Below are 114766 nucleotides of genomic sequence, written 5' to 3'. Positions count from 1 at the left end.
AACAGCCCCGCTTAGGCGAGGCTGAGTTAAACTGGTCGGCTTTCATCCCACAAGCTAAAGCTTGATGGGTTTTCAGCCGTATGAATTATATAAAAGAAAGTCAGAATATTTTGCAATATAGCTTTTATTAAAAGACCGACTATAAACTAGCAATACATCTTAAACTCTACTTTGGGTAGGTTGTTTAAAGCCCTAGGCTGTAATATCATTTTCTTATAAATTATCCCTATTTATATAACCGGGCGGCAAAAAGAGCTTGCAGATATCTTAAATAAATATCAAAAGGAGGCATTGGAAATGAACCAGTATATTACAGGAATGACCATAAAAAATTTGCGTGAGCAAAGAAATATGACCCAAAATCAATTGGCTGAAATTTTAGGAGTAAGTGATAAGACGGTTTCCAAGTGGGAAAGGGCAAAAGGTTATCCGGATATTACACTTTTAGAGCCTATTGCAGATGCATTTAAAATATCTGTGCCGGAGCTTATATCCGGTAATACAATTCAAAATTCCAATGTATCAGCAAATGTGGAAAAATCAAAGTTTTATATTTGCCCTGTCTGTGGTAATGTGATACATACCATGGGGGAAGCCGTAATACATTGTCATGGGATTAGTCTTGTACCGGCTGAGGCTGAATGTACAGATGAGTCCCACATGATATTTGTTGAAAGAGTAGAGGATGAATATTTTGTCAGAATTGAGCATGAAATGACAAAAACACATTATATTTCCTTTATTGTGGCTTTATCTAAAGATTCTAGTCAATTGATTAAGCTATATCCTGAGTCTGATGCTCAGGCAAGATTTAAAATTAAAGGAGTAGAAAAGATATTATTTTACTGTAATAAAGATGGCTTGTTTTTCTGTAATGTAATTAAAGGAATTGATGATAAAGATGGCGGATTCCGAATGTCCGCTTTAAATACGTTATTAAACTAAATAATCATAGCGATAAGATGCAGGGGGCCAGGACAGTAGTATTATCAAATGGTGAGGAACTAATCATCCCCAAGGTGAGATATAAAAATGTTAAACAGGTTTTTGCAAAATTTAAAGGAGAAGTCTGATACAATATCGTTTCAGTAGTTTAAATGATCAAATTATATATTTATCAACAGTCCGTCTATCAACATCCAGTTTCCGAGCTATTTGACTTTTATTAATTTGCAATGATGATCCCTCCATAAATGGTTTAATGATTATCCTCCTATCCAATTGACTTTTTAGTTATTTGTTGACTATACTTGAAAAAAAGAAAAAACTATCTGATCAGGGGGTAAACATGGATAGACACATTGAAGAAATAAAAAAAGAAAAAATCAATCAATTATTGAAATTTGAAACATTATCAAAAATATTTTTTGTCAGGGGTGGTGTTTTGGACATTGAAGCTGATGCCATTGTAAATGCCGCCAATAACAGCCTTTTAGGTGGCGGTGGTGTGGATGGTGCTATTCACAGGGCAGCAGGATCGAAATTACTTGAAGAGTGTAGAAGGCTTCATGGCTGTGACACCGGAGATGCCAAAATTACAGGGGCTTATAACATTAAATATGCAAAGCATATAATTCATACAGTTGGGCCGATTTATAGCGGGGCAAAAAAAGATGAAGAAAATCTATCCTCCTGCTATGAAAAATCTCTTGACTTAGCTTTAAAAAATAAATGCAAAAGCATTGCCTTTCCCGGAATTTCAACGGGAGTGTATGGATATCCCTTAAATGAAGCCACAAAAGTGTCATTAAAGGCAATTTTTTCCTGGCTTAAAAATCATAAAGAGGCAGAAATAAATATCTATCTTTGCTGTTTTAAGGATGTAGAAATGGAGGCTTATAAAAATTCATTAAAATCACTAAGTTAGATTTCGCTCGTTTTACGAAAGCGTTTACTGTTTTTAATTACATTTGGAAGGCGAAGTATTACCGAGATAAGCCAGCTCATGATCACAATAATTGCAAAAATAATCATGCCAATTGGGTATCCCCAGGTTAAAAAGCCGTAAAAGTCATTGCTGTCAGGCCAGGTTCCTATGCCGTTTATTATTGTATTACCTAGATAAAAAGCTCCATAAATAAGGGTTAATAAACCGGAAAATAATGTATTTTTAAAGGGGATTTTTTTGCTATTTAAGCCAATAACAATAAATTCTGCCATGGCAATTAAAGGACAAATTAGATGAAACCACAAATTTCCTCTTGCGTAAAGATTCATATTAGGATAAAGGGGTTGTAGGAAAAAAGCAATAATTACAAAGGTAAGCCCCACTTCTGAGGCAGAAACGAGCTTAAATACTACAGGCAGCTTTTTATGAAATATAACAGTGGCTAATAAAGAAGCGATAGCTACAAAAAAACACAACAAATTTGAAAGGACGGTAAAATATTTCAAATTTGCCAGACCCTTTGTGGCAAAAACACCATTATAAGCATTGCTAAGAAACATATAATAAATTCCAATGGACAGGGATATTATCAAAAAAATATTTAAAACAAAGGAAATCTTATTAAGCATTTTTTCTTTCATGGCTATTCTCCTGAAATTATTAAAATGAAATCTTAGCTGCTTGTGTTAAAAATATTAATGTAGCGTTACCTAGTTAGAGTAAATTTCAATTTCTCTTTAAATTTTACTCCATAATAGTAGCTTAGTAAACAAAAAATCCCCTGACTAAACATCAGGGGAAGAAGTTAAGATTTAAATTTTACCAGGCAAATCCAATTCCTATACTATTAAAGTTGGCATTTAAAAGTTGCCATTGTTGATTTGCTATAGCCGAAGCATATTTTTTATCTACTGTAATTTTCTTATAGGTAACTGTTTTGGTGAATTTTTCAGCCTTATCCAGAAAAGGACTCTTAAATTCGTTTACAATTTTTGTGGCTCTTTTATTTTTATCATAAGTTATTTTTGAACTTACATTTAAAATTGCTTTTTTGTTGCTATTGTTTTTGTAAACGAATTTAGTTACATTGCCTTTTTTATCATGTGTTATAAAAAACTCATTTTTATAGCCATTAGATGAATCCTTTGCATAACATACATGGTTATTTTTATATTTATAGCTTGATTTGGTAGTTACAGATTCAGTCTTTCCATTTTGTAACCAACTAGTTACTAATGTAGAAGATGTAATTAAACCATTTTTCCAAGTATAAGTAGTTACAACTTTGTCACCATCTTGACGATTACGGGTTGATTTACAAAGTTTTCCGTTTTTATAACTATAATTTGTGGTATTTATATCCTTAGCGTCTCCAGTTCCGATTTTTTCAGTGAATTTTGTAAGTCTCTGGTTTTTATCATAGGTAAATGTATCTGTGATATTTTCTGAACCGTTATTATTAATTTTCGTAAGTAAACCGTATTTGTTGTAACTTACACTGGATTTATAGTTTTCTTTACCATTAGCGGTTGTGCCGTTTACCTTTACAGAAGAAACCACATATATGGTTTTCTTAGAAGATGCAGCAAGAACGTTTTTGGCCGGGGCAAAAAATGAGATTAAAAGGGATAACAACAATCCCCATGCTGCAAATTTTTTAATAGTTTTCATAATATTTTTCCTCCTATTGTATAAAAATCTTTACCTTATCTATTATCGTGTTTTGCGAAGAAATGTCAAATTTTTCTGAAATTAAAAATTGTCCTGATATAGCATCTATGATAATATTACTTTGTAAAAAATACAGGAGGAACATTTGTAATTATAAAGAAAAAATGAATTCTAAAAAATCTATTCTGAAAAAAATAGCTTTTATGCTTTATATCATTGTCTGGATGGTAATTATGATATTGACTTATATAGTGTATTTTCCCCAGGTCTTAGAGGGAAAAAGAGGGGAGTTTATCTTATTTGTAATATTAAATACGGTTTCTTTAAGAAATATTGTTTTTTCAACGAAGAAAATACAGCAGGAGTAAAAAGATGAAAATTAACCTAAAGACGGTATATTTTATGCTTTGGATTGTTATATCAATGATATTAATAATTTTCGCATATATTGTTTTTTTGCCTAAAATGATAGATGGAGATAGGGAAGCCTTATTATTATTTTTGGCAATAAATGCCAATAGTTTAAAAACTATTATTTTATTAGTGTCAGACATTAAGAAGGAGAAGTGATTTAGTTCATTTTTCTTTTTTATTTTTAATAAAAAATTCTTTACTATTTCGGAAAAAAATTATATAAAATTATAGATAACTTTGGGAAAAAATGTATTACAAAAAAAGGTATTAAATTTATGATGAATGAAGAATTTACAGAAGAATTAAGCATCACATTAAAAAAAGTAATGTTTGAAACCCCTTTTAAGTTTGTTATAAGTAAGGGGAAAAATAAAAACAATGAGTATAAAAAAATAGTTATTGAAGAAAAGGAAAAGGACTTTCAAGTGGCTAAATACAGCCAAAAGCAGGTATTTCATACAAATATTACATTTGAGGAAATAGAAGATATTTTAAAGGAATACTTAGGAGAAGAGTTTTTGCAGTTAAATGCCTGGGCTGAGGGTAAAGAGTTTGAGATAAAAATTTCTAAAAAGAAAAAAATCTTTTTTACAAGTCGTAAAAGCTCTCAGAAAAAATGTCTGGCAAATATGGAGCATAACAGAAAGAAAAATTATATCATACCTGATGGAAAGCCGGTTTTACCCCTTATAGACATGGGAGTTTTTACTAAAGAAGGTAAAATAGTAAACAGCATGTATGATAAATACAGGCAAATTAATAGATTCATTGAAATAATTGATGATGAAATAAAAAATAAGGATTTTAAGCATTTAAATATCATTGATTTTGGCTGTGGAAAATCTTATTTAACCTTTGTGGTTTATTATTATTTAACCCAGATAAGAAATATTAAAGTTAATATGACAGGTCTTGATTTAAAAGAGGATGTTATAAAAAAATGCAATGAAACAGCTAAAAGATACGGTTATGACAATCTAAGATTTGAACTGGGGGATATAAACGGCTATAAGGCTGATTTTGAGGTTGATATGGTAATTTCTCTTCATGCCTGTGATACGGCTACGGATTATGCACTTTTTAATGCCATAAACTGGAAATCAAAGATGATTTTTAGTGTACCTTGCTGTCAGCATGAATTAAATAAGCAGTTAAAACCTGAAAATTTGTCCATTTTTAGCAGATATGGCATTATTTCTGAGAGATTTTCTGCTCTTTCTACGGATTTAATAAGGGCAAATCTCTTAGAATATATAGGATATGATACACAAATCTTGGAATTTGTGGATTTTAGTCATACACCAAAAAATCTTCTTATAAGGGCTGTAAGAAACCAGAAAAAATCTAATGAAAAAAGAGAAAAAACCTTGGAAGAAGTTAAAAATCTCATGAAAGAATTTGGCTTTGAGCCAACCTTGTATAAACTGTTGATAAAACAAAGATAATTAAAAGAAGGGTCTGTAGTAATTTGATACAGACCCTTTAAAAATCTTATGCTTTTGCCATGTCAACATCCGGTAGTTCTGAACCACAATGAGCACATTTACTTGCTTTAATTGGAATTTCAGAACAGCAATATGGGCATACTTTTGTCTCTGCCGGTGCAGCCTCTTTTGGTTTTTTAAGTTTGGCTAATCCCTTTACAAATAAGAATATAATAAATGCCAATATTATAAACTGGATTATATTTTGAATAAAATTACCATATGCCAAAACAGGAGCACTTTTAGCCTGAGCATCAGCTAATGATGGATAGTCAATGCCATCTAGGGAAACATAAAGCTCGGAAAAATTAATATTTCCTGTAGCCAGTCCAAGAACAGGTGTAAAAATGTCCGTTACCAGTGAAGAAACGATAGTACTGAAAGCACCACCTACAATGACACCGACAGCCATGTCGATAACATTTCCTTTTAGAGCGAATTCTTTAAATTCATCTAAAAATTTTTTCATTATGCCAATCTCCTTTATAATTTTTTTCTTTAAGACTCCCCTTGAGTCCTGTTTAAGTTATGCAACAATTTGCATACTTTACACACAATTTTATCAAAACGATAAAAAATATTCAAGAGTGCCTGACAAGTCTTATTAAAAAAAGATTTTTGGCGGATATATGATAAAAAATATGCATTTTGGTTACAACTTGGCAAAATGAAAATAAAATAGTAAAATTAGTATGTTTAATGGCAGCTATCAAAGCAAATTCAAGGATAATAATAAAAAGGAATTAAATATGATACATTTTGGATTTTCTTATGTTGGTCTGGTTTATTTGATAATGCTTTTTTTACCCAATATTATCTGGATAAAGAATAAACCGGCAGATTATGATGTTTATAGTAAAAACGAAAATAAAATACTTTTGTCATTTGAAAGGTTTGGTGAGGTATCTGTATGCGCCATAAGCCTGATTTTTTCAGATTTTAATTTAAGAACCTGGTCATATAGCTACATAATATTTTTCCTTTCTTTCTTACTTATGATATTGTATGAAATTTCCTGGATACAGTATTTTATCGGGGAAAAGACCATGGAAAACTTTTATTCTTCAATACTTGGAATTCCCATTGCAAAGGCTGTCCTACCTGTAATGGCATTTCTTCTTTTGGGATTTTATGCAGGAAACAGCTTTTTATTAATTTCCACCATTATATTGGGAATCGGACACATTGGTATTCATTATGTCCATAAAAAGGAACTTCTTCGTAAAGCAAAAAAAAGAAATGATGGATTAAAAATTCTAAAAATTTTTCTGTTTGCCCTTTTTTTACTTGCTGTTACTTTTATAACTGTTATAGACGGTATTAGAAATTATAACTATATAAGTAAATCTTCAAAACTTGTCAGCAAAAAAGGTGCATTTGATGAACAGCTATATGTTGATATTGGTGGAGAAAAACAATTTATTTCCATCAGAGGAAAAAATACAGACAATCCCCTTTTGTTATGGCTTCATGGAGGTCCTGCATATCCTGATACAGCCACTACCAACAGGTTTTCTGATTATCTTGTTGATGAATATACGGTAGTAAGCTGGGATCAAAGAGGCTGCGGGCGAACCTACATCAAAAATAAAAATCTTGATCCTAAAAATGTCACTGCCAGCTTTGACAGGGCTCAAAGGGATATTTACGAGCTTTTGGAGTATCTTTTTAAAAAATTTGACAAGGATGAAGTTATAATTGTGGGACATTCCTACGGTTCTCTTTTAGGAGCTTGCTATGCCTTAAATAATCCTGATACAGTATCAGCCTATGTAGGGGTGGGACAGTATGTTTCCCCAAAAGCTTTGATTTATTCCTATAAAAAAGCTTTAAACAAAGCTTCAAAAAAGAATCAGGATACATCTTATATGGAAAATTGTTACAAAAAATATGAGAAGGATGACTCCTATATAAATATGGTAAATCTTGAAAACAGCATAAGTAGATTTTATTTAAAAAATGGAGACTTTAAGCTTAAAAGTCCTGCCTTTACATCTGCCTACTATGGATTTGATGATTTATTATGGAACTCCATTGAATGTTCTTCAATATTTGATATGAATTCTTATGTGGATTTAAACAAACAATTATTTGAGTATCTGGCAGAAACCGATGTAAGAGACTACGGAACCCAATACAACATCCCGGTAGGTTTTATATCCGGGGAAAACGACTATATCTGCCCACTTGCTTATGTAAAAGATTATTATAAAAAAATTGATGCTGTGGATAAAAAATTAGAAATCATGAAAAAATGTGGACATTCTCCCCAAGAGGAATCCCCAAGACATTTTTCAATAGTGTTAAAAGAGGTATTAGAATCATTACAATAAAGAGTATGCATCGCGCTAAGTAATTAGTCAGATGCATACTCTTTTAAATATAATATAAGTAGGCTGAACGCAGTGTAAGCAATCCCCCGCTTCAAAAGCGTAAGCTTTAAGCGGGGGTATAAGCTTACTAGTGTCAGAAGGGGTTAAAGCCCCTTCTGACAGGTGGCACAAAGTGCCACTGCGTTCATGAGGAAGTAGCGAAGCGGATTCCGAATGAACGCTTTACATACATTTTACTCTAGCATTTTATACAGCCACTTCCTCTGTACAAAATCATTATTAATACTTGTATCCCCTTTTATGCTGTATTTTAGCTAATATTTAACATAATAATATGTAGGTAAAAACTCGTTATTTTCTATAATAAACCCTTTTATAAAAATGCAAAAAGGTTTATTTTGAGTGTAAGATGATGTAGTTTCATATCTTACGTCACATTTTTCATCTTTGCTATAAAGCCATCCTCCCGTGCTAATATAAACATCTTTTCAGGCAACTATTTTCCAGTCGCCATAACCGTACATTTTGTTACCTCTGTTTTGCATTATGGAAGAAGGATAAAATAATTTCTATTTCTGCATTCTAATCAGCTTCTCGTTGTGTAGCTCCATTTTTAGTAAGAAAAGTATTATTTCTTTCACTTTCATCAACTGAATAATAGATGAATCTGTCTATATCTACATCAGAAACGTTTTTTGAAAAAATAAAATTGTAAAATTTTTCATCATCTATGTTTGAATTTCTTTTTCTATATGAACAATAACATTTTTCCAAAATATCAATTGTCTCACTTAAATCAGGTACTTTTTTGTTATTTTTAAACAAATCTTTAAATGTATCATATGTATCTTCATTACCGTACATTTCAGGTATGTAAAGGGCGGTTGCACAATTATTTATATAAAAGTCATCATAATTACTGACATAATCTTTGAAAGGATAATGATAATCATTAATAAATTTGATTTTTCCTTCCAGTTCCTCAAAATCATTATCAAAACCTGTATCCTCCCATATAATGTACTTCAGCTTGTACTTAATAGAATAATATGTAGGTAAAAACTCGTCATTTTCTATAATAAACCCTTTTATAAAAATGCAAAAAGGTTTATTTTGAGTGTAAGATGATGTAATTTCATATCTTACGCCATCTTTTTTCTGTCTTCTAAAAAGGGTAAAAAAACACCCCTCGCTAGTGTAATAGGTATCTTTGCAGGCAACTATTTTCCAATCACCATCACCGTATCTGTTATTAAGATAATTAATTACAATAAGCCGTCTTATTTGAAAAAAAGAAAAACAAATAATAGAAATAAAACAAACAATAATCAAAGGAATTTTAATATATTTATTAATTAGGATTTTTTTAAGCATGTTTATTCTCCTCTAATTTAGTGGATTTTAGCATTGTTTTGGCTAATTGTTCATAGATATATCTATGTTATGAACGCAGTGTAAGCAATCCCCCGCTTCAAAAGCGTAAGCTTTAAGCGGGGGATTGCTTACACTGCGTTCATGAGGAAGTAGCGAAGCGGATTCCGAATGTCCGCTTTACTACAAAGACAATTCTATCAAATTAATAATGGTCACATAGTAAATTTGTTATTAACTGACCCTGATAGGAAATATATTATTATATTTAGTTAGTTAACTTATCTAAAGCTTAATATATTTATTATATTTTTTCAAGCATAACTATTATATATAGTAAGGGGGGATTAAAAAACATAACTAAAATGTATATATGAATGATATGAATTTAGTGAAAACAGTAGTACAAGGAGAAATTTATGAAAAGAATGATTATTTTAATTATGTTAGTTTTTCTAACATTTTCAGGAATTATTGTGGTATGTAACAAGAATTCAAATACTGAATCAACGAAAGAAAAACTAATGACAAAATCAGAAGTAAATGAAACTGCAAAAACAGATGAGTCTGATTCAATAAATGATTATGTATCAGATGATTTTGAAACAGATGATGAGTTCGTAGATGAATATGTTGTAGACTCTGAAGAATATTACAATAGAACTTCAGAAATATTATCCAGAATGGATGTAACAGAATCTAAAAATCTTACATCTGAAAAGCAGACTCGGGAAGATTTTGCGGAACGTGGTTTTTCAGATGTTTCAATAATCAGTAGATTTGATTTGAAGGGTAATTATAATGAAAAAGAAATATCCACGAATTCTAATGAAAAACATCCCTCTTATGTAGCGTATTACACTACACCATCAAATAATATATGGACCATATATGAAACTAATGGACAGTTTCAAGCTTACCCTGTTTCTTACACACTAAAAAAATCTGAAAACAATGAAAAAATAGTTGATGTAATTTTATCGGAATCAGAAAGCATTTATGTACACAATGCTCAAAAAAACCAATTCTTTGACGTTATTCCCAATGGTTCAGATGCCATAGTAAAAACGGTAAAACATATAGACGCTGATTATTTAAACAGTTTAACTGATGAAGATATTGATAATTTATAAAAATGAAGATGTTATTTGTCAATAAGTGTACTAATAAAAAAGTATTATATGGGAGGAAATTATGCTGATGAAGAAAAGTAAAACGTTTGCTTTTTACATTATTTTTATTATATTTTGTTTTTGCTTTTTACCAATTCGTTCTTATGCAACAGGTGATCGCCAAATAATGGTATCATTGGGGGATTCATATTCATCGGGTGAAGGTGTTGAACCATTTTATGGACAAAATAAAAACGTAATTGATAAATTAAAAAGTAGTGATTGGTTAGCTCATAGATCTAAAAAAAGCTGGCCAGGAAAAATAAAATTACCAGGAAATACTCACATTAATTCACAGCTTAAAGAAAAAAAATGGTATTTTAGAGCAATATCGGGAGCTGAAACAAAACATTTTGATTTAGTATCATTCGAAAAAAAGGCTAAATATAAAACATATATTCCAGAGGCTAACGATTTTACATTTTTTATAGGTACTAAAAATATACCGAAAGAATGTAAAATTTTTGACAAGTTAAAGGATGAAGAAAAATTTGTAGATTATGTAACAATTACAATTGGGGGAAACGATGTTGGATTTTCTAATATTATTACCACTGCCGTGTTAGAACCCGGTACTTTTACAACTACCTGGTTATCTAAAGAAATAAATAAAACAAAATCTCAGATATATAATGTGAAACAAAATCTTAATAGAGTATACAAAAAAATACGTTCAAAAACTAGTGGTAATACAATTATTTTAGTTGTGGGATATCCACGACTTATTAGTAGTCAAGGTGGAGGACCATTCAACAAGGAAGAAGCAAATATGATTAATATTAATGGAGTGGATTATTTTAATAATAATGTTATAAAAAAAGTTGTTAATAAACAAAGAGGAAGAATTTTGTTTGTTGATGTCAGTGAAAGATTTAAAACACATGAAGCGTATACAGCAGACCCTTATATTAATCCAATAATATGGACACCGCAGAATCAGGATATAGATTCTATGAAAATTCCAAGTGCATATTCTATTCATCCAAATGAAAAAGGGACAAATATGTATGCAAAATGTGTACAGGAACAAATTGATGCAATAGATAACAAATTTACAGGTGGCGAATATGAAGGTCTAAAGTGGAGCTTAAATAGTAACAAAAGAACCATAAGTATTGAAAAATATGTTGGTGATGGCACAATAGTTCGTGTTCCTCAAAGAATAAATGGCTATAAAGTTACACATATTAAAAGCATGGCCTTTTTTAGATGTACAAAATTAAGAAGGATTGTTCTACCGGACTCAATAAAAAGTATAGGAGACGCTGCTTTTTGTGGATGTGAGAATGCAGATATAAACATACCACGGAGGGTAGAAATAATAAGAGATAGTGCTTTTAGAGGATGTGGTGCTTTAACTGACATTGTTATCCCAACTACTGTAAGATATATTAGCAAGGGATGTTTTTGGCATTGTGAGAATTTAAGAAGAGTGTCTTTACCCTATTCCCTTAAAGTTATAGATAGAATGGCTTTTTCTGATTGCTATAATATTACTTCGATAAATATACCAAATTCAGTAATATATATAGGTTGGCATGCTTTTTCCAGTTGTGTAAATATGAAAATTTATTCTGGAAATAAAAATTCTATCAATACATCTAATGTAACACAAGATGCAAACTTGGAAATTATTTCTAAAGATGAAACAGAAGAATATAATGATGATGATTTGGATGACGAAGAATTTGTAGAAAATCCAGAAGACGAAGAACCAGATGATGAAGAATATTATTATGACGATTCTGGAGATGAAGAACCAGATGATTTTGAAGATAGACTTAATGAAGATGCTTCTTTTTGGGGCGAAGATGTAGATGATTCTTTTTGGGATGAAGATACTTCTTTTTGGACAGATAATGAAAATGAAACTATAGAAGAAGATGTGGATTCAGGCTATATTTCTGATGGTGCTTTTGCGGGATGTGAAAGCATAGAAAATATTGAAATATCAGATTCAATATCTAATATAGAAGATAATGCTTTTGCAGGATGTGTAAATTTAAAAGAAATAAAAATACCAGATTCAGTTACCTATATAGGTGAAAATGCTTTTGCAAATTGTGAAAATTTATTAGAGATTAACATTCCTTCAGGTGTATCAGGTATTAAAGCTGGAGTTTTTAAGAATTGCAAAAGACTTAAAGAAATAAAATTGCCTGATAATATAAATACCATTGAAAAAAGTGCCTTTGAAGGGTGTGTTGGTTTAGAAACAGTCATTTTGCCGGATTCACTTTTAATGATAGATGATTCTACGTTTAAAGGGTGCGTAAATATTAAAGATATTTTTATACCCTCACAAGTAACCTATATTGGTGATGAAGCTTTTGCAAATTGTGAAGGTTTAACTAATATTGTAGTTGATAGGAATAATAAAGAATATGATAGTAGAAATGATTGTTGTTCAATAATTGAATCGCGTAATAATAAACTGATACTAGGGTGTAAAAATTCATTTATTCCTAATACAGTTGTTAGCATTTCAGATAAAGCGTTTAATAACAGCAATCAGGGAATTAGTATACCAAAAAGTGTAAAAGAAATAGGAAATAATGCATTCACACCTTTAGTTTCTCCGGTTATTGGATATTACGATTCATATGCCGAAAAATTTGCCAATGAGAATAATCTGGATTTTAAACCTATAATTTCTTATCGTATTGAATTATATGATAACAATTCTTTGGTGGATACATTATCAGTTTTATCAGAACCTGAAGATTATATTGGTAATTATTGTGGTGAGACCCCGATTTCTTGTCCTTCTCGTACCAAAAAAGGATACAAGTTTTTAGGATGGAATACAAAACAAAATGAATCTGGAACGTTGTATAATAAGACATTTTATAAACTGACAAGGAATAATAACTCTGTAATAAAATTATATGCCAAATGGCAGCTAAATAAGTATACTATTAATTATAAATTATCTGGTGGTAATAATAATACCAGTAACCCGACCAGCTATACGGTAACTTCCGCTAACATTGTTTTAAAGAAACCTACAAAAACAGGATATATTTTTGTAGGATGGTATAAAGATTCGAATTATAAGAATCGGTTAGCTGATGATACTATTAAATCAGGTAGTACTGGAAATATCACTTTATATGCCAAGTGGCAATTGAAGAAATATAAAATTACGTATAAATTGGAGGGTGGAAAAAATAATACTGATAATCCAAGCACTTATACAATAACTACTCCGAATATTACACTTAAGAAACCTACAAAAACAGGATATACTTTCGTAGGATGGTATTTGGATCCAAATTATAAAAAACAGTTAAAAAACGGAGTAATTAAAACTGGTAGTACAGGTGATATAATACTTTATTCCAAGTGGAAAAAGAAAAGTTAATTATTATATTTGATAGACAGTAGGAAGAAAAAATTATTTGTAAAAGTATAAAAAAGTGGCATCGCCTGATATAATGCGATGCCATTTTTATGTATGCTTTTAAGAACATTTAAATTTTATTTTACAAATTAACAAACTGGCTGGTATTGGAGGTAAGCTGTTTTGTAACCTCATTATTGTTTTCAACGGCCTCGGTGATTCCCGCAATTTCATTGACAATCTCCTGAGAGTTGGTAGCCGACATATTAATTGCTTTTGAAGATTCACGAACCGAGTCGGTAATTGACATTATTGAACCGGCCATATCCTTCATAACATCATTTAATGCTTCAACCTGGGAGGAAATATTTCCAAGTATGTTATTTATAAGGTCAGCGGTACTTTGATATTTGTCACCGGTATCCACGAAGGCATCATAATCAGAAAGAACTGTTCCATTAATAAAATCTAGTACCTGAATTGCATTTGAAGAAAGGGTTTGAACAGCCTTTGTAACCTCGTTACTTATTAACTGGATGTTGGCGGCAGTTTGTCTGGAATTTTCTGCAAGTTCACTGATTTCTTCAGCAACAACAGCAAAACCTCGTCCTGCTTCACCGGCTCTTGCAGCTTCTATGGAGGCATTTAAAGCAAGTAAGTTGGTCTGGGAAGCAATATCAAGAATTACATTTGTAAGCTCATTGATTTGCTTAACTTTTTCAGAATCTTTAACAGATTCTTCCAGGACTACGGAAAGTTCTTGCATCTTGCGTCCGGTATTTTCCTTCTTTGTTGAAGCTGTTTCTTTAATAGCGTCAGCTTCGGATTTTATTTCTGCTGCTTTAGTAGTACCGTCATTTACTTCTGCGTCAATACTTTCAGTGGATTCTTTCACATTATCAAGCTTTTCACCAATTAAATCCGTAATGGAAGAAACATCTGTCATGCTGGCTGAAAGCTCTTCTAAAGCCGCAGAGGTATTTGTAACAGAATCGTGAGCCCTGCTAACCTGAGAAGTCATATTTTCTGAGGAATTTGTAAGTATATTTGTTCCGTCCTTAACATTTTTCATTATATCCTGGAGAGTTGTAATGAAATGATTAACTCCGTTTTTAATAAGAATAAGTTCTGTTTCCGTTTTTGTATTTAATCTTAAAGTTAAATCGCCTTTGCCTTTTTGAATATTTGTAATTATAATGTTGATTTCATTGGCGATTCCTTTTATTGGTTTAACAATAGTTCTGTAATTAAGCAGGATAAAAAGAACAATAATACCAATAAAAGTAGCAACAATATAATTCATTACAATTAATATTCTATGAGTACGCTCATTTAAAAAGTTTGGAACATTTTCATTCATGGCAACCACAGCCTCATCAACTGCTTCAAGATCTTGTGTAAGGGCAGTAAGTGAAGTAGAACATTCACCGTATACCAAAACTGAAATGGTGTCTTTATCATTGTCACCAGCAGCCTTTATAACTCCTTCATATGAGCTTTTGTAAGCTGCAAAGTCTGAAATAAAGCTGTTTATTGCATTTTCTAATTCAGGAATACTTGATGTTACTTCTAAAATAGCATTTGCTGATTCTTCTATTTCTGTAATCTGTGAAGAAATCGTGCTTGTTTGGTTATCAACCTGTCCCATATTAACATAGCTGTCAAAGGCAGCAGCCAGACCGAATCCGCAATTATCTATAGTCTTTAAATCCACTTCGATATCCTTTACGTTGGTGGTGACATTATAAACTTCATTAACAATATTTTGACAGGATGTTTTAAGGTTACTGATTTGAAGGATTATAACGGTAATTGCTATAATATAAACCAGTAATAAAGATACATAGGTAGCACCTATTCGAAATGCCAACCGGTTATAAAGAGGAACATTATTTCCAACAGTTTGTTTTTCTTTACTCATTTGCTTTCCCTCCAATTATTTATTAGATTTACCCTCTTGTTAAAAATTTTTAAAAGAGAAGAGTTTACATAGGGTTATAGTGTATTTCGGAAAACAATAAGTATTTTTTATAATAATCAAACAATTTAATGACTTAATCGTTTGATTAAAAATATTTGCAAAAAATAGCCTTAATCGTATTATTACTTACGATTAAGACATACTTTAATATCTAAATAAGAAAAAGTATTAGATATGTTGGATATATGAGTTTTATTTTTCCATCCCCAATAATCTGTTTCAGAAATAGGTTTTATAATAATGGAATAATTTCCACCCTGAAGGAAAAACTTCTCACAGGTATTTGGATAATCAAAATAGCTTGAATAAGTTTTACTTATAACAGATTTCCCTTTGCTGTTTTTTATGACAATACTAAAATAACCATAGGTGCGATTTCCAAAGGAAATCTTAACAGCACTGGAATCTTTTAAGTAAAAAAATGATTTAACTTGTCCGCTCAAACCATAAAAATACTGAGTTTCATTAATATTAGGTTTATCCCAGTTAAATCTAAAGCCGTTTTGAATAAATGCCAAAAATAAAGCTATTTCGTAGTATAGCCCGTTTTTAATGGCTGTCAGCATGAATAAACCTCCTAATATATGTAATCAGACAAGTAAATACTATACAGTAAAAGAGGGGAAATGTATACAAAAAAAATTAACAAAATATTATTAAATTTTATTAAAATATTATATAATTTATGGAGAGATAATAACTATCTTCTTTTTTTAAAGTCTCTTAAGGGCAAGTCCGAAATATAAAGTAAGATAAAAATCCGGCATACAATAAGGAGGAGAAAAAATGAGTGGTGAAAATACCAAAGAAGAAGCAAAACTTGAAAACTCTGTAATAAATCGTGATAAGGTTATTATTAAAACCAGTATAATAGGTATTATTGCCAATATTTTTCTGGCTTCCTTTAAGGCCTTTATAGGGATTGTTTCAAATTCAATAGCTGTTACTTTAGATGCAGTCAATAATTTATCAGATGCTTTATCATCTGTTATAACCATTGTGGGAACGAAGCTTGCAGGAAAATTTCCTGACAAGAAACATCCAATGGGATATGGAAGAATTGAATATTTAAGTGCCATGATGGTTTCCGGAATTGTTTTATATGCCGGAATAACATCAGTTGTGGAGTCTGTAAAAAAAATTATCTGGCCTGAAAAGGCTGATTATTCCACAACTTCTCTTTTAATCATAGCTGTGGCGGTTTTAGTAAAGATTGTGCTGGGATTTTATGTAAAGAAGAAAGGAGAAGAAGTAAACTCCGCTGCTTTAGTAGCCTCCGGCGCAGATGCATCCTTTGATGCGATTCTTTCAGCTTCGGTTTTGGCATCGGCTTTAGTTTTTATATTTACGGGCATTTCTCTTGAAGCCTATGTAGGTGCCATAATTGCCATAATTATAGTTAAGTCCGGGGTAGAAATGATGATTGAAACCTTAAATGACATTTTAGGACAAAGACTTGATAATGAAACTACCATGAAAATCAAGGAAATTGTTAAGAGTGAAGAAGGAGTCTATGGTGCCTATGATTTAATAATCAGTAATTACGGCCCTAATAAAAACTATGGTTCTGTGCATATGGAGTTACCGGATAATATGACTGTAGACCAGGTTGATGTTATAACAAGAAGGGTTCAGGCAAAGGTTTTTAAGCAGACCGGAGTAATTCTTACTGGAGTTGGGGTTTATGCCTACAACACAAAAGATGATGAAGCGGCAAGACTTAGAAATGAGGTTCAAAATATTGTTCTTTCTCATGAATGGGCCTTACAGATGCATGGCTTTTTTGTGGATTTAGTAAAAAAGAGTATCCGTTTTGACCTGGTATTTAGTTTCGATATTAAATTTTCGGAAGGTTTAAAGATTGTTAATGATGAGTTATCAGAGAAATTTCCGGGATATAGTTTCTTTATTACTCCGGATATTGATGCCTCGGATTTGGAATAACAGGAAATTTTATTATGAAAAAAACAGATGAAAAACTTACTTTAAAACTTAAGGAAAATAAAAAAGAAGAAATAACTTTAAAAAAAAGCGGAAAGGAAGAAAAGCTTTTAAAAGCACCGGATGAGGTACTTGCCGGGGCAATAAAAAAACTGTTATATGAAGATAGCTCTAAAAATCACGAAAAGTAAAGATGTGTAACAGGCTATAAACATGTAAAGTGGGAGCATGAAACAAATTTAATGAAAAGTGGTGAATTATTATGGTTATACAGGATTTAGAAGTAGAGCAGGAAGTAAAAATAGAAATTGTATGGGGAGACAAGGTTTTTAGTGCGGATTCCCTTGTACTGGGGAAAATACCGGGAAGTGTATTTTTAAAACCTTATCATTATAATGGAAAAGAATTAAAAATAGGAGAAAATTCAAAAGACTTCTCTTTTAATCTTTATGCTATAGACTCAAACACAAAACACAGGGTAGGCTGGAAAAATGTGAATCTTGTTTCTAATGTCATTAAAGGAAAATCCTGCTATATATGTTCTACTAAAAAATACTTGCTATATTCTGACGATAGTGAAAGACGGGAAGAAATAAGGACAAAGATAGATATAAAAGGATATGCCACTGAAATAGATATGCCCTGGAGAAAAGAAATCCTTATAGAAGATATAAGCGCCACAGGTATTGGCATTAGTATAGATAAAAACCTTGAATTTAAAAAATCCACTTTGTTTATTGAATTAAATGATAAAATTAATGATGAAAAATACAATGAATCTTTTACAGTTAAAGTTGTAAGGACTGTAGAAAAGGGAAACAGGGTTTTTTACGGATGTAGTTTTAAAGAAACAAAAGTCGGTCTTTTATATTATATTTTCGCGAAACGAGCGCAACATTAAAGAACAAAACTGATGCAAAATACTGCATCAGTTTTGTTGTATATATCAATAATTATTTTCCAAAAAGCCTGCTAAAAAATTCTCTAAAACTAAATTTTGTTCTTTTTTCCAATCTGTAATAGAAGTCATCACAGTATTCATATCTTTCTGCTATCATCCATCCCGGTACATATCGCGAGTTTTCATAAAAATTGTATTTTGCTATTTCATTCATAATAAATACCTCCTTTACAAAAGCTTGTATGTTAGTAATAGATTAACACAAAGAAAAATCTATTCAATAAGCCACAGTACACAATATAAAGATAAAAATTGTGACAGCGTCACAAAAAAATGCTAAAATAAATTTGTGTATTAAATTTTTGAAAAACACAGATAAAAAACTCGTAACTTATGATTTTTTTAGACAAAAAAGGAGAAGGATTTTGGGATTTACAGTAGAGGATATGCTTATTATTTCAAGAAAAAAATATAAGATGGAGCTGATAGCCGGAATGAGCGGCTGGGCAAACTCCATAAGCTGGCTTTTGATGGTGGAAAATACAACCATAACCAAAAGTTTTATGGGAAAAGAACTGGTTGTAACCACTGGCTTGGGTTTTGATACTACAAAAAAGATAATAGATTTGATTGATATTTTACATAAACATCATGGAGCAGGTTTAATAGTAAATACAGGCTATTATATAAAGGAAATTCCAAAAGAAGTAATAGCCTATGCTGATGAGTGCGATCTTCCATTAATGACAGTACCTTGGGAAATAAGCATGGCTGAAATGATAAAAGATTTAACCGTAAGAATTTTTTTTCAAAGCCAGACAGATGAGCAAACTTCCCAGGCCTTTATAAAAGCTTTAAAGCATCCCCAAAAACAGGAGGCTTACAGAAAGGATCTTGAAGCTTATTTTGATGTTGACGGGGTTTTTCAGGTTGCAGCTTTTACTACAAAAAACTTAGATAGCATGGATACTGTAGACAGAAGACGAATAGGATACAGACTACAGATATATTTGGAAAATATTTCCCATAACGGTCATTTTTTTTACTATAACGGATGTTTCCTACTGGTATTTAATGCAGTTTCAAATGAATCAAGGGACGAAATAATAGATGGATTTTTAAAAAGAGCCCAAATGAGAATGCCTACAGAAAAAATATTTGTAGGCCTTGGAAGTGCCGTAATGGATTTAAAAAATTTGCATATTTCCTATAAGAGGGCTGACTATGCGGTAAAATATGCAATGAATAATAAAATACAGACAGTAAATTTTGATGAACTGGGGTTAAATCGTATCCTTTATGCTGTTTCTGATGATTTATTGTTAGAGGAAATGGGAAACGAGGTTCTAAGACCTTTATTGGACTATGATAAAAAGCATGATTCACAGTTACTTGAAACCTTAAAAATGTATTTAAAATATAATGGAAGTATAGGAAAAGTTGCTCAACAAATGTATATTCATAAAAATACCATAGTATACAGAATGGCAAAGATAAGAGAAATTTTAAACTGTGATTTAGAAGATGGAGAAGAAAGACTGGGTTTTTATCTGGCAGTTTTAATTGCGCAAAAAAATGACGCAGCCCCATAATAAAGGCTACGCCAAAAAAAGAAAAGAAGGTTCTACTTTATTTGAATTCTACGGGTCTTGTAAATTTTCCATCTACTATATCCAATTTGTAGATACAGCAGTTACCAATATATTTACTCCAAAACTTTCCATAAGCTCCCGGAGTAAGAAATTCCAAAGCACCTTTCATGGCAATGGCGTGGGTGGATATTAAAACTGTTTTACCTGCGGCTTCTTTTTTAATATCATTTAAAAAATCCCCAAATCTATGATATATTGAGGCTAAATCCTCCATACCTTCAGGAACGGGATTGTGTATTAAATCCCTAAAAAAAGTGAGCATCTCTTCAGGAGGATCATCAACACTTACACCCTCATAGGGACCATAATCCATCTCTGTGATACGTTCATCTATTATGGTTTTAACATCCTCTCCGGCGATTACTTTTGCGGTTTTTTGAGCTCTTATTAAAGGGCTTGTATAAACCAAGTCAAAATGAATGCCGTTGGATCTGAAAAATTTCGCTGCCTCTTCAACCTGTTTTTCACCGGTTTCATTTAATGGAACATCACGCCGACCCTGTAGAAGTTTGGCCTTATTTGTATCAGTTTGTCCATGACGGATCAAATATATCATAACAATCGCTCCTTTCTATATTACTTTATTTATGCAATATTTTTTAGAAGTGTTGCATAAAACAAACTTATTCTCATAATATATTATCGTAAAAAATTTCTATATTTATAGTAACATAAAAAGAATTTTTTTACTTCATTTTACTAATTAAGTTTTTATAAAATAATTTAATCATTTACACAAAAATTCCTGATAATTATTTATCATTTTACTTTTATTTAGTAGAAGGAAGATAGTAATAGTGCCATAAGTAAAAAAAGAATAAACAGTTAAAGTAAATAGGCTTTAGCATGGGTTTTTTTTAATGAAAGTTTTACGATAGTATATATAGTTAAGTCTTTTTGTTATTTCTTTTATAACAGGCTTTTTTATATATTTCGATATATATTGTGAACGCAGTGTAAACAATCCCCCGCTTCAAAAGCGTAAGCTTTAAGCGGGGGTATAAGCTTACTAGTGTCAGAAGGGGTTAAAGCCCCTTCTGACAGGTGGCACAAAGTGCCACTGCGTTCATGAGGAAGTAGCAAAGCGGATTCCGAATGTCCGCTTTACAGTATTTTTAATATTCACAATTCGGGATTAATGAGAAAAATTTCGTGAGAGAATGGTGATGATGACTTATGGATAATGGTTTTAAAGAATTAAAAAATTTGTTTTTATATAAAACATCTGATGAAATAAGCAGGAGAATATATTTTGAAAACACTTATGTTATGAAAAAAATAACATTGATATTTTCAATACAGGAGATTTTTGCAGTGCTGTTTTTTTATATACAGTGCAAGATAGAAAAACTAAGCTTGCTCTCCTTTAGCTTAATACAGGCATCTATCGGCTTTGGCGTTAATTTTGGTTATTTTATCTTAAGTCATACCCTTATGACAAAGGAAAAAATTAGCCCTGTGTTAAAAAAATGCATACAGATAGCCTATTTTATGATTGTTTTAATTTGGGGTATGTATATATCATATTATCATTATGTTCGAGGAGAACAGATGAATATGTTTTATCTTGTGGTATTTGGTATTTCAAGTTTTGTTACCCTGCCTCAGGGAACCTCATTTATATCGGTGTCTCTTCCTTTCATAATATTTTATATCATATTGTTTAATGAAGATCAGGCAAGAGGCATAACGCTATTAAATTACATAGGTCTTGCCTTTATCTGCCAGCTGACCTCATTTATGAGATATCAGTTAAAGATTAAACAGTTTAGTCAGATGGTAAAGATAGAAAATATAAATGCATTATTAGGAAAAGAATCCAGAGAAGATTCCATGACGGGGCTTAGAAACAGATTTGCCTTAAAAGACGATCTTGATTGCTTTAAAGGAAAAAAAGTTTGTGTGTTAATGGCTGATATAGATTTTTTTAAACAGTTTAATGATACTTTTGGTCACAGGGTTGGAGATATTGTTATTAAGGAAATAGCAAGAACTGTAAAAGAAGTATTTGAGGGAGAATATTGCTACAGATATGGTGGCGATGAACTTATGGTTATAGTTCCTGATGCAACGCTTGTATACATGGAAGACCAGGTTGCTCTTTGGAAGAAAAAAATAAGTGAAATACATATAGAAGGTGTTGGAAGGAAACTAAGCTGCTCTCATGGATATGCCTTTGGAATGGTTTATAACATGAAAGACCTGGAAAAAATTCATGAAGAGGCTGATATAGAGCTTTATAAAGCAAAAGAAAACAGAAGCTGGTAAACTTAAAAAAATGTAAAAAATTTACAAAACGAACAATTTAAGCAATTATATGTACTAATTATTCAAAATATTGTTAGAAACTTGTCAATATATTCATTGGAATTAAAAAATTAGTAATTGCGTTTAGAACAATTTCAGAAAATTTTAATAATAATATTGCTTACTTTGGCAATTTACTTTATAATTATATAAGCGTTAGGTGAATTTATAGAAGAAGAATAAATATACACTTAAATTTTTTACCCGTAAATTTAAGGATTAAGCGCTAAACAAATAAAAGACTTTTTACACAAAAACATCATATCCTTGGATATGATGTTTTTGATTACTTAAATTCTATAAATCAATATATTTTTTGCCGATATAAGCTTTATCTGAAATTATTTGTTGGAATTAACATAACCTGAATAAAAACAGGGGGTTTTTAGGGAGGTTAAAAAATATTTATTGTGCTAATCTTTATAATTAAATATGTTATAATATTAAATTTATTTTTAGGGGGACGATATATATATTGGTAGATGAATAATAGGAATTTAGAAGGTTTTTAGTGTAAAAAAATAAGAAATGAGGTGCTTTATGGGGAAAATAGATGTATTTAAAACAAATGCTAAAGGCTTAAAGCAAATGAAGGTGTCTGAAAAATTTAATAGAGTATTTACCAGTATCAGAAGAAGAATTTTTATAATGGCTATATTGCTTGTAATAATGGCTTCAAGTGGAATATACGGCATTTATAAAATGTATAGGGGATGCTATCAGATTAATACCCTTCAAGGGGAAATTCGTATAGATATGCAGACACTTGCAAAGCGATTTCTTCTGGCATCTTTAGCTGAGGAAGATGCAGACAAGAATGAACAGATTGAAGAGTGTAAAAATAATATTGAATCAATAAAAGAGCAGGTTAAATCTTTAAAGGCAGTTTATATCGGTGATAAATCTGTTTTAGAAGCCATAGAGACAAATCTTGAAGAGTTAACAACAAAAGGGGATGCACTTATCAGCGTAATTGAAAAAGAAAATGACAGTGCGGTTATTTATGAACAATTTGAAAACACTGTAAATCCGGTTATTGTTGATGTTGTATCCCAATTAAAGGAAGTAAGAGAAACCAGTAAAACAGAGGCATTTAAAGAATATAATTTTGCCATGTGGACCAGTGTCATTGTAAGTATTATTACTTTAATGGGAGTTACCATTACAGTTATTTATCTTATTGATGCAGGAAAGACCCTTACAGCAGCGATTTTGGTACCGGTTAAGGAAATTTCAAAAGCGGCTGAGGCTATGGCAAGTGGTGAACTTGAACTTAACATAGAATATGTATCAAAGGACGAATTAGGAAAACTTGCAGCAGATTTAGACGAATCCACCAGTATTACTGAAAATATTGTAAAAGATATCAGCGAATCCCTTGAAAGAATGGCGGCAGGAGATTTTACAAGAGGAAGTAATGATCCTTCTCTTTATATTGGAGGCTATGGACCTATTGCAGTGGCCATGGAGGATATAGCTTCAAAACTGTCAGGTACTCTTATGGAAGTTAAAAATTCTTCAGAGCAGGTATTTGAAGGTGCCAGCAATATGTCAAGAGGTTCAGCAGAGTTAGCAGACGGGGCAACAGACCAGGCAGCTGCAGTTGAAGAGCTTACTGCTTCCGTAAATACAGTTACAGAACAGACACAGCTTATGGCTCAGACAGCTAAAAAAAGCAGCCAGATGGCTTATCAGGTTAAAGAAGATGCTGAAAACAGTGCACAAAAGATGCGTCTTGTAAAAGATTCCATGGAAAAAATTACTGAAGCATCCGAACAGATAAACGAAATTACAAATACCATAGAAAGTATAGCAAAACAGACTTCCCTGCTTTCTTTAAATGCATCCATAGAGGCAGCAAGAGCAGGAGAAGCCGGAAAAGGTTTTGCAGTAGTTGCAGGAGAGGTAAGTGAGCTTGCAAATCAGTCCTCTGAAGCAGCTAAAAACACCAAGGATCTTATTAATAAGACAATGAGTGAGATTGCCAATGGAAACTCGGTTGTTGAACAGACAACAGATGCCTTAAATCAGGTTGAAGAATCTGTAAGCCAGATAACGGATATGATTATTCAAACTGGAGAAATGGCAACTAATCAGGCTCGAAGCATGGAAGAAATCAATAAGGGAATAGAACAGATTTCTGATGTTGTTCAAAATAATACCGCTACAGCACAGCAATCCAGTGCAGTTTCTCAGGAACTTACAGAACAGTCTGAAAGTCTTAACCAGCTTATTGAGAAATTCAATATTGGTAATGTATAAAAATTTATTAATAAATAATTATAAAAAAACAAGTCAAAAGGGCTTGTTTTTTTATTGCCGGATAATAAAAAAAGACAGGGTTTCACTCGATATAAAAAAAGAGGGGGAGTAAAGAGGTGAAACTATGAATTATGATAATGGGAGAGATATTGGCAAAAAAAGTAAGGGCTTTAGTGTATTTAATGCCAGAGTCCGTTTGATTTATATGTTATTTATAATTGTTACTATACTTTTGAGCCTTTATGGTGCCTGCTTTAGCGGTATTTCTTTTGAGGCTTTGTATGTCAGAGAACGTCCTGAAAAAATAGAAGCCAAATCAATAAATTTAAAGGGTGAATATGTGGAATATGAGCTGGATGCAGATACAATAGAGCAAAAGGGTAAGTCAATAGGGATTTATATAAACAATTTAAAATATGAAGTTTATGCTGACAATGAAAAAATAGCATATTTGAAAAAAATAGAAAGTGTTCTTGGAAATACCTATGGCAGAAGCTGGTCAATTATAGATATACCTGCGTCTTCAAAAGAAGTGTATGTAAATATTTATACTAAAAATAAAGAGGTTTTAGATGATAAAATCGACATATTAGCCGGTGATAAGCTTAGTATTTACCAGTATATAATAAATACCTCTTTACCCAATATAATATTTGGCATCTTTTTTATAGGAATGAGCATATATTTAAAGCTACAATGGTATTTTGTAATAAGAAAATCAGGAAAGGCTGATTATATGGCATATTTTGCCACTCTGGATTTTTTGATTGGAGTATGGTTTTTATCTGTGTCAAATTATGTTCTTTTAGAGGAAAACAATAGACTCCTTGTATATTTTGTGGGGCATATGTGCATAATGGCAACTGCTTTTCCTTTTCTTATGTTTGCTAAAAGATTTTACAGAATGGAAAGCAATAATCTTCTTAAGGGGCTGATTGTGCTTTCAGTATTTGTCCCTATAGCAGCTCTTTTTTTACAGGTAACTTCAGTAATGGAACTTAGGGAATGTCTGCCTTTTATACATGTGGTATTTGTTTTGTCTATGATTTATATAAGTCTGGCTGTTATAAAAGGACTGTATCAAAAAAGACTTAGTAAAAGTATGAAAATGAGCTTGTTAGGCTTGTTTATATTCTTTATCACTTTTACTTATACCATTTTTGATTACTATTTATCAGACAGTTTTAATTTTTCACTAGCTATTTACGGAATGCTTATATACTGCCTCTTTACCTGGTTTGGAATAGCAATTGAAAATGTGGATATTCTTAAAGACAGTCATGATATTGAATTATATAAACAGCTGGCAGGAAAAGATGTGCTTACGGGGCTGGCTAACAGAAATTATTTTGAAAAATACTGTAAAGATGTTATTTCAATATCAGATAAATGCGTAGTAATATTAGACCTAAACAATTTAAAATACATTAATGATACTTATGGACATGCAAAGGGTGACTACATGATAAAAACAGCTGCCAGCATGATTAAGTATCTGTTTTCTAATAGTGGTTTTTGCTACAGAATAGGTGGAGATGAATTTTGTGTTATCCTAAACGGAATTTCTGATTTTGCTATAGAAGAAAAGATAAGACAACTTAGAATTATGGAGGATATATTCAACAAGGAAAATAAAGACATAAAAATTTATCTGGCGTTAGGTTTTGCCTTTTATGAGCCAAGAATAGATAAAAGCATTTCAGATATTATAAAAAGAGCGGATGAAGCCATGTATGAAGACAAAGAAAAAAGCAAGGCTAGGTAGGTTTACCGGATAAAATATTTTACCTGCTATGGAAAAAAGGTGTTTTTTTGTTTATAATTGTTTTTGCTTTTGCAAAATGATTAATGGAGGAAGAAAGAATGAAGATTGATAAATTCGCTCTTATAGACAAGGCGGCTTTTGGAAATGTTGAGGCAGCAGGACTTTTGGCAGAGGGATATTTAAAGGGAAAATACAATTGTGAAAAAAATCTGCAAAAGGCCTTAAAATGGGGCAGATATGCTGCAAAAAGAGGCGATGAATTAGGAAAGTACGTAGTTAAAGAAATTGAAGGATAGTTGAGCTTAAAAAACTAAAAAATATAGAAAAATATATCATACATTATAAATATTTAGTCGATTACTATAAAGAGATGATTGGAATTGTAAACAATTATCCGCCGGGACTTTTTATTTGTAAGAAAGTGACTATATTTATTTCAATTTAAAAGCAAATGTATAATTCTTTAAAAACTTTTGCTTTTCTTGATGATGACAAGTTCGTAGTGATTTTTTGGCAAATAAACTTTGGTAATAAAAATTAACTAAAAAATAATCGTCAGTTAAAGCGAAGGAGGAGTTAATTTTGCAAATTAAGATTGGATTTTCTGAAAAAGCTGATGTTAAAGCAGCTGTAGAAGAGGCAACTTCAGGTATATCGTCAGTAAAAGGATTGCTTTTTCAATGCGATCATAAAGCTATAAAGGAAGTAGCGAAACTTCTGTCGCAAAAATATCCTAAGGTTCCATTAATAGGAGCCGGTGGAGCGACTTATTATAAAACATCAGTATCTACAAAAGGTTTAATGGTGCTTGCATTTGGCTCGGATTCCGAGATAAAAGCAGGTATATTAAGACACTTATCTACAGTTCCCCTGTATGACATTGCAGATTTTTATGATGCAGCAAAAGATATTAAAGCCGGAAAAGAAAATACGGTTTGTCTGGAATACTGCACAAATAATGAGGAAAAACTGGTTTCTACAATGAATGTTGTTTTGGAGAATACAACCATTCCTTTGCTTGGGGGAACAGTTTATGGGTATCCTGAAAATACAAAACCGGTGGTTTGTTTTGATGGAAAATTATATGAGGATGCTTGTTGCTGGATTATTATAAAGAATAAATCAGGAAATATCAGAACCTATAAAGAAAACATATATGGTTTTAGAGAAGATGGAAAGTTGCACTTTGCCACGAAGGTAAATGTCGAAAAGCGTGAGCTTATCCAGTTAGATAACAGACCTATGAAAGAGGTTTATGCCCAGGAAATGGGTGTATCCAAAGAAGAAGTAGTAGGATGCGTTTTTGAGCATCCTTTAGGCAGGATAGTGGGAGATGATTTATATATTATTTCCCAGTATGAAGATGCAGCCTCCGGAGGGGTAATTACCTATAAACAGGTTAATGATAATGATTCCATAGCATTTCTTGAATTAAAAGATTATGAGAAAATCAACGAAGAAACCTTAAAACAAATCGAAAAAGAAAATTCTAAGATTTCACTTGTTTTTTCTATTAATTGCGCATTCAGACATATACTTTTTGAGGAAAAGGGCTATACAAGTCAGTTTTTGACTAATATGTCCAAACTAGGGCCTCATATCGGAGGAATGTTTGGGGGTGAACAGTATATAAAGCAACATGTTAATCAGACAATGATTTGTGCAGTCTTTGAATAATCCAAGGGGGACAAAGAAGTTATGATATTTGGAAAAAACAAAGTATTAAAGGAAGAAGTTTCAGAGGAAAAAAAATCTGAGGTTAGCATAAAAAAACAGCTTATATCTTTAAAGGAGGCAAGCAGATTTGCCTTAGAACAAAAAGAAAAGCTTCAGGGTGAGGAAGCGGTAACCATAAGTGGTATAGATACCATAAATGACTCGTTTAATCTGGTTGAGGAAAGATATAATGGAATAACAGGAAGTATTGAAAATTTTGAAGACCAGTTTAAGGCAATTGACGGTGTAGTTGGAGAATTTGAAGGAATTATACAAGAACTTATGGAGGCGGCAGATTCTTCCACCTCAGGCATGAAAAAAGTTTATGACAGTTCCAATTCTGTCCTAGAGACAGTTGAGGCTATGCAGACGGTTTTTGATGAATTTCAGCAAAGCTTTGATGATATTAAAGAAAAGGTTAATCAGATTAACGGCTTTGCCAATCAAACAAACCTTTTGGCATTAAACGCTTCTATAGAGGCGGCTCGTGCAGGAGAGGCAGGAAAGGGATTTGCCGTGGTGGCAACCCAGGTTAATAAGCTGTCTCAGGATATTAAAGATGTAGTTGCCCAGATAGATGTCAGTATGGATGAGTTAGGAGAAAATAATTCAAGACTTGTGACATCTTTGGATGAAACCAAAAGTGCCATTGATACTTCTAATAAAAATATACATGACACGGAAGAAATAATTGATTCCATAAGAACTGTTGCTGACAGGGTAAGGGATGGAAGCAGTCAGATGCAGGATGTTATTAAATCCTGTGAAAATGAAATGGATAGTGTTTCTTCAAATATTGAAGGATCTCAGAGCTTTTTTACAGATGTTTCACAAAATGTCCAGGATTTAAAAAATCAGATTACCAAAAAAGGTTATATGTTTGAAGATATGGAAAATGTTTTGGAACAGTTTTCTCCTTTAGTGGATAAGATGATTAAAGAAAATAAAAACATATAAAAGTGGATAAGATTTGACATAAAAAAGTTATCGTACTATTATTATTAACAGTTTAGGAAGGGATAATAAGGTACGTAATATGCAAATTTCAACAAAATTCACAACCGCAATGCATGTTTTAATTGCTGTAAAGTTTTTTTCAGGGAAAAAGAAAATTACCAGTGATTTCCTTGCAGGAAGCACAGGTTCAAATCCTGTAATTATTAGAAATATCATGGGACAGCTTAAGGCAGCGGGATTTATTGATATAAAAAGGGGCCCCGGAGGCATTAAGCTTCAAAAAGAACTGGATGAGATAACATTTTTGGATTTATACAAGGCGGTTGAAAACAATACTGAGGATAATATTTTCAGATTTCATGAAATTTCAAACCCGGTTTGTCCTATAGGTAAAAATATTCATAAAGTTTTAGAAAGTTCCTTACATGATATACAAGACAAATTTGAAGCAGAATTAGATAAACATTATATTAGCGAGATATATGAAAAAACTGTTAAAGCTATAAAGCTTGCAGTTTAACTTATTTGTGAAATAGATAAGGTAAATATAAATATTGGGATAAAAAATATAGTTTTAAGAATAATCTTGATATTATAAATATGATGAGCTATAATGAATGGGTGAATATTTTTTAACCTCTTAATTTAAAATTATAAAAAACGTGCCAGGGGCGGCATTGTGTAAAGCAATGCACGTCCTTATTTTTTGTGTTAAAATCTCCCCCAAAAACATTATTAATAAAAAACTTGATAAGTTTTCCATAAAGAAATAAACTATATTAGCATAATAGGAAAAATTTTAAACATATCTAATGAAATTCAGGGAGAAAAAAATGAATCCAATAAAAACATTAAAAAGAAAAATGACTTCTTTTCAGGTCATAATTATAGCTTTTGCGGGAGTTATTCTTATTGGGGCTTTGTTTCTTATGCTTCCTGTTTCCAGTAATGAAGGCGTTGTTACTTCCTTTAGCACTTCATTGTTCACATCTACATCAGCAGTATGCGTAACAGGTCTTGTTTTAAAGGATACAGCTACCTATTGGTCACATTTTGGACAATTTATAATTATAATGCTTGTTCAAATCGGAGGTCTGGGGGTAATAAGTGTTGCAGCCTTTCTGGCACTGGTAACAGGGAAAAAAATAACTTTAAGTGAGAGAAAAACTATTCAAAATGCCATATCAGCTCATCAATTTGGTGGAATGGTAAAGCTTATTAGTTTTGTATTTAAGGCAGCTTTTATCATTGAAATAACGGGATTTCTTTTATTATTACCATTTTTTTGCAAAAAATACGGTTTGGAAGGAATCTGGATGGCTTTATTTCATTCTGTTTCCGCCTTTTGCAATGCAGGATTTGATTTAATGGGAAATAAAAGCGGACATTTTACCTCGTTGACAATGTTTAAAGACAGTGTAACTGTAACTGTAGTTATATCGGGACTTATAATAGCAGGTGGTCTTGGTTTTATGACCTGGGAGGATATAGTAAAAAACAAATTGCACTTAAAAAAATACAGGATGCAAAGTAAAGTAATACTATTAATGACTCTTATTTTGGTTATTATACCTACTGTTTCGTATTTTTTTGTAGACTTTTCAAATTTACCCTTTAAAGAAAGATTTTTAATGGCATTGTTTCAGGCTGTTACTCCAAGGACAGCCGGCTTTAATACAGCAGATTTTTCCAAAATGACAAATGCCGGAATCTATTTAATGGTGGTTTTAATGCTTATAGGAGGTGCTCCTGGTTCTACTGCCGGCGGTATGAAAACCACAACAATAGCTGTATTATATGCCAATGCTTTTGCAGTTTTTAAAAGAAGGACTTATGCAGGTTTTTTTGGAAGAAGACTGGATGATAACGCCATAAAAAATGCTGCAACCCTTATATTTTTATATGTTCTTTTGGCAATGACCGGAGCACTTATTATAAGTTTTGTGGAGAATGTTTCAATGGAAGTAAGCATTTTTGAAGCAGTATCAGCTCTTGCCACTGTTGGACTCACTCTGGGAATTACTCCCTCCTTAGGGATTATTTCTCAAATAGTATTAATAATACTTATGTTTCTTGGAAGGGTTGGAGGACTTACTTTGATATATGCGGCCTTTGATAAAAAAGAACCTTTAGTAGGTAAATTACCTCTTGAACAAATAACAATCGGATAATAAATATTTTTATACAAGGAGAAAAAAGTAGTGAAATCAGTATTAATTATAGGCCTTGGAAATTTTGGAACATTAGTTGCCAGACAGATTTCAAAAATGGGCCATGAAATCATGGCAATAGATAAAGATGAGGAAAGAGTAAACAGTATAATGGAATATGTTACGGATGCTCAAATAGGAGACAGTACCAACGAGGATTTTTTAAGATCTTTGGGGATTAATAACTATGATGTATGTATAGTTACAATAGAAAATGATTTCCAAAGTTCTTTAGTAACTACAGCTACCTTAAAAGAACTGGGAGGTAAGTTTGTAATTGCCAGGGCACAAAGGGAAATTCAGGAAAAATTTCTGTTAAGAAACGGTGCTGATCAGGTGGTAAATCCGGACAAACAAATGGCAAAATGGACAGCCATAAGATATACCTCAGACCACATTTTAGACTACATACAGCTAGATGAAAATCATGGAATTTATGAAGTAAATATACCGGATCAATGGATTGGAAAAACCGTCGGCCAGATAGATATTAGAAAAAAATACGGAATTAATATTATGGGAGTTAAGGAGAAGGGAAATATGTTGCTTTCTGTTACCCCTGATACCTACCTTGGAAGTGGAAAATCTATGCTGGTTTTAGGAGAAAATAAAGCCATTCAAAAATGTTTTCACTTATAGTATTCAATTAAAACAATATCCTTTTTACCTTTAAGGTAAAGGGATATTTTTTTGCAAAAATATTTTGTGATTTGTTATAAATATTTTGATAATGTCGATAAATAGTATGGATTTAAGATATATTATTTGAATAATTTTTATCAAAAAATGGGGAATTTCTATAGTATCGTTTTTTCCATGTTGTAATTAAATCCTTGAATATAAAAAAAACAATATTGATTTTTAGGGAGGTTAGAGTTATGCAAAAGAAAAGAAAAGGCTTTAAATCAATCGGCACCCTGTTGTCTCTTATCGGGCTTTTAGCCAGTTTGATTGCAGGATTGGGAGTTGGAATTTTCTCAATTGTCAGCAATATTAACAATACTGAACAGGCGGCAGCTACCTACAGAAGCAGTCTGGAAGAGGATGTTATGAATGAATTAAAAAATGAGACTCAGGTGGCTGTGTCCATTATTGACCAATACTATCAAAAGCAGCAGGCTGGTGAAATGACTGAAAAGCAAGCTAAAAAAGCAGCTGCAGATATGGTAAGGGAATTAAGATATAATGATGGAAACGGATATTTTTGGATAGATACAGTTGAGGGTGTAAATGTAGTACTTCTTGGAAGAGATACAGAAGGACAATCCAGATGGGATGCAACGGATAAAGAGGGAAACAAGTACATTCAGATGATGATTGAAAATGGAAAACAGGATGGTGGAGGATATACCCATCTTAATTTCGCAAAGCCGAATGAAACTGAGGAACTTCCTAAGATTAACTATACAGTACTTTATGAGCCTTATCAGTGGGTTCTTGGAACCGGAGTGTGGGTAGACCAGCTTGATTTGGCAGAAAGTAATTACAGAAAAGCTTCTATTGGGGATATGCTTAGAGGAATTAATGCACAGATTATATGTCTTCTTGCTATTTTAGCTGTAGTATTTGTCCTTACGGGAATTATTGTAAAGAAAACCATAGCACCGATAGTTAATATAACAAACAAATTAGGAGACCTGTCCAAGGGAAATCTGAAAGAATTTGAAGACCAGAGTTATTTTGAAAATAAATTACTTGTCAGAAGAGATGAAATAGGAAGTATTTCAAGAGCCCTGGTACGTTTAAGAGAAAGCCTGTCAGAGCTTATGAAAAAGATTATAGAATCTGCAAAATTTATTGCTGATGAATCTGCAAATCTTTCTGAAAATGCTTCTCAAAGCGCTCAGGCTTCAGACCTTGTGGCAAATTCCATTACATCTGTGGCACAATCATGTGCTGAACAAAATGATGTAGTAGGTTTAGCAGGAGATACTACCAGAGAATTTATAGTTCAAATGGACAATTTCTCAGGTGCCATGAAGGAATCCATTGAGCAGATTAACAGTACAAATGAAGCGGCTGTTGCCGGAAAAGTAAATTCAGATGATGCTATAAAACAGATGATGATTATTGAAGAGTCAGTTTCAAAATCAGCAGAAGTTGTTGGTGGCTTAGGAGATAAGATGCAGGAAATTGGATCAATTGTAGATGTTATTTCAAATATTGCATCCCAGACAAATCTTCTTTCCCTTAATGCTTCCATTGAGGCAGCAAGAGCTGGTGAAGCCGGTAAGGGATTTGCCGTAGTTGCAACTGAGATTCAAAATCTTGCAAGTCAGTCAGACTCATCGGCAAATGAGATTTCAAAACTGATTAAGGATATTCAAATCCAGTCAGAACAAGCTGTATCAGCCATGAATGCAGGTATGGACAATGTGGAAAACGGTACTGCAGCTGTTGAAAGCTCAGGAAAGGCATTTGAACAGATTGCTGATATGATTAGGGCTATGTCTGATTCCTCAAAGGAAATGGAAAGCGTATTGGAAAAACTTGGTGATGATACCCAAAATGTTGATGGAGCATTTAAGCAGATTAAAGATCAAAGTGGTGCTATTTCAGATGAAACCCAGACTGTATCTGCTGTTTCAGAGGAACAGACGGCTTCTATGCAAGAAATTGCAACAGCAAGTGAAAGACTTAAAAAACTTGCAAAAGAATTAGAAGAAGAAACAAGTAAATTTGAGATAGATTAATTAAACATTGTACCAAAGGGGCAGCCTATATTAAAAATGTATCTGCCCTTTATTTTTTTTAGGGGTAAATATTAGAAAAACCTAAAAAATGACGAAGAATTTTTAAAGGGGAAATCAGTAATAGAAGGCAAATGAGGGAGCAGTTATGAGGAAACATGAGTTTACTGCAGAGCAAAGAAAATGTATAGAAGAGTCTTGCATACCTTTAGGGGTTTACCAGTTCTTAAACGAAAGGGTTGTGGTACTGGCAGTATCAGATGGATTATGCAATCTTTTAGGCTCGTCTAGAGAAGAAACAGTTGAACTTATGGAAAAAGATATGTATAGGGGATGTCATCCGGATGATTTGGCAAGAGTTGAAGAAGAAGCTTTGAAATTTGCCAGAAACGGGGATGAATACAATTCAATATACAGGACAAAAAACCGGGATAACAAAAGTTACAGTATAGTTCATGCCCATGGAAAAAGGATTAATTTAGAGGACGGAACAAGCATTTTGGTTACCTGGTATATAGCAGAAAAAAATTATTATCTTAATCAGGCTGAGCTGGATATTAAATTCGGCAATAGTTTTGATTGTATCCCATTTACAGAAAATATTATTACGGACAACTGTTATGATACATTAACAGGTCTTCCTAATATGTCATATTTTTTCAATCTTCTTGAAGAAGGAAGAAAAGAGTTTCGTGCTTTGGGAAAGAAAATAGCAGTACTTTACTTTGATCTTATAGGTATGAAATCTTTTAACGGAAGCTACGGCATGGAAGAAGGAGATAAGCTTTTAAGGGCTGTGGCAGGTCTTTTAAAGAGATATTACAGTGCTGAAAACTGCAGTCATTTAGGACAGGATCATTTTGCGGTTTATACTGATGCTACGATGGTAGAAGAAACCTTAAAGGACTTTTTTGAGGATTTAAAATATATAAATAATGGAAAATCCCTGTATGTAAGTGTGGGTATTTATATAGACCGTTTTGAAAAAGTAGGAGTGGGAACAGCTTGCGACAGGGCAAAAATTGCCTGTGACCAGGTGAAAAACAACTTCTTTTCTAATTATTATTATTATGACGAAAAATTAAGGGATTTATCCATAAAAAAAGACTATTTCCTTAGTAATATTGATAATGCAATAAAAGGGGAATGGCTTGAGGTATTTTTTCAACCCATTATCAGAACAGCAAGTGGCAGGGTTTGTGATGAAGAAGCCTTAGTTCGCTGGAATGACCCTGAAAAAGGAATGTTTACTCCAAATGATTTTATTCCAGTATTAGAGGATGCGAGGATAATACACCGTCTTGATCTTTATGTTGTGGATAAAGTTTTGGAATATTTAAAGGAAAAGCAAAGAATGGGAATAGAACTTGTGCCTGTTTCAGTGAACCTTTCCCGTTATGATTTTCAATTATGCGATATGGTAGATGAAATATGTAAAAGGGTTGATGCTTCGGGGTTTTCCAGAAAATTTATTAATCTTGAAATAACCGAAAGTGTAACCAGCATAAATCCTGAATATATAAGAATTCAGTTTACCCGTTTTCATGAAGAAGGCTTTAGCCTGTGGATGGATGATTTTGGAAGCGGCTACTCTTCCTTAAATGTATTAAAAGATTTTGAATTTGATTTAATGAAATTTGATATGAGATTTATGCGTTCCTTCAAGGATTCAAATAAATCAAGAATTATTCTTACCGAGCTTATACAAATGGCTAAAAAACTGGGAATTTCCACTATTACAGAAGGGGTGGAGGATGAAGAACAGTTTAGATTTGTAAGAGATATAGGATGTGAAAAAGCCCAGGGATATTATTTTGGAAAGCCAAATCCCAAAAAGAATATTTTTAATATTGATAAAGAAAAAATCAGATTTCAATTTGAAAATCCAAGGGAAACCCCTTATTATGATGCCATAAGTGTAATAGGACTAAATGATCCCAGTGTTAACAAGGGATATAGCATGGAAGTGGCAGGTTATTTTAACGCAGTTCCTATGGGAATTTTAGAAGTTAAAGACGGTAAATACTTTATCGTTCGTTATAATAAAGCATATGTGGAATTTCTTATGGAAACGGATTTTTTGGATTTGGAAATGATTAAAAATAATTATATTGTAGAATCAAAAAGAATTCCGGAGCCAAAATTTTGCGATACTATAGATAAATGTATAAAAACTGACCAGTGGGAGTCAGTGGAAAACAGTGTTGAAAATGATTATGTCATCAATTCCTTTGTAAGAAAAATCGCAACGAATCCGGAAACAGGAGCCAATGCAGTGCTATTGATGATTCTTTCCATTAGGAAACCCGGAAGATGAATAAATGATTTTAACGAAGGGAGAAATCCCTTCGTAATTTTTTGTCCGTAGATTGTGAAATATTTTTGAAAGTTTGTTAAAAGTATAGAATAAAAAATTTAATTTGTTATACTTAGACTAGAATATATTTTACAAGGAGGGATTTTTATGCCATATTTTGGTTTTTATGACTGGACTTATATTTTAGTAATAATCGGAGCTTTAATAAGTATGCTGGCATCTGCAAATGTAAGCCGTATCTTTAGAAAATACAGTAAAATCGGAAGTTTTAAGGGGATTACTGCACAGGATGCCGCATTGATGATTCTTAGAAATTCAGGAATAAATGATGTTAGAATTGAAAGAATAAGGGGAAATCTTACAGACCACTATTCTCCAGGGGAAAAGGTTTTAAGACTTTCCGACAGCGTCTATGGTTCAAGTTCCATTGCAGCCATAGGTGTTGCTGCCCATGAATGTGGTCATGCAATTCAGCACAAAGTGGGATATATTCCTTTAAGTATCAGATCCATATCAGTACCCCTTGCAAATTTCGGATCAAAATTATCCTGGCCTTTAATAGTAGCTGGATTGATATTTGGATTTACGGGAATGGCAAGGATTGGAGTAATACTTTTTCTGGCGGTGGTTTTATTTCAGCTTGTTACCCTTCCGGTGGAGTTTAATGCCTCAAGAAGAGCCTTAAGGATTCTTTCAGAAAGCAATATGCTAAATGAAGAGGAAATGTATGGTGCAAGAAGCGTTTTATTTGCAGCAGCCCTTACTTATGTGGCAGCACTTTTTACCGCTATTTTACAGCTGTTAAGACTGATAATACTTGTGGGAAGAAGAGATTAGGTAAATTTTAAAGTATTATTAAAGAAATATTTAAAGTTACTAACTAGAATAAACATAAATAATGACATTTAAAGGAGGAGAACATGAGAAAATTATTTACAGGGAAAAAAGCTCACAAATGTTGGGGGATTGCATCAATGGTTTGCATGTTAATATGCATTTATACCGGATATAAAATGTCTCCTGACAAAAAGAAAAAAGAAAACTAAATTTTTGTTGTAAAAAGCACCTTATATATAAAATATTGAGGTGCCCTCAAAAGTTAAACTTTTTAAGCGTAGCAGTTTTATGGCTGCTACGCTGTTTTTATTAAAGCTTTTTTGTTCCATATTGTATTATTATGGTTTGTACGACGATATTATAATATGTCCCTGACTAGAATATAGAAAATGATTTAAAAAATTTTTAATAGGAGTAAATACAAATGTTAAAAAATATAAAATAGTTAAAAACAAGGAATCCGGTGCAAATTCGAATGTCCGCTTTACGCACCTTGTGGTGTACCTTTCTAACGAGTGAAAGTTCCCAATTCACCTTAGTAGTGTCGGATTGCATTTAACTATAAGAAAACGTATATATGATGCTTGTATGAGGTTGGGAGATAAAAAAAATTTACCTCTTATACGATTTTTGTGATAGATTAGAAAAAGCTAAATAAATCAGGAAAAGTTAAAAAAGAAGGAAGAAAAGCATGAATATAAGAAAAATGAATAACAATGACAGGGAAGAGGTATTAAATATGATGAGGATATTTTATGATTCTCCCGCCCTGATTCATAAATCCTCAAATCAGGTTTTGCTAAGAGACTTCGAGGCAGCTGTTAGTGATATGCCGCTTTTATGGGGATATATTTTTGAAAAAGAAGAAAAAACAGCAGGATATGCCATGGTTTCCCTGAATTATACAACGGAATACGGTGGAATCTGTGTCTGGGTTGAGGATTTGTATCTTAAAGAAAAATATCGTCATCAGGGATTTTCAAAAGATTTTTTTAAATTTATAGAAAAAGAATATCCTGAAGCGGTAAGGTTTAAATTAGAAGTGGAAATGGAAAATGAAAAAGCTGTAGCTGCTTATAAAAAAAGTGGTTATCAAATATCTGATTATTATTTAATGACTAAAGAAATGGAAAAAGATGAGGAAAATTAATCAGGTGTAATATGCTTTAAAGTAGGAAATTTGTTAAATAATAATAAAAATAATATTAAAAATATCTTTTAAAATTCTTATTTTTTAAAAATAAAAAATTGCTCATGTGCAAATAAAACCTGAAATAATGACATTTACGCAAAAGCCCTTTTATTTTAATCCATAAAGAACGAAAATAGACTTACGCAAGGGACGTGAACAAGAAAAGTTTTTTAGTTTTTACGGGAATTTGTTTTTATGGGAAAAGGAAAAAAACTTAAAGAGAGGTAGAAAAAATGTCATTAGCGATTAACGAATATTTACAAAAACTTGGAGCGATAAAGACAAAAAACGGTGATGAAGCAGACTATGAAAGATGGATACCTACACAAAAGCATTATCCACAACAGCCGGTATTGCAGTGGCTTTCTCAAGTCACAACTACACCTGGCGAATCATACAGACATCAAACTCATTAGAAATTCCTTAAATATATTAATAAGTATCAATATTTTTAGCCGGGTTTAAGTGGTTGAGCCATTATGCTACGAAGGCAAAGTTGTCAGGGATTAGAGAAATAAATAGTGCATTTTTGTTTAGGATATCATATAAAATGAGATAACCGGTTTAGCAACTGGGTATCTCTTTTTTTGTATAAGTTTGTAAATTTGAACGCAGTGTAAGCAATCCCCCCGCTTCAAAAGCGTAAGCTATAAGCGGGGGGATAAGCTTACTAGTGTCAGAAGGGGTTAAAGCCCCTTCTGACAGGTGGCACAAAGTGCCACTGCGTTCATGAGGAAGTAGCGAAGCGGATTCCGAATGTCCGCTTTACAAAAAAATCAGCAAATTTGAAAAAAGTGCTTGCAAAATATTCATTAAAGTTTATAATTTTTCACAAGACATGTCGTAGAGAAGTAAATTAATTAACTTCTTTTTAATTAAATTAATAAAAATACTGGAGTGGTTCATAATGGGAATCTGAGATAGAATGCCTACATTCTAATCCATATACCTGATGCAGATAATGCTGCCGTAGGAAGTATTGATATTACCAAGATAATCAGCCGTCAGGATTTTCACTGGCGGTTTTTTTGTTAAAAGAAAGGAGATTTATTATGAATGCAAGTGTAGCAATTCAGGTTTTACCTACGCAAACAGATGAAGAAGAGGTAATTAGAATTGTGGATGAAGTAATTGATTATATTAAATCCACAGGCTACAATTTTTATGTGGGACCTTGTGAGACCTCTATAGAAGGCGATTATGACGGTTTAATGGAAATTGTAAAGAATTGTCAATTGGTTGCAGCAAAGGCAGGATGTAAGGCCATGAATACTTACGTGAAAATATCATATAAGCCGGAAGGAGAAGTACTTACAATTGACAAAAAAGTTACAAAACATCACAGATAAACTTCCACCATTAATAGCACTTTTGGGATTTGTTTTAATATGGCAGTTAGTGTGCTTTTTTAAAATAGTACCATCATTTATGCTACCATCTCCCATAGAAGTAGTCCTAGCAATTATAAATGACTTTTCTACCCTGTTACATCATGGAAAGGTTTCATTAATTGAAACCCTTGCCGGTTTACTTTTGGGAATAATACTGGCATTTGTAATGGCTACTGTAATGGATAGATTTGTTGTTTTGGACAAGGCTTTTTATCCTCTGATAATAGTAAGTCAGACTATTCCTACCATAGCTATTGCTCCAATATTGGTCTTATGGATGGGATTTGGAATGGCACCAAAGATTACCCTGGTGGTTATTACTACATTTTTTCCTATTACAGTGGGGCTTTTAGAGGGCTATAAAAGCGTGGACAAGGATTCCTTAAATCTCTTAAAAGCCATGGGAGCTGACAATTTACAAATCTTTTATCATCTGAAATTTCCAAGAGCCATGCCTTACTTTTTTGCAGGATTAAAAATATCTGCCTCCTACGCAGTGGTAGGAGCTGTAGTATCAGAATGGTTAGGCGGTTTTGAGGGTCTTGGAGTTTACATGACAAGGGTAAAAAAAGCCTATTCCTTTGATAAAATGTTTGCTGTTATTATAGTTATTGTAATAATCAGTCTTTTATTAATGAAACTGGTGAAGGAAATCGGAAAAATGTCAATGCCTTGGTTAAACCTGGCAAAAAATGAAAATGTCAACCAAAAATAATTTTTAAAAAATAGGAAGCGTGAAAAATGAATAACAAAAAATTAAAAATAACGGCTATTGTTGCTATTATGGCAATCGTAATAGGCATAGTTTCCTTTGGAGTATTTAAAATGGGAAATGCTTCAAAGAATGAAAATAAAGAAAAAAAGGAATTTACAAAAATAACTTTTTGCCTTGACTGGACACCAAATACCAATCACACTGGATTGTTTGTTGCTAAAGGAAAGGGATATTTTGAAGAAGAAGGCCTTGAGGTAGAATTTGTCCAACCACCGGAGGACGGGGCATTACTTATGTGTTCATCAGGTCAGGCACAATTTGCCATTGATGCCCAGGACACCTTTGCAGCAGCCTTAGATGGTGACAAAGATTATGGAGTGACTGCCATTTCTGCTATTTTACAGCATAATACCTCAGGTATTATTTCAAGAAAAGGTGATGGTATAGTATCTCCTGCTGGATTGGAGGGAAAAACTTATTCCACCTGGGAATCACCTATAGAAATGGCAATGATAAAAAATGTTATGGAAGAGGAAAATGCTGACTTTGACAAGTTAAAACTTATTCCAAATACTATAACAGATGAACCGGCAGCCCTGGCTGCAAAGCAAACAGATGCAATCTGGGTATTTTACGGATGGGGCGGTATTAATGCTGATATAGAAAAGGTAGACTGTGACTTTTTCTTCTTTAGGGATATAAACCCGGTTTTTGATTATTGCACCCCTGTTATTTTCGGAAATAACGAATTTATGGAAAGCAATCCTGAGATTACAAAGGCATTTTTAAGAGCCTGCAAAAAAGGATACGAATATGCCGTTGAAAATCCGGATGATGCAGCTGATATATTGATAAAAGAAGATTCCACCAATTCTTTACAAGGAGCAGATAAACTTGTACATGAAAGCCAAAAATGGATTTCAAAGGAGTATATTTCAGATGCCAAAAGCTGGGGATATATAGATTCTTCAAGGTGGGACAGATTTTATAAATGGTTATATGATAATAAACTGACAAAAAATAATCTTTCAAAAACGGGATATACAAATGAATATCTTTCGGAATAATCAGTTAAACAGGATAATAAAATGATACTTTTAAAAGCAGTTGATATATCAAAAAAATATGGAGAAAAAACAATAATTGAGTCTGTTAATATTAATCTTAAAAAAGGTGAGACAGTTTCATTATTGGGAGTAAGCGGAGCCGGAAAAACCACTCTTTTACATGTTTTGGCAGGAATAAGCCCTCCTGATGGGGGAAAGGTTTTTTTAATGGAGGAAGACATAACAAAAAATCCCGGAAAAATTGCTTATATGATGCAAAAAGATCTTCTTTTGGAACATAAAAAAATAATCGATAATGTGGCTTTGCCCTTGATTATAAAGGGAAAAAGTAAAAAAGAAGCAAGAAAAGAAGCTATAAAATACTTTAAGGATTTTGGGCTTGATAATACCCAATATAAATATCCTTCCCAGCTTTCCGGGGGAATGAGACAAAGGGCGGCTTTACTTAGAACCTATCTTTCCTCAAATAAGGTGGCTTTACTGGATGAACCCTTTAGTGCCTTGGATAATATTACAAAAAGCGCCATACAAAAATGGTATCTTGATACGATTAAAAAAATCGACTTATCTACCATTTTTATAACTCACGATATTGATGAAGCCATATATTTATCTGACAGAATTTATATTTTAAAGGGAAAGCCTGCTACAATTACAGATGAAATAGACCTTGGAAACTTAAAAAAAGATACAGAAAAAGATTTTAATCTTACTGAAAAATTTCTGGAATTAAAGAAAATGATTATTTCTAAACTTGTATAATTTTTATTCCTCAAAAAAGATATCCTCGTAAAAAGGGATATCTTTTTTATATGATAAGGAAAAGTGCATTGTATATATAGAAAAGAAAAAAATTAATTGAATTTTAAGATAATATTAACTAGACTATAACTTATGTGCAGTTATAATGAATCTTACATGGAAAATACATGATTTTATATTATATTTTTATATTTTAAAGGAGATCTGGAAATATGAAAAATATTTTAGAAGGTATCGAAAAATCAGCAAGACTCTTTCCAAAAAATATTGCTGTGTCCGATGTCAGTTCAAAGCTTTCATATGAGATGCTTATTAAAAATTCAAAAAAAATTGCAGTTTCATTTAAAGAAAATGCCTGGAGAAAAAAGCCCATTGCCATATTAATGGATAAATCAGTAAAACTTGCAACATCAATGCTGGCAGTTTTATACAGTGGAAACTTTTATACAGTATTAGACCCTGAAATGCCAAAGGACAGGATGTTAAAGATATTTGAAACCTTAGAACCAGTAGCAGTTTTAACCAATGATAAATACAAGGATTTGGCTTTGGAATTGGGTAATACAGACATTTTTTATTACGAAAATGCAATTAATGAAGAAATAGATGAAGAATATTTGTATAATATCAGAAGGGCCATGACGGATTCGGAAACCATGTATATTCTATATACCTCAGGTTCTACGGGAAATCCAAAAGGAACTGTTATCAGTCACAAAGCTGCTATTTCTTATACAGACTGGGTATTGGAGAATTTTGATATTAATGAAAAAACAATTTGGGGAAGTCAGACACCTTTTTATTTTAGTATGTCTGTAACAGATTTATTTGGAGGTTTAAGAAGTGGCGGATGCCTTTGCATCATTCCTAAAAAGATGTTTTCTTTTCCTTTAAAGCTGGTAGAATACATGAATGAAAATAAAATAAATACAATTTATTGGGTTCCTTCAGCCTTATCTTTGGTAGCTAAATGGGATACTTTTTCCTATGATAAGCCAATGTATTTAAAGAAGATATTGTTTGCTGGTGAGGTGATGCCTAATAAACAGCTTAATTACTGGAGGCGGGCTTATCCTGATGCCTATTTTGCAAATCTTTTCGGGCCTACGGAAACTACAGATATCTGTACCTGGTATCATGTGGACAAAGAATTTAAAGATGAGGAAACCTTACCAATTGGAAAGCCTTGTAATAACTGCTTTGTATTGATTCTTGATGAAGATTTAAAAGAAGCAGATAAAGGTGAACTGTATGTGGGAGGCTCATTTTTGGCAGACGGTTATTACAATAATCCCGAAAAAACAAAGGCTTCCTTTGTACAAAACCCTTTAAATAAGGCCTATCCGGAGATATTATATAAAACCGGGGATCTGGTTTCCTATAATGAATACGGTCAGTTGATTTATCTTGGAAGAAAAGATTTTCAGATAAAACACATGGGTTACAGAATAGAATTAGGAGAAATTGAAGCAAATATGAGCGCTATGGAAAAGATGAATTCCTGTGCCTGTATATATAATGAGACAGAAGATAAAATTGTTTTAATTTACGAGGGACGAATAAAAAAAGATGCTGTAATGGAACATGCAAAAAAGAAACTTCCACCGTATATGCATCCAAATGTTTTGGTTAAGGTTAAGGCAATGCCTGTAAATGCCAATGGAAAAATTGACAGAGTATATTTAAAAAATAATTATAATTTAATGGAGGATTAAGAAAATGAATATAGAAAAAGTAATAGAAGTATTAAACGAAGTAAAACCGGGAGTGGATTTTTCCAAAGAAAACGACCTTGTGGAAAGACATATTTTATCCTCAATGGAAATAGTAATGTTAGTATCTGAATTAAGTGAGGAATTTGATGTGGATATCCCTCTTCCCGAAGTTGTACCTGAAAACTTTTATTCAGCGCAGACCATAGCAAAGCTTATTGAACGCATGGAGGATGAAGATTAATAATGCAGTACAATTCGTATATGTATCTTTTTGCATTTTTAATTCCAGTGGTAATTTTATATTATATAATACCAATAAAATACAGATGGGGAGTATTGCTTACAGCCAGTATAGTATTTTATCTGTTTTCAAGTAAATATCTTATTGTTTCAATACTGTTTACTTCTTTATTGGTATATCTGGCCGCAAAAAATATAGAAGACAGGAATTTAAAATTTAAAGAGATAAAAAAGAGTCTTGAAAAGCCGGAAAGAAAGCTTTTGAAAGAAAAAAACGAAAAAAAGAATAATTTAGTTTGTGGTCTTGTGGCCATTATAAGCCTTGGAATACTGTTTTTTTCAAAATATCTGAATTTTGCCGGAAATATTGCAAATTCATTTTGCAGACTTTTAAATATAAATATGCAGTTTGAAACAGTGCATCTTTTGATGCCTTTAGGAATATCCTTCTATACATTATCAGCTATTGCCTATGTAATAGATGTAAAAAGAGGGGTATGTGAAGCTGAAAAAAAACCTTTGAAAATATTTTTATTTTTAAGTTTTTTCCCAACAGTTACTGAAGGTCCCATTGAAAGATATAAAAATGTTGGAAAAATGCTATCCACAGGTCACAGCTTTGACTATAAGACCTTTTGCTTTGGTTTACAGCTTATGATGTGGGGCTTATTTAAAAAGATAGTAGTGGCTGATAATTTAAACCGCTATGTAATGGTTGTATTTAGAGATTATAAAAACTTTGGCAACTGGGTGATAATTCTTATGGTTTTAGTATATACCCTTGAATTATATGCAGACTTTTCAGGATGTATTGATATAGCAAGAGGAAGTGCCGAACTTTTCGGAATTGAACTATCCGAGAACTTTAAGCAGCCTTTTGTTTCAAAAACAGTAAATGAATTCTGGCAAAGATGGAATATTACCCTTGGAAGTTTTCTTAGAGATTATGTTTTTTATCCTGTTTCTTTAAGTACAGGTTTTCAAAATCTTTCAAAGAAAAGTAAAAAAGTTTTTAATAATTATTATGCAACTACAGTTCCTATGATTTTTGCCCTTTTTATGGTGTGGTTATGCAACGGATTATGGCATGGAAGTGAAGTAAAATATGTGGTTTACGGGCTTTATTATTATGCTATTTTAACTTTGGGATTGCTTTTGGAACCTTTATTTAAAAAAATATTTGAAAGTTTAAATATAAACAGGGAAAGCAAAGGCTACCAAAGATGTCAGATAGCAAGAACCTTCATCCTTGTAAATATAGGAATGATGATTTTTAATTCAAAGGACATAGCAAGTGCAAAAGAAATGTTTTTTGCCATGTTTAAGCCATCCGCTATAAGTAATATCCCACAGGAACTTCTTAATACCGGTATGCAAAGTCCTGCCATGGTATTGCTGTTTATTATACCGGTAATTATATTTGCCTTTGTAGGACATTTTCACGAACAGGGCATAAGCATAAGAGAATACCTGGCTCAAAAGCCGCTTTTTTACAGATGGTCATTTTATCTTGCCGGCGTGGCAGTGATAATTTCCTTAGGGGCCTATGGAGTTGGATTTAAAGGTGCAGATTTTATTTATGCACAGTTTTAGAGGTGAAAACTAAAATGACAAGACAAAATATAATAATCAGGTTTTTTGCTTTTTTAATGGCAGTATTTTTACTTTTACAGGCTCTTGGATGGATTTCCATTAAACTTATGCAAAATACCAATCCGGTTTTAAATTATTATTCAAAGAAAATTTATAATGAGCCTGAAAACACGATAGATGTAATATCTATTGGAAGCAGTGATGTTTATAGCAGTATCTCTCCTTTGGAATGGTGGAAAGACTACGGATATACCGGCTTTAGCTGGGGTGAGGCATCCCAAAGACCGGCAGAAAACTATGTTTATTTAAAAAAGATATATGAAAAACAAAAGCCAAAGGTGGTTTTTTTAGAAACGGCAACTTTTTTTAGAGATCAAAGTGATATTGATAACATTAATACTACCATAAAGGCATATTTAGAGCAGATATTTCCTGTTTTTGCTTATCACAGATTTCTCTGGGGACCAAATCCTGTAAGGATATTTAATTCTCCCCCTAAAAAATCTGTCAGCAAGGGATATTTTGTAAGACCGGAGGTTGAAAAAGCCCAGGATTCACAAAAAGTCCTGAAAAAAGGTAAAAAAATTAAAATGAATAAAATCTCTAAGTACTGGGTAGATAAAACCATAGAATTATGCGAAAAAAATGGTTCCAAGGTGGTTTTATTAAAATGTCCAAGCTCTGACTGGTCAAAGAAAAAATATGAAAGCATAAAAAAATATGCTGATAAAAAAGGCATTGAATTTTTGGATTTAAATTATGAATTATCAGGTTATATAGACTGGGATAATGATACTTGTGATGGTGGAATTCATATGAATTATTTTGGAGCAAGTAAGGTTACTTCCTATCTTGGTGATTATTTAAGTGAAAACTGCAAACTTAAAGACCACAGAAAAGACAAAAAAATAAAGAAATCCTGGAATCATAATTATAAAGTATATAAAAAGGAGCTGGAAAGAGCAGGTCTTAAAAGGGCAGATTCTTTTAGTGCAGCAAATCCACTCCTTCAAAAGCCTTTTATGAATTAATAATAATAATTTTCCGACTGTAGAAATACAGTCGGTTTTTTACATTACAGCGAAATATTTACAGATATTTAAAAATACTCTTATTCTGACGAAATACTATTTATCAGGGGTGGCAGACATAACCGGAGGAAACTATGAATAGTAAGATAATAAAGAAAATAAGGATGTTTGAAAACATTATTACGATAATAATGGTTATATCTCCTATCATATATACTTTAATTCACATTATTATTTTTAAAATAAAAAGTGGAAATAACTGGTCATATGTAATGCTTAAAAGGATATTGATAACCCATCTGGATATTTATATTGTTTTCAGCATATGTTTTATAATATGGCTTTTTATTATTGTGTTTTCAAATATATATATAAAAAATATAAATCACCGTTACCGCTTTAAAGAAGAGGCCTATGGCATTATTAATGCCATAAGTCAGGAATTTCACACTGTATGGTACTTAAATACAAAAAATAAAACTTTGCATCTATACAGAAAAACGGATTCAACCACAAAGGGATTTTTAAAATTTAAAGAAGAAAACAATCCGGATTTTGAATATGCGGTAGATTTTTATATCAATAATTATATTGTGCCGGAAGAAAGGGAAGAAATTCGTCCCCTGCTTGATTTGGATGTTTTAATAGCCAATATTCCCGATGAGGGTTTTTATTCAATAAAATATACAAGAATAGATGACGAGGGCAAAAAAGAACATCATGAATTTTTAGTTGCAAGGGCAGGTTCAAATAAGGAAAGCGAAAACCTGGTACTTGCCTTTAGAAATATAGAAGGTTTTATAAGAGATGAACGCAAAAAGCAGATGAAGCTTAGGCTTATTGTGGCTGCCGCAAAAACCTACTATCTTTTTATCATGGAAGAAAATGTTACCCAGAATATAGTAAATGTGGAGTATGACGAAAATGCTTTTGATGGAAAAATTGATGTTACCGGTATGACTATGGATGACATGTTTGATGCAATAGAAAGCTCATTTCCTGATAGAAAAGAATGGGAGGAGATGAAAAGAAAATTCTCAAGAAAAGCTCTTATGGATGCATACAAAAGGGGAGAAAGAACCATTCAGTTAATAACAAAGCAGCTTCACGGGGATGAACTTCACTGGGTGGAGCAAAGGTCTATTTTGATTAAAGGTGAAGACGGAGACCTTTACAGCGTTATTATGGTAAGGATTATTGATGATGAAATTAATTATACTGAGGCTTTAAGAATGGCAAAAGAGGAAGCCGAGGTGGCAAACAGGTCAAAGTCCCAGTTTTTATTTAACATGTCTCATGACATAAGAACTCCTATGAATGCCATATTAGGCTTTGAAAAGTTGCTGGAAAACGATAATTTAGACAAAGAAACAAGGCTTAAATATTTAACAAATATCAAAGTTTCCGGACAATATCTCTTAAATCTTATAAACAGAGTTCTTGAAATGGCAAGGATTGAAAGCGGAAAAACTTCTTTGGACGAAGAAATAATGGATATTGTGGAAGTGGAGAAGGATTTATCAATTATATTTAACATAGATTATGAAAAGAAAAATCTGAATGTTATTAGAAATATGGAATTTCCATCTATGCTTGTTTATTGTGACAAGACAAAATTCCAGGAAATATTACTAAACATTTTATCCAATGCCGTTAAATATACACCTGAAAACGGTACAATAAAGGTAAGTACAAGAAAGCTTCCTTCACAAAAAGAAGGCTATGTTATTTATGAAAATGTTATAGAGGATAATGGAATAGGTATATCCAGCGAATTTATGCCTCACATTTATGACAGTTTTGAAAGAGAAAAGACGGTAACAGAAAACAAGGTTTATGGAACCGGTCTTGGAATGGGAATTGTAAAAAAACTTGTGGATTTAATGGATGGTAGTATAAATGTGGAAAGCAAGTCCGGTCAGGGAACAAAAGTTACCATAAGAATACCTTTTAAAATAGCAGATAAAAAAATAATAGATGATGATATAAATAATGATATTGATTTTGAAAAAATAAAGGGAAAGAAGATACTTTTAGCTGAGGACAATGCAATGAACAGAGAAATTGCAGAAGTTCTTCTTACGGAGTCCGGATTTGAAGTGGATACGGTGGAGGATGGGATAGAGTGTGTTGAAACTATTGTAAATTCTCCTGTGGATAAATATGATTTAATATTAATGGACATACAAATGCCTAATATGGACGGATATAAGGCAACTAGAACCATTAGGGGACTTAATGGAAAAAAATCTGAGATTCCTATAATTGCAATGACTGCCAATGCCTTTGATGAAGATAAGAAAAATGCAATGGACGCAGGGATGAATGGCTATATAACAAAGCCTATAGACATGAAAACGGTCTTATCGGAAATAGATAACTGCCTGTAAATATCAAAGGAATATTTATAAAGAAAACGACATAAAGTTTGGTGACATTTTATATTATATTAGTTATAATACTGTTTTAGCAGGATGTTTATAAGACATTCTGCTTTAATTTGCGCAAATATGTAATTTTAAAGGAGATGAAAAATGTGAAATCTGATTTTTCACAGGGAAAGATGTGGAAAAATATAATGGCACAGTCTTTTCCACTTATGCTTGCCCAGATTATACAATTATTATACAGTGTGGTTGACAGGATATATATAGGACATTTAAAGACACAGGGAAGTCTTGCCCTGTCAGGAATAGGCCTTACATTTCCGGTAATTACTCTGATTATTGCTTTTACAAATCTGTTTTCGTCAGGGGGAGCGCCATTATTTTCCATTGCCAGGGGAGAGAAAAACGAAGAAAGGGCAAAAAAACTCTTAGGAGAGGTATTTACCCTTATAGTAATTACTTCTTTTATAATATTTGCCTTTTTTTATGCCTTTAAAACTCCGGTTTTATACCTGTTTGGGGCCAGTGATAAGACAGTTTTATATGGTGAAAAATATCTTAATATTTATCTTTTTGGAACCTTGTTTTCAATGGTTTCTACGGGGCTTGTTCCCTTTATAAATGCCTCAGGTCACCCGGGAATGGGCATGTGTACCATAGTTATTGGAGCAGTTTTAAATATGATTCTGGACCCGATTTTTATATTCTTTTTTTCCATGGGAATTGAAGGAGCTGCTCTTACCAGTGTCATAAGCCAGTTTGTTTCTTTTTTATGGGTAATGTTTTATTTTCACAAAAAAGATAATGCCTACCGATTGGAATTAGACAAAATGCGTCTGGAAGGAAAGATGGTTCTTGAAATAATACAGCTAGGTCTTGCAGGATTTATAATGCAGGCTACAAGCTGTCTTGTTCAGATTGTATGTAACAGGTCTTTAAAAATCTACGGGGGAGATCTTTATGTGGGAATAATGACCGTGTTAAATTCCGTAAGAGAAATCTTTTCTGTACCGCCAATCAGCATTGGAGGTGGTGCCCAGCCAATATTAGGTTACAATTACGGTGCAAAAAAATATAAAAGAGTAAAGGAAGGAATTAAATTTACCGCCATACTCGGACTTATATATTTAAGTGTTATGTGGCTTGTGTTAGTATTGTTCCCTAAAACCTGTATGTCATTATTTTCATCAGATGAAGAATTGCTAAAGCTTGGAAGCGATGCTTTAAGACTTTATTTTTTTGGTTTTTGTTTTATGGCACTGCAGTTTGCAGGACAATGCACCTTTACGGCTCTTGGCTGTTCAAAAAGGGCAATATTTTTCTCTTTATTAAGAAAGGTAATAATTGTTGTTCCCCTAACCCTTTTGCTACCGGGGATGGGATTTGGAGTAGATGGAGTATTTCTGGCAGAACCTATATCAAATGCTCTGGGAGGAACCCTTTGTTTTGTAGTAATGTATTTAAGTCTTTACAAAAAACTACCGGATGAAGCATAAATATTAAGAATTTATAAATGTTTTATTTAATAAGTTTATGTTATAATCGTTTAGTTACAGGTATTAAAAATATAGAAAGAGATAAATATGTAGAAAGCTATGCTTATTTATCAAATGAGGAAAACAGTATGAGAAATGAAAAAAGTTATGGTCTTTTAGCAGGAGTATTTTTAATATTATCCATTATCTTTACCATTATAGTTTGTAATGTGGATGTGGCAGCTATAGGACCTGAAGAAAGCAGCGTAGGATTATCCACTATCAATAAATATTTTCATGACTTAACAGGTCTTAATATGATATTTTATTCCCTTTCAAAATATCTGGGATACCTGGTTTTTTTACCGGTTTTATATTTTGGCCTTTTTGGATTTTTACAATTGGTTACCGGGAAAAAACTATCAGCTGTAGATATTAACATCTGGTGTCTTTTAGGATTGTATATAGTATTTGCTTTAATTTATGTATTTTTTGAAAAAGTAATAATCAATTACAGACCTGAGATTTTACCTGATGAAACAGCTTTAGAAGCATCATTTCCTTCTACCCACACCATGCTTGCTATAGTAATTCTTGGAAGTGCAATTATTGAATGGGGAATTATTTTTAAAAGAAGAATTAAAACAAAGAAATATTTACAGATTCTGGCTTCTTTATTAATGGTTCTTATAGTTGTATTCAGACTTTTATCCGGAGCCCATTGGCTTAGTGATATTTTTGCAGGGATTCTTTATTCAGTAACTATTTTAATGGCATTTAAAGCCCTTCTTAGCAGATATATTTTTGAACAATAAATATTATTTAGCTTTGAAACCTTGACAAAAAAGGCTAATGAGAGTAGTATAACGCAGGTGGTAAAAATCACCGTTAAATATCCGACAGTTCGTTTGCACCATCCTGTCGTTAAAAAAAACCAGGGCTGATCTTTGTTTTTAATTGAAATTAATAGGTATTCTTTTGTGAATATTCTTATTATTTGACAAAAACAGACTCTGGGATTTTCCCGGGGTCTTTTCTTTTATGGACATTTTGTCCTTTGATCAGTCTGATAAAAACCAAAAAGTAATTAATTAGAATATAGTTTGAACGCAGTGTAAGCAATCCCCCGCTTCAAAAGCGTAAGCTTTAAGCGGGGGTGTAAGCTTACTAGTGTCAGAAGGGGTTAAAGCCCCTTCTGACAGGTGGCACAAAGTGCCACTGCGTTCATGAGGAAGTAGCGAAGCGGATTCCGAATGTCCGCTTTACAGGAGGAAAAATGTATTATTTAAAAACAGAAGTAGGTTTTGATGCTGCACATTTTTTGAAAAATTATAATGGAAAATGTCATAATCTTCACGGGCACAGATGGAGAGTAATCGCCACTGCAAAGTCTAAAGAGCTTCTTTGTGACAAGCAAAAAGAGGGAATGGTAATGGATTTTTCAGACCTGAAAAAAGCCTTAAAAGAAGTGACAGACAGATTTGACCACAGTTTGATTTATGAAAAAGATTCCTTGAAAAATGAAACTGTAAAAGCCTTATTATCAGAGGATTTTAAACTTGTTGAAGTGGATTTTAGAACCACAGCAGAAAATTTTTCAAAATATTTTTTTGATGAATTAAAAAAATACGGATTTGACATGCATCAGATAGAAGTATATGAAACACCTAATAATTGTGCAATGTATTCAGAATAATCCGGGGGGATACAAATGAAAGTAGTAGAAAAATTTATCAGTATTAACGGCGAAGGAGAAAGAGCCGGAGAACTGGCGGCTTTTATAAGATTTTGGGGTTGTAACTTAGCCTGCACTTATTGCGATACAAAATGGGCAAATGAAACATCCTGTCCATATGAAGATTTAAGTCCAAAGGATATTTATGACTATATATTATCCTGTAATGTGACAAATGTTACCTTAACCGGTGGAGAACCCCTTTTACAAAAAGATATGATAAAATTGCTGGAGATTTTATTAAAAGATAAAAGTCTTCATATCGAAATTGAAACAAATGGTGCTGTTAGTATAGAAAAAGTTGCAAAACTTAGAGATGAATTAAACGCCTATGATAATCTTAGCTTTACCATGGATTACAAGCTTATTTCAAGCGGCTTTGAAGATGCCATGATTCTTGAAAATTTTGATTATCTTAAACCGGTTGATATTGTAAAATTTGTCTGTGAAAGTACAGATTTAGAAAGGGCAGCCTTTGTTATAGAAAAATATAAACTGACAGATAAATGCATTGTATATCTAAGTCCTGTTTTTGGGAAGATAGAATTAGAGGAAATGGTGGAGTTCATGAAAAAGAACTGTATGAATAAAGTCAGATTACAAATACAAATGCATAAAGTTATCTGGGAGCCTGACAAAAAAGGAGTTTAAAAATGAAAGCAATGGTATTATCAAGTGGCGGAGTCGATTCTACAACTGCATTAGCTCTTGCCATTTCAAAATATGGAAAAGAAAATGTTTTTGCCTTATCAGTATCCTATGGACAAAAACATGACAAAGAAATTCAGGCAGCAAAAAAAGTTGCCAACTATTACGGAGTAGAACAGTTATTTTTAGATCTTTCCAAAATTTTTCAATTCAGTAATTGTTCTCTTTTAAAGCAATCAGATACAGAAATTCCAAAAGAAAGCTATAGTGAACAGATTAAAGAAACTAAAGGAGAGACACCGGTTTCCACCTATGTGCCTTTTAGAAACGGTCTGTTTTTATCATCAGCAGCAAGCATTGCTTTAAGCAAGGAGTGTAATGTGATTTATTACGGTGCTCATGCAGATGATGCTTGCGGTTTTGCATATCCTGACTGCTCAAGTGCTTTTAATAATGCCATGAAAGAGGCTATTTATGAAGGAAGTGGACACCAGCTTACTATAGAGGCACCATTTATAGATAAAACCAAGGCTGAAGTTGTAAAATTAGGCTTAGAACTCAAAGTCCCTTATGAGCTTACCTGGTCATGTTATGAAGGGGGAGACGAACCTTGTGGAGAGTGTGGAACCTGCATAGACAGGGCAGAGGCCTTTAAATTAAACAATGTAAAAGACCCTGCTCTTATTAAGGATTAAAAAGGAGTAAAAGTATGAGAGATAAAGAAAAGGAAAATCTTACCCTTTTGGGAAGCAAAAATAATAAATATGAATTTGATTATGCCCCTGATCTTTTAGAAACATTTATAAATAAACATCCTGATAATGACTATTTTGTTAAATTCAACTGTCCGGAATTTACCAGTCTTTGTCCCATTACCGGACAGCCGGATTTTGCAACTATTTATATTTCTTATGTTCCCTCAGAAAAAATGGTGGAAAGCAAAAGCCTTAAATTATATCTGTTTTCCTTTAGAAACAGAGGAGACTTTCACGAAGACTGCGTAAATATAATCATGAAAGATCTTATAAAACTAATGGATCCTAAGTATATTGAAGTCTGGGGAAAGTTTTTACCAAGAGGTGGAATATCCATTGACCCTTATTGTAATTATGGAAAAGCCGGGACAAAATGGGAAGAGGTTGCATGGAATAGAATGGCAAATCATGATCTTTATCCCGAAGAGGTTAATAATAGGTAAATAGAGTAATAAAATAAATAAATGAGCCGAAAAAAATTAAAAGATTTTTTTTGACTCATTTTTTATTATGTTTAAATAAATTAACTAATATATATTCACATCAAGGAGGTAGGCCAAAATGGATTACAGAGAATCTGCAAAGGCTGTGATTGAGGCAATAGGGGGTAAGGATAATATTGTATCCGCTGCACATTGTGCAACAAGACTTCGTCTGGTTATTGCTGATAACAGCAAAGTAAACATAAGTAGAGTTGAAAATGTTGAGGGAGTCAAGGGGTGCTTTGAGGCAGCCGGGCAGCTTCAGGTTATTTACGGAACCGGTATTGTTAATAAGGTTTATGATGAGTTTATTAAACTGGCAGGAATAGAAGGCGGTAGCAAAGAAGACTTAAAAGCAGCTGCTGCTCAAAAGCAGAATGTTTTCTTTAGAGCAATAAAAACTCTTGGAGATATTTTTGTACCAATTATTCCGGCAATCGTAGCCAGTGGTCTCTTAAATGGTCTTTTAGGTGGTCTTTCAGCAGCATACCCGGATATTGCAAAATCTAGTGTTTATGAGATTATAAATCTTTTTGCAGGGGCAGCATTGTCAATGTTACCGATTCTAATCGCAGTAAGTGCTGCAAAAAAATTCGATGGAAACCCGTATCTGGCAGCAGTTATCGGATTTATCATGATTCATCCAAGTCTTATTAATGCCTGGAGCGTGGCGTCCATGGAAGAAGCCGGGGAAACAATCCCGACTTGGAGTGTATGGTTTGGAGCCTTTGATATTAATCAGGTTGGTTACCAGGGACATGTAATTCCTGTTATCATTGCCATATTTGTAATGAGCTGGATTGAAAAACGACTACACAAGATTGTTCCAGCCATGTTAGACCTTTTTGTAACTCCACTTGTTACGGTACTTGTGACAGGTTATCTTACACTTTCAGCAATCGGACCTGTATTTTCAAAGGTTGAAGGCTGGGTTCTTACAGCAGCACAATCACTTATTTCACTGCCATTTGGACTGGGAGGAGTAATAATAGGTGGTCTTTATGCTATCACCGTTGTTGCAGGTTTGCATCATATGTACAACATGATTGAGGCGGAAATGTGTTCTTTAGCTGTTCCAATGAATACCTGGATGCCTATAGCTACAGCAGCCAATGTAGGACAGGGTGCAGCAGCTTTGGCAGTAGGTGTTAAATCTAAGAATAAAAAGATTAAATCAATGGCTTTACCGGCATCACTTTCAGCCTTTCTTGGTATTACAGAACCGGCTATTTTCGGTGTAAATGTTCGTTTTATGAAGCCGTTTGTAGCAGGCTGTATCGGAGGTGCAGCAGGTGGTATCGTGGCATCATTAACAGGAATTTATGCTAATGCCTATGGTATTACAGGTTTGTTTGGATTTTTGATAACTGCACAGTTTGTAGGTTATTATGCAATGGTTATGGTGGTATCTTTTGCAGTTGCCTTTATTGTATCTTTTGTAATGTATAAAGATCCGGTGGAGGAAACTGAAAATGCTACAACTACGCTAAAGTCACCTTCTAATGACAGTAACGCAAATACTTCAGAAAGTGCTTCATTTGAAGAAACAATATATAATCCTATTAAAGGAAGAGTGATTCCTTTAGAGGATGTACCAGATCAGACCTTTGCTCAAAAAACTCTTGGAGATGGTATGGCAATTATACCGGGAGAGGGCAAGGTTGTATCACCAGTTGACGGAGTGGTTGAAACTTTATTTGAAACAAAACATGCAATAGGAATTACAACAGATAATGATGTGGAAATATTGATTCATATAGGTTTAAATACAGTAGAATTAAATGGACAGTACTTTGAAAGCCATGTATCGGAAGGAGACAAGGTTAAGAAAGGACAGCTCCTTATAAGTTTTGACATGAACAAGATAAAAGATGCCGGCTATAATACAGTTACTCCTATAATCATCACTAATATAGAGGATTTTGAAGGCATAGAAAAAGAAACGTCCGGAAACAAAGATACAACGGATAAACTTATGAAGGTATATTAAAATTAAGATTAATCCCTAAGTCGTTTGGCGGTTTTAGTATAAACTGCCGGCTGGCAGGGTGTTTTAGGAAACAGCTATAAGTACAAAACGGAGGCAGATATGGCTAAAGAAAGCTACAGACATATAAATCATTTGATGCCACCAAAGGGATGGCTTAATGATCCAAATGGAACATGTTTTTTTAAGGGAACCTATCACATTTTTTTTCAATATTCACCGGATTGGAAAGAAAGAGGATGGGGACATTATACTTCAAAAGACCTGTTAAACTGGAAATATGAAGGGATGCCCATACATCCCGATACAAAAAGAGACCTTAGTGGAGCCTACTCCGGTTGCTGTTTTACAGATGATGGGAAAATGGAAATATTCTATACCGGAAATGTAAAAAAACCGGGAGATTTTGATTATATAAACGAGGGAAGAGAGCACAATGTCATATATATTGAAAGCAATGACGGTGTAAATTTTTCTCAAAAAAAAGTTCTTATGGAAAATAAGGATTATCCTTCAGACATGAGTTGTCATGTAAGAGATCCAAAAGTTTACAAAAAAAATGGTAAATATTATATGTTATTAGGAGCCAGGACAAAAGATTCCAAGGCAGCTTTACTTTCATATGTATCAGATGATAAGATGCACTGGGAGTTAAATAAAAAATACATTCCCTTAAGTGATATGGGTTATATGTTAGAATGTCCGGATTATTTTGAAATTGATAATAAATATGTCTTATCACTGTGTCCTCAGGGACCAAAAAATCAGGAATTCAGGCTTCAAAACATGTATCATTCTGGTTATTTTCTTTTTGATGAAGATGTATTTTCTTTAGCAGATGAAAAAATAGATGAAACTGTTATGATGGATAATCTAAAAGAATGGGATTATGGCTTTGATTTTTATGCACCACAGGTTTTTAAAACAGAAGATGGAAGGCATATTATAGTAGGCTGGGCAGGAGTCCCGGATGCTCCATATCATAATGAAAAAGCCAGAAATGAAGGTTTTGAAAATTCCCTTACTCTTCTTAGAAACATAAAAACGGTGGGAGACAAACTTTATACCTATCCCATAAAAGAATATGAAAAACTCCGAGAAGAAAGTGTAGATTGCAAAAAAGAGGGGGGACTGGTGGATAGTTACTCCTTTGATTGTGAAATTACCTTTGAAGATAATACAAAAAATGCAAAAGTGTCCTTAAATGATGATTTAATATTAAGTTTTGAAGATGGGGTTTTTTGTGCAAAATTTAATAATGAAAGTGGAGCAGGCAGAAGTGCCAGAAAAATGAAGCTAAATGAGTTGAAACACTTACGCCTTTTTATGGATAAGTCGATATTAGAAGTGTATGTGAATCTGGGAGAAAATGTAATGACAATGAGATATTATCCTGAATCTAAGGATGGTATAAATGTAAAAGTTTCTGACGCTTTAAACACTAAAATATGGAAAGTGAGGAAAAGTATATGTGCAAATTAATTGCTATCGGTGAAGCGTTGATAGATTTTATTCCACAGCAGACTGGAGCAGGCATCAGCAAGGTAAAGGGATTTGAACCAAAAGTGGGAGGCGCACCGGCAAATGTCTGTGTTGCATTTACCAAACTGGGAGGAAAATCCGTAATTTTAACCAAGCTGGGAGATGATCCCTTTGGAGATAAAATTTATAATGAGCTTGAATCCTATGCAATTGACTGTTCAAAAATCGTAAGAACCGTATCGGCAAATACCTCACTTGCCTTTGTGGCATTAAAAGAAGATGGAAACAGAGAATTTTCCTTTTACAGAAAACCGGGGGCAGATATGTTATATCGTCCGGAGGATGTAGATCGGGAAATCTTTAAAGGAGCAGATGTATTTCATTTTTGCTCAGTATCTTTGGGAGATTTTCCTATGAAGGATGCCCATAAGCAGGCTATTAAATATGCCAACGAGGAAAATATGCTGATTAGTTTTGATCCAAACTTAAGACTTAATCTCTGGGAGAATCTTGAGGAACTTAAAAAAGCGGTTTGGGATTTTATACCGGAAGCCGATATATTAAAAGTATCTGATGAGGAATTGGAATTTTTAACAGGTCTTACGGATATTGAAAAAGCATTGCCACAGTTATTCACCGGCAAAGTAAAAATGATTATTTATACAATGGGATCAGCAGGTGCTTTGGCAATATGCAAGGATGTAAGAGCAAAATCTCCCTGTAAAAAAGTCAAAGCCATAGATACAACAGGAGCAGGAGATGCTTTTATTGGTTCTTTCCTTTATAGATTATTGGAAAAGGGATATAACCGTGATAATTTAGAAAAACTAACAAAAGAGCAATTGGAAGAATTACTTGATTATTCTAATTGTTATTGCAGTATAAGTATTCAAAAAAATGGAGCAGCAGAGTCATATCCGACTTATAAAGAAATGGAGGAGATCTTTAAATGAAGACATTTAATTACACAATTACAGATGAAGTAGGTATCCATGCGCGTCCAGCAGGACAATTAAAGAAAAAAGTTAAAGAACTTGGAATAAAAGCAGTTCTTGGTGTAGATGGAAAAGAAGCAGATGTTACAAAGACATTACAACTTATGCAACTTGGAGTAAAAAAAGGACAGACTGTTACAATTTCTGTAGAAGGAGATAACGAAGAGGAAGCAGCAGTTGCTTTAGAAGAATTCTTTAAAGAGAATTTCTAAAATAGCTTACCTATTGTAGAAAAGGAGGCAGTTATGAGCAAATGTATTTCCGGAAAAATTGTCTATGATGGAATAGCAGTAGGCAAAATATATTATTACGGTGTAAAGGCTTCTGTTGTAAAGAGGTCTAAGATTGATGATGCAAATGCAGAGATTGAAAGATATAAAAAGGCCAGGGATCAGGCTATTGATGAATTAAATGATATTTATGAAAAGGCTCTTGTAGAGGTAGGAGAGGCAAATGCAGCCATTTTCGAGACTCATGCCATGCTTTTAGATGATGATGATTACAATGATTCTGTTTATAATATCATAGAAACCCAGATGGTTAATGCTGAATATGCTGTAGCTACAACGGCTGATAATTTTGCCAAGATGTTTTCTGAAATGGAGGATGAGTATTTTAGGGCAAGGTCGGCGGATATGATAGACATATCAGAAAGAGTTATCAGAGTTCTTGAAAATAGAAAAGAAGATGAGGGCTTAACGAGTCCTTCTATAGTAATAGCCGAAAATCTTGCCCCAAGTGAGACGGTTCAGCTTGATAAAAGTTGCCTTTTAGGCTTTGTAACTCATCAAGGTTCTGTTAATTCCCATACGGCTATTCTTGCCCGTGCCATGAACATTCCAGCTTTGGTGGAGATTGAAATTGATCCTGAGTGGAATGGAAAAATGGGAATTATTGATGGAAATGAAGGAATATTTATCGTAGATCCAACGAGCCAAGAGCTTGATAAATATAACAAAAAATTACTGGAACAAAAAGAAAAGCAGCAGTTATTACAACAATATAAGGGTAAAGAAACCATAAGTAAGTCCGGTAAAAAAATTAAACTTTTTGCAAATATCGGAAATGTATCTGATGTAGCGGCTGCTTTGGAAAATGATGCTGAGGGAATCGGTCTTTTCAGAAGTGAATTTTTATATCTTGGAACGGATGATTATCCAAGCGAAGAAGAACAATTTCAAGCTTACAAAACAGTGGCAGAGATGATGGCCGGAAAGCTTGTAGTTATCCGTACCCTGGATATCGGGGCTGATAAACAGGTGGATTATTTTGATTTGGAAAAAGAAGATAATCCTGCTATGGGACTTCGTGCTATTCGTTTATGTCTTACAAGACCGGAAATATTTAAAACCCAGCTAAGGGCACTTATTCGTGCCAGTGCTTACGGAAACATAGCTATTATGTATCCAATGATTATTTCAGTGGATGAAGTAAGACGAATTAAGGATCTGGTGGAGGAAGTAAAAAAAGAACTGGATGCTGCAGGAGTTGGATATGGAAAATTCAGTCAGGGAATAATGATTGAAACACCGGCATCAGCAGTAATCAGCGATCTTTTGGCAAAAGAAGTAGACTTTTTCAGCATTGGAACCAACGACCTTATTCAATATACTTTGGCGGCAGACCGTCAAAATCCTAAGTTGGAGCTATTTACGGATACTCATCACGAAGCAGTTTTAAGACTGATAAAAATGGCTATAGATAATGGTCATAAAGAAGGCATCTGGGTGGGAATCTGCGGCGAATTAGGAGCGGATACCACACTTACAAGTCGTTTCCTTGAAATGGGAATTGATGAACTTAGTGTTTCTTCTTCCTTCTTGCTTAAGGTAAGACGACAGGTAATTGAAGGAGACTAAGAGCTAAATTTAGTAATAGTTTTTCTTAACCTTTAGAAAAATAAAATGGATTTGCAAAAAACAGCTGATACATTAATATGCAAAATCCGAATAAAAAGGGCAAGTCATTTTTATATGATTTTGCCCTTTTCTTAAAGCGAAAATATTCCGAAAACTATTAGACAAGGTTTATTAACTTCTATAACAAGTACTATCTTTAAAAACAGGGAAAATTTTTTCAATAAAAAAGACAATTGTTGAGGTTTGCTTATGAAAGAATATGTTTATGAGAATGAAAGCTATATAATAAGTGAAGAAGCTTCTTTCAAAGCCATGGCTTCTATGGGAATTTATGCCCTTGTTTATTATCCTCAAAAGAAGCTTGCTCTAATTCCGGACACCTCTAAGGTTGTTTTTAACTGTGATACTTTTATGGCAGACATGCCGGAAAGTTTCGCAGGTGAATTTATTAAACCACATTTTATCCATGAATTTTCCAATATGTTAAATAAAATAGAAAATGGTTTTGAAAAAGCAGAGACGAAAGTGTGCCTAAAAAACAGACATCAGTTTAGTAAAATGACTGTTACTGCAGTTTCCTTTGATGAAAAAGGCTTATGCACAAAAGCTCTTATTTTGGTGGAGGAAATTTTTAAAGATTTATCTTTAAGTGACGAAGAACGCAAAATACAAAAGCAAATGCATGACAGGGAAAGGCTTATAGATATAATGAGTAAAATCTATTATGCCACCTATTATGTTGATTTAACAAATAATACCTATGAAGAACTTTCCTCCATACCTTTTATTCATAATATAATCGGAGAAAAGGGTATCTATACAAAAAGGATAAAAAGCATAGCAGGAAAAGTGGTATCTCCGGAATTTACAAAAAAAATAAGAGAATTTCTCGATTTATCCACCATAGATGAAAGGCTTAAAGGGGAAAAATCCGTGATGGAGGATTTTTACGGAAATATTTTGGGCTGGAGTCAGATTTATGTTATAGAAGTGGACAGGGACAAAAATGGAAATTTAAAAACATTTATTGTGGCCATAAGGGACATAAATCAGGAAAAAGAAAAACAGGAGCAATTAGAGATTAATCTTAAACTGCTTTCTGCAGCTGCAAGCACTGTATATCCCTTAGGTATATTTTTAAATCTTACAAAAAATACTTATCAGGTACTTTCCCATGATAAATATATTATTCATGCTGCACCTACTAAAGGCACAATAGATGAGCTGGTGGAAATGGGAGCTGCCACAATTTTTAATGAAAAACATAAAAAGGAATTTTTAAGATATTTTTCCAGAAAGGCAATGCTTTCAGAGTTTTTAGCAGGAGGAAATGGAAGAGTATTAAGACATACTCAAATGGGAGATGATGAAAATATACACTGGGTAGAAACCAGGTCTATTTACATAGATAATACCGGTGGGGATATTTATGCAGTTACTCTTTCAAGGGTAATTGATGATGAAATAGAAGAAGAAAAAAGAAGAGAAGATACCAGAGAGATAATTGAAGGTCTTGGAGAAGAATATTATTCCGTATTGCTTGTGGATTATGAAAACAATAAAGTAATGTCCTATAGAAGCAGTAATGAAGATGGGGAGCTGGTAGCTTCCTATATCCGAAAGAATAACGGTTTATGGGATAAAACCGTGGCACAGTTTTGTAAAGAAATTGTTGAAGCCGGAGACAGAGAAGAATTTATGGAGGCTTTATCTTTAGAAAATCTTAAATCCGATGATAATACCTTTGACATTATTTATACTAAAAAAGGAAAGGGAGAAATTACCTATATTCAATGTCATATAGTTTATGTTGAAAGAAACAGTGGAAGAAAAGTTGCAGTTATCGGTTCCAGAGATGTGGGAGAAATGATAAAAAAGGAAAAACTTCAGGAAAAAGCACTGGTGGATGCCTTTAGTTCTGCCGAGGCTGCCAACAGAGCAAAGTCCAATTTCCTTGCAAATATGTCCCATGATATAAGAACTCCTATGAATGCCATAATTGGTATGACAGCCATTGCCAAGACAAATCTTGACAATAAGGAAAAGCTTTGCGATTGTCTTTCAAAAATAACCATTGCCAGTGACCATTTACTGGGACTTATAAATGAAGTACTTGATATGAGTAAAATTGAATCCGGCAAGGTGGATCTGGCAGAAGAGGAATTTAATCTTTCAGAATTGTTTGACAATCTTTTGAATATGAATAAGACTCTAATTTTAAAGAAAAATCAGGAATTAATAGTAACAGTTTCTAATGTAGAACATGAGGAGGTTTTAGGAGACAGCTTAAGGATTCAGCAGGTATTTACAAATATATTGGGAAATGCCATAAAATATACACCGGAAAAGGGAAGTATCCATATCTGTCTTTCAGAAAAGCCTACAAATAAGGAAAAACTTGCCTGTTATGAGTTTATAGTAGAAGATAATGGAATAGGAATGTCCAAAGAATATGTGGAGAAAATATTTGATGCATTTTCAAGAGCAGAGGATAAAAGAGTAAGAAGAATTCAGGGAACAGGACTGGGTATGGCAATAACCAGAAATATAGTCAGAATGATGGGAGGAGATATAAAGGTTGAAAGTAAGTTAAATAAAGGATCTAAATTTACCATAACCTTTTATCTGAACATAAAGCAGGAAAACAAGGCGGAATATAGAATTTTTGAAGGTAAAAAAATCCTCGTGGTAGGGGATAATCCTGTAAATGTGGAGGTAGTAAGTAATTATCTGGAAAATATCGGCTTTATTACAAAAAATGTATATTCCGGTTTTGAAGCCATAGAAGAGGCTGTTGACGGTGATTACCTTGCAGTGATGATAAATGCATCTTTGTGGGATATGTCAGGATATGATATATCAAAAGAGATAAAAAAATATTCAAAAGACATATATACGGTAGTAGCCGATTATAACTGGGCTTATACAAAAGATGAATATGATGAATCAAAAGCGGATGCCTTTATTAGTAAGCCTCTTTTTAAATCAAATATAATCAGGGTATTTGATTCTCTTATAAATAAAAATAAAATAGAGAAAAAAGAAGAAGAACCTCTCTTTGATTTTAAAGAAATGGATCTTTCGGATTACAGGGTATTGCTGGTGGAGGATAATGAATTAAATGCGGAGATAGCCAGAGAAATATTATCCCTTTCCAAAATCAGGGTTGACTGGGTGGAAGACGGAAGTTTGGCAGTTGAAAAATTAACAGAATGTGAAGATGGATATTATGACATAGTATTAATGGATATTCAAATGCCGGGGATGAATGGATACGAAGCAACAAGGACAGTAAGAAAATCAGAAAGGGACTATTGTAAAAATGTTCCAATTATAGCAATGACGGCTAATGCTTTTGCTCAGGATGTTCAAGAGGCAATAGAGTCCGGAATGAATGAGCATATTTCAAAACCTATAGATATGCCTACCCTGGCAAGGGTTTTGCAAAAATGGGTAATTAAATAAAAGGAGGAGTACTATGTATTACAACGATTATAAGGAGATTAAGTTATCGGGCTTGGGATTTGGAGCCATGCGCCTTCCTACCCTGGATAATGATGCAGGGAAAATTGATGAAAAAAGCACTGCAAAAATGGTGGAATATGCCATGAAAAACGGTATCAATTATTATGATACGGCTTTCGGATATCATATGGGAAATTCTGAAATAGTAATGGGGAAAATTCTTAAAAATTATGACAGAAAAAGTTTTTATCTGGCAACGAAATTTCCGGGTTATGACATTAATAATATAAAAAAACCAAAAGAAACTTTTGAAAAACAGTTAGAAAAACTTCAGGTGGATTATTTTGATTTTTATCTTTTTCACAATGTGTGTGAAGCAAATATTGATGCTTATATGGATGAACAATACGGAGTTTTTTCCTATTTAAAAGAGCAAAAAGATAAGGGAAGAATAGTACATTTAGGCTTTTCTACCCATGGAAATCTTGAAACTATGGAAAGATTTTTAAAAAAATATGGTAAAGACATGGAATTTTGTCAGATACAGCTTAATTATTTAGATTACAGTTTCCAAAAAGCAAGAGAAAAAATAGAATTACTGGAAAAATATAATATACCAATCTGGGTAATGGAACCTTTAAGAGGAGGAAGGCTTTCTAAACTTACTGATGAGCAGGAGGCTATTTTAAAAAAACAAAGACCTGATGAAACTATACCTGCCTGGGGATTTAGATTTTTACAGACAATTCCATCAGTTAAAATGATACTTTCCGGTATGTCAGATATGAATCAGTTAGAGGAAAATATTAAGACTTTTGAAGAAAAAAAGCCTTTAAACATTGAAGAAAAAGTTGCTGTAAATGATGTGGTAAAAAGTCTTTTGGCAAATAAAATTATAGGTTGTACGGGCTGCGGATACTGTCTAAGCGGCTGTCCACATGAATTAAAGATACCGGATTTAATTGCTTTATATAATGAATTAAAATTTACAGGAAATGCCTTCTTTGTACAAATGAAGGTATCGGAATTTCCGGAAGATAAAAGACCACAAGCCTGTGAGGCCTGTAGAAACTGTGAAGAAGTCTGTCCTCAGCAGATAAAAATTTCCGAAGTTATGGCAGATTTTGTAGAAAAACTTAAACAATAATATTTAAATATCAGAGACAAAATATAATTTTTTTTGACAAAAGTTAGATAAAACATTAATATGTATTAAATCTAGGATAATAAAAATTTGGAGGAAAAAAGAAAAATGAAAAAAAGAAAAATACCAATTATTATTTTGTCTCTGATTATGCTTTTAGAAAGCATAAATCCAGTGACTGCCATGGCAATGGAAACTACCATCAGCCAGGATGAACAAGAAGAGACATATGACAAACCAAGGCTTGAGAAAGTTTATGACGAAAACAATGTCAAGAAAAAAAGTCAAAGTGGTGCTGAAGTTATTGACATAGATATTCCAAGTGTCAATGAAGAATTAAGCAATGGTAAATTATCAGAAGAAGTACCTAAGGGATTTGCCAGTCCATATTCAAAGGCTTCAAATCTGCCATCATCCTACAATACTTTAAAAGTAAAAAAAGCACCTAAAGTAGCTAATCAGGGAAAGAAAAATACCTGTTGGGCATTTGCAGCAACAAATGCTATGTCTATTTATATGCTTAACAGCTCAAAATTCAAATACAATTCCCTGAATTTATCTGAAACACAGCTTGCTTATTACGAATTCAACAGGCAAAACGATTCCTTAAAGCTTACAGGTGAAGATAAAAATACCCATATGGGTGTGAAAAATACCGCAAATTATGGTAAGAATGATTTTTTTAGCGGTGGAAATTCTTTTATGAATTCCCTGTTTCTTTCAACCTGGGCAGGAATCTATAAAGAAAGCACAGACCCAAAAGCCTACAGCAAAATTAAGAATTATAAGGATTCTTCATTTAAAAAGCTTAAAAAAAGAAATTCTTATAAAACCAGTATTGCTCATCTTGAAAACTCCGACTGGATGTCTGCTTCAGATACTCAGGAGATTAAAAAAGCCATTATGAAAAATGGAGCTGTTTCTGTAACAGTTGATGCGGATATTAACTACTTAAATCCGAAAAACAATGCATTCTATAAAGATAATACAAATAATTTAAACAGCTTGCATGAGGTAACTTTAGTAGGTTGGGATGACAACTATTCAAATAGCAATTTTAAAAAACAGCCATCAAAAAACGGTGCCTGGATTGCTTTAAACAGCTGGGGAAAAAACACCTATTTTGCTGATAGTAAAGGATGTTTTCGTATATCTTACTGTGATAAAACCCTTTCTAATGTAGCAACTTATGAGTTAGGCAAGAAAAATAATTATGACTATAATTATCAATATGATGGCGATTTTAGCCTTGATATGGGCTTTTATGCAAATAAGAAGTTAAAAGCTGCTAATGAATTTGTTGTTAAAGGTAATGTATTAGAAAGTATAGAAGCAATAGGTATTGCAACAGCAAGTGTTAATACAACAGTAAAGGTTGAAGTTTATAAAAATATAGAGAAAGCTTCAAATCCAAAAAGCGGAAAACTGGTTTCTAAAGCTACTACCAAAAAAACAATAAAACATATGGGCTTTCATACTATTAAACTTAAAAAGCCGGTTATTGCCAAAAAAGGCTCAAGATTTGCAATAGTAGTTACATTAACAAAATCCGGTTATAAAAATAACACCGTTGGAATTCTTGCAGGAAGCAGCAGTAATAGAAATGGAAGCTGGTATAAAACAAATAATGAAACAGGCTATAACCAAAGCTTTATTTTAGGAAACAGGGTTTATGATCTTAAAAAAAGCTCTCAAACATCTGATTTATCAGTGAGAATCAAAGCTTTTACAAAAAAGATAAAAGAGAAAAAACATGAATTTAAATATGTTGTTGTAAAAAAAGCTGATACCAGACATAATGGAAAAATCAAAAAGGTTTGCAGTTTATGTGGAAAGACTTCTTATATAACAATTAATAAAATAAAAAGTGTAAAGTTATCTGCTAAATCCTTTGTATATAGTGGAAAAGCCATAAAACCGGGAGTTACAGTTAAAGACTCAAAAGGAAAAATAATCAAATCCAAATATTACAAAGTAAGATATGCAAATAATAGAAGTGCCGGAAAAGCAAAGGTAACAATTAAATTTAGAGGCAGATATAAAGGTAGTGTATCAAAGACATTTAAAATCCGCCCTAAGAAAACCGGAATAAAAGCACTTAAATCACTAACAAGAGGATTTAAGATTTCATTAGTAAGAAATACCAGTGCCAGCGGATATGAAATATTCTATTCAACAGATAGACATTTTAACAAAAATAAAAAGCGTCTGGTTATAAAAAATAATCTACAGACAACTAAAATAGTTAGAAAACTTAGAAAGAATAGAATTTACTATGTAAGGGTAAGAGCATATAAAAATGTGGGAAAGAAGAAATATTATTCTTACTGGTCAAAGACAATGAAAGTAAAAACTAAATAAAAGTAAATAATTTTTTTTAACAGCAGAGTTTTTTCTATAAAAAATGTGAAAACTCTGCAGATTTTTTAATAATTTATTTTTTAATATTTTTAAAAATTAAGAAATAGAGTAAAGATAAGTAAGTTCGGGAAGTTAAATATATAAAAATATAAGAAAAAGTTCCTTGTCATTTTATGGGAAAGATGTACCAATTATAATATAATTATGCAAATTGATATTTTTATACTAAAGGTCGGATAAAAAAACACAAGGAGGATTATGTAATGAAGAAAAAAAGTTTGATTATTTATTTTTTACTGCTTATTTTTGTATGTTCTTTTTTGCCCTTGAAAGCTGATGCAAAAACATCGAAAAATAGCAATTCACTTTCTGATGATTATTTTTCTAATCACATAAAAAAATACTATTCGTCAAATAATGACACTAAATATGGAGAACACTATATTAAAATGGAAAACAAGAGTGTTCATGAAAAAACTGCCAGTGGAAATATATATGAAAAAGGAAAAATTTTGCTTGATGGTGTTGCAAAATCTGCTTCTATTTTACCAGAGCGTTTTAATTCTTTAGAAAGTATGAAAAATGCAGGGGTAGTTGACCAGGGCAACAAGAATACCTGTTGGGCTTTTTCAGCCTGCAATGTGATTTCTTTTGATATGTTAAATAGTAACGAATTTAATTATGATTCACTAAATTTATCAGAACTTCAAATGGCATATTTTGAATATAACAGACAGGATGACCCTTTACATCTGACAACCGGCGATACAAATGGTGTCACGGATACATATTTGGAATCCGGTGGTAATGAAATGTTTAATGCACTGGTTTTAGCAAGCTGGCAGGGAATTTACGATGAGAATAATGACCCTGTAAAATACAGTGACGTGCCACAAGATGGTGTTTCTGTTATGGAAGCTCTTTCAAAAATTGATGCAAACGACACTTTAGCACATCTTCAAAATTCTGATTGGTTATCGGTGGAGGATACGGATGAAATAAAAAATGCTGTAAGGAAATACGGAGCAGTTGCTGTTTCTATTGATGTTCCCCCGAATTACACTGATTATTATAATGCTGAAACTAATGCATACTATACAACTGACTATGATGATATTTTAGGTGGTCATTCCGTAACCCTAGTAGGCTGGGATGATAATTTTAAAGCATCAAATTTCAAAGAGGGAAATCAGCCCCAAAATGATGGAGCATGGATAATATTAAACAGCTGGGGAAGTAATCGCAACTTGTCTGACGAAAATGGTTGTTTTTATCTTTCTTATGAAGATCCAAAATTTAAAGAATTGGACACAGTGGTTACCTATGATGTGGAACCGATTGATAATTATGACTACAATTATCAATATGATGGCACTATGAATTTAGGTGGTCTAAAAGATGAAGGGAGTTTGACAGCTGCTAATATATATGAAGCAAAGGGCGATTCTGCTTATGAAAACATTGAAGCAGTTGGAGTTGGAATTTTCACAACTAATACTAATGTAAAAGTGGAAATTTATAAAAATATTACTGATACTACCAATCCCTTAAGTGGCAGTTTGGTAAAAGAGGCAACTACCCAACAAAAAATCAGTACAGGGGGCTTTCATACCATAAAATTAAAAAACCCGGTAAATATCAAACATGGAGAGAAATATTCGGTTGTAGTTACTTTGTCTAAGTCAGGCTATGAAGATAATGAGGTTGAATTTATTCTTTCTTCAACAGAGGATGGATCATGGTATCATACATATAATAACACAGCAAAGAACCAAAGTTTTGTATATGACAATGGTACCTTTTATGACTTAATAAAGGAGGATGGATTTGAGTCTTACTCCTTTAGAATAAAAGCTTATACAAAAAAAGCAGTTGAAGAAGAACATGACTATGTAACAAAAATAACTAAAGCCACCGTAAGTAAGGATGGACTTATAGAGGAAGTTTGTAGTTTATGTGGTGATGTTAAATCCAGCACAAAAATAAATAAGATAAGTAAAATAAATCTATCTAAAAGTTCTTATATATGTACAGGAAAAGCCATAAAACCACAGGTTACAGTTAAAGATTCTGCAGGAAAGACAATAAATTCAAAATATTACACTCTTTCCTACAAATCAAATAAAAATGTGGGAACAGGCAGTGTAACCATTACCTTTAAAACCTATTATAGTGGAAAAGTTACAAAAAGTTTTAGTATATTACCTAAGTCCACAAGCATTAAAAAACTAAGTGCTTTAAATAAAGGCTTTAAATTAGCCCTTAACAAACAGGTAAGCCAGACTAGTGGATATCAGATAATATATTCTACAAGCAAAAACTTTAGTAAGAACAATAAATACGTAACAATTTCAAAAAATACAACACTAAGTAAGACCATTTCTAAGCTTAAGGCAAAAACTACATATTATGTAAAGGTTAGAACCTATAAAAAGGTAAATAAAAAGAATTATTATTCAGCCTGGTCTTTGGTTAAAAAAGTTAAAACTAAATAGTAGAAAATTTTCAAAATTTAAATCGCACCGGAAGTAAAGCCCCGGTGCGATTTTTCAACCTCCAAGTAATGCATAATTTACAAAAAATTAATGTATGTTTTTTTGAAAAATTTTTCTAAAAATAATATAATAAACAAAATCACTTTACTTCTAAGATTATTTTAAGAAAAATACAGGATAATAAAATAATAGGATAATAAGAAAAAGAGGAGGAAGTTGTAGTGAAAAAAAGATGTATGGCAGGCTTTTTTTTGATGTTGTTTTTTTTCGTTTTTCCTTTAAGATTAAACGCAAAGACCATTACTGAAAAAGATGTAGATTTTGGTGATGATATTGTGGTAGAAGATTTAACGGATAATTTAGACAATAGTGAAAATGAAAGTGTCTATGGTGCAAAATATATTGGCACAGAAAATGAAAGTGTACATGAAAGTAGAGAAGACGGGAAAGTTTATGGTCAAAACAAGGTTTTATTTGACGGTGTGGCAAAATCTGCTTCTTCTATTCCTGAAAGATATAATTCCATTGAAGAAAAGAAACGTCCAAAGGTTAGTGATCAGGGAATTTTTGGAACCTGTTGGGCTTTTTCTGCCTGTAATGTAATATCCTTTGATATGTTAAATGATGACAGTTTCAATTATGAAAACTTAAATATTTCACAACTTCAAATGGCATATTTTGAATATAACAGGCAAAGCGATCCATTAGATCTTACCAAGAATGACTCTAATGCAATAATAGGAAATTACCTAAATGATGGCGGGAATCCTATTTTTAATGCCCTGGTTTTGGCAAGTTGGCAGGGAATTTATTCTGAAGAAAAGGATCCTAAAAATTATAATGAAATAAAAAGTGTAAATGACGAAGAATTAAATATTTTATCATCCTATGATGCCAATGATACATTAGCACATCTTCAAAATTCCGAGTGGTATTCAATAGAAGATACTAATGAAATAAAAAAATATATAATGGAATATGGTGCAACTTCTGTTTTTATGGATGTGGCAAATAACAAAAAAAATTATTATAACCCTGATACAAATGCATATTATGCAGATTACACAATTTCCCAGGGGCCACATATTGTTACTGTAGTTGGGTGGGATGATAATTTTAGTGCATCCAATTTTAAAGAAGGAAGACAACCAAAAAGTGATGGTGCCTGGATTATTTTAAACAGCTGGGGAAAAAATACTACTATGGCCGATGAAAACGGCTGCTTTTATCTGTCTTATAGTGATAAAATGTTAAGAAAATATAATACCGCTGTGACCTATGATGTGGAGCCTGCAGATAATTATGATTATAATTATCAATATGATGGCACAATGGATTTTTCAAAATCTTATACATCTTTAAGTGGAAATTTAAAAGCTGCCAATATTTATCAGGCAATGGGAGATTCTTACACAGAAGATATTGAAGCCGTAGGAGTGGCTACATATTCTACCAATACAAAGGTAACAGTAAATATATACAAAAATATTCTGTCTGATGAAAATCCTGAAAGTGGTGCTTTGGTTTCTTCGGCAACTACAAGTGAAACTTTTTTTGCAAAAGGCTTTCACACCATTAAATTAAATCATCCGGTAAATGTAAAACATGGTGAGAAGTATTCTGTTGTTATTACCTTGTCAAAATCCGGTTATGAAGACAATTCAGTTAGTTTATTGGCTTCAAAAAGTATTAAATCCACTTGGTATTATACATATAATGAAACTTCAAATAACCAAAGCTTTTTATACAATAACAAGGAATATGTAGATTTAAATGATAATGAAACGGTATCCTTTAGAATCAAGGCCTATACAAAAAAATCTAATACAACCTATGATTATGAGCCGGTCTTTTACTGGTCAGATGATGGTAAAACAGCTACATTAGATTTAATATGTAATCAGGATTTGGAGTATAGTATATACAATATGAATGCTAAAGTAAAAGTGCTTTCTAAAGAAGCCGCAGGCTGTAGGACATCTGGTTATATTAAATATCAGGCCTATGTGAAATTATATGATAATGAATATAGTCAGGAAAAAAGTATAGAAATTCCCCCTACGGGACATAATTATAAAACAGTTATTACAAAAGCAGATACCAAAAAAGATGGCTGTATTAAAGAAGTGTGTAGTGCTTGTGGTGATGTAAAAAAGACCACCACCATAAAAAAAATAGCCACGGTAACTTTAAAAAACACAACTTTTGTATATAACAATAAAGCAAAAAAACCGGCAGTTACCATAAAGGATTCAAAGAAAAAAACAATAAGCTCAAAATATTACACTATTTCCTACAAATCTAATATAAAAGTTGGAACAGGTAGTGTAACCATAAAATTTAAGACCTATTATAGTGGAAGTGTGACAAAAACTTTTAAAATTATTCCAAAATCCACTACAATTAAGACATTAAAGTCTTTAAAGAAGGCTTTTAAATTAGAAGTTAACAAACAGACAAATATTAAAGGCTATCAGTTTGTATACTCTACAGATAAAAATTTTAGTAAAAATAAAAAGTATGTAACCCTTTCAAATAGTAAGACCATTTCTAAGACGATTTCAAAATTAAAGTCAAAACGAACTTATTATGTTAAGGTCAGGTGTTACAAAGTCGTAAATAATAAAAGATATTATTCTAACTACTCAGCAGTTAAAAGAGTAAAAGTTGGATAATTCAAAAGATTTTTGGGGTGATGCATTTTGCATCACCTTTTTTATTGGTAGGTTTACAGGCATATATGACATTAGTAAAAAAAATGTTTCTGACGATATAACCTTTGTAGCTATTTTTTTGTTAGGTTTGATTAGTGATATTATTAGGGAGGTTTTATATGGGTAATTCTGATAGAGAATTTTTAGATAATGTAAATAAATTTGCGGTAATAATTACTATTATTATCGATATTTGTATAGTTGCAGGATATCTGTCGGCTTTTTTTAAGGGAGGATTCTCGATATTAACCACAGCAGGCGCTATAATTATCACCTTGATTACTCTGGGAATATCAATAGTTTCCGCAAAGAACTGGCCTATGCATTTTCGCTATATAACAATGATTGGATTTGCGGTTTTATATGCTTTTTCAAATTTTACAACAAGCAATGACCACATGTTTGTTTTGGCTTTTCCTATTATAATAATGTACGTTTTGTATTTTGACTTTAAATTTATTATGATTACAGCTTCGGTTTTTTCTGTTATAAATATAGTTGACGTTTTTTATATAGCAACATTTTTAAAACATTTCAGATCCGGATTAGATGTTGAGGTTCCTATAATAATGTTAAGGTTAGGCTCTGTTATTATTTTTCTTATTGCTATTTGTCAGACAACAAAAATGTCTAACCATAATAATTTTAAAAAGGAAAAAAGCATTAAGGAAGAACAGGAAAAAAGCCAGACTCTTTTAGATACAGTTTTATCAGTGGTGGACTCCGTTAAGAAAAACACAGTTGAAGTTAATGATAATATGGATGTATTAAGCAGTGACATTGATATGACAACACAGCTTTTATCTGATATTTCAAACTATAATGATAGAAATACTCAAAGTATTGCCAGTCAGACTCAGAAAACTGAAGAAATTCAAAATATGATTCAGGATACCAAGGATAAGTCAGATATTTTAATCGCCTTATCAGATAAATCAAAAGAGGCTGTAGAGGGTGGAATGAGGGTTGCGACCAAACTTATTAAGCAGTCAGAGGAAACTTCTGAGGCAAACAGAAAAGTTGTAGAGTCTGTAGATGGGCTTATAAAAAATGCTGAAGAAGTTGCAAATATGACTTCGGAGATTATTAATATATCAAGTCAGACAAATCTTTTGGCATTAAATGCTTCTATAGAAAGTGCCAGAGCAGGTGAAGCCGGAAGAGGCTTTGCGGTAGTTGCCGATGAAATCAGAAAACTTGCCGATGAAACAAGAACTCTTACTGAGTCAATTCAGGCTATTGTTTCAGAACTATACAACAATGCCGATAATGCCAAGGCTACAGTTAAAAATGTAGTTGATGCATCAGAAAAGGAAAGAGAAGATATTATCAGCGCAAATGAACAATTTAAACAAATCGGATCAAGTATGGAAGAATTAAACAGTAATGTTTCTGAGATATACAGGAGTATTAATGATATTTTAGAGTCTAATAATTCTATTGTAGACAGTATTGGACACATTTCCAGTGATTCAAAACTGGTTTTAGAAAGGACAGAAGAGGCGGCAAGTCTTGGTGCAAAAGTAAAAGAAAATGCTCATGAAGCTAAAAATATGATGGAAACATTGCAACAAAGTGTACATGCAGCTGATGATTTCATTTAAAAATATTTTACAAATATAGAAATATTATATTTATTTTGTTACAATGGAATAAATATAGTAGAAAAGAAGATGAATAAATGAAATCCGAAGAAATAATTAACAATGAATTCTTAGAGGGGAGTATATGGAAAGGAATTGTTAAGTTTTCTATTCCCCTTCTCTTGGGAAATTTTTTCCAGTTACTTTACAATATGGTTGATACTTATGTAGTGGGAAATTACATAGGCTCTGCTGCTTTAGGTGCGGTGGGACAGTCATCCATATTTATAATAATGCTGGTGGGACTTTTTATGGGATTTGCCACAGGGGCCAGTGTTGTTATAGCTCAATATCTTGGAGCAGGTAAGTTAGATAAAATGTCAAAGGCAATTCATACAACTATGATGTTTGCCTTTATTATGTGCATCATAATCAGCCTTCTTGGAATATTTATATCAAAACCCATTCTTATTTTAATTGGTTCGCCAAAGGATGTAATGCCCTTAGCCTTAGAATATTTAAGGATATTTTTTGGGGGAGTGTCATTTTTATTGATTTATAATATGGCAGCAGGAGTTTTAAGAGCTATAGGTGATTCTAAAAGACCTTTTTATTATTTGCTTATTTCAACTTTTATCAATATTGTTCTGGATTTTTATACAGTTTTAGGATTAAAAATGGGAGTAAGAGGGGCGGCCATAGCTACTGTTATAGCTCAGGCTGTCAGCGCAATTCTTATCCTTATAAGACTTTTTACCGTAAAAGCAGACTATAAACTAAGCTTAAAAAAAATGTGTATTGATAAGGAATGTTTAATCAGAATAATACAAATTGGTGTTCCTACTGCATTACAAACGGCCATTATTTCTTTTTCAAATATGTGGGTTCAATCCTACATTAACGGATTTGGAACAGCAGCTATTGCAGGTTACAGTACCTATACCAAAATAGACAGCTTTATTATTCTGCCGGGACAAAGTATAAGTATGGCAATAACCACCTTTGCAGGCCAGAATTATGGTGCCAGAAATTATGACAGGATAAAAAAAGGTATCAGTTCAGCCCTTATTATGCAATATATAATTACGGCAGTCTTTATAGTAACAGTATTAATCTTTGGAAGAAATCTTGTAGGAATTTTTACCGGAGATAAAGATGTAATTGAAGCTGGCTTTATTCAGGCTCAGATATTTGTTTTAGGTTACATAACTATTCCCATTAACAATACAATATCAGGTGTATTAAGGGGAGTGGGCCTTACAAAAGTACCTATGTATTTTATGGTGGGAAGCCATGTAATATTAAGACAGATTTATCTGGCAATCTTTTGCAATGTTTTTCATGATTTAAAAGTAGTATATATGGGCTGGCCACTAACCTGGCTTATTTGCTCAGCAGCTTTGATAATATATTATCTTAGAACTGACATTAGTAAGATTAAAAGGAAAGTTTAAAAAAGCATTAGGAAATAGGTAAAAATACCTAAAAGACAGAATATTGATAAAACTTATGTAAATAAAATATTTATAGTCGATATACTACTATAGAAAAATGAAACTGTTAAAAAATGATTTTAGATATTATTGAAATTGTTTGGTTTTGGCAAAAAGGCAAAGCTTTTGTTAAAACATCAAAATATAATACAGGAGACAGGGATGAGTAATAATTTAATAAAAGTGCATTCTATAAGATTTAAAATAGGTCTTGCTATGTTATTGTCATTAGGCATCTTAATAGCAGCTTATGTTTTCATACAACAATATTCATTTGAAAGTTATGAAAAGGGTTTTATGCAAGATGAATTAAATTCCATTGCTAATTCCTTTTATGTGACCATCAGCCAGGATGGGGATTTTTCCTATAGCAGTAAGGATAAGATATTAAAAAGCGGAAAAAATACAATAAATTCTGACAATAGCCTTATTGAAAATTTTAAAGAAGGCACTAAAAGCAGTATTTGTATTTTCTGGGAAAATGAACCCTGTTTATTTTATGATGGTTTTGATAATAGTAAAATCTATGATAAAACATGGAAAAGTGTAATGGGAGGGGAAAGTCTTTTCTTAGTTGATGAAAATAATAACTACAGTCTTTACGTGCCTTTAAAACAGCCTTCAACTTCAGAGATTGTGGGGATGATTTATGCTAGAAAATCTCTGGATGATGCAGGAGAAGTATTTGAAAAGACAAAGTCTAAACAACTGGTAAGTATTGTTGTTATATTTTTTGTGGTTTTGGTGGAGACTTTTTGTTTCTTAAAAATTATATTCAGTTCTTTTAGAAGAGTTACCGGACAGATTGATAAAATGGTTGATTCAGATCTTGAACTGGAGTTTGAAGAAAGAGATTTAAGAAGAAATGACGAGATTGGAGACTTGGCAAGAGCCGCCTTTGATTTGGCAAATAATATTAAGGATGCTTATATGAAGCTTTATCAATCTTCAGGAATTTCCATTAAAGACAGGGAAAAGCTTGGATACCAGGTTCAGCATATTGAAAGTTCGGCTGATAATATTTTGTTTAATGAGGGACATATTTCTAAGGAATTGGACAAGATTTCTGATAAAAATAAGGATGCTACTTTGTTTGTACAGCAAATTTCCGTCGTTAATTCCAGAGATAAGGATTATATTGAGGAAATAGAAAGATACCTTCAGGCGATTTTTGCCATTACAGAGGAAACAAGACTGGTTTCTCTTGGGGCTATTGTGGAGGCTACAAAATTAGGAGATGATTCCAAGGGATATGTTGATATCGTAGACAGACTACAGGTTCTTTCAAAGCAGGCAGAAGACAACGCTTATGCTATTGATGACCTTTTAAAATCCATGAAAAATCTTAATGAAGATAATACTGACAGGATAAAGGATTTGGATTCATTAAGGGAAAGCGAAGAAGGACATATTTTTAATACTTCAGAATATTTAAACAATATAAGACTAGAAGCTTTAAAGCTTAATCGTGTATTGGCAGAATATAAAAAAGTAGAAAAATCTTAAGATTTTTGGGTTCTTGGTCTTATTTTTAAATGTCGATATAAAAGTTAGGTTTTTAGTTTTATTAAAGTCTTTTGTACAGAATCAGGGATGAGGATATGAAAAAAAATATAATAATGTTTGAAGGCGAGATAGAAACTACGGGGTACTTCTCAAGACAGTTGAAGCTTGCCTTTGAAAAAATGGGCTTTAGAGTCTTTATGTTTGATTATGAAAATGTAAAATCAAGTCTTGAGGGACTTTTTAAATTTATTGAACCGGATAACACTATAGCTGTAAGTTTTAATTTTCATGGCATTTCCGGCTATGAAATATTTTTAGACGAGGAAGGCATTTATATGTGGGAGGACTTGAAAATTCCCTTTTATAATATAGTGGTGGATCATCCGGTTTATTATTATGGATTTTTAAAGATGGTTCCCAAAACCTATATCCATATTAGTATAGACAAAAATCATGAAAAATTTATGGAAAAATTTTTTCCCCATATAAATAGAGGTCCTTTTTTACCTTTGGCAGGAACACCTATATATGAAGAAAGTCAATATAAAAAGATAAAAGACAGGGATATGGAAGTAGTATTTACGGGAAATTTTGCTCCTTACAGTGTTTGTGAAGAGGCTATTTCTATGAAGGGACCGGATTATGAGAAGTTTTATAGGGATATTATTGATGATATGTTAGCAAATCCTAAAAGATGTTTTGAAGAGGTTGTTACAAAACATGTAACAGATGAAATTTCGGACATTTCTAAAGAGGATTTAAGAGATGTATTTGGAAATATGGCATTTATAGACTTATATGTAAGATATTATTCCAGAGAGATGGTTGTAAAAAGCCTGGTAGACAAGGGAATAAGGGTAAATGTTTTTGGAAACGGCTGGAATAAATTAAAGTGTAACCATCCCGAAAATCTTATTGACCACGGAAATCTTGATTCAAGAGGCTGCCTTGAGGTAATTTCCAACGGGAAAATATCCTTAAATATAATGCCCTGGTTTAAAGAAGGAGCCCATGACAGGATTTTTAATTCCATGTTAAACAAGGCAGTATGCCTTACAGACAGCTCTTATTATTTAAAGGATTTTCTTGTAAACAATGAAAACTCTTTGATTTTTCAGGTAGACAGGCCGGATACAATAGCTGACATTATAGATAATGCCCTGTCAAATGAGAATAATCTTCAAATAATAGCTGATAAGGGCTATGAGATGGCAAAAAAGGAACATACATGGGAGCAAAGGGCTATTAGCCTTGCAAAGTTATTCTTTTAATAAACACTCGTTGATGGTATAATCATCTATAAATACGGAGGTAGTTCATGAATAATAAGACGAAAATGCTGGGTCAGGTCAAGCTTTTTTTTGTATTTGCCCTAATTGCCGGAATATTACTGGCAGTTACTGATGGGGTTATGTTTGTCCTGAACATTAAAGCAGGAATTATAATGTTTGTTTTAATGATATGCTATATTCTGCTTGCAATAGTTCTATATTTCTATTTCAGAAAGACAATTCATGAAGAATTTGTCGCTTTTGGAACGGAATTCGCTCAGGTTCAACGAAAACTTATAAAAGATCATATAGTTCCTTATGCCCTTTTAGATGAGGATGCAAGGATAATGTGGATGAATAATGCCTTTTCAAAACTTGATGAAAAAGAATTAAAGTATAAAAGGTCTATAACAGCCATTTTTCCCGGTATTACAAAAGAATTGTTAAAAAGGGACGAGGATGAAAATACAGTATTTCAAAACTATCATGGTAGAGTTTTTCGTATAAATTTAAAAAAGATTTATTTTGAAGAGTTTGCAGAATTGGGAATAACAGATGAAAATCCCACTTTTTCCGGATGCCTTTATGCGGTATTTATCTATGATGATACACAACTTAGTAAAGCCTTAAAAGAAAACGAGGACCAACAGCTTGTTACGGGGCTTATTTATCTTGATAATTATGAAGAAGCCTTAGAGACAGTTGCCACAGTAAAGCGTTCCATGCTCTCGGCCTTAGTTGACAGGCGAATTAATCAATACATTGAAAAAATTGATGGAATTGCTCAAAAAATTGAAAAAGATAAGTATTTTATTGCTTTTAAAAAGAATTTTTTAAGTGTTTTGGAAGAGGACAGATTTTCTATTTTAGATGATGTTAAAACCATTAATCTGGGAAATGACATAGCTGTTACCTTGAGTATCGGTATTGGAGTTAATGAAAACAGTTATCTTCAAAGCTGTGAATATGCAAGAATGGCTATAGATTTAGCCCTTGGACGAGGGGGAGATCAGGCTGTTATTAAAGAAAAAGAAAATAATTCCTATTATGGTGGAAAAACTAAGCAGATTGAAAAAAGCACCAGGGTAAAAGCCAGGGTAAAAGCCCATGCCCTTAGAGAAATAATGCTTGGAAGAGACCAAGTGGTTATTATGGGCCATCAAATAGGTGATATAGATTCCTTCGGTTCTGCTGTGGGAGTTTATCGGGCTGCCATAGAACTTGGTAAAAAAGCCCATATTGTATTAAATGAAGTTTCAAGTTCCTTAAGACCTTTTGTGGATTATATCAGCGAAAACAGTAAGTATCCTGATGATATTTTTGTAAACAGTGATGAAGCTTTGGAACTGGTTAATAATCAGACAGTTCTTATAGTAGTTGATGTAAACCGTCCAAGTTATACAGAATGTCCGCAAATACTTACCAAATGCAGAAGTGTAGTAGTTATTGACCACCACAGACAAAGTTCTGAAGTCATAGACAATGCAGTATTATCATATGTAGAGCCTTATGCTTCTTCAGCTTCTGAAATGGTAGCAGAGATTCTTCAATACTTTTCAGAGGGACTTAAAATGGAAAAGGAAGAAGCTGATTGTCTTTTTGCGGGAATTATGCTTGATACCAATAATTTTATGTCGAAAACCGGGGTAAGAACCTTTGAGGCTGCCGCTTACTTAAGAAGATGCGGTGCAGATGTTACCAGAGTCAGAAAGATGTTTAGAAATGATATGGAATCTTATCAGGCAAGGGCAGCAGCAGTTAAAGATGCAGAGGTTCATAATGGATTTGCAATTTCCGTTTGCCCTAGTGAATCCGTAGAAAGTCCTACAGTGGTAGGTGCTCAGGCTGCCAATGAATTATTAAATATTATTGGTGTAAAAGCTTCAGTGGTCCTTACGGAATACAATGGAAAAATCTATGTCAGCTCCAGATCCATAGACGAAATCAATGTTCAGGTTTTAATGGAACAATTAGGAGGAGGCGGGCATATGAATATTGCCGGTGCCCAGATAGAAGGAGTAAGTATTCCACAGGCTAAAGAGATGATTATTAAACTAATAGACGACATGTCGGAAAAAGGAGATATATAAATGAAGGTTATATTAAAAGAAGATGTTAAGTCCTTAGGTAAAAAAGGAGATATTGTAAATGTCAGTGATGGATATGCCAGAAATAAACTGATTCCTGGAAAACTGGCAGTAGAAGCTACAAAAAGCAATTTAAATGATTTAAAACTTACAAAAAGGCATGAAGAAAAAGTGGCGGCTCAAAATTTAGAAGCTGCAAAAGCCCTTGCAGAAGAATTAAAGGATAAAAGTGTGGAAATACCCGTAAAATGCGGAGATGGTGGAAAGGTATTTGGCTCAGTTTCCTCAAAAGAAATTGTTAAAGCTGTAAAAGAACAGTTAAAAATAGAAATCGATAAAAAGAAACTGGTTCTTCCTGAAGCCATAAAATCCCTGGGATACCATGAAGTTACATTAAAGATACATCCAAAGGTTTCAGCTATTATAAGAGTTCATGCTGTAGAGGAGTAAAATATGGAAGTTGAAAGAAGAGTTATGCCCCACAGCAATGAGGCAGAACAATCGGTTATCGGTTCCATGCTAATAAACAGGGAGGCAATTATTGTTGCCTCCGAAATTATTTCTAAGGATGATTTTTATCAAAGACAGTACGGTGAAATATTTGATGCAATGGTGGAACTGTACCAGGAAGGCAAACCTGTGGATGATATCACTTTGCAGGAAAGGTTAAGACAAAGAGAGCTTCCACCTGAGGTTACAGAACTTTCATATCTGGATGATATTGTACTTAATGTACCTACATCAGCCAATGTAAAATACTATGCCGGCATTGTTCGTGAAAAGGCGGTTCTTAGAAAGCTTATTAAGGCAAATGAAGAAATTGAAAATAAATGTTATGCAGACAGCGAGCCTTTAGAGGATATACTTGAAGATACAGAAAAGACAATGTTTAATATTGTTCAAAACAGAAAAGTATCTGAGTACACCCCCATAAAGGATATTGTAATAAGTGCCCTGGAAAAGGTTGAGGAAGCCTCTAAAAATCATTCAGCCATAACCGGAATACCAACAGGGTTTAATGACCTTGACTTCAAGCTTTCCGGTCTTCAGCCTTCAGATTTTTTGCTTATCGCCGCAAGACCTTCCATGGGAAAAACAGCCCTCGTATTAAATATTGCATCAAATGTTGCCTGCAGAACAAAAGACTGTGTCGCCCTTTTTTCACTGGAAATGTCAAAGGAACAGCTGGTAAACAGATTACTGGCTTTAGAATCAAAGGTTGATTCAAAAAACATCCGAATAGGCCGTTTAAATGATGAAGAATGGGAAAAGCTCATAGAAGGTGCCGGAATCGTTGGAAATTCAAAACTAATAATTGATGATACACCGAATATTTCTATTTCTGAACTCAGGTCAAAGTGTCGTAAATATAAATTGGAACAGGATGTTAAACTGGTAATTATTGACTACCTGCAGTTAATGCAGGGGGGCAGCAAAAAATCAGAATCCAGACAGCAGGAAATATCTGATATATCAAGGTCTTTAAAAGCCTTGGCAAGAGAGCTTAATGTACCTGTTTTAGCCCTTTCCCAGCTTAGTAGAGCTGTTGAACAAAGACCTGACCACAGACCTATGCTTTCTGACCTTAGAGAGTCAGGAGCCATAGAACAGGACGCAGACGTTGTTATGTTTATTTACAGGGATGATTATTATAATCCGGATACTGAAGATAAGAATATAGCAGAAGTAATAGTTGCAAAACAAAGAAACGGCCCGGTAGGAACTGTAAAACTTGCATGGTTACCGGATTATACCAAGTTTGCAAATTTAGAACATTCAGAATATAAATAAAAAACAGCCTCGCAAAGAGGCTGTAATTTTTAAGTTTTAATAGCCAATTAATTGAGAATTAAGCCTCAACGATAGCTTCATTTGGACAGGCATCAGCACATGTTCCACAATCAGCGCAAGCATCTGCATCGATTACATATTTGTCATCGCCTTCGCTAATAGCCTCGCTTGGACATTCATCGATACATGTTCCACAACATACACATTCATCTGTAATTACATAAGCCATAATAAAATCCTCCTTTTGAATTATTTGATAAAAATTATTGACTGCATTACAATTGTTATTGTAATACATAAAAAGTGTTTATACAAGTGAAAAATGAACTAAAAACACAAAAAATTTCTAAAAGAGCCATCTAAAAGATTGCATACAATGTTGAATTGTATTATAATTGATATTGGTGTATGGTAAATAGAATTTTACCTTCTACCAGAAGGTTACTAAAATGATGTGAAGGCGTTATAGCACCATTATTTTACATAAAAGGAGGACGTGTAGAAATGGCTAGAGTGTCAAAAGATATGATAATTGCGGATCTTTTACAGGTAGATGAAAATATGATGGGACTTCTTATGGAAGCTGGTATGCATTGCATTGGTTGTCCATCAGCTCAGGGAGAGAGCCTTGAAGAGGCAGCTTTCGTTCATGGTATTAATCCAGATGCTCTTATCAATGAATTAAATGCATTTCTTGAGCATAAAGAAAAACTTGCTCAAATGGCAAAATAATAATTTATAATTTAGATTGTAAAGCTACTGTTTATTGCAGTAGCTTTTTTCTTTTTGGGCAATAAAAAACCAGCTGATAATCAATATCAACTGGTCTTTATATAAAACTTAGTATTGTCCAAGTACCTGAAGGGCATCATCTATGATAACTGGTTTGTAGTGTTCTTTGATATAAGCTATTGTAGCTTTTGAACTCTTTTGTGATTTTGCATATTCAGAAAGAATATTGCACACTTTGTTAAATTCTTCAGGTGAATGTCCACTTTTGTTAATTGTAAGATAGAATAAATCGTTTTCTTCTTTGTAAAGTGAATTTACACCATAATAGTAACCTTTAAGAACAGTTGCAATTCTGATAACATTATCGAATTTATCGAAAACATATAATGCAGTCATGTCGATATTTGCTACGTCGGCAACCGCATCCTTGCTGGTATCTTTTTCCTGGGCTATTGTATCTGACAAAGGCACAAAACCATCTCCCTTCTTCTTATTATCGTCAATTACATTCTTTTGTAATTTGTCATAAAGTTCTAAAATTTCTGTTGCACCATCATTTTGGGCAAATGGCTGGATGTCGGATTCGTCATCATCAACGTCAGATGGAACAAACTTAGAAAACCTTGTATCTAATTCTTCCGGATATTCAACTTTTGTTACTAAAAGTACAATACATTCTGAAGATAAAGGTATAGCTTCTATCATTAAAGGTATATCATCTGCTTCAAATCCAAATTCGGAAGCAGCCTGCCTCATCATATCTCTGAAAAGTGCCTTGGCCTTATCTGTGCCATAAGCCAATTCGCTAAGTTTTATTTGACGCTCAGCTAGATCTGCCTTAGTTAGTGTACACCTGATTTGATTTTCATTAACTTTTTCTATTTTCAAAAAATCACATCCTCTCAAAAAAGATTTGAATTGTGTATCGCATTTTTACAATAGAGAGTTTTTTATAAAGAAAACACCTGCAACTCCCTAGTTAACCTATAGTATAACGATTTTTAGGTTTTATGTAAAGGCAGTTTCTAAATTTTTAATCTTTAGTCAGCTAGCTGTCAGCTTTCAAAAACTTATCCTCTTTATACATTAATTTTCGTGTTTTTGTCTGAATAAGATAACCTTTTAAATCTATGTTTTTATAAAATTTAGAAGATTTTTTTCTGCTCAATCCTTAAGAAGGGTGGGTGTAATTAAAAATAGAATGTAAAATATTAAATTTAACTTAAAATACTTGCATTTTCCAAAAAAATAGAGTATCTTATTCAAGGATATTCGTGACATTCTAAAATATGTGTTGTAATTTTTTCTTTACGACCCATACATTTCAATTTTTTTCAAAAGTGTTCACTTAAAAAATCCAGAAATTACTTAAATATTTTGCAGGTATTTTTAGTGTATGAAAAAAGAAGACATGACTTTTTACCTGTAATTTAAAAAAAGCAAAGGCAATATATCACACCTTTTGGCCTTGTTTGCGCTAAAAGAAAGGAGGAAAGAGCTTATAAGAAAACAGCATTTGTAACAAATTAACCTAAAAAGGAATATACTGACAACGAAGAAAATCCTCTTATATGATGTAAGGGGATTTTTTGTAATAATATTTTAATAAAGTTTTAATTAATATAATAAAAATATAATATATCATGATATAATGAAGAAAGTGTATTTGTGACCATGATAAAGTAGTAAAACAAAATTTAAGGTTTATTTGTTTTATTTCTGTTTCATCTTACAAATTAAGGAAGAACACTAACAAAATGAATTGAATAATAGGAGGAAAATATGAAAAAGAAAAGATTAACAATGGTTTTAATTTTATCAATAATAGCTATTGTTTTAATATTTGTTTTGGTTAAGCTTGTTAGTCATTTTTCACCTGGAAAAGACAGAATGGACTTAAGGACTTATTTTAATATATCTGAGGATGACCAGGTGGGAATAGTAATTCAGGATTCAAAGCTTGACACAACAGGTCTTATAAGAAACGGTCAGATTTATATTGACTACGACACTGTAAGGGAAGAATTAAACACAGGATTTTACTGGGATACAAAGGAAAATCTCCTTTTGTATGCTTTGCCACAGTCCCTTGTAAGTGTTCAGGCAGATGAAAGCGACTATAATGAAGCAAAAGAAAAAAAGGAAGTGCCTTATAAAATATTTTTTGTAAATAATGACAAGGCATATATTGCCCTTGATTTTATTAAGGAATTTACCAACATAAAATATGATTTATACGAAAATCCTTATCATGTTCAAATAATAAACAAATGGGGACAAAGTAGCGTAGCTACCCTTAAAAAGAATGATTCCATAAGACTTAAGGCCGGGATTAAAAGTGAAATTTTAACAGATGTAAATGCCAATGATAAGGTCACTTTTTTGGATGACCTGGATAAAGATTGGGCATGTGTAAGAAGTGCTGATGGTTTTATAGGTTATATAAAGAAAAAATCGCTTAACGAGTTTACCGATGAGGTTATTACCAATGAAGACTTTGTAGAACCTGAATATACAAATATTCAGAAAAATTACAAGCTAAATATAGCCTGGAATCAGATTTTTAATTCTACTGCCAATAGCTATATTCAAAGACTTGTAGCGGGAACTAAAGGCCTAAATACGGTTATTCCATCCTGGTTTAGAACCGTAGACACTGAAGGAAATATCTCATCACTGGCAGATTCTTCTTATGTTTCCTATTGCCACAATAACAACATTGAAGTGTGGGGAATGGTTACAAATGTTGATAATCCGGATGTGGATATGACTTTACTTTTATCAGTAACAAGCAGTAGACAGCAGCTGATTAATAAAATTATGGCTCAGGCCATTGAATATAATCTCGATGGTATCAATGTTGATATAGAAAGCTTAAGCGCGGACGCCGGAAGAGGTTATATAGAATTCATCAGGGAATTGTCAATAAAATGCAGACAAAACGGACTGGTTCTTTCTGTATGTGATTACACTCCTTTTGATTTTAACAGTTTTTATGATGTGAAATCCCAAGCAGAAGTGGCTGATTATATAATGCTTATGGCTTATGATGAACATTACAGTGTTGAAAATCCGGGTTCCGTGGCATCTGTTTCCTTTGTGGAAACTGGTATAAATGCCATGATAAATGATAATTGTGTTCCTTCCAATAAGCTGGTATTAGGTTTACCTTTTTATACAAGAAACTGGTGTTATACACCAAAAGAAGGGGGGGGAATTTCACAATCAGCAGAATTAAACAAAGAAGATTATGATATATCCGTGGAAACTGTTTCTATGAAAGAGTCTCTTTCACTGGTTTCGGAAAATAACGCAAATGTTGTATGGGAAGAATCTTGCGGACAAAACAAGGCAAGATATTCCTTAAACGGATCGGTATATGAAATGTGGCTAGAAGATGCAAATTCTATTGAAGAAAAGATGAAGCGTGTAAAAAGTAACTCGTTGGCAGGTGTATCAGTATGGAAGTTGGGAAATGAAAATGAAGACATATGGGACGTTATCACAAAATACCTTAAAGAATAAAAAATCAATGGGTAAGATAGAGATTCTTGCAATGGAAAAGGAGGAAAAAATGATGGATGAGATAAAAAACATTATTTTTGTGTGCAATAATGGAAATTGCCGTTCTCAGATAGCAGCAGGAATCTTTAATAAAAAAGCTGCACAAATGAATCTTGATATAAGGGCTTTATCAAGAGGAATAGTAGTTCTTTTTGAGGAACCTTTAAATCAGAAGGCGGAAGCAGTCATGCTTGCAAATGGAATTGATACCTCCGGTTTAAAATCACAGCAGTTGAAAAACGAAGAATTTTCCAAAGATGTACTGGTTTTAGTAATGGAAAGAAAACAAAAAGAGGTTATATTGTCAGATTATGATAATGCACAAAATGTTTTTGTATTTTCAGAATATAACGGTAAAAGTGGTGATATTGTGCAACCTTACGGTAAAACTTTGACTGTATACGATAATTGTTATAAAATGATACAAGAACAGATTGATTGTTTATTAGAAAAATGGAGGACTGACAATGCCAGAAATTAAAGTGATGGATCATCCTTTGATTTTGCATAAAATCGGGATTATTCGTAAAAAAGAAACAGGTTCAAAAGAGTTCAGAGAGCTTATTGGAGAGATTGCAATGCTTATGACTTTCGAGGCAACAAGAAAGTTAGAGCTTGAAGATGTAGAGATTGAAACACCTATCACAAAAACGAAAGTTAAACAATTAAAGGGTAAAAAAGTAGCTATTGTGCCAATTTTACGTGCAGGTCTTGGAATGGTTGATGGAATGCTTACCATGATTCCGGCAGCTAAGATTGGACATATTGGATTATACAGAGATCCAAAGACCCTTGAACCGGTAGAATATTATTGTAAACTTCCGGAGGATTGTGCAAACAGAGAAATTTATGTGGTAGATCCTATGCTTGCAACAGGAGGTTCTTCCAGTGCAGCTATTTCAATGCTTAAAAACAAGGGCGTTAAGAATATTCACTTCATGTGTATTATCGCGGCTCCGGAAGGACTTGAAAGATTAAAAAAAGAGCATCCGGATATTGATATTTATATTGGCGGACTTGATGAAAAACTTAATGAAAACGGCTATATTGTACCAGGTCTTGGAGACGCAGGAGATAGAATATTCGGTACACTTTAATTAAAGATAGAAGGATAAATATGACCAGAAAAAGAGAAGATTACATTTCATGGGATGAATATTTTATGGGCGTTGCCATATTATCAGGCATGCGCTCAAAAGATCCAAACACTCAGGTTGGATGTTGCATAGTAAGCAGAGATAATAAAATTCTTTCCATGGGTTATAACGGTTTTCCTATTGGCTGCTCAGATGATGAATTTTCCTGGAGCAGAGACGGGGAAGAACTTGATAACAAATATCTTTTTTCAACACATAGCGAGTTAAATGCTATATTAAACTATAGTGGAACAAGTTTACAAGGTGCTAAACTTTATGTTACTTTATTTCCCTGCAACGAATGTGCAAAGGCAATTATTCAGGCTGGGATTTCAACAGTGGTATATGACAGCGATAAATATGCGGATACTTTGTCCGTTCTTGCATCTAAAAAAATGTTTGACGCTGCCGGTGTTAAATACATTCAGTATAAAAGATCAGGCAGACAGGTTACAATTACATTATAGTATTTAGTCAGAAAGTCCAATGCTGCTACAAATTATTTGTAGCAGCTGTTTTATAAGAAAAGAATAAAAGAGAAAAGCCGGGACGAGCCCTGGCGAAGAAAAATTATACAAATATAATAAAATGGTTGTTAAAAATAAATAAAAAATTATAAACTTTTATCTGAAGTATTTATTTTTGTTGTAAATGTCTTATAATTGTAAATACACAACTAAACTTTGCTAACTGTGTGAAGAATTTAGGAAACTGTCAGTTAAAAGATAGAAAAGTTTTTGATAAAATTGTATATTTTTTTGTTGTTTTGGATATTTACACATTTTTAAAGCTAGAGTATACTTAAATACGATGGTAATTTTATACGTGAAAGTACGGAGGAAGTAAGAATGTTAGAAGGACTTTCCATAGAAAATAAACAGGGAGCAAAGATTGTGATTTGCGGAGTTGGCGGCGGAGGAAATAATGCTGTCGACAGAATGATTAGGGAAGAGGTAACAGGTGTTACTTTTTATTGTATAAATACGGATAAGCAACAGCTGGACAAATGTCTTACAAGAAATGTTGTTCAAATCGGAGAAAATTGCACAAAAGGTCTCGGAGCAGGTGCAGATCCAAAGGTTGGTGCAGCAGCAGCTACCGAGAGTATTGATAAAATTGATGAAATTGTTAAGGATGCTGATATGGTATTTGTTACATGTGGAATGGGTGGTGGAACCGGTTCAGGTGCAGCACCTATAGTAGCCAAGTTAGCAAAAGACAGAGGAATCCTTACAGTAGGAGCAGTTACAAAGCCATTCAGATTTGAAGCTAAAACCAGAATGGATAATGCTCTAAAGGGTATTGAGGAGTTAAAGAAAAACGTTGATACACTTATCGTTGTACCAAATGACAGACTTTTACAAATTGTTGACAGAAGAACTTCTCTTCCGGATGCACTTAAAAAAGCAGATGAGGTGCTTCAACAGGGAATTCAGGGAATTACTGACCTGATTAACAAGACAGGACTTATTAATCTTGACTTTGCCGACATCAAAACCGTTATGGAAGATAAAGGACTGGCTCACTTCGGCATTGGCGAGGGTAAAGGTTCTGATAAGTGTATGGAGGCTGTAAAGGCAGCTATTAACAGTCCGTTACTTGAGACTACCATAGAGAATGCAACTCATTGCATTGTGAATTTTTCAGGTGATGTGGGACTTGTGGAAGCAAGTGAAGCCAGCAGTTATGTTCAAGAGATGATCGGAGATGATTCTACGATTATTTTTGGCGTTATATACGATGAGAGCATGCAGGATGCGTGCAAAGTGACTATAATTGCAACTGGTATTGAAGAAGATGCCAGAAAGACTTTGTTTATGAATCAGAATCCTGCTTTTAACATGGGAACAAAGACAGCTCCATCAAAGCCATCTTTTAATCCGGGTATGTCTGTCATGAATGCTGATCAGACTATTCCAGGAAGGTATAGCAGCAGTCAGAATGTTACTGCAAATCCTTTGTCAAATAACAATTCAATATACAACACCAGTGTGGGACAAAAAAATGTGACAAGAAATTTTGAGTCAACTGCCAATTCAATTAGTTCAAGGGTGCCAATGACCCCGAAGCCGCGTAAAAGCATGGCTTTTGAAGAAACTAAAGAAAAAAAGGCAGTACCACCGCAGCCGGTGAGAAAAGAAGAACCAGAGCAAACAAAGCCTGAAAAAAAGAAAGGTGTCTGGGATACTCTTAAAATACCGGAGTTTTTAAAACGATAGTTTTTTAGGGAAGGTGTCTATGAAAAGAAGAGGATATTCTGAAAAGAATAACAATCAGATAATGAAATGCCTAACTATGATAACTCAGTTTGGGCTGATTATTATAGTATCTATAGGTATTACAAGTTATATAGGTATGTTTTTTGCTGATAAGTTTGATATGCCTATTCTGGTTGTTCCCTTTTTTGTTCTGGGCTGTGTCGCTGGTTTTAAGGGTGTATACAATATGGCCAAGACAGTAATTGGCAAAGAGGATAACGAAAAAGACAGTTATTTGAAAAAAAGTAGAGATGAAAAAAATGATTAGAAGATTTAGCGACACTTTAAAAGAATTATTGTTTGGGATTGCTATACTTTGGGTGCTTGTTTTAATACCTGGAGTCATTGTAACCAGGTTTGCATTGTATTATGTCATCGGCCTTACTATAGGGAGTATTTTGGCATGTTTTATGGCAATTACAATGGAAAATGGAATCAGAGCGTCTCTAGCTTTGGGAGAACAGGGAGGACCTGGTTATATCAGAAGAAGTTCACTAGTTCGTTACATTGTGGTAATCGTTAGTTTTGCCCTTTTGGGTATTTTTAATGATGACTGCATTATTCCGGCCTTTATTGGCGTAATGTTGTTGAAAGCGGCTGCATTTACACAACCGTTTTTTCATAAAATCTTTTCAAAAATTACAGATAGGAGGAATTGAGAAGTAGTAAAAAAGAAAATAATAGAATGGAGGTGAAAGTGTGATAGGCGCTAATTTATCAACTGGTAGTGTAGGCTTGGGACACGTTGTCGCATCAGATGTACAAAGCAGTTTTATGATTAAAGGCGTTTTCTCCTATGAACTCTTTGGTCAGAAATTATACATTACAACCACCGGAGTTTCAGTATTTATTGTAATGAGTATTCTGGTTATATTCGCTTTGGTAGTTAATGCCAAGATGAAGAAAGCCGATGAGATTCCCGGAACTTTCCAATGTATAGTAGAAATGGCTGTTGAAGCATTAGACAACATGGTAAGTAGTAATATTGGAGCAAAACATTATAAAAAATATGTTAACTACATTGGTACTATTTTTATATTTATTTTGCTTTCAAATGTCTCTGGACTATTAGGACTAAGACCGCCTACAGCCGATTACGGTGTAACTTTCCCACTTGGAGTTATGACATTTTGTATAATCCACTTTGTTGACTTCAAGTACAACAAACCGTCAGGAGTAATAAAATCTTTGATGGAGCCGTGGCCTTTCTGGCTGCCAATTAACCTCGTAGGTGATTTTGCCGTTCCGATTTCAATGTCACTTCGTCTTTTCGCGAATGTGCTTTCAGGAACAATTATTATGGCATTAATCTACGGCTTATTAAATATGGTTGCTTATGCTTGGCCGGCATTTTTGCATATGTATTTCGATTTATTCTCCGGAGCTATTCAGACCTATGTATTCTGTATGCTTACCATGGCCTATGTTAGCGAGAAACTTGGAGAAAATTAAGAAACAATTGCACAAAAGGGAAAAATGAACGTAAAGAGTATTTATCTTTAATGTTCCAGAAGAATTCTTAAGGAATTCAAAAAATAATTTTAATCTTACTTAATTTAAGGAGGAAACAAAACTATGGATATTAACGGACATGATTTAATTATGGCATGCTCAGCTATTGGAGCAGGAATAGGAGTTATCAGTGGTATCGGACCTGGTGTTGGTCAGGGTATCGCTGCTGGTTATGCTGCTAACGCAGTTGGTAGAAATCCTGGAGCAAAGGGTGATATTACAAGTACCATGCTTTTAGGTCAGGCCGTAGCCGAAACAACAGGTCTTTATGGACTTTTAGTTGCTATGCTTCTTTTATTCGTAAAACCTTTAGCATAATCATTGTAGGTTTAAGAATTATTATGAAAGAAAGGAGGCTGGACTTTGGAAAGGCTATTTAATCTTGACGCTCAGTTGTTGGCAGACTCCGTTTTATTATGTATTTCAGTACTTATCCTTACAATGTTTTTATCATATCTTTTGTTTAATCCGGTACGTAAAGTACTTGAGGACAGAAAGAAACGTATTGCAAGTGATATAAATGATGCAAAAGAAAGCAAGAAAAATGCTGAACAGCTGAAGTTAGAATACGAAGAAAAGCTTAAAGCTGTTGATAAAGAGTCAGAAGCGATTCTTAGTGAGGCACGTGCCAAAGCCTTGAAAAATCAAGAAAAGATTGTGGCAGACGCTAAGAAAGAAGCTGCTTCAATTATTGCCAGAGCCAATGAAGAAGCTGAACTTGAAAGAAAGAGAGCAGCCGATGAAATTAAGCAGGAGATGGTAAAAATCGCTGCTGCTATGGCACAGAAGGTAATCAGTGCTTCCATTGATACAACGATACAGGATAGTTTAGTTGATGAAACATTAAAAGAGATGGGTGATGAGACATGGCTAAGTTAGTTTCCACCACTTACGGTGATGCGCTGTTTGAACTGGCGCTTGATGAAAATCAATTGGATGCCTTGTATGAAGAGGTAACTGCCGTTGTACAGGCACTGGAAGATAATCCTGAATTGATTAAATTACTCAACCATCCTAATATTGATAAAGAAGAAAAAATCAAAGTGGTTGAGAATGTATTTGAAGGCAGAGTTTCAAAATATCTTATTGGTCTTATCGATATTGTTGTTGAAAAAGAACATTCAGCAGAGATTGTAGATATTTTAAATTATTTTGTAGCAATGTACAAAGAACACAAGAAAATTGGTATTGCTTATGTTACTACTGCCGTAGAATTAAGAGCTGAACAAAAAGAAAGTTTAGTGAAAAAGCTTCTGGATACTACTTCCTATGTCAAATTTGAAGTCCACTACAAAGTTGATGAAACTTTAATAGGTGGAATGATCATCAGAATTAATGACAAAGTAGTTGACAGCAGTATAAGAACAAAGTTATACGAGCTTACACAGAAACTTTCAGATATCAGATTAGTATCATAATAAAAGAAAAAGCAAATAAGAAAGCAGGTGGATACGCTCCATGAGTTTAAGACCGGAAGAAATAAGTTCTGTTATTAAAGAACAGATTAAGAGATATGCGTCTGAACTTGAAGTATCAGAAATCGGTACTGTTATCCAGGTAGCAGACGGTATAGCGCGTATACACGGCCTTGAAAAAGCTATGCAGGGAGAACTTCTTGAATTCCCGGGTGAGGTTTATGGAATGGTCATGAACCTTGAGGAAGACAACGTAGGTGCTGTTTTACTTGGTGATAGCAAGAATATCAACGAGGGTGATACAGTTAAGACTACAGGTCGAGTTGTTGAGGTTCCTGTTGGCGATGCAATGGTAGGACGTGTTGTTAACGCATTAGGACAGCCTATAGATGGAAAGGGTCCTATAGAAACAGACAAATTTAGACAGATTGAAAGGGTTGCACACGGCGTAATCGAAAGAAAATCCGTTGACACACCTTTACAAACTGGTATTAAAGCTATCGATGCCATGGTTCCAATCGGAAGGGGACAGCGTGAGCTTATCATTGGTGACAGACAGACAGGTAAGACTGCAATTGCCATCGATACAATTATTAATCAGAAAGGTACAGGAGTTAAGTGTATTTATGTTGCTATCGGACAGAAAGCATCTACTGTTGCAGCATTAGTTAAATCACTTGAAGAATTCGGCGCTATGGCATATACAACTGTTGTAGCATCTACAGCCAGTGAACTTGCGCCATTACAATACATCGCACCATATGCAGGATGTGCTATCGGTGAGGAGTGGATGGAAAAAGGTGAGGACGTACTTATCATTTATGATGATTTGTCCAAACATGCCACTGCATACCGTACACTTTCATTACTTCTTAGAAGACCACCAGGACGTGAAGCTTATCCTGGAGATGTATTCTATCTTCATTCAAGACTTCTTGAAAGAGCTTCAAAACTTTCAGATGAATTAGGTGGAGGATCTCTTACAGCTCTTCCTATCATCGAAACACAGGCAGGAGACGTTTCAGCATATATTCCTACCAATGTAATTTCAATTACAGACGGACAGATATATCTTGAAACAGAAATGTTCAACTCAGGTTTCAGACCAGCTATCAATGCGGGACTCTCCGTATCACGAGTTGGAGGTTCTGCTCAGATTAAGGCTATGAAAAAAATTGCAGCTCCTATCCGTGTTGAATTAGCACAGTTTAGAGAGTTAGCAGCATTCTCACAGTTTGGTTCAGAACTTGATGAAGATACAAGAAACAAACTTGCTCAAGGTGAAAGAATCAGAGAAGTATTAAAACAGCCACAGTATAAGCCATTGCCGGTAGAATATCAGGTAATGATTATTTATGCTGTTACAAATAAGTACTTACTTGATGTAGAAGTAAGCGATGTATTGAGATTCCAGGAAGAATTATTCGAATTTATTGATACAAAATATCCTGAAATCCCGGACGATATCAGAAAGACTAAAGTAATGTCTGATGATAATGAAAAATTATTGATCAAGGCAATTACAGAATTCAAAGCACAGTTTAAGTAGAAAAGGGTGATACTATGGCCTCAATGAGGGACATAAAAAGACGTAAAAGCAGTATCCAGAGTACTCAGCAGATTACAAATGCCATGAAGCTTGTTTCTACGGTTAAGCTGCAAAAATCTAAACAGCATGCCGAGAATTCAAAACCTTACTTTGATCAGATGTATCGCACAGTAACTTCAATGCTTGCAAAATCCGGAGATATTGACCATCCTTATCTTAAAGCAAAGGAATCTGGAAAGAAGGCTATTATAGTAGTTACTTCCAACAGAGGTTTAGCCGGAGGATACAACTCAAATGTTGTTAAGCAGGTTTTTGAACAAAACTTTGATCCAAAGGATGTATTAATTTACGGTATTGGAAAAAAGGGTTGTGAGATACTTACGCGAAAAGGCTATGAAATAAAGAGAGATTATTCAGAGGTTATAGAGTCACCATTATTTGAAGATGCAGAGTTTATAGCAAAAGAACTTCTGACAGACTTTGAAAATGGTGAAATCAGCGAAATCTATCTTGCATATACTTTATTTAAGAATACGGTAAGCCATATTCCAAAGTGCATTAAGCTGCTTCCAATGTCTAAGGAAGAGCTTACAGCAGAAGGTGAAGGAAATGAATCAGATGATCGAACAATTATGAGTTACGAGCCAGCTGAGGATGAAGCATTAGCTCTCATTATACCTAAATATATTACAAGTCTTCTTTATGGAGCATTTGTAGAAGCTGTTGCCAGTGAAAATGGCGCCAGAATGCAGGCCATGGATTCTGCTACAAGCAATGCCGAGGAAATGATAAATGACCTTGAGCTTAAATATAATAGAGCCCGTCAGGGATCTATAACCCAGGAATTAACTGAGATCATAGCGGGTGCAGATGCAATCAGTTAAGATGTGCATATTACGATAAAGGAGTGAGCTAATTAAATGGCAGAAAAAAATATAGGTAAGATCACTCAGATTGTAGGTGCCGTACTCGATATTAAATTCAGCGAGGGAAATCTTCCTGAGATTAATGACGCTATTAATATAAACATAGGTGATAATAATATTTTAGTAGCTGAGGTAGCACAGCATTTGGGAGACGATACAGTTAGATGCATCGCCATGGGTCCTACCGATGGTTTGGTTCGTGGAATGGATGCAGAAGCTACCGGAGCACCAATCAGTGTACCGGTTGGAGAAAAGACACTTGGACGTATTTTCAACGTTCTTGGTCAGCCAATTGACGAAAAGGCAGCACCATCAGGTGTAGAATATATGCCTATTCATAGAAAGGCACCATCTTTTGAAGAACAGGCAACAAAAGCAGAGATGTTCGAGACTGGTATTAAAGTCGTTGACCTTCTTTGCCCATATCAAAAGGGTGGAAAAATCGGATTGTTCGGTGGAGCCGGAGTTGGTAAAACCGTACTTATCCAGGAACTTATTCACAACATAGCAACAGAGCATGATGGATTCTCAGTATTCACCGGCGTTGGTGAGCGTACAAGAGAAGGAAATGACCTCTACTATGAAATGAAAGAATCAGGAGTTATCGACAAGACAACAATGGTATTCGGTCAGATGAACGAGCCACCGGGAGCTAGAATGCGTGTTGGTCTTACAGGACTTACAATGGCAGAATATTTCCGTGATAAAGGTGGAAAAGACGTACTTCTTTTCATTGATAACATCTTCCGTTTCACACAGGCTGGTTCAGAGGTTTCAGCTTTACTTGGACGTATGCCTTCAGCCGTAGGTTACCAGCCTACATTACAGACTGAGATGGGTGCTTTACAGGAAAGAATTACATCAACAAAGAACGGTTCAATTACTTCTGTTCAGGCTGTATATGTACCTGCCGACGACCTTACTGACCCGGCTCCTGCAACAACATTTGCTCACTTGGATGCAACAACAACACTTTCACGTTCAATATCAGAGCTTGGTATTTACCCAGCTGTAGACCCTCTTGCGTCTACATCTCGTATATTGGACCCTCGTATTGTTGGTGAAGAGCATTTCAAGGTTGCCAGAGCAGTTCAGGAGATTCTTCAAAGATATAACGAATTACAGGATATTATCGCTATTCTTGGTATGGACGAGCTTTCAGAAGATGAAAAACTCGTAGTTAACCGTGCAAGAAAGGTTCAAAGATTCTTATCCCAGCCATTCTTCGTAGCTGTACAGTTTACAGGAAAAGATGGTAAATACGTTCCAATTGAAGAAACAATCAGAGGTTTCAAGGAAATTCTTGATGGAAAACATGATGAAATTCCGGAAGGATTCTTCCTTAATGCAGGAACAATAGATGAGGTAGTGGCCCGTTTTAACGAGGGGTGACTAAATGGAAGATAGAAACTTCAAAGTAAGAATTATTTGTCCTGACAGGGTTTTTTACGAAGGACAGGCGGAAATGATTGAATTTTCCACTACTGAAGGAGATATTGGTGTTTACAAACATCATATTCCATTAACAACAGTAATCAGACCTGGAGCAGTAATTTTAACCTTTGAGGATGGCACACAGAAGGAAGCCGCAGTACATGCTGGCTTTGCTGAGATACTTGGCGATCAGGTTACAATTTTAGCTGAAATCGCAGAATGGCCGGATGAAATTGACGTTAACAGAGCTGAAAGAGCTAAGGAACGTGCAGAAAAACGTCTTGCATCAGTTGCTGATGGCAAGGTGGATGAGGCCCGTGCAGAATATGCATTAAGAAAAGCACTTGTGCGTCTTGATGTTGCAAGATAAAAAAAATATTATTTATTACAGACTGTCCAAATTTCGGACAGTCTGTTTTTTGTGGAAAAACAGATTTAAAATATATTTTATTTATAAAATCCATAATAATTGTATTAGCATAAACTGAAAATGTATTCGCTAATACATATAAAAAATATCAAAAGGAAATTAATTACAGTAATGAGATAAAAATAGCATTTTTTTTGTCGATAATAGCAATGGTCTAAAATTAAATTATTATAGTATAATGTAAAATAGACAAAAAAAGGATGATACGTAAGAAAAATATGTTCTATTTACAAAAGCAATCTGGCTTTTTCACAAAAGAATAAACTCATTATCAGCTTATAATTATAGGAAATATTTGCATTTTTCTTACAAAATATATCAAAAAGATTTACTTAGAGGATAATTATGGCTATCAGTAACAGATATAAATTTACAAAAGAAGAAAAACAAATATATGAAAGCATTCCTATTCCTATGGCTATTTATCAATATCTCGGAAAAAGTTTAGTTACATTACTTGTAACAGACGCCTTATGTAAAAGCATGAATAAACCAAGAAAAATTCTTATTAATCAAATGAATGAAAATTTATTAAGATTTGTACATAAGGATGATATAGATAAAATAATAGCAGAAATAGACAATGTGGTTATGTTTGGGGAAGACTTTGACGTTACATATAAAGCTCCCGACGGGGAAAGATATATTAACGCCAGGGGATATTTTAAAACCATGGAAGACGGTAGCAGGCTTGCTTTTGTGTATTATAATCATGTTGATAAGGTAATCGAGGATGCAATGTATGAAAAAGAGTATTTTGAAGCCCCGAAAGCCAAATTTTTAGATGAGCATATAGGCGCTTTGGCAGTAGTGTCACAGTCAGATGAAGAACTTCTTTATCATAACTGGGCACTTGATAATATGCTAAAGCCTCCTAAACCTTTTAAATTAGGCATGAGCTTTAAAGAATACTATTATCCCAATTCCCAGATAAATTTCAGAGAATTTTTTAATGCCGTGGATATGGGACCGGTTCATGTTATAGAGCCTAAGTCTAAAAGAAATATTGAATTAAACATAGTTTCAATAACCTGGGGAAAAGACAGATTGGCTTATGCCATATATTTTTATGAAAGTTCTGGGGAAACCATAAAAGAAGAGGAAGTCGCCAGAAAAAGAAAAAGACGGGAAGTTTTTAATCGTATAATGTTTTCATTTAGGGGAAACGGTATTCCCTATTATGAGGATGGTTATGTGGGCTATCGTGTATGGAATCTTACGAGAAATGAACTAGTAGTGGAAGAGGCGGCAGAACTGTTTGAAAAGACTTTGGGATTTAAGGTAGCCTATAAGGATTTTTGGCATTATGCCTACAAGGCTGCCACTGATGATGAAGGCAGAAAAGAGCTTTTCGAATATGAATTGGAACATTTAATAGCTTTATATGAAGGGGGCACATATCCTAGACATTTAAAGATAAATTTATCCACACCAAAGGGAAATTATTGTTATAAACTGGATTTTACCATGATGCGTTCTCCGGGAAACGGAGATTTGTATTTAAAACAAAGAGAAGAAAATATAACTTCCTCAATGGTGGAAAATTCCATAATTCAAACAACAGTTACCAATTTTTATGATTATCTTTTATATATAAATGTTAATTCCAACACGGCTAGATTTGTGGATAAAAGTACCAATAGAAAAATAGATAATATTTATAAATACAATACTCCTGCAAAATTAGAAGGTTTAATGAGACATTATGGAAACAGATTCCAGGATATAGATGATTTTAGAAATTACCTTGTAAAGATGTCAGGTCCTGAAAGTAATTATTCAGAAAGGGTAGAGCTTTATAATAAAAAAGTAAAGTCCATCAGAGTTGATTTTATAAATAAAGATAAGACCATATTTTTTATTACCTGCTCTGATGTTACGGATATTATAAAAAAAGAGCGTGAAAAAGAGCTGGAGCTTGAAATTGATATAGTAAATGAAAGGCGAAAGAGTGAATTATTATCTATTCAGACCATACTTTCAATAAGTAATGCTTTGGATGCCCGTGATGCCTCCACAAAACAGCATTCCTCAAGGGTAGCAATGTATTCTGTAAAGATAGCAGAAAGACTTGGCTGGGAAATGGATAGAATTGAAAATTTATACTTTATAGCCTTGTTGCACGATATTGGAAAAATCGGAGTTCCGGATCATATTTTATTTAAGCCCGGAAAATTAAATAATGAGGAATATGCTGCCATAAAAAAACATGTGGAAATAGGCGGAAATATCCTTAAAGATGTTACGGCTGTTGAAAAAGTAGCAGAAGGTGCCAAATTCCATCATGAAAGATATGACGGTAAAGGCTATATGCTTGGACTTAAGGGAGAAGAGATACCTATAGAGGCAAGGATAATTTGTGTTGCAGATACAGTTGATGCTATGAGTTCTGACAGACCCTACAGACATGCACAGTCTACAGAATTTATATTATCCGAGCTTGAAAAGGAAAAGGGTGGACAATTTGATCCTGAACTTGCCCAGATAATGATACACTTAATTGAAGAGGGAATATTAGAACAGACTCTGGATAAGAATTTTTATTCAGATATAATTAATAATAAGGGTTTATTGTCATAGTTTCTGGCAATAAATCCTTTTGTTTTACCTGCCAGAGAAAATTTAAAGACAAATGAAGCATTAAAAATATGATATAATAACGAAGTGTGACTTAAAAATATACATTGGAGAAAAAACATGAAGGAAAATATAAAAATGACCATCAGCTATGATGGTTCTGCCTACTATGGCTGGCAACATCAAAATTCAACGGATAAGACAATACAGGGTCGCCTTGAAGTGCTTTTATCTGTAATGACAGGGATTCTTCCAGTGGAGGCTGTTGAAAAAGATAAAAATTTTGATTTAAAAAAATATGTAAGAAGGGCCCAGGCAGGCATGGAAAAACCTCTTGTGGAGGTGATAGGAGCAGGAAGAACAGATGCAGGAGTTCATGCCAGAGCCATGACTGCAAATGCCATTATAGATACTGATATGTCAGAAAAAGAGATAAAAGACTATCTAAACAGATACCTACCGGAGGATATCAGTGTTAATGAAGTAAAAGTCGCTGCCATGAAATTTCACAGCAGATATAATGCCCTGGGGAAAACCTACAGATATACATTTTGGTATGGGGATAAAAAACCGGTTTTTGAAAGAAAATATGTAACAGTTTTAGATGAAATGCCGGATATAGAAGAAATGAAAAAGGCAGCAGCATTACTGGTGGGAAGTCATGATTTTAAAAGCTTTTGCGGAAATTCAAAAATGAAAAAATCTACAGTCAGAAATGTTGACAATATAGATATACAAAGAAACGGAAGCTATATAAGAATATATGTCCATGGAGACGGATTTTTACAAAATATGGTAAGAATAATAGCAGGAACCTTGATTGAAGTGGGTATGGGAAAACTTAAGGCCAAAGACATGACAGATATTTTAGAGGCAAAAGACAGAAAGGCTGCCGGATATACTGCCCCTGCAAAAGGATTGTGTCTTATGAAGGTGGATTATTAATTTATAAAAAATTTATATTTTTCCATTATTTTTATGGGAATTTTTGTTAAAATAGAATCTAGTAAATATAGGGAAAGTGAGTGTGATAGATATGAATATTGCAGTTTACTGCGGTTCAAGTATCGGAAAAAGAAAATACTATAAAGATGCAGCTATTAAAGTCGGTAAATGGATTGGTAAAAACGAAAACACTTTGGTTTATGGGGGTGGAGCTTCAGGTATCATGGGTGTTGTTTCGGATACAGTCCTTGAAAACGGAGGAAAAGTAATTGGAGTAATTCCCAAATTTATTACCAAGGTAGAGCCGGTAAATACGAATCTGACAGAACTTCATATGGTAGAAAGAATGTCTGAAAGAAAAGAAATGATGATCAAATTATCGGATGCCTTTATTGCTTTGCCAGGTGGTGCAGGAACCTTAGAGGAAGTAACAGAAGTAATAACTTTAAACAGATTAGGCAGGATACATTCTCCGGTTATTTTTTATGATGAAAATGAATATTATCAGCCTATTAAGGAAATGTATCAAAGAGCGGTATTAGAAGAATTTTTAAATCCTGCTGATATGAATATAATGTGCTTTACCACGGATTTTGATGAAATAGAATATACCATAAATAATTTTAATAATATATATAATTCTCCCTTAATGTAATTATTTACAAAAGACAGTTGCTTTTAATGTGTAAAAAGCTGCTGTCTTTTTTTTATAAAAATAAAATAACAATAAAACAATTAAATTTTGTGTAAAATTTTATCCCCTATACCGGCTTGTTGGCATATTTTCTAAATGTTAGAATCTTCTCGGTAACAAAAGAGGCGTTTATGTAGCTATATATTCCAAAAAAAATTGAGTGGAGGTTTCAATGAAAAGAAGATTCTTAAGTATTATGCTGGCAGTTATGTTAGCATCAAGTCTTGCTGCCTGTGGAAATTCAGGTAGTGACGCAAATTCAAAAAGCAATAAGTCTGCATCAGAAGATGTAGCCAAAGATTCCAGTGATAGTCAAAAGGCCGATTCAAAAAATGATGACTCAGATGAAAGTATTAATATTTATATCGGAAACGGGGTTTTTGATTCCAGCATGGATCCTGTAAAAGGATTTATGAGTTACGGATATCCCTTTGTAAATGAGGCACTTATACAGGCAGATGTAAATTCCAACTATGTGGCAGATCTTGCTACAGATTGGAGTGTAAGTGATGATGCTCTTAAATATACTTTTAATCTAAAAAAAGATGTAAAATTCAGCGATGGTAGTGATTTTACCGCGGAAGATGTAGTCTTTACCTACAATAAGGTAAAAGAAAATCAGGCTAACAATGAAAATGCGGATTTGTCAAGATTATCTAAGGTAGAAGCTCTTGATGATTACACCGTTGAATTTACCTTAGACAAACCTTATTCTCCTTTCATAGACATAGTTGCTCAACTTCAGATAGTTCCAAGTGACGCATATGATGAACAGAAATTTGAGACAGCTCCTATTGGAACAGGTGCTTATAAGGTTGCTCAATATGACGCAAATCAGCAGATAATTCTCACAATTAATGAAAATTACTGGGGTGAAACTCCTGATATTGAACAGGTAAATATTATCTCCATGAGCCAGGATACAGCATATTCCAATGCCTGCTCAGGTCAGATGGATGTTGTTATGGTAACTTCTACATACATTAACGAAGAAATTGAAGGAATGAAACTTCATAAACTTGAAACAATGGATGTTAGAAATATCAGCCTTCCAACCTTAACAAAACAAAAGAAATCTGACAGTAAAGGTAAAGAATATGAAGTTGGAAATGATGTAACCAGTGACTTAGCTGTCAGAAAAGCAATTTCCATCGGTATTAACCGTCAGGAAATAATTAATGCTGCCTTTAATGGTGAAGGTGTACCGGCTGTAAACTTTACAGATAATCTTCCATGGGCATCTACAGATGATTATGAAGATAATCAGGTGGATGAAGCAAAGAAAATTCTTGAAGAGGCAGGCTGGAAAGACAGTGACGGTGACGGAATCAGAGAAAAAGGCGACTTAAAATGTGCTTTTGAAGTAATTGCTCCAGGTAATGATGAAGACCGTTATAAACTTGCCACAGCTTTTGCAGAAAATGTAAAAGAATTAGGGGTTGAAGTAAAAGTTAGAAATGAGTCCTGGGATGTAGCTGTTGAAGAAGAAAACACTACTCCAATAGTATGGGGATGGGGACAATACAGCCCTACAGTTCTTTACAGCTTATTTGACTCAGAAATGTTCCTTGAAGCTCAATATGCTAATGTTTCAGGTTTAACCAGCAAAGAATGTGATGAAGCAATTGAAAAAGCTTTCAATGCTACAAATCTTGATGACGCATATGCTGCATGGAAAGAAGCACAAAAAATCAGTGATGCCCAGTATCCATACCTTTATCTTGTAAATATTGAGCATTCATATTTCATAAATGAAAATCTTGATATATCTGAAGATACACAGATTCCACATCCACATGGACATGGAACCCCTATTATTTGTAACCTTAAAGACTGGGTTTTAAATTAATAAAGTATCCCTCTAAATTAAAGCGTTGGTAAATAAGGTTTAAATCCATTAAACTTAGCCGGGGTAATCTACTCCGGCTAAAAACTAACGCTTTATTATTGATGTTTAAAGGAGTCTTAAAAATATGAAGAAAAGAAAAAATCTTGTATATGAAAGCATCAGAATGGTGATACTTTTATTTCTTGTAAGTCTTTTGGCCTTTGTGCTTATAGCAAGTTCTCCAATAGATCCACTGGTTTCCTATATCGGTACGGAGTCAACCTTATCAGCTGAAGCTAAAGCTGAAATTGTTGAATACTGGGGACTGGATGCTCCATTACCTCAGCGTTTTATGACCTGGCTTAATAATATTTTTCATGGCGATATGGGAAATTCCATAACCTATAAAAAACCGGTAGCCACAGTAATAGGCGAAAGATTTTCCTATTCTTTTGTACTAATGATGATTTCCTGGTTAATATCGGGATTAATTGGAGTGGTTCTAGGAATAATATGTGGTCTTCGACAGGGAGGTATTTTTGACCGGATTATAAAGCTTTTTTGCCTGATAACAAAGTCAGCCCCTACCTTCTGGCTTGGACTTATGTTTCTTGTGGTATTTGCAGTCTGGTTAAAATTATTCCCGATAGGAATGGCTGTTCCTATGGGAAATCTTGCATCAGAAGTTACTTTGGGAGATTACATATATCATCTGATATTACCGGCTATTACTCTTAGTGTTGTAAGTATGGGAGAAATAGTTTTATATACAAGACAGCAGGTAGTAGAGATATTAAACAGCGACTTTATTCTTTATGCGAAAACACGCGGTGAAAATATCGGACAGATTGTAAAAAGACATATCTTAAGAAATGTTTTACTTCCGGCAATAACAATTCAGTTTTCATCCTTTAGTGAATTGTTTGGAGGAATGGCACTGGCTGAGAATGTATTTGCATATCCTGGTATCGGAACTGCGACAACTGCAGCTGCATTAAATGCTGATGCCCCTTTGCTTATGGGAGTGGCACTTATAAGTGCAGTATTTGTTTTTAGTGGTAATATGATTGCAAATGTATTATATGGAGTTTGCGATCCTCGTATAAGGGAGGCAGGTCTAAATGAGTAATAAATTAAACTGGAGTCGAAAGATGACAGTGCTGACGCTTGTTATTTTTGCGGCTTTATATCTTTTAATTATCTTTTTCTGGGGATTATTTATGAATCCCGGTGAGTATGCAGTTAATTATGATAATAAATTACTGATGCCCTCAATCGGACATCTTTTTGGAACAGATGCAATGGGAAGGGATATGTTCAAGCGTTGTATAAAAGGACTTTCAAACAGTATAGTTATCGGACTTTTAGCTTCACTTTTTAGTTCTGTGGTTGCGTTGATATTTGGTATTGCATCTGCAGTTTGGGGTGGAGTGGTAGACAGGTTTGTAAAATTGGCTGTTGACCTTTGTATGGGACTTCCTCATCTTGTTCTTTTGATACTTATATCATATATGTTAGGCAAAGGAACACTTGGTGTTACGGCTTCTGTTGCTTTGACACACTGGCCGGGACTTACCCGTATTGTCCGTCAGGAGGTGCTTCACTTAAAGTCCTCACAATATGTGCTGGCATCACAAAAGATGGGACATTCACCTGTGTATATTGCGGTACATCATATGATTCCTCATGTATTACCGGCATATCTTATAGGACTTGTATTACTTTTTCCTCATGCAATTATGCATGAAGCATCTGTAACTTTCTTAGGATTTGGATTACCAAAGGAAATGCCTGCAATCGGTGTAATTTTGTCAGAATCAATGAATTATATAACAACTGGAAAATGGTGGATGGCTGTTTTCCCTGGTGTAATGCTTTTAATAGCAGTAATTTTGTTTGATGTTATCGGAGAAACAATGAAAAAATTATGGAATCCTAACAGTGGAAATGAATAAGAGGGTGAATTATGAGTGAATCAATTTTAAAAGTTAACAATCTGGTAGTGGGCTTTAGCATGTATCAGCCAAGAAGTTTTCATAAAACAACTTTACAGGTTATTCATTCCCTTTCTCTTGAAGTAAACAAAGGGGAGATTCTTGCTGTAGTGGGTTCTAGCGGCTCGGGAAAAAGTATCCTTGCTCATGCAGTTCTTAACCTTTTGCCTAAAAATGCAGTTGTAGGTGGAGAGGTTTTATATAAAGGACAGACTATTACTAAAAAAAGAGAAAAGGAACTTTTTGGAAGGGAAATTGCATTTATTCCCCAGTCTATAGACTATCTTGATCCTGTAATGAAAGTGGGAAAACAGGTTGAGGGAGTTTTTGGAACAAGCAAAAGAAAAGAAGAACTATTTAATCAATATAAACTTCCTATTGATACCTCAAACAAGTATCCTTTTCAGCTTTCAGGAGGAATGGCAAGGCGTATATTAATCTGTGGTGCCTTGATGGGAAATCCTGAATTAATTATTGCAGATGAGCCTACTCCGGGACTTAGTCTTGATATAGCCATGGAAACTTTACAACATTTCAGAACCTTTGCTGATAATGGAACAGGAGTATTAATGATAACCCATGACATTGATTTGGCATTAAATGTAGCTGATAAAGTAGCTGTTTTTTATGCCGGTTCAATTATAGAAATAGCACCGACACAAGACTTTATCAAGGGAAAAGATGCACTTCGCCATCCATATAGTAAAGCTCTTATTGATGCCCTGCCGCAAAATGAATTTGTTCCTATCCTAGGAACACAACCCTATGCAGGAGATCTTCCTTCAGGCTGTCTTTTTGCAAAACGCTGTAAATACAGAAATGAAAACTGTGTTGGTAGACAGGAAGAAAGAGAATTAAGAGGCGGAAAGGTAAGGTGTATAAATGCAGTTTAAAGCAGAGCATATCAGTTTTAGATATACGGATAAATCACCTCTTATTTTAGAGGATGTGTCTTTAACCATAGAAGCCGGTGAAAGAGTGGGAATCGTCGGACCATCAGGTTGTGGAAAAAGTACTTTTGCCAAAATAATGGCAGGTTATCAAAAGCCTGTTAAAGGTCAGATTTTAATAGATGATGTCCCTATGGAAAGGAAAGTTTTTTGTCCTGTTCAGATGATTTATCAGCATCCTGAACTGGCTGTAAATCCTCGTTGGAAAATGAAAAAAACCTTAAATGAATGTTTCGAACCGGATGAATATCTTTTAGAACAAATGGGAATAGAAAAGGCATGGCTTAACCGCTGGCCTTCGGAATTATCAGGAGGAGAACTGCAGCGTTTTTGTATTGCAAGGATTCTTGCTCCCCAGACCAAGCTTTTGATATGTGATGAAATAACGACAATGTTAGATGTAATCACCCAGGCACAAATCTGGAAAATGCTTCTTGAAATAGCAGATGAAAGAAAAATGAGCATGGCAATAATAACCCATAACCAGGCTCTGGCAGAAAAAGTCTGCACAAGAATAGTTAGAATTTCAGATTAAAAAGCTTTTTAGATTTCAGCAAAAAATTTGAATACATATATATTGAACATACATCTTGATAACTTAAATGCAAAAACCAATATAGCCATTAGTTAACTTTTGGTAAAAAACACTTCAGTCTTTATTACTTTAAAAAACATCAGACTTGTCCTTGCGATGTTGTAAAACAAAATATAAAAAAATTTCTAAATGATAAGAGATAATTCAATATGAAAAATGTAACTAATCAAATAATTTGCTGGATGTTTATATAGAAAAAGTGGTCGTAAGACCACTTTTCAGAGTGAAGACAAAGGTCGTGTCATCACGGCCTTTTCTTTGTGTAAAAATGCAGAAATCTAATGATTTTATAGGTTTCTCACCATTACTTTTGGTATAATAATAGTATCAAAAAGGTGGTTGAATTCATGATTACAGAACATACAGAGCAGGTAAGAAATCAGATACAATTCTTTTCAATCGATGATCTTGTTCCACAGGATCATCTCCTTCGCATTATTGACAAAGCTATCGATTGGAGTTTCATATATGATCTCGTTCGAGATAAGTATTCTCCGGATAACGGACGTCCCAGTATTGATCCGGTAACGCTGATTAAAATCCCGTTGATTCAATATTTATATGGCATCAAAAGCATGCGGCAGACAATAAAGGATATCGAAGTGAATGTCGCATATCGCTGGTTTCTTGGTTTAGAGTTGGGAGAAAAAGTTCCGCATTTTACTACTTTTGGCAAGAATTACACCCGCCGTTTTCAAGGAACCGATCTGTTCGAACAAATCTTTCAGCATATCTTAGAGGAGTGCTATCGTTTCAAACTTGTAGATTCTACAGAAGTGTTTGTTGATGCAACGCATGTGAAAGCACGTGCTAATAATAAAAAGATGCGGCGCCGCATCGCGAAAGAGGAAGCGCTGTTCTACGCAGAAATGCTCCGCAAGGACATCAATGCTGACCGTGAGACACATGGAAAAAAACCGATAAAGGGTAAGGATGATGGCAACAAGCCTAGTGGCGGATCCGGCGATAAGTTTAAAGATTATACAGATGATATTCCGATGGATAGTAAAACCATCAAATGCAGCACAACGGATCCTGAAAGTGGATGGTTTCGTAAAGGCGAGCATAAGCATGTCTTCGCATATGGAATTGAAACAGCCTGTGATAAGAATGGATGGATTCTAGATTTCACGGTTAATCCCGGCAATGAGCATGACAGTCGAACTTTTAAAGGGCTGTATGATAAGCTTGAAAACATCGGTATGGATAAATGTGTTGTTGATGCCGGATATAAAACACCGGCCATTGCAAAACTGTTATTAGATGATGGCGTAAAACCTGTTTTCCCTTATAAACGTCCAATGTCTAAAGCAGGTTTTTTCAAAAAATATGAGTATGTTTATGATGAATACAATGATTGCTATATTTGTCCTAATGACCAGATACTAAAATACAGTACTACAAACAGAGATGGTTATAAGGAATATAAAAGCTGTGGGCACATCTGCGAGAAGTGTGATTTCTTGAGCCAATGTACAGCAAGTAAGAACCATGTAAAAGTGGTAACACGACATGTCTGGGAAGAATACATGGAAGCATGTGAAGATATAAGACATACCCGAGGAATGAAAGATTTATACTCTCACAGAAAAGAAACCATAGAGAGAATCTTTGGAACAGCAAAAGAGAATCATGGTTTTAGATATACGCAGATGTATGGTAAGGCGCGCATGAAAATGAAAGTCGCGCTTACTTATAGCGCAATGAATCTAAAGAAATTGGCAAAGATAAAGAATGAATGGGGATTACAACCGGCATAAACTGGGGATATCTCAACTTGTTTTTGGAAAATAACAATCTAAAAAGAAAAAGCAGAACAAGAATAGAAGAAACCCCTTGTTGGATGCGAAAATCCTTCAAGGGGTTTGTCTACGGTCTGAAAAGTGGTCGTAAGACCACTTTTTTTTAGTATTATATAATAAACTTTTCTGTTTACTTTGGTTGATAAATCAGATATGTAACAGTTCCATCCTCGTTTAAGGTATAGGTTTCAATTAAAAGATCCTTTAATCCTTTTTCAGATGATGTATAGCTGAATTTATCGCTCATTCCGGCTTTTTTCTGCGGGAAAAGCTCCTTTATCCATGAAGTTGAGTTTATTAAATCTCCATTAGGTAAAACACATTCATAATTTAAATAACCATCCTTATCCGGTGTTAAAACCTGTCTGCTTGATTCAAGGGGGTTGGCATATTCATCAATATTATCCGGAGTAAGTTTGGACATAAAATCTACCACTTCCTTGTCTTGAAGTTGCTCTGCCTTTTCATTTTCTACAGAATTAGTGACAATCCTTTCAACAATCTCGTCGGCTTTACTTTTATCTGCCTTTGAAGAATCAAGTGGAAGGACAAAGAGGGCATTTACACCTTTATAATCTTTATTTTTGGTGATTTTTCCGTCAGTTTCATCAAATTTAAAAGCCTTTTCATTATAAAAAGCACCATCAGAAACTCCAAGATAAACTTCTCTGTCAGCAAAGGCCTCAATATTTTCAACCTCCATGATACGATATTGAATACCTTCATCAACAATGGTAAGGTTTCCGCCTGCATTTAGTGAAAAAATATTATATTTTGCAGGGTCAAGTCCCTTGACATAAGCTGAAACTAAAAAATTGGTATCATCATATTTTTCATCTGACAATTCCGGCATTGCAGTACCGTCAGACTTACTTATTGCAACCACAGCGTAGGTATTATCATTTGATACTTTGTCTTTTACTTTGCTTAAATGATCAGATAAATCATTTCCTGAAACAAGACCTATCAAAGAAATATCGTACCCGTCACAGGACTGGGTTTCCCCATTTATCCAGGTATTTTTATCGGAAAAAGCCTGTGTAAGCTTTTGGTTGTTCATTTTTTGAGCTACTTCATTTGCAGATAAATACTTCCAGGTTGCAGTAGCTGTTACAGTTGAAAGGGTCAGGACTGCAACTGCAACGGCTGCAGCAGTGGGAAATTTTCTCTTTTTATGCTCGATATTAATTATTTTTTTCATATTGTTCTCCTTTTTACTTGAAATTTCATCGATAATACGAGCTTTTAATTCATCACTCATATCTTCTTTTGGTGAAAGGGCATCCTTTAAATAATCATCTATAGTTTTCATTTTAAATAGTTCTCCTTTCTTTATTTGAACATTTGATTCTTAGAAAGCATTACTTCAAGATCTTTTTTTGCCTGGTGTAAGCGGCTTTTAACAGTTCCTAAAGGAAGCTTTAAAACATTGGCAATTTCCTTTTCTTTTAAGCCCTCTACATAGTACAAAAGGATAACAAGTCTCTTTTTTTCCGGGAGTTTATTAACACAGTTTCTAATTACCTGTATTTCTTCACTTTTTATAGCCTCTTTTTCCGGAGTATTTTCAATTCCTGTAAGTTCCATTTCATATTCCGACATTGGGATTATTTTCTGGTCAAAGATTCTGCTTCGCCAGGCAAACTTCCTTTTCTTGTTTTTCCATAATTTAATGGCAATGGAAAGAAAAAAGTTTTTTGCATGGGATTCATTTTCGATACGATCTATCATCTCAAATCCTTTAACAAAGGTATCCTGGCATAAATCCTCAGCTATCTCCTTATTCTTTGTTAGATATTTACAAAAAGAAAGTATATCTGATCCGTAGCTTTCCATAAACTGTTCCAATTCTACACGATTCATTTTTTACTCCTTCAGACGTCTTTATTGGAGCTTTTTGCCCCTTTCAAAAAATAATTGTAATAAGAACCCCAAAAGGTTCATCATAAATGATAATATTTTTTTTATTTTAATATGATGAAGTTAATCCACTAATCTAGATTTAAATTTTAGCAATTCACATTATATCAGGTATTATTTACCTAGTAATTTTGCTGCTGTTCAAGTAAGTGCCTTCATGGGATATACAACAGCTGGACCCCCTGAGGAAGTAGTCCAAATATTTTCAAAAAAAGATGATATTAAAATAATGTGTTATTATATTGTTATAATTAATTCAAAGGAGGTCATTATGAATGAAAAAGAAATTGTGAAAATTATTATGAAAAAAACCAACACTACACAAGGTGACTTGCAAAGAAAACTCGGATTAAAAAGTCAGGCTAGTATAAGTAGTTATTTGAAGACTGATGCTATGAAGGTCGATAAACTGGTTGACCTTTTAAATGCAATGGGTGGAAAATTAATTATTCATACAGATGATGAGGAATGGGAAGTAAGACCTTCCGTACTTACTTCTGATTTAGACTCTTTATTATCTTGAAAATATTCATAAGGAGGATTAAAATGGTTTATGGTTATGCTCGTGTATCTACCAGGGGGCAAGCCCGAGACGGAAATTCTCCTGAACATCAAAAAGAAGAATTGACTTCGGCAGGTGCTATAAAAATCTTTTGTGAGAGTTTTACGGGAACAGAGAAACATCGCCCCGAATTAGACAAACTTCTGTCTCGTCTTAAAAAGGGCGATACTGTAATAGTTTCAAAAATAGACCGTATCGCAAGGAATACAAAAGACGGAATTGAGATAATTGACACTATTACAGATAAAGGGTGCCGATTACATATTCTCAACATGGGTATGTTTGACAATACTCCCACAGGAAGACTGATGAAAAATATCATGCTTGCTTTTGCCCAATGGGAACGAGACCAAATTATAGAGAGAACGCAATCGGGAAGAGAAATAGCTAAGTTGAGATCTGATTATCAAAACGGCAGACCTAAAAAGATAAAAGACCTGGTTGCTTTTCAGAAATTTCTCAAAATGTAAAAAGACGGTGAAATAACGATAGCTACCGCTTGTAAGAAGCTGGGCATTAGCAGAGGTATCTGGTATAACCAATTAAAGAGGGATAGATACGGTGTTGAACAAATTGAAAAATAAAAAAAAAAGGAGATATTAGTATGAAAAAGAAAAACATTATTAAAACGCTAGGTATTATCTTAGCTCTTACTTTTGCACTTACAGCGTGTGATGATGTAGAGACGGTTAGTGACACTGCTCAAGAAGTTTCTGATTACGCTGAATATGAAAAATGGTCTTTACAATTAAAGGATTCATTTATAGACGAAGAAAATAATTCACTGCACATAAATGCTACTTATACCAATAATAGTGAAGAACCAACTTATGCAGCGTCCTGTTTCGCAGTTCGTGCTTTTCAAAACGATAAAGAATTAACGGAATCTGTATATCTTAATGGTGAAGATAACCTAGCCACTGAGGTTAGAAATGGACAGTCCGTGGATGTAATCTATAGTTTTGAATTAACAGACCGTTCTGAAGCGGAAGTGCTTGTTGGAGAACCTACAGCAGAACAAGCTACGATAGGTAAAAAAGTTTACAATTTGGAAAATTAATAGTTTAAAGACGAATAATTAGATTAAAGGTGCGTTACCGCACGAGGATAATTCCTCTGTGGTAACGCACCTTTTTTTTTATTTTGGAGGAAATAATATGACAAATATAATATTAAAAATTTTCTCGGAGATAGAAAAAGGGAACATACAAGCGTATGAAGACGCGTATTATATAAGCTTAGAAACAAAAAAAGAAAACATCCCTTTAGCGGTATCTTCTTCCTCTCTTGGGTTATGGGGCGTGACCCGGACGGTCAATCTCTCGCCTCTGCTCACTCGGGAACACTGACACGCTCCTTCTATGACGGAGTAATGCAGATTATCACAGATCCCGAGTATCTGTGGGCAGATGTTTTCCCCGGGGTAAATGTGGCAAGCACCAACTCAAAGGAGGAAACACCTTGGTAAAAAGCACAGGTTCTCTACCCTCACTTGTAGAGCAATCAACGCTTCTCTTACTGGTGCGACCCGATGTGACAAAATCCTCTACGCCGATGACCTTTGCTCGGGTATCGAGGAAGCAATGAGCAAAGAACGATTGGATAAGTTATGGCTCTCCTATACCAATGACCTTAAATCTCGTAAAAAGATGACTGCCAAGGAGATACACAACGCCACTCGTTGGTCGGTTCACGATGTTATTGGACGATTGGAACAGGAATACGGCAGTAATCCAAGAGCCGAGTTTATTGTTCTCACGGCACTCGATGATGAAGGCAACTCGAACTTTAATTATGGTTATGGGGGAGGTTTTGATACGAAATATTTTGAATTACCAGACCGCTCTGAAGCGGAAGTGCTTATTGGAGAACCTACAGTAGAACAAGCTTCGATAGGTAAAAAAGTTTACAATTTGGAATTTATCTGATACAGCTCTGTCACAATATTCTCGATTTAATAAATATATTTTTTTTATTGGTGAAATCTAGACATTCACGTAATTGTCCCTCAATATTTTCCTCTCTTTGATTATTGCTAGAGTATCTAGCGTATCTAGTGTATACAACAGTTTTTCCAGATTATTCCTTTTCCAATTCCAATAGTTCATAGAAATATGCTAGTAATTTATGTTTATGGCTATTAGGCATGTTTCTATAACCTTCAACTAACAGTTTCTCTTCGTTTGAATAATAATCATTTCTTTCAGATGTTGTATCAGCAAAGAAATCCTTTACCGAGCAGTTTAATTTCTCAGCAAATTTAATGAGTTGTTTTTCAGATGGAATAGAACCGCGATTAATAGCCGTGGTCTTGGATGAAGAATACCCACATCCTTTAACCAATGTGGTAAGTTTAGTTCCTTTTAGTTTGCATATCTGATTAATGTTTTCAGCAAATGTGCTCAAAATATTCGCCTCCTAAATTAATTATTAAATAATTGAAAATCGTATAGTGGTTGTTGGATATTCTAAATATCAATATTATTATGATATCAAATAATAAAAGTTCAAAATGTAAACCAGAAAAAAGAATTGATTTAAAAAAATATTTATAAGAAGATTATAAAATTCGGTTTTTAGTTTGTCAAGAGAGGAGAAACATAAACGTAATATTTTCGGAATTGGCGTAATATAAAATGATTTTAGCAGAGGCACAAACCGTTGTAGTTGGTTTGATAAATGAAATAAGGTTATATATGCTAGAAAATAATACGGACGTTTTAATAGGCAATGAACACAAGGCAAGATATAAGGACGTAATACAAATCAGGCTTGACGGTAAAGCATTAAAGGAAAAGCAACCGGATATATATAAAGCTTTTACAACGTGTACAAAATATAAAAGATTTAAGTTTGATTAAAGGAAGAGGTGAAAAATGATATTATTTTGTATTATCATTTTTCCTATTCTGGTTTTGTTGGATTTAATGAAACAAAATAAATAATAAAACCCCTGGCTAATTGCAAGGGGCTTTATTTTACTGTGCGCCTAGCGGCGCACGTTTCTAACGGGTTAAAGTCCCGAATCCGCCCGGTAGTGGGAAGGATATAGCCGAAAGCAAGGGTGTCCGCCGCAAGACGGAATCTGAAGGAAGCTGGATGTGAGGAACATACTAACTCACGGGCAAATCTCTGGTCTGACGAACAGAAATCTCATATGAGGTTATGCATGAGGGTAAGGCTGCGGTACAAGTCGAAGCCCCATAACTACACGGAATCATGCATGATAAATGAGGCAGATGGATGGAGAGGAAGAAACGTGTGGTACCTAGGGAGGTCTGCGTGAAATGCTCTGAAAGGAGTAACCACC

The 114766-nt window shown here is 33.6% G+C and carries 100 protein-coding genes and 1 riboswitch; of the genes, 87 read left to right on the top strand and 13 right to left on the bottom strand.

Going from position 1 to position 114766, the window contains the following annotated elements; genetic code table 11:
- Nucleotides 1–297: 297 nt before the first annotated feature.
- A complete protein-coding gene (locus BM153_RS08695) occupies nucleotides 298–945 on the top strand; it encodes a helix-turn-helix domain-containing protein (RefSeq protein WP_092872786.1) in 648 nt (215 codons plus the stop codon).
- A 343-nt stretch (nucleotides 946–1288) separates the two neighbouring features.
- Nucleotides 1289–1867 carry a macro domain-containing protein gene (locus BM153_RS08690; RefSeq protein WP_092872784.1) on the top strand — a complete coding sequence of 193 codons (579 nt, stop codon included), beginning with the start codon at nucleotides 1289–1291 and terminating at the stop codon, nucleotides 1865–1867.
- Here BM153_RS08690 and BM153_RS08685 read toward each other — a convergent pair.
- Nucleotides 1864–2529, bottom strand: a complete 666-nt coding sequence (locus BM153_RS08685; RefSeq protein ID WP_092872782.1) for a hypothetical protein — start codon at nucleotides 2527–2529, stop codon at nucleotides 1864–1866. The genes BM153_RS08690 and BM153_RS08685 overlap by 4 nt on opposite strands.
- A 178-nt stretch (nucleotides 2530–2707) precedes the next feature.
- A complete protein-coding gene (locus BM153_RS08680; RefSeq protein ID WP_092872780.1) occupies nucleotides 2708–3559 on the bottom strand; it encodes a hypothetical protein in 852 nt (283 codons plus the stop codon).
- A gap of 689 nt (nucleotides 3560–4248) precedes the next feature.
- On the opposite strand from BM153_RS08680, the gene BM153_RS08665 reads away from it, so the two are divergent.
- Entirely contained in the window at nucleotides 4249–5418 is a 1170-nt protein-coding gene (locus BM153_RS08665) for a class I SAM-dependent methyltransferase (protein ID WP_330392047.1), read from the top strand.
- Nucleotides 5419–5464: 46 nt separating this feature from the next.
- Here the strand turns inward: BM153_RS08665 and mscL are convergent, their stop codons facing one another.
- Nucleotides 5465–5926, bottom strand: a complete 462-nt coding sequence (mscL, locus tag BM153_RS08660) for a large conductance mechanosensitive channel protein MscL (protein WP_092872774.1) — start codon at nucleotides 5924–5926, stop codon at nucleotides 5465–5467.
- A gap of 280 nt (nucleotides 5927–6206) precedes the next feature.
- Here mscL and BM153_RS14215 point away from each other — a divergent pair, with 280 nt between their 5' ends.
- Complete coding sequence (locus BM153_RS14215; RefSeq protein WP_092872772.1) at nucleotides 6207–7790, top strand: alpha/beta fold hydrolase; 1584 nt, start codon at nucleotides 6207–6209, stop codon at nucleotides 7788–7790.
- A gap of 582 nt (nucleotides 7791–8372) precedes the next feature.
- Here BM153_RS14215 and BM153_RS08650 read toward each other — a convergent pair.
- Nucleotides 8373–9164, bottom strand: coding sequence for a hypothetical protein (locus BM153_RS08650; protein ID WP_092872770.1), 792 nt, complete (start codon nucleotides 9162–9164; stop codon nucleotides 8373–8375).
- Nucleotides 9165–9604: 440 nt separating this feature from the next.
- Between BM153_RS08650 and BM153_RS08645 the strand changes: the two genes are divergently transcribed.
- Together BM153_RS08645 and BM153_RS08640 are read left to right on the top strand one after the other, a co-directional pair.
- On the top strand, nucleotides 9605–10294 hold the full coding sequence (locus BM153_RS08645; RefSeq protein ID WP_143088292.1) for a hypothetical protein: 690 nt from the start codon (nucleotides 9605–9607) through the stop codon (nucleotides 10292–10294).
- 61 nt (nucleotides 10295–10355) lie between these two features.
- Complete coding sequence (locus BM153_RS08640; protein ID WP_092872766.1) at nucleotides 10356–13697, top strand: leucine-rich repeat protein; 3342 nt, start codon at nucleotides 10356–10358, stop codon at nucleotides 13695–13697.
- A 121-nt stretch (nucleotides 13698–13818) separates the two neighbouring features.
- Here BM153_RS08640 and BM153_RS08635 read toward each other — a convergent pair whose 3' ends face one another.
- Complete coding sequence (locus tag BM153_RS08635; protein WP_092872764.1) at nucleotides 13819–15597, bottom strand: methyl-accepting chemotaxis protein; 1779 nt, start codon at nucleotides 15595–15597, stop codon at nucleotides 13819–13821.
- 182 nt (nucleotides 15598–15779) lie between these two features.
- Nucleotides 15780–16223 (bottom strand): hypothetical protein, encoded by a 444-nt coding sequence (locus tag BM153_RS08630; protein ID WP_092872762.1) that lies wholly within the window; start codon nucleotides 16221–16223, stop codon nucleotides 15780–15782.
- A 220-nt stretch (nucleotides 16224–16443) separates the two neighbouring features.
- Here BM153_RS08630 and BM153_RS08625 point away from each other — a divergent pair, with 220 nt between their 5' ends.
- The 3 genes from BM153_RS08625 (at nucleotide 16444) to BM153_RS08620 (ending at nucleotide 18499) form a co-directional block, all read left to right on the top strand.
- Entirely contained in the window at nucleotides 16444–17601 is a 1158-nt protein-coding gene (locus BM153_RS08625) for a cation diffusion facilitator family transporter (protein ID WP_092872760.1), read from the top strand.
- 14 nt (nucleotides 17602–17615) lie between these two features.
- Nucleotides 17616–17789, top strand: a complete 174-nt coding sequence (locus BM153_RS13720; protein ID WP_177205626.1) for a hypothetical protein — start codon at nucleotides 17616–17618, stop codon at nucleotides 17787–17789.
- Nucleotides 17790–17860: 71 nt separating this feature from the next.
- Nucleotides 17861–18499: a PilZ domain-containing protein gene (locus tag BM153_RS08620; RefSeq protein WP_092872758.1), complete on the top strand. Its 639-nt coding sequence runs from the start codon at nucleotides 17861–17863 to the stop codon at nucleotides 18497–18499.
- A 52-nt stretch (nucleotides 18500–18551) separates the two neighbouring features.
- On the opposite strand, the gene BM153_RS13715 is transcribed toward BM153_RS08620, so the two are convergent.
- Nucleotides 18552–18713 carry a hypothetical protein gene (locus BM153_RS13715; RefSeq protein WP_177205625.1) on the bottom strand — a complete coding sequence of 54 codons (162 nt, stop codon included), beginning with the start codon at nucleotides 18711–18713 and terminating at the stop codon, nucleotides 18552–18554.
- Nucleotides 18714–18924: 211 nt separating this feature from the next.
- Here BM153_RS13715 and BM153_RS08615 point away from each other — a divergent pair, with 211 nt between their 5' ends.
- Nucleotides 18925–20091, top strand: a complete 1167-nt coding sequence (locus tag BM153_RS08615; RefSeq protein WP_092872756.1) for a PucR family transcriptional regulator — start codon at nucleotides 18925–18927, stop codon at nucleotides 20089–20091.
- 37 nt (nucleotides 20092–20128) lie between these two features.
- Here the strand turns inward: BM153_RS08615 and BM153_RS08610 are convergent, their stop codons facing one another.
- A complete protein-coding gene (locus BM153_RS08610) occupies nucleotides 20129–20707 on the bottom strand; it encodes a histidine phosphatase family protein (RefSeq protein ID WP_092872754.1) in 579 nt (192 codons plus the stop codon).
- Between the two features lie 995 nt (nucleotides 20708–21702).
- On the opposite strand from BM153_RS08610, the gene BM153_RS08605 reads away from it, so the two are divergent.
- From BM153_RS08605 to dnaB, 47 genes are all read left to right on the top strand, one after another.
- Nucleotides 21703–22419 (top strand): GGDEF domain-containing protein, encoded by a 717-nt coding sequence (locus BM153_RS08605; protein ID WP_177205624.1) that lies wholly within the window; start codon nucleotides 21703–21705, stop codon nucleotides 22417–22419.
- A 579-nt stretch (nucleotides 22420–22998) separates the two neighbouring features.
- Nucleotides 22999–24720 carry a methyl-accepting chemotaxis protein gene (locus tag BM153_RS08600; protein WP_177205623.1) on the top strand — a complete coding sequence of 574 codons (1722 nt, stop codon included), beginning with the start codon at nucleotides 22999–23001 and terminating at the stop codon, nucleotides 24718–24720.
- A gap of 124 nt (nucleotides 24721–24844) precedes the next feature.
- Entirely contained in the window at nucleotides 24845–26485 is a 1641-nt protein-coding gene (locus BM153_RS08595) for a GGDEF domain-containing protein (RefSeq protein WP_092872748.1), read from the top strand.
- Between the two features lie 98 nt (nucleotides 26486–26583).
- Nucleotides 26584–26781 carry a hypothetical protein gene (locus tag BM153_RS08590; protein ID WP_092872746.1) on the top strand — a complete coding sequence of 66 codons (198 nt, stop codon included), beginning with the start codon at nucleotides 26584–26586 and terminating at the stop codon, nucleotides 26779–26781.
- Nucleotides 26782–27067: 286 nt separating this feature from the next.
- Nucleotides 27068–28162, top strand: a complete 1095-nt coding sequence (locus tag BM153_RS08585) for an FIST N-terminal domain-containing protein (protein ID WP_177205622.1) — start codon at nucleotides 27068–27070, stop codon at nucleotides 28160–28162.
- A gap of 21 nt (nucleotides 28163–28183) precedes the next feature.
- Nucleotides 28184–29158, top strand: coding sequence for a methyl-accepting chemotaxis protein (locus tag BM153_RS08580; RefSeq protein WP_092872742.1), 975 nt, complete (start codon nucleotides 28184–28186; stop codon nucleotides 29156–29158).
- A 79-nt stretch (nucleotides 29159–29237) separates the two neighbouring features.
- Nucleotides 29238–29678, top strand: coding sequence for an Rrf2 family transcriptional regulator (locus BM153_RS08575; protein WP_092872740.1), 441 nt, complete (start codon nucleotides 29238–29240; stop codon nucleotides 29676–29678).
- A 313-nt stretch (nucleotides 29679–29991) separates the two neighbouring features.
- Nucleotides 29992–31329: a TrkH family potassium uptake protein gene (locus BM153_RS08570; RefSeq protein ID WP_092872737.1), complete on the top strand. Its 1338-nt coding sequence runs from the start codon at nucleotides 29992–29994 to the stop codon at nucleotides 31327–31329.
- Nucleotides 31330–31359: 30 nt separating this feature from the next.
- Complete coding sequence (locus BM153_RS08565; protein WP_092872735.1) at nucleotides 31360–32007, top strand: potassium channel family protein; 648 nt, start codon at nucleotides 31360–31362, stop codon at nucleotides 32005–32007.
- A 239-nt stretch (nucleotides 32008–32246) separates the two neighbouring features.
- Entirely contained in the window at nucleotides 32247–34061 is a 1815-nt protein-coding gene (locus BM153_RS08560; RefSeq protein ID WP_092872733.1) for a methyl-accepting chemotaxis protein, read from the top strand.
- A 145-nt stretch (nucleotides 34062–34206) separates the two neighbouring features.
- Nucleotides 34207–36375 (top strand): bifunctional diguanylate cyclase/phosphodiesterase, encoded by a 2169-nt coding sequence (locus tag BM153_RS08555; RefSeq protein WP_092872731.1) that lies wholly within the window; start codon nucleotides 34207–34209, stop codon nucleotides 36373–36375.
- A 147-nt stretch (nucleotides 36376–36522) separates the two neighbouring features.
- Complete coding sequence (locus BM153_RS08550; protein WP_177205621.1) at nucleotides 36523–37212, top strand: zinc metallopeptidase; 690 nt, start codon at nucleotides 36523–36525, stop codon at nucleotides 37210–37212.
- 83 nt (nucleotides 37213–37295) lie between these two features.
- Nucleotides 37296–37421, top strand: a complete 126-nt coding sequence (locus BM153_RS13985; protein WP_242949101.1) for a DUF6219 family protein — start codon at nucleotides 37296–37298, stop codon at nucleotides 37419–37421.
- A 482-nt stretch (nucleotides 37422–37903) separates the two neighbouring features.
- Nucleotides 37904–38362 carry a GNAT family N-acetyltransferase gene (locus tag BM153_RS08545; protein WP_092872727.1) on the top strand — a complete coding sequence of 153 codons (459 nt, stop codon included), beginning with the start codon at nucleotides 37904–37906 and terminating at the stop codon, nucleotides 38360–38362.
- Nucleotides 38363–38637: 275 nt separating this feature from the next.
- On the top strand, nucleotides 38638–38820 hold the full coding sequence (locus tag BM153_RS08540; protein ID WP_092872725.1) for a hypothetical protein: 183 nt from the start codon (nucleotides 38638–38640) through the stop codon (nucleotides 38818–38820).
- Between the two features lie 467 nt (nucleotides 38821–39287).
- A riboswitch (TPP riboswitch) is annotated at nucleotides 39288–39397 on the top strand.
- A gap of 59 nt (nucleotides 39398–39456) precedes the next feature.
- Nucleotides 39457–39753, top strand: coding sequence for a thiamine-binding protein (locus tag BM153_RS08535; RefSeq protein WP_092872723.1), 297 nt, complete (start codon nucleotides 39457–39459; stop codon nucleotides 39751–39753).
- On the top strand, nucleotides 39722–40510 hold the full coding sequence (locus BM153_RS08530; protein ID WP_092872721.1) for an ABC transporter permease: 789 nt from the start codon (nucleotides 39722–39724) through the stop codon (nucleotides 40508–40510). The genes BM153_RS08535 and BM153_RS08530 overlap by 32 nt, the downstream gene beginning before the upstream one ends.
- A 26-nt stretch (nucleotides 40511–40536) precedes the next feature.
- Nucleotides 40537–41577, top strand: a complete 1041-nt coding sequence (locus BM153_RS08525; protein WP_092872719.1) for an ABC transporter substrate-binding protein — start codon at nucleotides 40537–40539, stop codon at nucleotides 41575–41577.
- Nucleotides 41578–41598: 21 nt separating this feature from the next.
- Nucleotides 41599–42339 (top strand): ABC transporter ATP-binding protein, encoded by a 741-nt coding sequence (locus BM153_RS08520; protein ID WP_092872717.1) that lies wholly within the window; start codon nucleotides 41599–41601, stop codon nucleotides 42337–42339.
- 212 nt (nucleotides 42340–42551) lie between these two features.
- A complete protein-coding gene (locus BM153_RS08515; protein WP_092872715.1) occupies nucleotides 42552–44054 on the top strand; it encodes an amino acid adenylation domain-containing protein in 1503 nt (500 codons plus the stop codon).
- A 4-nt stretch (nucleotides 44055–44058) separates the two neighbouring features.
- On the top strand, nucleotides 44059–44295 hold the full coding sequence (locus BM153_RS08510; protein ID WP_242949100.1) for an acyl carrier protein: 237 nt from the start codon (nucleotides 44059–44061) through the stop codon (nucleotides 44293–44295).
- 2 nt (nucleotides 44296–44297) lie between these two features.
- Nucleotides 44298–45887, top strand: coding sequence for an MBOAT family O-acyltransferase (locus BM153_RS08505; RefSeq protein ID WP_092872713.1), 1590 nt, complete (start codon nucleotides 44298–44300; stop codon nucleotides 45885–45887).
- Between the two features lie 14 nt (nucleotides 45888–45901).
- A complete protein-coding gene (locus BM153_RS08500; RefSeq protein ID WP_092872711.1) occupies nucleotides 45902–46918 on the top strand; it encodes a hypothetical protein in 1017 nt (338 codons plus the stop codon).
- Nucleotides 46919–47052: 134 nt separating this feature from the next.
- A complete protein-coding gene (locus tag BM153_RS08495; RefSeq protein ID WP_092872709.1) occupies nucleotides 47053–49308 on the top strand; it encodes a hybrid sensor histidine kinase/response regulator in 2256 nt (751 codons plus the stop codon).
- Nucleotides 49309–49445: 137 nt separating this feature from the next.
- A complete protein-coding gene (locus BM153_RS08490; RefSeq protein WP_177205620.1) occupies nucleotides 49446–50801 on the top strand; it encodes an MATE family efflux transporter in 1356 nt (451 codons plus the stop codon).
- Between the two features lie 17 nt (nucleotides 50802–50818).
- Nucleotides 50819–51595, top strand: coding sequence for a phosphatase PAP2 family protein (locus BM153_RS08485; protein ID WP_092872705.1), 777 nt, complete (start codon nucleotides 50819–50821; stop codon nucleotides 51593–51595).
- Nucleotides 51596–52056: 461 nt separating this feature from the next.
- On the top strand, nucleotides 52057–52476 hold the full coding sequence (gene queD, locus BM153_RS08480; protein ID WP_092872703.1) for a 6-carboxytetrahydropterin synthase QueD: 420 nt from the start codon (nucleotides 52057–52059) through the stop codon (nucleotides 52474–52476).
- Nucleotides 52477–52491: 15 nt separating this feature from the next.
- Nucleotides 52492–53166 carry a putative 7-carboxy-7-deazaguanine synthase QueE gene (queE, locus tag BM153_RS08475; protein WP_330392046.1) on the top strand — a complete coding sequence of 225 codons (675 nt, stop codon included), beginning with the start codon at nucleotides 52492–52494 and terminating at the stop codon, nucleotides 53164–53166.
- A gap of 2 nt (nucleotides 53167–53168) precedes the next feature.
- A complete protein-coding gene (gene queC, locus BM153_RS08470; protein WP_092872699.1) occupies nucleotides 53169–53858 on the top strand; it encodes a 7-cyano-7-deazaguanine synthase QueC in 690 nt (229 codons plus the stop codon).
- A 14-nt stretch (nucleotides 53859–53872) separates the two neighbouring features.
- Nucleotides 53873–54361: a preQ(1) synthase gene (queF, locus tag BM153_RS08465; protein WP_092872697.1), complete on the top strand. Its 489-nt coding sequence runs from the start codon at nucleotides 53873–53875 to the stop codon at nucleotides 54359–54361.
- A gap of 118 nt (nucleotides 54362–54479) precedes the next feature.
- Nucleotides 54480–56390 (top strand): PTS sucrose transporter subunit IIABC, encoded by a 1911-nt coding sequence (locus BM153_RS08460; protein WP_092872695.1) that lies wholly within the window; start codon nucleotides 54480–54482, stop codon nucleotides 56388–56390.
- 99 nt (nucleotides 56391–56489) lie between these two features.
- On the top strand, nucleotides 56490–57869 hold the full coding sequence (locus BM153_RS08455) for a glycoside hydrolase family 32 protein (protein ID WP_092872693.1): 1380 nt from the start codon (nucleotides 56490–56492) through the stop codon (nucleotides 57867–57869).
- Nucleotides 57857–58822 carry a carbohydrate kinase family protein gene (locus BM153_RS08450; protein WP_092872691.1) on the top strand — a complete coding sequence of 322 codons (966 nt, stop codon included), beginning with the start codon at nucleotides 57857–57859 and terminating at the stop codon, nucleotides 58820–58822. Before BM153_RS08455 ends, BM153_RS08450 begins: the two co-directional genes overlap by 13 nt.
- Nucleotides 58819–59076 (top strand): HPr family phosphocarrier protein, encoded by a 258-nt coding sequence (locus BM153_RS08445; protein ID WP_092872689.1) that lies wholly within the window; start codon nucleotides 58819–58821, stop codon nucleotides 59074–59076. Before BM153_RS08450 ends, BM153_RS08445 begins: the two co-directional genes overlap by 4 nt.
- Nucleotides 59077–59109: 33 nt before the next feature.
- Nucleotides 59110–60723, top strand: a complete 1614-nt coding sequence (ptsP, locus tag BM153_RS08440) for a phosphoenolpyruvate--protein phosphotransferase (protein ID WP_092872687.1) — start codon at nucleotides 59110–59112, stop codon at nucleotides 60721–60723.
- 249 nt (nucleotides 60724–60972) lie between these two features.
- Nucleotides 60973–64188, top strand: coding sequence for a hybrid sensor histidine kinase/response regulator (locus tag BM153_RS08435; RefSeq protein ID WP_092872685.1), 3216 nt, complete (start codon nucleotides 60973–60975; stop codon nucleotides 64186–64188).
- A 13-nt stretch (nucleotides 64189–64201) separates the two neighbouring features.
- Entirely contained in the window at nucleotides 64202–65335 is a 1134-nt protein-coding gene (locus BM153_RS08430; protein ID WP_092872683.1) for an aldo/keto reductase, read from the top strand.
- 105 nt (nucleotides 65336–65440) lie between these two features.
- On the top strand, nucleotides 65441–67693 hold the full coding sequence (locus tag BM153_RS08425) for a lectin like domain-containing protein (protein ID WP_092872681.1): 2253 nt from the start codon (nucleotides 65441–65443) through the stop codon (nucleotides 67691–67693).
- A 263-nt stretch (nucleotides 67694–67956) separates the two neighbouring features.
- Nucleotides 67957–70188 carry a C1 family peptidase gene (locus tag BM153_RS08420; RefSeq protein ID WP_092872679.1) on the top strand — a complete coding sequence of 744 codons (2232 nt, stop codon included), beginning with the start codon at nucleotides 67957–67959 and terminating at the stop codon, nucleotides 70186–70188.
- 221 nt (nucleotides 70189–70409) lie between these two features.
- The gene (locus BM153_RS08415; RefSeq protein ID WP_092872677.1) at nucleotides 70410–72863 is read left to right on the top strand and encodes a lectin like domain-containing protein; all 2454 of its coding nucleotides are present in this window, start codon (nucleotides 70410–70412) and stop codon (nucleotides 72861–72863) included.
- Between the two features lie 158 nt (nucleotides 72864–73021).
- On the top strand, nucleotides 73022–74506 hold the full coding sequence (locus BM153_RS08410) for a methyl-accepting chemotaxis protein (RefSeq protein WP_092872675.1): 1485 nt from the start codon (nucleotides 73022–73024) through the stop codon (nucleotides 74504–74506).
- Nucleotides 74507–74583: 77 nt separating this feature from the next.
- On the top strand, nucleotides 74584–75939 hold the full coding sequence (locus BM153_RS08405) for an MATE family efflux transporter (RefSeq protein ID WP_092872673.1): 1356 nt from the start codon (nucleotides 74584–74586) through the stop codon (nucleotides 75937–75939).
- A gap of 201 nt (nucleotides 75940–76140) precedes the next feature.
- Complete coding sequence (locus BM153_RS08400) at nucleotides 76141–77484, top strand: methyl-accepting chemotaxis domain-containing protein (RefSeq protein ID WP_092872671.1); 1344 nt, start codon at nucleotides 76141–76143, stop codon at nucleotides 77482–77484.
- Between the two features lie 95 nt (nucleotides 77485–77579).
- On the top strand, nucleotides 77580–78755 hold the full coding sequence (locus BM153_RS08395; RefSeq protein ID WP_092872669.1) for a glycosyltransferase family protein: 1176 nt from the start codon (nucleotides 77580–77582) through the stop codon (nucleotides 78753–78755).
- A gap of 47 nt (nucleotides 78756–78802) precedes the next feature.
- A complete protein-coding gene (locus BM153_RS08390; protein ID WP_092872667.1) occupies nucleotides 78803–80845 on the top strand; it encodes a DHH family phosphoesterase in 2043 nt (680 codons plus the stop codon).
- A complete protein-coding gene (rplI, locus tag BM153_RS08385) occupies nucleotides 80846–81292 on the top strand; it encodes a 50S ribosomal protein L9 (RefSeq protein ID WP_092872665.1) in 447 nt (148 codons plus the stop codon).
- A gap of 3 nt (nucleotides 81293–81295) precedes the next feature.
- On the top strand, nucleotides 81296–82633 hold the full coding sequence (dnaB, locus tag BM153_RS08380) for a replicative DNA helicase (RefSeq protein WP_092872663.1): 1338 nt from the start codon (nucleotides 81296–81298) through the stop codon (nucleotides 82631–82633).
- A gap of 58 nt (nucleotides 82634–82691) precedes the next feature.
- Here dnaB and BM153_RS08375 read toward each other — a convergent pair whose 3' ends face one another.
- On the bottom strand, nucleotides 82692–82862 hold the full coding sequence (locus BM153_RS08375; protein WP_092872661.1) for a DUF362 domain-containing protein: 171 nt from the start codon (nucleotides 82860–82862) through the stop codon (nucleotides 82692–82694).
- 275 nt (nucleotides 82863–83137) lie between these two features.
- On the opposite strand from BM153_RS08375, the gene BM153_RS08370 reads away from it, so the two are divergent.
- Nucleotides 83138–83365 (top strand): DUF1858 domain-containing protein, encoded by a 228-nt coding sequence (locus BM153_RS08370; protein ID WP_092872659.1) that lies wholly within the window; start codon nucleotides 83138–83140, stop codon nucleotides 83363–83365.
- Nucleotides 83366–83473: 108 nt separating this feature from the next.
- On the opposite strand, the gene BM153_RS08365 is transcribed toward BM153_RS08370, so the two are convergent.
- Entirely contained in the window at nucleotides 83474–84253 is a 780-nt protein-coding gene (locus BM153_RS08365; RefSeq protein ID WP_092872657.1) for an adaptor protein MecA, read from the bottom strand.
- 894 nt (nucleotides 84254–85147) lie between these two features.
- Here BM153_RS08365 and BM153_RS08360 point away from each other — a divergent pair.
- The 24 genes from BM153_RS08360 to BM153_RS08245 all read left to right on the top strand — a co-directional run bounded on the left by BM153_RS08360 (nucleotide 85148) and on the right by BM153_RS08245 (nucleotide 108932).
- On the top strand, nucleotides 85148–86890 hold the full coding sequence (locus BM153_RS08360) for a glycosyl hydrolase family 18 protein (RefSeq protein ID WP_092872655.1): 1743 nt from the start codon (nucleotides 85148–85150) through the stop codon (nucleotides 86888–86890).
- A complete protein-coding gene (locus tag BM153_RS08355; RefSeq protein ID WP_242949099.1) occupies nucleotides 86841–87410 on the top strand; it encodes an arsenate reductase/protein-tyrosine-phosphatase family protein in 570 nt (189 codons plus the stop codon). The genes BM153_RS08360 and BM153_RS08355 overlap by 50 nt, the downstream gene beginning before the upstream one ends.
- On the top strand, nucleotides 87397–88026 hold the full coding sequence (gene upp / locus BM153_RS08350) for a uracil phosphoribosyltransferase (RefSeq protein WP_092872653.1): 630 nt from the start codon (nucleotides 87397–87399) through the stop codon (nucleotides 88024–88026). Before BM153_RS08355 ends, upp begins: the two co-directional genes overlap by 14 nt.
- Before the next feature lie 20 nt (nucleotides 88027–88046).
- Entirely contained in the window at nucleotides 88047–88532 is a 486-nt protein-coding gene (locus tag BM153_RS08345; RefSeq protein WP_092872651.1) for a deoxycytidylate deaminase, read from the top strand.
- 381 nt (nucleotides 88533–88913) lie between these two features.
- Nucleotides 88914–90284: a cell division protein FtsZ gene (gene ftsZ / locus BM153_RS08340; protein WP_092872649.1), complete on the top strand. Its 1371-nt coding sequence runs from the start codon at nucleotides 88914–88916 to the stop codon at nucleotides 90282–90284.
- Nucleotides 90285–90303: 19 nt separating this feature from the next.
- The gene (locus BM153_RS08335; RefSeq protein WP_092872647.1) at nucleotides 90304–90591 is read left to right on the top strand and encodes an AtpZ/AtpI family protein; all 288 of its coding nucleotides are present in this window, start codon (nucleotides 90304–90306) and stop codon (nucleotides 90589–90591) included.
- Complete coding sequence (locus BM153_RS08330) at nucleotides 90584–90982, top strand: hypothetical protein (protein ID WP_092872645.1); 399 nt, start codon at nucleotides 90584–90586, stop codon at nucleotides 90980–90982. Before BM153_RS08335 ends, BM153_RS08330 begins: the two co-directional genes overlap by 8 nt.
- A 115-nt stretch (nucleotides 90983–91097) precedes the next feature.
- Entirely contained in the window at nucleotides 91098–91775 is a 678-nt protein-coding gene (atpB, locus tag BM153_RS08325; protein WP_092872790.1) for a F0F1 ATP synthase subunit A, read from the top strand.
- 123 nt (nucleotides 91776–91898) lie between these two features.
- On the top strand, nucleotides 91899–92153 hold the full coding sequence (atpE, locus tag BM153_RS08320) for an ATP synthase F0 subunit C (protein ID WP_092872643.1): 255 nt from the start codon (nucleotides 91899–91901) through the stop codon (nucleotides 92151–92153).
- 45 nt (nucleotides 92154–92198) lie between these two features.
- A complete protein-coding gene (atpF, locus tag BM153_RS08315) occupies nucleotides 92199–92714 on the top strand; it encodes a F0F1 ATP synthase subunit B (RefSeq protein ID WP_092872641.1) in 516 nt (171 codons plus the stop codon).
- Entirely contained in the window at nucleotides 92702–93253 is a 552-nt protein-coding gene (atpH, locus tag BM153_RS08310; RefSeq protein WP_092872639.1) for an ATP synthase F1 subunit delta, read from the top strand. The genes atpF and atpH overlap by 13 nt, the downstream gene beginning before the upstream one ends.
- Nucleotides 93254–93293: 40 nt before the next feature.
- Nucleotides 93294–94799: a F0F1 ATP synthase subunit alpha gene (gene atpA, locus BM153_RS08305; RefSeq protein ID WP_092872637.1), complete on the top strand. Its 1506-nt coding sequence runs from the start codon at nucleotides 93294–93296 to the stop codon at nucleotides 94797–94799.
- Nucleotides 94800–94813: 14 nt separating this feature from the next.
- Nucleotides 94814–95683, top strand: coding sequence for an ATP synthase F1 subunit gamma (gene atpG / locus BM153_RS08300; RefSeq protein WP_092872635.1), 870 nt, complete (start codon nucleotides 94814–94816; stop codon nucleotides 95681–95683).
- Nucleotides 95684–95719: 36 nt separating this feature from the next.
- On the top strand, nucleotides 95720–97117 hold the full coding sequence (gene atpD, locus BM153_RS08295) for a F0F1 ATP synthase subunit beta (RefSeq protein WP_092872633.1): 1398 nt from the start codon (nucleotides 95720–95722) through the stop codon (nucleotides 97115–97117).
- 4 nt (nucleotides 97118–97121) lie between these two features.
- Nucleotides 97122–97529 carry an ATP synthase F1 subunit epsilon gene (gene atpC, locus BM153_RS08290; RefSeq protein ID WP_092872631.1) on the top strand — a complete coding sequence of 136 codons (408 nt, stop codon included), beginning with the start codon at nucleotides 97122–97124 and terminating at the stop codon, nucleotides 97527–97529.
- A gap of 405 nt (nucleotides 97530–97934) precedes the next feature.
- Nucleotides 97935–100169 carry an HD-GYP domain-containing protein gene (locus tag BM153_RS08285; protein WP_092872629.1) on the top strand — a complete coding sequence of 745 codons (2235 nt, stop codon included), beginning with the start codon at nucleotides 97935–97937 and terminating at the stop codon, nucleotides 100167–100169.
- 117 nt (nucleotides 100170–100286) lie between these two features.
- Nucleotides 100287–101111, top strand: coding sequence for a tRNA pseudouridine(38-40) synthase TruA (truA, locus tag BM153_RS08280; RefSeq protein WP_092872627.1), 825 nt, complete (start codon nucleotides 100287–100289; stop codon nucleotides 101109–101111).
- Between the two features lie 91 nt (nucleotides 101112–101202).
- A complete protein-coding gene (locus BM153_RS08275) occupies nucleotides 101203–101766 on the top strand; it encodes an LOG family protein (protein WP_092872788.1) in 564 nt (187 codons plus the stop codon).
- A 211-nt stretch (nucleotides 101767–101977) separates the two neighbouring features.
- Complete coding sequence (locus tag BM153_RS08270; RefSeq protein ID WP_092872625.1) at nucleotides 101978–103654, top strand: ABC transporter substrate-binding protein; 1677 nt, start codon at nucleotides 101978–101980, stop codon at nucleotides 103652–103654.
- A 124-nt stretch (nucleotides 103655–103778) separates the two neighbouring features.
- Nucleotides 103779–104762 carry an ABC transporter permease gene (locus tag BM153_RS08265; protein ID WP_092872623.1) on the top strand — a complete coding sequence of 328 codons (984 nt, stop codon included), beginning with the start codon at nucleotides 103779–103781 and terminating at the stop codon, nucleotides 104760–104762.
- Entirely contained in the window at nucleotides 104755–105588 is an 834-nt protein-coding gene (locus tag BM153_RS08260) for an ABC transporter permease (RefSeq protein WP_092872621.1), read from the top strand. The genes BM153_RS08265 and BM153_RS08260 overlap by 8 nt, the downstream gene beginning before the upstream one ends.
- Before the next feature lie 11 nt (nucleotides 105589–105599).
- The gene (locus BM153_RS08255; protein ID WP_092872619.1) at nucleotides 105600–106520 is read left to right on the top strand and encodes an ABC transporter ATP-binding protein; all 921 of its coding nucleotides are present in this window, start codon (nucleotides 105600–105602) and stop codon (nucleotides 106518–106520) included.
- Nucleotides 106510–107112: an ABC transporter ATP-binding protein gene (locus BM153_RS08250; protein ID WP_092872617.1), complete on the top strand. Its 603-nt coding sequence runs from the start codon at nucleotides 106510–106512 to the stop codon at nucleotides 107110–107112. Before BM153_RS08255 ends, BM153_RS08250 begins: the two co-directional genes overlap by 11 nt.
- Nucleotides 107113–107519: 407 nt before the next feature.
- Nucleotides 107520–108932: an IS1182 family transposase gene (locus BM153_RS08245; RefSeq protein ID WP_143088291.1), complete on the top strand. Its 1413-nt coding sequence runs from the start codon at nucleotides 107520–107522 to the stop codon at nucleotides 108930–108932.
- A 172-nt stretch (nucleotides 108933–109104) separates the two neighbouring features.
- On the opposite strand, the gene BM153_RS08240 is transcribed toward BM153_RS08245, so the two are convergent.
- Nucleotides 109105–110286 carry a hypothetical protein gene (locus BM153_RS08240; protein ID WP_092872615.1) on the bottom strand — a complete coding sequence of 394 codons (1182 nt, stop codon included), beginning with the start codon at nucleotides 110284–110286 and terminating at the stop codon, nucleotides 109105–109107.
- A 20-nt stretch (nucleotides 110287–110306) separates the two neighbouring features.
- Complete coding sequence (locus BM153_RS08235) at nucleotides 110307–110837, bottom strand: RNA polymerase sigma factor (protein WP_092872613.1); 531 nt, start codon at nucleotides 110835–110837, stop codon at nucleotides 110307–110309.
- A gap of 328 nt (nucleotides 110838–111165) precedes the next feature.
- Between BM153_RS08235 and BM153_RS08230 the strand changes: the two genes are divergently transcribed.
- The 4 genes from BM153_RS08230 (at nucleotide 111166) to BM153_RS08210 (ending at nucleotide 113384) form a co-directional block, all read left to right on the top strand.
- Nucleotides 111166–111417 carry a hypothetical protein gene (locus BM153_RS08230; protein ID WP_143088290.1) on the top strand — a complete coding sequence of 84 codons (252 nt, stop codon included), beginning with the start codon at nucleotides 111166–111168 and terminating at the stop codon, nucleotides 111415–111417.
- 23 nt (nucleotides 111418–111440) lie between these two features.
- A complete protein-coding gene (locus BM153_RS08225) occupies nucleotides 111441–111926 on the top strand; it encodes a recombinase family protein (RefSeq protein ID WP_092872609.1) in 486 nt (161 codons plus the stop codon).
- A 134-nt stretch (nucleotides 111927–112060) separates the two neighbouring features.
- Nucleotides 112061–112516: a DUF5067 domain-containing protein gene (locus tag BM153_RS08220; protein WP_092872607.1), complete on the top strand. Its 456-nt coding sequence runs from the start codon at nucleotides 112061–112063 to the stop codon at nucleotides 112514–112516.
- A 523-nt stretch (nucleotides 112517–113039) separates the two neighbouring features.
- Nucleotides 113040–113384 carry a hypothetical protein gene (locus BM153_RS08210; protein WP_143088289.1) on the top strand — a complete coding sequence of 115 codons (345 nt, stop codon included), beginning with the start codon at nucleotides 113040–113042 and terminating at the stop codon, nucleotides 113382–113384.
- A gap of 151 nt (nucleotides 113385–113535) precedes the next feature.
- Here BM153_RS08210 and BM153_RS08205 read toward each other — a convergent pair whose 3' ends face one another.
- Nucleotides 113536–113862: a hypothetical protein gene (locus BM153_RS08205; protein WP_092872601.1), complete on the bottom strand. Its 327-nt coding sequence runs from the start codon at nucleotides 113860–113862 to the stop codon at nucleotides 113536–113538.
- Between the two features lie 230 nt (nucleotides 113863–114092).
- On the opposite strand from BM153_RS08205, the gene BM153_RS08200 reads away from it, so the two are divergent.
- Nucleotides 114093–114317: a hypothetical protein gene (locus BM153_RS08200; RefSeq protein WP_092872599.1), complete on the top strand. Its 225-nt coding sequence runs from the start codon at nucleotides 114093–114095 to the stop codon at nucleotides 114315–114317.
- Nucleotides 114318–114766 lie beyond the last annotated feature (449 nt).

The organism is Acetitomaculum ruminis DSM 5522 (assembly GCF_900112085.1).
Classification (GTDB): Bacteria; Bacillota; Clostridia; order Lachnospirales; family Lachnospiraceae; genus Acetitomaculum; species Acetitomaculum ruminis.
Note: the sequence above shows the minus strand (reverse complement) of the source record. Positions and strands in the feature narration are given on the sequence as shown.

Excerpts from the sequence above, each read along its gene's own strand:
- BM153_RS08355 (WP_242949099.1), top strand. The coding sequence starts at position 86,841 with ATGAAAATGAAGACATATGGGACGTTATCACAAAATACCTTAAAGAAT.
- BM153_RS08210 (WP_143088289.1), top strand. The coding sequence starts at position 113,040 with ATGAGCAAAGAACGATTGGATAAGTTATGGCTCTCCTATACCAATGAC.
- BM153_RS13715 (WP_177205625.1), bottom strand. The coding sequence starts at position 18,713 with ATGAATGAAATAGCAAAATACAATTTTTATGAAAACTCGCGATATGTA.
- BM153_RS08540 (WP_092872725.1), top strand. The coding sequence starts at position 38,638 with ATGTCATTAGCGATTAACGAATATTTACAAAAACTTGGAGCGATAAAG.
- BM153_RS08680 (WP_092872780.1), bottom strand. The coding sequence starts at position 3,559 with ATGAAAACTATTAAAAAATTTGCAGCATGGGGATTGTTGTTATCCCTT.
- BM153_RS08230 (WP_143088290.1), top strand. The coding sequence starts at position 111,166 with ATGAATGAAAAAGAAATTGTGAAAATTATTATGAAAAAAACCAACACT.
- BM153_RS08520 (WP_092872717.1), top strand. The coding sequence starts at position 41,599 with ATGATACTTTTAAAAGCAGTTGATATATCAAAAAAATATGGAGAAAAA.
- BM153_RS08690 (WP_092872784.1), top strand. The coding sequence starts at position 1,289 with ATGGATAGACACATTGAAGAAATAAAAAAAGAAAAAATCAATCAATTA.
- atpB (WP_092872790.1), top strand. The coding sequence starts at position 91,098 with ATGATTAAAGGCGTTTTCTCCTATGAACTCTTTGGTCAGAAATTATAC.
- BM153_RS08695 (WP_092872786.1), top strand. The coding sequence starts at position 298 with ATGAACCAGTATATTACAGGAATGACCATAAAAAATTTGCGTGAGCAA.
- rplI (WP_092872665.1), top strand. The coding sequence starts at position 80,846 with ATGAAGGTTATATTAAAAGAAGATGTTAAGTCCTTAGGTAAAAAAGGA.
- BM153_RS08430 (WP_092872683.1), top strand. The coding sequence starts at position 64,202 with ATGTATTACAACGATTATAAGGAGATTAAGTTATCGGGCTTGGGATTT.
- BM153_RS08235 (WP_092872613.1), bottom strand. The coding sequence starts at position 110,837 with ATGAATCGTGTAGAATTGGAACAGTTTATGGAAAGCTACGGATCAGAT.
- BM153_RS08250 (WP_092872617.1), top strand. The coding sequence starts at position 106,510 with ATGCAGTTTAAAGCAGAGCATATCAGTTTTAGATATACGGATAAATCA.
- atpG (WP_092872635.1), top strand. The coding sequence starts at position 94,814 with ATGGCCTCAATGAGGGACATAAAAAGACGTAAAAGCAGTATCCAGAGT.
- BM153_RS08390 (WP_092872667.1), top strand. The coding sequence starts at position 78,803 with ATGAATAATAAGACGAAAATGCTGGGTCAGGTCAAGCTTTTTTTTGTA.
- BM153_RS08580 (WP_092872742.1), top strand. The coding sequence starts at position 28,184 with ATGATATTTGGAAAAAACAAAGTATTAAAGGAAGAAGTTTCAGAGGAA.
- BM153_RS08625 (WP_092872760.1), top strand. The coding sequence starts at position 16,444 with ATGAGTGGTGAAAATACCAAAGAAGAAGCAAAACTTGAAAACTCTGTA.
- BM153_RS08265 (WP_092872623.1), top strand. The coding sequence starts at position 103,779 with ATGAAGAAAAGAAAAAATCTTGTATATGAAAGCATCAGAATGGTGATA.
- BM153_RS08595 (WP_092872748.1), top strand. The coding sequence starts at position 24,845 with ATGAATTATGATAATGGGAGAGATATTGGCAAAAAAAGTAAGGGCTTT.
- BM153_RS08245 (WP_143088291.1), top strand. The coding sequence starts at position 107,520 with ATGATTACAGAACATACAGAGCAGGTAAGAAATCAGATACAATTCTTT.
- BM153_RS08405 (WP_092872673.1), top strand. The coding sequence starts at position 74,584 with ATGAAATCCGAAGAAATAATTAACAATGAATTCTTAGAGGGGAGTATA.
- BM153_RS08495 (WP_092872709.1), top strand. The coding sequence starts at position 47,053 with ATGAATAGTAAGATAATAAAGAAAATAAGGATGTTTGAAAACATTATT.
- BM153_RS08445 (WP_092872689.1), top strand. The coding sequence starts at position 58,819 with ATGAAGACATTTAATTACACAATTACAGATGAAGTAGGTATCCATGCG.
- BM153_RS08555 (WP_092872731.1), top strand. The coding sequence starts at position 34,207 with ATGAGGAAACATGAGTTTACTGCAGAGCAAAGAAAATGTATAGAAGAG.
- BM153_RS08330 (WP_092872645.1), top strand. The coding sequence starts at position 90,584 with ATGATTAGAAGATTTAGCGACACTTTAAAAGAATTATTGTTTGGGATT.
- BM153_RS08545 (WP_092872727.1), top strand. The coding sequence starts at position 37,904 with ATGAATATAAGAAAAATGAATAACAATGACAGGGAAGAGGTATTAAAT.
- BM153_RS08425 (WP_092872681.1), top strand. The coding sequence starts at position 65,441 with ATGAAAAAAAGAAAAATACCAATTATTATTTTGTCTCTGATTATGCTT.
- upp (WP_092872653.1), top strand. The coding sequence starts at position 87,397 with ATGCCAGAAATTAAAGTGATGGATCATCCTTTGATTTTGCATAAAATC.
- BM153_RS08485 (WP_092872705.1), top strand. The coding sequence starts at position 50,819 with ATGTTTTATTTAATAAGTTTATGTTATAATCGTTTAGTTACAGGTATT.
- BM153_RS08600 (WP_177205623.1), top strand. The coding sequence starts at position 22,999 with ATGGGGAAAATAGATGTATTTAAAACAAATGCTAAAGGCTTAAAGCAA.
- BM153_RS08505 (WP_092872713.1), top strand. The coding sequence starts at position 44,298 with ATGCAGTACAATTCGTATATGTATCTTTTTGCATTTTTAATTCCAGTG.
- BM153_RS08255 (WP_092872619.1), top strand. The coding sequence starts at position 105,600 with ATGAGTGAATCAATTTTAAAAGTTAACAATCTGGTAGTGGGCTTTAGC.
- BM153_RS08490 (WP_177205620.1), top strand. The coding sequence starts at position 49,446 with ATGAAAAATGTGAAATCTGATTTTTCACAGGGAAAGATGTGGAAAAAT.
- BM153_RS08400 (WP_092872671.1), top strand. The coding sequence starts at position 76,141 with ATGAGTAATAATTTAATAAAAGTGCATTCTATAAGATTTAAAATAGGT.
- BM153_RS08240 (WP_092872615.1), bottom strand. The coding sequence starts at position 110,286 with ATGAAAACTATAGATGATTATTTAAAGGATGCCCTTTCACCAAAAGAA.
- BM153_RS08460 (WP_092872695.1), top strand. The coding sequence starts at position 54,480 with ATGGATTACAGAGAATCTGCAAAGGCTGTGATTGAGGCAATAGGGGGT.
- BM153_RS08345 (WP_092872651.1), top strand. The coding sequence starts at position 88,047 with ATGACCAGAAAAAGAGAAGATTACATTTCATGGGATGAATATTTTATG.
- atpE (WP_092872643.1), top strand. The coding sequence starts at position 91,899 with ATGGATATTAACGGACATGATTTAATTATGGCATGCTCAGCTATTGGA.
- BM153_RS08570 (WP_092872737.1), top strand. The coding sequence starts at position 29,992 with ATGAATCCAATAAAAACATTAAAAAGAAAAATGACTTCTTTTCAGGTC.
- BM153_RS08640 (WP_092872766.1), top strand. The coding sequence starts at position 10,356 with ATGCTGATGAAGAAAAGTAAAACGTTTGCTTTTTACATTATTTTTATT.
- BM153_RS14215 (WP_092872772.1), top strand. The coding sequence starts at position 6,207 with ATGATACATTTTGGATTTTCTTATGTTGGTCTGGTTTATTTGATAATG.
- mscL (WP_092872774.1), bottom strand. The coding sequence starts at position 5,926 with ATGAAAAAATTTTTAGATGAATTTAAAGAATTCGCTCTAAAAGGAAAT.
- BM153_RS08610 (WP_092872754.1), bottom strand. The coding sequence starts at position 20,707 with ATGATATATTTGATCCGTCATGGACAAACTGATACAAATAAGGCCAAA.
- BM153_RS08500 (WP_092872711.1), top strand. The coding sequence starts at position 45,902 with ATGACAAGACAAAATATAATAATCAGGTTTTTTGCTTTTTTAATGGCA.
- BM153_RS13985 (WP_242949101.1), top strand. The coding sequence starts at position 37,296 with ATGAGAAAATTATTTACAGGGAAAAAAGCTCACAAATGTTGGGGGATT.
- BM153_RS08575 (WP_092872740.1), top strand. The coding sequence starts at position 29,238 with ATGCAAATTTCAACAAAATTCACAACCGCAATGCATGTTTTAATTGCT.
- BM153_RS08535 (WP_092872723.1), top strand. The coding sequence starts at position 39,457 with ATGAATGCAAGTGTAGCAATTCAGGTTTTACCTACGCAAACAGATGAA.
- BM153_RS08285 (WP_092872629.1), top strand. The coding sequence starts at position 97,935 with ATGGCTATCAGTAACAGATATAAATTTACAAAAGAAGAAAAACAAATA.
- atpC (WP_092872631.1), top strand. The coding sequence starts at position 97,122 with ATGGAAGATAGAAACTTCAAAGTAAGAATTATTTGTCCTGACAGGGTT.
- BM153_RS08620 (WP_092872758.1), top strand. The coding sequence starts at position 17,861 with ATGGTTATACAGGATTTAGAAGTAGAGCAGGAAGTAAAAATAGAAATT.
- BM153_RS08560 (WP_092872733.1), top strand. The coding sequence starts at position 32,247 with ATGCAAAAGAAAAGAAAAGGCTTTAAATCAATCGGCACCCTGTTGTCT.
- BM153_RS08335 (WP_092872647.1), top strand. The coding sequence starts at position 90,304 with ATGAAAAGAAGAGGATATTCTGAAAAGAATAACAATCAGATAATGAAA.
- BM153_RS08635 (WP_092872764.1), bottom strand. The coding sequence starts at position 15,597 with ATGAGTAAAGAAAAACAAACTGTTGGAAATAATGTTCCTCTTTATAAC.
- queC (WP_092872699.1), top strand. The coding sequence starts at position 53,169 with ATGAAAGCAATGGTATTATCAAGTGGCGGAGTCGATTCTACAACTGCA.
- BM153_RS08420 (WP_092872679.1), top strand. The coding sequence starts at position 67,957 with ATGAAGAAAAAAAGTTTGATTATTTATTTTTTACTGCTTATTTTTGTA.
- BM153_RS08525 (WP_092872719.1), top strand. The coding sequence starts at position 40,537 with ATGAATAACAAAAAATTAAAAATAACGGCTATTGTTGCTATTATGGCA.
- BM153_RS08590 (WP_092872746.1), top strand. The coding sequence starts at position 26,584 with ATGAAGATTGATAAATTCGCTCTTATAGACAAGGCGGCTTTTGGAAAT.
- BM153_RS08685 (WP_092872782.1), bottom strand. The coding sequence starts at position 2,529 with ATGAAAGAAAAAATGCTTAATAAGATTTCCTTTGTTTTAAATATTTTT.
- BM153_RS08225 (WP_092872609.1), top strand. The coding sequence starts at position 111,441 with ATGGTTTATGGTTATGCTCGTGTATCTACCAGGGGGCAAGCCCGAGAC.
- BM153_RS08275 (WP_092872788.1), top strand. The coding sequence starts at position 101,203 with ATGAATATTGCAGTTTACTGCGGTTCAAGTATCGGAAAAAGAAAATAC.
- BM153_RS08270 (WP_092872625.1), top strand. The coding sequence starts at position 101,978 with ATGAAAAGAAGATTCTTAAGTATTATGCTGGCAGTTATGTTAGCATCA.
- BM153_RS08550 (WP_177205621.1), top strand. The coding sequence starts at position 36,523 with ATGCCATATTTTGGTTTTTATGACTGGACTTATATTTTAGTAATAATC.
- BM153_RS08220 (WP_092872607.1), top strand. The coding sequence starts at position 112,061 with ATGAAAAAGAAAAACATTATTAAAACGCTAGGTATTATCTTAGCTCTT.
- BM153_RS13720 (WP_177205626.1), top strand. The coding sequence starts at position 17,616 with ATGAAAAAAACAGATGAAAAACTTACTTTAAAACTTAAGGAAAATAAA.
- atpD (WP_092872633.1), top strand. The coding sequence starts at position 95,720 with ATGGCAGAAAAAAATATAGGTAAGATCACTCAGATTGTAGGTGCCGTA.
- atpA (WP_092872637.1), top strand. The coding sequence starts at position 93,294 with ATGAGTTTAAGACCGGAAGAAATAAGTTCTGTTATTAAAGAACAGATT.
- BM153_RS08645 (WP_143088292.1), top strand. The coding sequence starts at position 9,605 with ATGTTAGTTTTTCTAACATTTTCAGGAATTATTGTGGTATGTAACAAG.
- queE (WP_330392046.1), top strand. The coding sequence starts at position 52,492 with ATGAAAGTAGTAGAAAAATTTATCAGTATTAACGGCGAAGGAGAAAGA.
- BM153_RS08395 (WP_092872669.1), top strand. The coding sequence starts at position 77,580 with ATGAAAAAAAATATAATAATGTTTGAAGGCGAGATAGAAACTACGGGG.
- BM153_RS08510 (WP_242949100.1), top strand. The coding sequence starts at position 44,059 with ATGAATATAGAAAAAGTAATAGAAGTATTAAACGAAGTAAAACCGGGA.
- ptsP (WP_092872687.1), top strand. The coding sequence starts at position 59,110 with ATGAGCAAATGTATTTCCGGAAAAATTGTCTATGATGGAATAGCAGTA.
- queD (WP_092872703.1), top strand. The coding sequence starts at position 52,057 with ATGTATTATTTAAAAACAGAAGTAGGTTTTGATGCTGCACATTTTTTG.
- BM153_RS08370 (WP_092872659.1), top strand. The coding sequence starts at position 83,138 with ATGGCTAGAGTGTCAAAAGATATGATAATTGCGGATCTTTTACAGGTA.
- BM153_RS08605 (WP_177205624.1), top strand. The coding sequence starts at position 21,703 with ATGAATATGTTTTATCTTGTGGTATTTGGTATTTCAAGTTTTGTTACC.
- dnaB (WP_092872663.1), top strand. The coding sequence starts at position 81,296 with ATGGAAGTTGAAAGAAGAGTTATGCCCCACAGCAATGAGGCAGAACAA.
- ftsZ (WP_092872649.1), top strand. The coding sequence starts at position 88,914 with ATGTTAGAAGGACTTTCCATAGAAAATAAACAGGGAGCAAAGATTGTG.
- queF (WP_092872697.1), top strand. The coding sequence starts at position 53,873 with ATGAGAGATAAAGAAAAGGAAAATCTTACCCTTTTGGGAAGCAAAAAT.
- atpH (WP_092872639.1), top strand. The coding sequence starts at position 92,702 with ATGGCTAAGTTAGTTTCCACCACTTACGGTGATGCGCTGTTTGAACTG.
- BM153_RS08455 (WP_092872693.1), top strand. The coding sequence starts at position 56,490 with ATGGCTAAAGAAAGCTACAGACATATAAATCATTTGATGCCACCAAAG.
- BM153_RS08360 (WP_092872655.1), top strand. The coding sequence starts at position 85,148 with ATGAAAAAGAAAAGATTAACAATGGTTTTAATTTTATCAATAATAGCT.
- BM153_RS08450 (WP_092872691.1), top strand. The coding sequence starts at position 57,857 with ATGTGCAAATTAATTGCTATCGGTGAAGCGTTGATAGATTTTATTCCA.
- truA (WP_092872627.1), top strand. The coding sequence starts at position 100,287 with ATGAAGGAAAATATAAAAATGACCATCAGCTATGATGGTTCTGCCTAC.
- BM153_RS08435 (WP_092872685.1), top strand. The coding sequence starts at position 60,973 with ATGAAAGAATATGTTTATGAGAATGAAAGCTATATAATAAGTGAAGAA.
- BM153_RS08410 (WP_092872675.1), top strand. The coding sequence starts at position 73,022 with ATGGGTAATTCTGATAGAGAATTTTTAGATAATGTAAATAAATTTGCG.
- BM153_RS08665 (WP_330392047.1), top strand. The coding sequence starts at position 4,249 with ATGATGAATGAAGAATTTACAGAAGAATTAAGCATCACATTAAAAAAA.
- BM153_RS08375 (WP_092872661.1), bottom strand. The coding sequence starts at position 82,862 with ATGGCTTATGTAATTACAGATGAATGTGTATGTTGTGGAACATGTATC.
- BM153_RS08630 (WP_092872762.1), bottom strand. The coding sequence starts at position 16,223 with ATGCTGACAGCCATTAAAAACGGGCTATACTACGAAATAGCTTTATTT.
- BM153_RS08200 (WP_092872599.1), top strand. The coding sequence starts at position 114,093 with ATGATTTTAGCAGAGGCACAAACCGTTGTAGTTGGTTTGATAAATGAA.
- BM153_RS08515 (WP_092872715.1), top strand. The coding sequence starts at position 42,552 with ATGAAAAATATTTTAGAAGGTATCGAAAAATCAGCAAGACTCTTTCCA.
- BM153_RS08650 (WP_092872770.1), bottom strand. The coding sequence starts at position 9,164 with ATGCTTAAAAAAATCCTAATTAATAAATATATTAAAATTCCTTTGATT.
- BM153_RS08260 (WP_092872621.1), top strand. The coding sequence starts at position 104,755 with ATGAGTAATAAATTAAACTGGAGTCGAAAGATGACAGTGCTGACGCTT.